Here is a 115,343-nt window from a genome sequence, read left to right as displayed (position 1 = left end):
AGTCCTCCTCGGGGAACTTCGCCGTCGCGCTCGCGTTCTACGCGCGCCAGCTCGGCCTCGAGTTCATCCCGGTGATCGATCCGAACACGACGGAGGCCTACGAGTCCCTCTTGCGAAGGCTCTGCCCCAATGTCGTCAAGGTGACCGAGCCCGACGACATGGGTGGCTTCTTGAAGGCGCGGCTCCAGAAGCTCCGGGAGCTGCGAGAGAGCATCCACGATTCGTACTGGACCAACCAGTACGGCAACATGGACGCGCTCGGGGCCCACTACCGGTTCACGGGCGAGGAGATCTGCTCGGCCTTCTCCGAGCTTCACTACGTCTTCGTGGGCGTGAGCACAGGAGCGACGATCGCCGGTATTTCCCGGCGTGTGAAGGAGTCGTTCCCGAACGCACGCATCATCGCCGTCGACGCGCAGGGCTCGGTCATCTTCGGAGGCGCTCCAGGGCCGCGCCACATCGCGGGTATCGGCGCCAGCGTCCGCTCCAAGCTGGTCGACGAGGCGAAGATCGACGATGTCGTCCTCGTCTCCGAGGTCGAGACCGTGCGCGCCTGCCGCGAGCTCCTCACGCGGCATGGGCTGCTCGTCGGGGGGTCGTCTGGCTCGTGCTACGCCGCGGTGAAGAGGCTCCTCCCGAGGATGCGCTCCACAACCCCCCCATCGGTGCTGTTCGTCTGCGCTGACCGCGGCATCTCGTACGCGGACACCATCTTCAATGACGCCTGGACGTCCAGGCTCGGCGCGTAGAGGACGCATCCCGGAGGATCGGGTCAAAAGGGGCTCTCCTGGCGCGCCTCGTGACGAGCGAGGCAGCGCGGAGCCCAGGCGGCCGACCACCATCTTTCAACACATCTCTCTGACCGGCGATCGCGCTGCCTCGGAGGAGCGACGCCAGGCTCGGGGCCAGCGTGAGACAACGGAGATCGCATTAGAATGGATTTCTCGATCATTACGGGCAAGGTGATCCACGAGATCATCCATGCCGACATCCCCGCCTGCGTCGAGCGCGTCAAGAGCGCTTACCTGATGCACGAGGACGGGCAGACCGTGAACCCGGACAGCTATTTCCTGCGGTTCCCGGAGCAGCCGCGGAACCGCATCATCGCGCTGCCCGCGTTCCTCGGGGGAGACGTCGGCGTCTCGGGCATCAAGTGGATCGCGAGCTACCCCGACAACATTCGCCGAGGGATCCCGCGGGCCTCGGCGGCGCTCCTCCTGAACAGCTACGAGACGGGCTACCCCTTCGCCTGCCTCGAGAGCTCCATCATCTCCGCCGCCCGCACCGCCGGCTCGGCTGCGCTGGCGGCCGAGTGGATGAACGGCGGCAAGCGCGCGGTGAGCAGGCTGAGCATCATCGGCAATGGGCTCATCGCCAGGTACATCTATGCGTTCCTCCTGGCGCTCGGCTGGGAGATCGGGTCGGTGCTGCTGCACGATCTGGACAAGGCGGAGTCGCAGCGGTTCGCGACCCAGGTGTGCAAGCCGGGTCGCCACGGCGCGATCGACTGCGTTTCAAGCTTCGAGGCCGCGGTCACCGGCAGCGACCTCATCGTCCTCGCCACGGTCGCGGGTGAGCCCTACATCCTGGATCCGGCGCTGTTCTCGCACAACCCGCTGGTGCTCAACATCTCTCTCCGCGATCTCGCGCCGGAGATCCTGCTCGGGTCCTACAACATCGTGGATGACGTCGAGCACGTGATGAAGGCGAACACGTCGCCGCACCTCGCGGAGCGGCTGACCGGGGGCCGGAGCTTCGTGACCGGGACCCTCGCCCAGCTCATGCGCGGCGAGCGCCGGATCGGCCGCGACAAGCCCGCGATCTTCTCGCCTTTCGGGCTCGGGGTGCTCGACCTCGCGGTCGGCCGATGGGTCTACGACGTCGCGGGCGCGCGAGGCCAGCGCATCGTGGTCGACGACTTTTTCTTCGAGATGGCGCGCTGAGCCAGGTGAACCGTGCGCCTCGCATGGCGCGTCCGTCCGGTGATGACGGCGATCAGGAAGCTTGATGTCGCCGGCGTGACCATGCCGCCTGCAACAGAGGTAGTTTGTAGATGACGACGCTCGAACAGCAACTGCGGTACGCCACACTGATCGATCTGCTCGAGGCGCGGAGCGCTGAGACGTGCGGATACAGCTTCCGCGACGACAGCGGGAAGATCGTGGCTCGCATGAGCTACGCCGACCTCGCCCGCCGCGCCCGACAGGTCGCCTCCGCGCTCCGCCAGGTCGCGGAGCCCGGAGAGCGGGCGATCCTGCTCTACGAGCCTGGGCTCGAGTACATCGTCGCCTTCTTCGGCTGCGTCTATGCGGGGCTCGTCGCCGTGCCGGCGTACCCGCCGGATCCGGCGCGCATCGAGCGGACGCTGCCGCGGCTGAGCGCCATCCTGAAGGACGCGCGGGCCGGGGTGGTGCTCTCCACGGGCGCGATCGCGTCGATGGCCGTGCACCTGTTCGAGCGCGCGCCGGATCTCGGCGCGGCGCGCTGGGTCGCGACGGACGAGCTGCCGGCGGAGGGCGAGGGCGCCTTTCGGCCGCCGGCGATCAGCGCGGCGTCGCTCGCGTTCCTCCAGTACACGTCGGGATCCACGGGCACCCCCAAGGGGGTGATGCTCAGCCACCGCAACCTGCTGCACAACCTGGAGAGCATCTCACGGTGCTTCGGCGCGCACCGGGGCAGCACAGGCGTGATCTGGCTGCCGCCCTACCACGATATGGGGCTCATCGGCGGCATCCTCGAGCCGCTGTACCACGGGTTCAACGTGGCGCTGATGTCTCCGCTGACGTTCCTGCGGCACCCGCTGCGGTGGCTGCAGGCCATCTCGGAAGAGGGCGCCACCATCAGCGGCGGCCCGAACTTCGCCTTCGAGCTGTGCGTTCGCAAGAGCTCGCCCGAGGAGCGGCGCTCGCTCGATCTGCGGTCGTGGGAGGTCGCCTTCTGCGGCGCGGAGCCGGTGCGGCCGGCGACCCTCGATCGGTTCGCGGCGGCCTTCGGGCCGTGCGGGTTCAGGAGGACGGCCTTCTATCCCTGCTACGGGCTGGCGGAGGGGACGCTCATCGTCTCTGGCGGGAAAGCGGGCGACGGCCCCATCGTGGGCGCCTCGAGCGCGGCGGCGCTGGAGCAGGGGCGCGCCGAGGAGGCAGCCGCCGGCGAGGCGGGGGCGCGGCTGCTCGTCGGCTGCGGCCGCTCGCTGCCGGACCAGGAGCTCGTCGTCGTGCACCCCGAGGCGCTCACCGCCTCCCCTGCTGGGCACGTCGGCGAGATCTGGCTCCGTGGTCCCAGCGTGGCCCAGGGTTACTGGGGTCGCGCCGAGGAGACGAAGAGCACCTTCCGCGCGCGGCTCGCGACCGGCGAGCCAGGCGAGTTCCTCCGCACGGGCGATCTGGGCTTCCTGAAGGACGGGGAGCTCTTCGTCACCGGGCGGCGCAAGGACCTGATCATCCTCCGCGGCCGCAACCACTATCCGCAGGACATCGAGCTCACCGTCGAGCAGAGCCACCCGGCGATCCGGTCGGGGTGCTCGGCGGCGTTCGCGGTGGAGGTCGACGGCGAGGAGCGGCTCGCCCTCACGCTGGAGATCGATGTCCGGAAGGAGCGAGACCTGCGCGCGCGCCTCGCGGCCTGCGAGGCGGCGATCGGGGCGATCCGGGAGCGGCTGGCCATGGAGCACGACCTGCAGCCGCATGCGGTGGCGCTCCTCCCGCCGGGCAGCATTCCAAAGACCTCCAGCGGCAAGATCCAGCGACACGCGTGCCGCGCGGCGTTCCTCGGCGGTGAGCTCCAGACCGAGCTGCTCTGGCGCGCCGACGAGGTGAGGAGCGGCGCGCGCCTGGATGCGGATGCGGCAGCGGCGCCCGCGATCCAGGCGGGGCCGCCGCGCCCGGCGCCTCGAGGCGACGCGGCGACCGTGGAGGAGCTGCGCTCGTGGCTCTGCGGTTACCTCGCGAGGTCGCTCGGCGGGCCCGCGGGCGGGCTCGATCCGGAGGCGCCGATCACCCGCTACGGCCTGGATTCGCTGCGCGCTGTCGAGCTGTCCTCGAGCCTCGAGCAGGAGCTCGGCGCGCCGGTGCCGCTCGACGTGCTCCTGCGGGGTCCGAGCCCGGACGCGCTCGCGCGGCACGTGGCGGCGCAGCGCGCGGCGGCGTCGCGGCCGGCGGGAGCGCAGACGCCCGCGCTGACGTCGCGGAGAGCGCCGGGCCCGCTGCCGCTCGCGCCCGTGCAGCAGCGCCTGTGGTTCCTGGCGCAGCTCGATCCCGACAACCCCGTCTACAACATCCCTGTCGCCGTGGATCTCTCCGGCGAGCTCGACGTGGCGGCGCTGCAGCGCGCGCTCGACGCGATCGCGCGCCGCCACGAGCCGCTGCGCGCGAGCATCGAGGAGCGAGACGGGAAGCCGGTCCAGGTGATCGCGGCGGAGGGGGCGCTGCCGATCGAGATCGTGGACCTGACGGGCCTGCCCCTGTCCGCCCGGGAGGTCGAGGCGCAGCGGCGGTCGCGCGAGGAGGCGCGGCGCCCGTTCCAGCTCACGCGCGGCCCGCTCGCGCGCGCCACGCTCCTGCGCATCGAGCCGCGGCGGCACGTGCTCCTCGTCGTGGCGCACCACCTCGTGGCGGACGGCTGGTCCTTCGGGGTCCTCGCCCGGGAGCTGTCGGCGCTTTACGGGGCCTTCTCTCGGGGGGCTTCACCCGAGCTCGCGGATCTGCCGCTGGGGTACAGCGACTACGTCCTGTGGAAGCACGAGCGCCTCGACGGCGGCGTCGCCGCCGATCAGCTCACGCGCTGGCGCGCGAGGCTGGCCGGCGCCCCAGAGCTGCTCGAGCTGCCGACGGACCGCCCTCGACCCGCGGCGCAGACCTACCGGGGCGCGAGGTTGCCGGTGCGCTTCCCCCGCGCGCTCCGCGAGGCCCTGGAGGGGATCTGCCGCCAGGAGGGCGTCACCCCGTACATGGCGCTGCTCGCCGGCTTCGCGCTCTTGCTGGGGCGCTGCTCGGGCCAGGAGGACGTGTGCGTCGGCTCCGCCGTCGCAGGCCGCCCGCCGGAGCTGAGCGGGCTGTTCGGCATGTTCACGAACACCGTCGTCCTGCGGGTCGATCTGTCCCGCGCCCGGACCTTCCGGGAGCTGCTCTCGCAGGTGCGCGACGTCGCGGTCGAGGCCTACGCGGACCAGGACGTGCCCTTCGAGCGGGTGGTCGAGCACCTGCGGCCGGCGCGCAGCCAGAGCTTCTCGCCGCTGTTCCAGGCGATGTTGATCTTGCTCCCGGACCGGGAGGTCGATCTCCCGGCGCTGCCGGGGCTCGAGGCGCGCCCGGTGGAGCTCGATCCGGGCACCTCGATGGTGGACCTCACCCTCTCCCTGAGGAGCGGCGCGGACGGCTTCGAGGGGTACTTCGAGTACAGCGCCGATCTCTTCGACGGCGCGTCGATCGCCCGGATGGCCTCGCGCCTCGGCGCGCTGCTGCTGTCGGCGGCCTCGAGCCCCGATCGCCGCCTGTCCGAGGCCACCGTGATGGACGAGGACGAGCTGCGGCTGGTCACGTCCGGCTGGAACGCGACGCGCGCTGCGTGGACCGACGCGTGCATTCATGAGCAGTTCAGCGCTCAGGTCCGCCGGACACCCGACGCGACCGCGTGCGTCTTCGAGGGCGAAGAGATCACGTACCGCGAGCTCGACGCGCGGGCTGACGCGCTCGCGGGCGAGCTGCGATCGCTCGGCGTCGGGCCCGAGGTGATCGTGGGCCTGTGCGCGGAGCGGTCGATCGACATGCTCGTGGGGCTGCTCGGCATCCTGAAGGCGGGCGGCGCTTACCTGCCGCTCGATCCCTCGTACCCCTCGGACCGCATCGGCTACATGCTCGACGACGCCGGCGCGCCGGTGGTCGTGACGGAAGAGCACCTCACGACGCGGCTCGCGGGCTCGAAGGCGCGCGCGGTGATGCTCGGCGGGGGCCAGGGCCGGCCGGAGCCTGGTGCCCCGCCCGCGGCCGGCGCACGCCCGGCCAACGCCGCGTACGTCATCTACACGTCGGGCTCGACGGGGAAGCCCAAGGGCGTCGTCGTGCCCCACCGGAGCGTGGCGAACTTCTTCAGCGCGATGGATCGAGCGCTCGGGCCTGTCGCTCCGGGCGCCCGCTGGCTCGCGGTCACGAGCATCTCCTTCGACATCTCCGTGCTGGAGCTTCTGTGGACGCTCACACGCGGCCTGACGGTGATCCTCCAGGGCGAGCAGCGACCCCGGGCGCCGCGGCCGCAGGCGAAGGGCCGCCCCGGCGCGCGCCGGACGCTCGGCTTCAGCCTCTTCTACTTCGCCGATGACGCCGACCAGGGCGGCGGCGACCGGTATCGGCTCCTCTGGGAAGGAGCCAAGTTCGCCGACCGCCACGGCTTCATGGCGGTGTGGACGCCCGAGCGCCACTTCCACGCGTTCGGCGGTCTGTACCCCAATCCATCGGTCGTCAGCGCGGCGATCGCGGCCATGACGGAGCGGGTCGCGATCCGCGCCGGCAGCGTCGTCCTCCCGCTGCACCACCCGGTCAGGATCGCGGAGGAGTGGGCGCTCCTCGACAACATCTCGCGCGGCCGGGTCGGCGTCTCCTTCGCGTCAGGCTGGCACGCGCGCGACTTCATCCTCGCCCCGGAGCGGTACGCGGACCGCAAGCGGATCATGCTGGAAGGCATCGACGCCATCCGCAGGCTCTGGCGCGGCGAGCGGCTGACGTTCCCGGACGGCGCGGGGACACCGACGGAGATCCAGATCCGGCCGCAACCGGTGCAGCGCGAGCTGCCCGTCTGGCTGACGGCGGCGGGCAACCCGGAGACGTTCGAGGCCGCGGGCCGGGGCGGGATGAACATCCTCACGCACCTGCTCGGCCAGAGCATCGATGATCTCGCGGAGCGGATCGCGATCTACCGAGAGGCGCGCCGCCGCGCGGGGCACGAGGGCGAGGGGCACGTCACGCTCATGCTCCACACGTTCGTCGAGCGGGACGCCGATCTGGTGCGCGCCCGGATCAGCGCGCCGTTCCGCAGCTACCTGCGCAGCTCGGCCGATCTGATGAGGGGGCTCGGCCGCAGCCTGGGCATCGATCTGGACAGCTCTGTCCGCGAGGAGGACCTGGACCTGCTCGTCTCCCACGCCTTCGAGAGGTACGTCGAGACGAGCGGCCTGTTCGGGACGCCGAGCGACTGCCTGGAGCGGGTCGCCCAGCTCAAGGAGATCGGGGTCGACGAGATCGGCTGCCTCATCGACTTCGGCGTCGAACCCGACGCCGTGCTCGCGAGCCTGCCCTACCTCGATGAGCTGAAGCGCCTGAGCGAGCGAGAGGACCGGCGGAGCGTGGAGGACACCTCGGCGCCGCGGCAGATCGAGCGGTATCAGGTGGATTACCTCCAGTGCACGCCGTCGCTGCTGCGCGGCATGATGCTGGAGCCCTCGGCGGGAGCTGCCCTGTCCAGCCTGCGCGCGCTGCTCCTCGGCGGTGAGCCGCTGCCTTTCGATCTCGTCGAGGAGATCCGCAAGACGTTTCCGGGCGCGCTGCTCAACATGTACGGCCCCACGGAGACGACGATCTGGTCCTCCACGCACCTCGTCGAGCGGGCGGCCGGGACGGGGTGGGCGTCCATCGGGCGGCCCATCGACAACACAGCGCTTTACGTCTGCGATCGCCACCTCCAGCGGGTGCCTGTCGGCGTGCAGGGGGAGCTGTACATCGGCGGTGAGGGCGTCACGCGAGGTTACCTGTCACGCCCGGCGCTGACCGCGGAGCGGTTCCTGCCGGATCCTTTCTCCGGCGACGCGGGGGCGCGCATGTACCGGACGGGGGATCGGGTGCGATGGCTGCCGGACGGCACCGTCGAGTTCCTCGGCCGCACGGACCACCAGGTCAAGCTGCGGGGCTTCCGCATCGAGCTGGGCGAGATCGAGGCGATGCTCGCGCAGCACGAGGCGGTCGCGCTCGCGGTGGTCTCGGTCCGTGAGGACACCCCTGGGGACCGGCGGCTCGTGGCTTACGTCGTGCCCGCGCCGGAGCGGTCCGTCGACGAGGCGGAGATCAAGCGCTTCGTGCGCGATCGGCTGCCGGACTACATGGTCCCGTCGGTCATCGTGGCACTGAGCTCGCTCCCGCTCACCGCGAACGGCAAGATCGATCGCAAGGCGCTCCCGCGGCCCTCGGGGGAGCACGCGATGGCCAGCTCGACCTTCGTCGCGCCGCGCACCGAGGTCGAGGGCCGCGTCGCGCAGATCTGGGCCGAGGCGCTCGGCGTGGCCGGGGTAGGCGTCGAGGACGACTTCTTCGCGCTCGGCGGGCATTCGCTCCTCGCGACCCAGGTGGTGGCCCGGCTGAGGAGCGCCTTCGGCGTCGATCTGCCGCTCGGGCTCATCTTCCAGTCGCCCACCGTGGCGGCGATCGCCCGGCACATCGAGGAGAGCGCCGGCGCCGCCGAGCTCCTGCCGCTCCGGCGCGTCCAGCGAGCGGGGCCTCTGCCGCTCTCGCTCGCGCAGGAGCGCATGTGGTTCCTGCACCAGCTGAGCCCCGAGAGCGTCGCGCAGAACGTGGCGTGGAGCGTGCGCTTCTCGTCGGCCATCGACCCGGCCGCCCTCGGGCGGAGCGTGACGGAGCTGTCGAGGCGGCACGAGATCCTGCGCACGAGCTTCCCGAGCGTCGACGGGCGGCCGGTCCAGCGCATCGCCCCGCCGGCGAAGGTCCCGGTGCCGGTCACCGATCTGCGGGGCTTGCGGCCGGACGCGCGGATGGACGCGGCCCGCGAGCGGCACCTCAGGCTGGCGCTCCAGCCGTTCGATCTCGACGAGGGGCCGCTCCTGCGCATCGAGCTGCTGCGGCTCCGCGAGGCCGAGGACGAGCTGGTCGTGGCGCTCCACCACATCATCACCGACGGCTGGTCGCTCGGGGTGCTCGTCCGCGAGATCACGGCGCTCTACGAGGCGTTCTCCAGCGGCCGGCCGTCTCCCCTGCCCGAGCTGCCGATCCAGTACGCCGACTTCGCCGTGTGCCAGCGGCAGTGGCTGAGCGAGGAGTCGCTCGCGGCGCAGCTCTCCTACTGGAAACAGGCGCTCGCCGGCGTCCCCGCCGTGCTCGAGCTGCCGTCCGACCGACCGCGGCCGCCGGTGCTGAGCTACCGCGGCGGACGGCACGCGATCCGCGTCTCGACGGCGATGACCGAGGCGCTCAAGGCGCTCAGCCGGCGCGAGGCGGTGACGCTGTTCATGACGCTCCTTGCGGCCTTCCAGGTCCTGCTCCACCGCTATTCGGGGCAGCAGGACATCGTCGTGGGCTCCCCCGTGGCCGGGCGGAGCAGGCAGGAGCTCGACGGGCTCATCGGCTTCTTCCTCAACACCGTCGCGCTGCGCGTGGACCTCTCCGGCGATCCGAGCTTCCTCGATCTGCTCAAGCGGGTGCATCGGACAGCGCTCGAGGCGTACGCTCATCAAGATCTGCCGTTCGACAAGCTGGTGGAGGAGCTGAACCCGGCGCGGAGCCGCGCCCATGCCCCCCTCTTCCAGGTGATGTTCATCCTGCAGGATCCCACTGGCGCGTCGCGGGCCGAGGCGCTGGAGACCGAGGAGGTCTTCACCGGGACGGCGACGTTCGACCTGACCCTGGCGCTGACGGAGGCAGATCAGCAGCTCGGGGGGCATATCGAGTACAACGCCGATCTCTTCGATCCGCCCACGATCGCCCGGATGGCGGCGCACCTCGAGCAGCTCCTCGAGGGGATCGTGCGTGATCCGACCCGCCCGATCTCGTCGCTGCCGCTCCTGCCCGCGGACGAGCGGCGGACCCTCCTCGACGACTGGACCCGCACCGAGATGCCGTTCCCCGAGGAGGAGTGCTTCACGGCGCTCTTCGAGGCCCAGGTGGAGCGGACGCCGGGCGCGATCGCCGCGGTGGGTGAGGGTGGCGCCTCGTTGAGCTACCGGGCGCTCGACGAGCGCGCGGACGCCCTCGCCCGCGCGCTCGTGCGCCACGGCGCGGGGCCGGACGAGGTGATCGCGCTGCTCGCGGAGCGCGGCCTCGACTTCCTCGGCGGGATGCTCGGCGTGTGGAAGGCCGGGAGCGCCTACCTGCCGCTCGATCCGTTCCACCCGCCTCACAGGATCGCTCAGGTGCTGGAGAGCAGCGGCGCGCGGCGCGTCCTCGTCTCTCGACCGCTCGAGGCCGTGCTGCGGCGCGCCCTGGAAGGGATGGCGGCCGCGCCGCAGATCCTTCGCCTCGAGGAGGCGCTCACGCCGGGCGCCGAGATAGCGAGAGCTCCGCTGCCGCACGCTCGCCCGTCGAACCTCGCCTATGTCATCTATACGTCGGGCTCAACGGGAGCTCCCAAGGGGGCGATGGTCGAGCACCGCGGCATGCTCAATCACCTCTTCGCGAAGGTGCAAGATCTCGAGCTCACCGCGGAGGACTGCGTCGCAGAGACCGCCTCTCAGTGCTTCGATATCTCGGTCTGGCAGTTCCTCGTCGCGCTCCTCCTCGGTGGTCGCGTTCACATCCTGGGAGAGGAGGTCGTCCGGGATCCCGCCCGGCTGCTCGCCGCGATCGAGGAGCATCGCATTTCGATCGTGGAGCTGGTCCCTTCCATGCTTCGCGCGGTGCTGGCGGAGGCTCGCTCGATGGAGCGCACGCCGCTGCTGGCGGGGCTCCGGTGGATGGTGGCCACCGGAGAGGCGTTGCCGCCGGAGCTGTGCGCGCAGTGGATCGAGGCCTATCCCGAGGTGCCGCTCCTCAACGCCTACGGTCCCACCGAGTGCTCCGACGACGTGACGCATTACCGCGTGCGGGAGGTGCCCACCGCGGCGCACGTCCCCATCGGGCGCTCGGTCGCGAACATGCGCCTCTATCTCCTCGATCGGCAGGGTCAGCCCGCGCCGATCGGGGTTCCGGGCGAGCTGTTCGTGGGCGGTGTCGGCGTGGGGCGCGGCTACCTGCGGGATCCCCGGCGTACGGCCGACGTGTTCCTGCCCGATCCGTTCTCCCCCCTGCCCGGGGCCCGCATGTACAAGACCGGCGATCTCGCGCGGTACCTGCCGAGCGGTGACATCCAGTTCCTCGGCCGGCTGGACCACCAGGTCAAGGTGAGGGGTTTCAGGATCGAGCTTGCCGAGATCGAGTCGACGCTCAAGCGGCATCCCGGCGTGGCCGAGGTGGTCGTCGTGGCCAGGGAGGACCGGCCAGGGGACAAGCAGCTCGTGGCGTACGTGGTGCCGGCCGCCGGCTCGCCGCGCTCCGCCGCCGTGCTGAAGGAGCACGCAAGGGAGCTCCTGCCCGAGTACATGGTGCCCGCGTTCGTCGTGCTGCTCGACGCGCTGCCGCTCAACGCGAACGGCAAGGTCGATCGCAAGGCGCTCCCGGCGCCCGATCGGAGCGGCGCGGCGGAGAGCTTCGTCGCGCCGAGGGACGCGCTGGAGCGAGATCTCGCGGCGATCTGGGCCGCGGTGCTGGGCGCCGAGCGCGTGGGCGTCCGAGACGACTTCTTCGACCTCGGCGGCCACTCGCTCCTGGCCGTGCGGCTCATGGCGGAGATCCAGGCGCGCATCGGCCAGCGGCTGCCGCTCGCGGCGCTGTTCCAGGGGGGGACGGTGGAGCGCCTCGCCGCGCTCCTCCGCGATGAGGGGCGCCTCGATCCGAGCTCGCCGCTCGTGACGATCACGCCCGGCGCCGAGCGGCGGCCGTTCTTCTGCGTCCACCCCGTGGGGGGTAACGTCCTGTGTTACCGCGAGCTCGCGCGGCAGCTCGGCGCGGAGCAGCCGTTTTACGGGCTGCAGTCCCCGGGGCTGGACGGGGCCCAGGCGCCGCCGGCAAGCGTGGAGGAGATGGCGGCGCTCTACGTGAGCGCGGTGCGGTCGGTGCAGCCGTCGGGGCCTTACCTGCTCGGCGGCTGGTCGATGGGGGGCGTCGTCGCGTTCGAGATGGCGCGGCAGCTCGAGCGCAGCGAGCAACGCGTGGAGGTGCTCGCGCTCATCGACGCGCAGGTCGACGGCGCCCGGCCCGGGGCGCCGCCTGCGGACACGGATCACCTCCTTCACGCCCTGTTCGACCACGATCTGGCCCGCGTCGCCGGCGGCAGCCTGCCCCCCGAGGACGCGCTGCCGGCGCTGCGCCGTGTCTTCATGAGCAACATGAAGGCGCTCTATGGGTATGACCCCGGACCGTACGGCGGGACGCTGACGGTCTTCCAGGCCATCGACGGGCGGGCTTCGTCGCCGGATGCGGCGGACGCCTGGCGGCGGCTGGCGCCCTCAGGCGTCGAGGTCGAGCGCTTGCGGGGCGACCACTATTCGATCCTGCAGGCGCCCGGCGTCGAGCAGGTCGCCCGGAAGCTCCGCGCGCTCATCGAGCGGGCCCGGCGCGAGGCGCCCTGAGCGGGCCCGCGCCGCGCATGGACCGGCCCCATGCCGGCCTCGCGCGGGGCCGGCGCGCCTCTTCGCGGCGCTCGGGTGCAACGAAAGGAACGCCATCGGTGAGATTGACGACGACCATCTGCACATCCCTCGACTCCGTGGACGACGCGGAGCTCGACAACGTCACGGCGGAAGCCGACCTGTTCCTCGATCGCCGTTGGCTGCGGATGCTCGACGCGCTGGATCTGGCGCCGCTCGTCCGGGGGGAGCTGTCCCTGCGTTATGTGCTGGTGCGCGAGGGGACACGCCTCATCGCCGTTTGCCCGTTCCTCGTCACGCGCAGTCGCTCGATCTACTATCATTATTCGCTGGAGAAGTTCTTCTTCGTCTCCTGGCAGGACGAGCTCGTCAGGATGAACCCAGAGAGCGCGCGCTGGAGCCAGTGGGTCGTCCGGGCGGTCAACGCCTACCGGGCGTTCGCCCGGGCGGCCCGCGCAGGGATCGACGGGTGGGTGCTCGCCGCGAGCCCGCTCAGCTACCGCGGGGGCATCGCCGTGGCGCCGGTCGATCCGGCGGCGGTGCAGGAGGTGCACCGCGCGGTGCTCGACGCGCTCAAGGACGAGGCGCGCAGAGAGCGGCTGCCGCTCTGCTTCTATGGCGTCGACGCCGAGCGCGCCGAGCTCAGGAGATCGCTGCGCGGGAGCGGGTTCGAGGAGGTCTTCCTCGTCTATGACAACCGGCTGGACACCGAGTTCAAGACCTTCGATGACTACCTCGCGCGCTTCCAGACGAAGGAGCGAAAGTCCTTCAGGCGCGACATGAGGAAGGTCAGCGAGGCCGGTATACAGTTCACCGTGACGCCGAATTTCGGCTCCCTCGGCGGCGATTTCGAGCGCCTCTACGAGACGACGTACTCGAAATACGGTGAGGAGCACTTCCGTCACCCGGAATCGTTCTGGGCTCAGCTCGAGCGCCACCTCGGCCCGAGGGCGGAGGCGATCGTGGCGCGCAACGGCTCCACCGTCGTCGGCTTCACCTCGATCCTCCACAAGGGGGACGACCTCTGGGTCTACCGCGTAGGCCGCACCGAGGATCAGGGGCTGGACGACTCGCTGCTGTATTTCAGCCTCGTCTTCTACGAACCGATCAAGCGCGCCGTCGCGCTCGGCGCCAGGCGGATATGGCTCAGCGGCGGCACGTGGAAGACGAAGCGGCGCCGCGGCGCGGTGGGTCAGCCCCTGTACAGCTACATGTGGTTCCCCTCCTCGTGGTCACGAGCGCTCCTCATGCCCTACCTGTCCCTGTTCTCGCAGATAAGTCATGCCGAGATGACCAAGGTCGTCGCCCCTCCGAGCGCCCCGGAGACGGGATCTCCGGAGGCCGCAGGCGACGCGTGAGACACGCGCGGCGTCGCTCGAACCAGAATCCCTGCCACGGATGAGAAATCATGTCTGTCACGATGAAACTCGCCGCCGAAGCGCCTGCTTTAGACATTGAGGGCCAGGCGCGCCGCCCGTCCGAGCAGGACGTTGAAGGCGGCGCGTCGCGCCACCTGGTGCCGCTGGCCGGGGGACCGTTCGGGCTGTGGCCTTTCGCGTGCGTTCGCGGCGCGGGGTTCGCGGCGCAAACCATCCTGTCGCTCGCGGCCCCCGGGACCGCCGCCATGCTCGACAGGGCGCTCGACGCCGAAGGGGCCGCCCCGGAGAAAAGCGGGATCCACGCGGATCTGCAGCGCTCGTTCGAGGTGGAGACAGCGCGGGTCAGCGAGGCGCTGCGCGCGGCGGTGCAGGACGACCGATTCCGCGAGGCGGTGGTCTGGCAGAACAGGCGCGCCCTTCACACGGGGCTCGACGGCCTCCTGCGCAAGGCGCCCGGCCACCGGGACAAGAAGACGCGGCAGAGAGAGGCGCTGGTCGCGGCCTACCTGCAACGCTACTGCGTCAAGAACGACTCCATCGGCTTCTTCGGGCCCATCGGCTGGTGCCGGATCGGCCTTGGCCCCGAGGCGATCGTCGCCCGGCCCGGGCCAGGCCTCCTCGCCGCGCGGAGGGTCTACTTCGAGAGCTGGGCCATCGACGCTATAGCGTCGCGGTTGAGCTCGGACCCGGAGCTCAGGCCGTTCGCGGCGCCCCGGCTGCTCGCCTACATCCGCGTCGATGGGGGCGCTCTCCAGGTGCCGACCCTCGGGGCCATGCCGCTCACGCCGGCGCAGGCTGCGGTCCTCGAGGGCTGCGACGGCGTGACGACCGCGAGGGCGCTCGCGAGGCGGCTCACCAGCGACCCGTCGCTCGGGCTCAGCGGCGAGGCAGAGGTGTTCGAGATCCTGGACAGGGCGTGCGCGATGGGCGTCCTCGCCTGGGACTTCGAGGTCGCGCTGCAGCTGTCGCCCGAAGAGGCGCTGCGGCGCGCGCTCGTGGGGATCGAGGATCAGGCGCTCCGCGAGCGAGCGCTCCTGCCCCTCGACGAGATCGAGCGGGCGCGCGACGAGGTCGCCGCCGCGGCCGGCGACTCCCGGGCGCTCGACGCCGCCATGACGCGCCTGGAAGACACGTTTCACCGGCTGACCGGCGCAGCCACGACGCGCTCCGATGGAGAGATGTACGCGGCGCGCACGCTCGTCTACGAGGATTGCAGGCGCGACCTGGATCTGGAGATCGGCGCCCCGCTGCTCCAGAAGCTCGCTCCGCCGCTGTCGCTGCTGCTGCTCAGCGGCCGCTGGGTGACGTACGAGGTCGGGCGCCGTTACCTCGGGGTGCTGCGGGGCCTGTTCGAGCGGCTCTCAGCGGAGCAGGGCGGCGGACCGGTCGAGCTCACGGTGTTCCACAAGGCCCTCGCGGAGATCGAGCCGTGGATGCGGGAGATGCGCGGCACGCCTGAGTGGGTCAGGCAGGTGCAGCAGGAGCTGCAGCGCCGCTGGGCCGAGATCCTGAAGGTGCCGGCCGGCGCGCGCTCCGTCGAGCGGGATCCGGCCGCGCTGCTGCCGGACGTGCAGCGCGCGTTCGACGTGCCGCGCCCGGGCTGGGCCAGGGCTCGATATATGTGCCCTGATCTGATGATCGCGGCAAAGGACGTGGAGGCCCTGGGCCGGGGGGAGTGCGAGCTGGTGATGGGGGAGATGCACCTGACGCACACGCTGACGGCGTCCTGCTTCGCTGTCCAGCACCCGTCGATGCGCGAGCTCATCGATCTCTGGGAGCTCGACAACCCGACCCCGAGCGTCATCCCCGTGCTGCCAAAGGCGCAATGGTGCCAGCGCATCAACGAGCTCGCCCTGGGCTCCGAGGACTTCCGATATGCGTTCTCGCGGGAGCCTTCTCCCGCGCCTGCGGCGCGGACGCTGCGCGTGTCGGACCTGGTCGTGGTGGACCAGGACGGGGCGCTGGAGGTCCACGCGCGGGGCGGCGCCTACCGCGGCGGCCTCCTCGATTTCATGGGCATGATGCTCTCGTCGATGGTCACCAACGCCCTCGACGTCCTGCCGGCCGAGGACCACACGCCACGGCTCAAGATCGGCGATCTCGTGGTCGCGCGCGAGCGGTGGCGCTTCGTCGCGTCGCAGGTGACCTTCGCGCGCGAGGAGGAGCCGCTCGCTCGCTGGCTCGCGGCGCGGCGCTGGCAGCGCGAGCACGGGCTGCCGCGGTTCATCTTCCTCAAGTCGCCCTTCGAGGCCAAGCCGTACTACGCGGACCTGGACAGCCCGATCTTCGTGGACACCATCGCCAAGATGCTCCGGCGGGCCAGCGAGCTGGACGCGTCGGCGAAGGTGAGCGTCGCCGAGATGCTGCCGTGCATCGATGAGCTCTGGCTGACGGACGCGGAGGGCAAGCGGTATACATGCGAGCTCCGGCTCGTCACCTTCGACGCAAAGGGACTCTAGGAAGGGACCTTCGCCATGCCCACCATCGATCGAATCAACGCGTTCCACGCTGAAATGACCGCGTGGCGCCGTGATCTCCACGCCCACCCCGAGACCGCGTTCGAGGAGGCCCGCACCTCGGACCTCGTGGCGGAGAAGCTCTCGTCCTTCGGCCTCGAGGTCCACCGCGGCCTCGCGAAGACCGGCGTCGTGGGCACGCTGAGGGCCGGGTCGGGCCGCCGCGCCATCGGGCTCCGGGCGGACATGGACGCGCTGCATGTCCACGAGGCCAATACGTTCGCCCATCGCTCGCGGAACGAAGGGAGGATGCACGCCTGCGGTCATGACGGACACACGGCGATGCTCCTCGGCGCCGCCAAGCACCTCGCCGAGACGAGGGCCTTTGACGGCACCGTCCACTTCATCTTCCAGCCCGCCGAGGAGAACGAGGGGGGCGGCCGCGTGATGGTCGAAGACGGCCTGTTCGAGAAGTTCCCGGTGGAGGCCGTCTTCGGCATGCACAACTGGCCTGGCATCCCCACCGGCCAGTTCGCCGTGATGCCCGGGATCATGATGGCGAGCTTCGATATCTTCGAGATCAAGATCACGGGCCGCGGCGCCCACGCGGGGATGCCTCACCACGGCGTCGATGCGATCGTCGCGGGGAGCGCGCTCGTGCAGGCGCTGCAGGCGATCGTGAGCCGCAGCGTGAGCCCGGTCGACGCGGCGGTGGTCAGCGTCACGCAGTTCCACGCCGGCGACACGTGGAACGTGCTCCCGGATGAGGTCACGCTGCGCGGCTCGGCGCGGGCGCTCAAGCCCGAGGTGCAGGCGCTCGTCGAGGGGTCCCTACGCCGCATCTGCGATGGCATCGCCGCCGCTCATGGCTGCACGGTCACGGTGCGGTACGAGCACCGCTACCCGCCCATCATCAACACACCGAACGAGGTCGCCATGGCGATCGCGGCGATGACGCAGGTGATCGGCGGTGACAAGGTGCACACCGACATTCAACCCACGATGGGCGCCGAGGACTTCGCGTTCATGCTGCGCGAGAGGCCCGGCGCCTACGTCTGGCTCGGCAACGGCGTCGCCGGCGAGAGCCGCATGCTGCACAACCCGGGTTACGACTTCAACGACGAGATCCTGCCCATCGGCGCGAGCTACTGGGTGACGCTCGTCGAGCAGACGCTGTAGAGCGGCAGAGCGCTATTTCACCAGGCTGAAGTAGCAGACCAGGCGGAGCTTGCCGAGGATCCGCACATACGCCTGACCCAGATAGAGCCCCGGGGAGACCTCGCGCATCTCGTCCGCGACGTGCCTGGCGAAGAAGGGGTTCTCGGGGCGGTCGTAGTCGAGGTGGAGCGCATCGAAGTCGCCGGCCCGGGAGCGGCCGATGAAACTATCGAAGTGAAACCTCTGGCGCGCGTCGTTGAGCATGCGGTTGTACCCCTCGCCACGGCGGTCATCCCGCAAGGAGAACGTCTTGCCGGCCCACGTGTTCGTCTCCCGGACGAAGTCGCTCAACCAGGCCGCGAGCGGCGGCTTCACACCGCAGATCATGACCAGCTTTCCGCTCATGTCGCCGCTGGCGTCGGTCAACCTCGGCGTGCTCGCGCCCCGGTAAACCGCGAGAAGCGCGTCGCTGTCGAGCTGTTGCAGGCTGTCGGCGGTGTAGGTGCGGGTCGATCGAGCGGACGGAGCGCTGTTCGAGCGCTGCTCTGTGGCGTGCATGGGACCTCCGAGGTTGTCTAGTGAGACGGGTGGGAAGAGGGAGAAGCTTCATGCCGAGGCTCGTCGCGGGGCGTCTTCGGAGGCGGCGGGATGAGGCCGAGCGCAGTCATGTGCCCCAGCAAGCGGTGGAGGAACGCCTCGCCGAGCTCCGGCGCGCCCCCGAGCGCCGTCTGCTCCCGCAACGCGCGGTGGAACTGCGCAGCGTCCATCCGCGGTCGCGGCACCGTGCCCAGCGGGTAAGCCCACGTCTCGAGGAGCACCGACGTCGACTGCTGCTGCCGCGGCTCCGCGAGGGCCAGGAGCTGTTCGCGGAAGCGCGCGAACCACGCGCCGTGCTCGGCCACCTGCGTGATCGGGTAGCCCGCCGTGCGGGTCCAGCCGATGAAGCTGTCGAGATCGCCAGAGCTGCCGATCACGTGATAGGTGCGGTGAGCGCGGTCCCGCCCGAGCGCGAGGGCGGTGACGGCCTCGGCCACGAAGTCCACCGGCAATCCGCCGAAGACGTGGCGATCGGTCTCCGGTGTCGCATAGAACGACCTCGGCGCGAGGGCGGTGTTCACCAGCCCCGAGAGCAGATGGGTGAAGTAGTCGCTCGTGTTGAGTTGCCCGACGTGGCTGCGGTGCCCGAGGACCAGGCCGCAGCGAAACACGTTGACCGGCGCGCCGAAGCGCTCGTGCACCTCGCGCAGCAGCACCTCGCCGGCCCACTTGCTCGACGCATAACCGCACGCATACCCCCCGTCGGCCGGCCGCTCCGCGAGCAGCGGTGCGTCCTCGCGCACCGTCTCCGTGCACCCGGGCACCACGGTCGAGGCCACGCTGGACACGAAGTGAACGGCCTTGATGCGGCGGCGGATCGCGAAGCGCACGACCTCCGCCGTGCCGAGCACGTTGGGCGCGAAGAGCTGCTCGTAGGACAGCGCGTGGTTCACCATCGCCCCGTTGTGCACGACGCTGTCCACCTCGCCGCACAGCGCGTCGTACACCGAAGGCGCGAGCCCGAGCTGGGGCCGCAACAGGCTGCCAGCGCGCACCTCCAGCCGCTCACCCGCCGCGTCGAGCCGGCGCACGAGCTCCGGCGCGCCCGCGCCGAAGCTCCGGCGCAGGCGCTCGCGGGCCACGCTGTCGCTCGGCGCGCGCACAAGGCACACCACCTTGCCTCCGGCCGGCAGCCGATCGAGCAGCTCGAGGAGCAGGAAGCGGCCGAGGAAGCCGTTTCCGCCGGTGAGCAGCACGACCCGCTGCTCCTCGCGCGCCGGCTCCGCCTCGGCTCCCGCCCGCAGCTCCTCCGCCAGGAGCAGCCGGTCGAGGCGCAGATCCACGGCCCGGAAGACCTCCGCGCCTTCGCCATGGATCGACGCGGCGGTGATCGCCGCCGTGCCCCCTGCGCGCGAGGCCCCCTCGCCGGCGCCGCCGTCGAGCTGGATGCGGTAGAGGAGCTGATCGGCCAGCTCACCCATGGTGGCAGCGTAGACCTCGGCGAGAGGCAAGTTGACACCCAGACCGGCCTCGATGCGGGCTACCAGCTCGACCGCCGTCAGCGAATCGAGGCCCGCTTGCGAGAGAGGCACGTCAGCGATGCTCGCCCCCTTGGGGCGCTGTCCGGTGATCTCCGCGACCAGCGCGTCGAGGTGATCGAGCAGCAGCGCCCTCCTCTCCTCGGCGGCCGCACCCTGGAGGCAATCGAGGACTGGAGCAACGGAGATGGCCGGCGCTCGCTGCCTCATGACGCGAGACTTGCCGGAGCGCCTCCCCGCCCGCTGCTTGGCGCTCCCAGCCTCGGGCGCGGCCGCGCCGTCGAGCGCGCGCAGCTCCATCTCCGCGGCGATGACTCCGCTCGTGGAGAGCTGGAGGAGATAGGGCGCCGCCTCGCGGGTCCGCGCGAACGCCTGGCCGTGGAGCAGATTCGGGAAGAAGAGCGAATACATGCGCAGGGGGCTGAGGACCGCCTGAGCCTCTACCGGATGGACGTCGGCGAGCAGGTCCGCCACTGCCTCCAGCCCGCTGATGCGGCCAAACTCTTCGAAGAGGGACCTGAACCAGAGCCTGGACAGCCGGAGGCGCGCCTCGTGCGTCAGGTTCAGCGCCGCGAGGTGGGCCGCATCGGTGACCACGTGCTGGATCTCCTCCTGCCGATGCGCCGCCTGGACCGCCAGCCATGCAGGCTTCATGCGGCCGGCGTCGGGCAGCAGCTGGTCGTAGAGGTGAATCGAGCTCTCCTCGAAGAAGACCGCATACAGCCAGAACAGGTAGTGAGCCCCGGCGCCTTCCACGTCGAAGAGATGCACGCTGCGACGGTGAGCCGCGACGCAGGGGGCGATGTACTCGTCGAATCGAGCGACCAGCTCGGGCTTCTGCCGGCGCAGGTGCTCCGCGTAGCGGCGGAACAACAGGACGTGTTTCTCCTCCTCTTCGCGCAGGAGCGTCATACTGCGGGTCGAGATCATCCTGTCCATCTCCCCGCCGGTGTAACGGAGGACCTCCTCCTCCACGCTGATGAACACCTCACACGTCGACAGCGCCATGGCCCACTGGAAGAGCTCGTTCGCGGCCGGATTGCGCCCCAGCTGCTCGCCGTCGACACCGAACGTGCCGAGCCATGTCGGGCCGAAGTGTTCCCCGGGGGCGTCGAGCTCAGCCCAGGGGACATCCCGCTCGAGGTCGAACCGGTAGCGCGTGCTCCGTCGCTCGACCTTCGCCCAGATGTCGGGTGACCCGCTGTAGAACGCAGGCTGCGCGTCATCCGGCGTGGCGCGCGCAACAGGCACGCTCGGCTCATCCACGCGCTGCCATGTCAGGAGCACCTCGAGGCTGCCGGCCAGAAAGCCCTCCTTGCAGGCGTGGCGCTGGATCTTCCCGCTCGACGTCTTCGGGATGCTGCCCGGCGCGAGCAGCGCCACAGCGCGCGGCTGGACGTCATGCTCCTCGGCGACCGCGCGGCGAACGCCCGCGCTGACCGCTTCCAGAGCGGCCTCCCCGCCCTCGCTGCCCTCTCCGCCGCGGCGGCGATCGATCTCGGCGACCACGATCAGCTGCTCCTGGCCGTCCAGCTCGACAGCGAACGCCGCCGTGCACCCCGGGCGCACCGACGGATGGCTCCGCTCCACCGCCTGCTCGATGTCCTGCGGATAGTAGTTCTTGCCGCGGAGGATGATGAGGTCCTTGCAGCGACCCGTGATGTAGAGCTGCCCGCCGCGCAAGAAGCCGAGATCCCCGGTGCGCAGGAACGGGCCCTCTCCGGTGTCCAAGAGGCGCGCCCCGAACGTCTCGGCCGTCTCCGCGGGGCGGTTCCAGTACCCCTGCGCCACGCTCGGCCCGGCCACCCAGATCTCGCCCACCTGCTCGGCCGGACAGCGGGTCTTCCGCTCCGGATCCACGATGATCACCTGCTGGTTTGGCGCGACCGGCCCGTTGCCGACGAGCGGCTGGACCCCGCCCTCGCCCTCCCGGGCCTCCTCGATGCGCCCTTGCTGGAGGGTGTCTCTCCGCACCGAGAGTGTGCCTGCGCTTGAGCCCAGCCAGCCTCCGGTCACCATGAGCGTAGACTCCGCCAGGCCATAACAGGGGAAGAAGGCCTCTCTCCGGAAGCCGCGCTCCCCGAAGGCCTCAGCGAAGCGCTCCAGCGTCTCCAGCCGGACTGGCTCGGCGCCGACGAACGCCACCTGCCAGCGGCTCAGGTCGAGCGCAGCGCGCTCCGCCGGGGAGATCCTGCGCGCGCAGAGGTCGTAGGCGAAGTTGGGTCCGCCGCTCGTCGTCGCCCCGTAACGGGAGATGGCCTGGAGCCAGCGGAAGGGGCGTTTCAGGAAGTCGAGCGGAGAGAGCAGCGTGCAGGAAGCGCCGGCGTACAGCGGCTGGAGCACCTTACCGATGAGCCCCATGTCATGGTAGAGGGGCAGCCACCCCACGCCGATCGACGCGTCTGTATGGCCGAAGTTCGCCTGGATCGCGCGCGAGTTGTGCAGCAGGTTGCCGTGGCTGACCCTCACGCCCTTGGGCGTCCCCGTGGAGCCGGAGGTGTACAGAAGGAAGGCCAGCGTGTCCTCCTGAAGCGACGGCATGCGCCAGTGCGCCCCGCCGTCGGCCAGCACGTCGGTGGCGACCCACCGCATCGCCGCGAGGTCCGGAGCGGTCTCCACGAGCGCGCCAGCGAACGCGGCGATGGTCGAGGTCGTCAGCGCGAGGCGCGCCTCGGCGTTCGCCACGATGGCGGAGAGGCGCGGCAAGGTGCGAGCAAGGCGTGACGGGTCGGGCGGATAGGCCGGGACAGCGATCGCGCCCGCGTAGAGGCAGCCAAGGAAGGCGGAGATGAAGTCGAGCCCCGGCGGGTAGAGCAAGAGGACGCGCTCCCCCGGCGCGCCAAGATCCTGGAGCGCGGCCGCGATGCTGCGCGCCTCCCGGTCGAGCTGCGCGAAGGTGCGGGTCACCTCCTCCGACTCGCCGTCCACGAGGAAGCGGAAGACGAGGGCGTCGGGCCGCTCACCCGCCCAGCGCTGGAGGACGTCGATCCAGTTCTTGGGATTGTCCGAAGCACAGATATCCATATCCACCTCCTCGCTCGCGGCGCCGCCCGGGGAACCGCCGCGCGGCAGGCGCTCTCTGCGTTCTTCCCCCTCGGATCCACCGGCGCTCGCCCTTCAGCTGAACGCGTAATGGCTCAAGTCGAAGCTGCGGCTACGCCACCACATCTCCAGGCCTGACGACGGCCGGTAAAAGAGCGCGTCGCCGTGTTTATCAAAATAATAGCTGCTCGACCCGGAACAGTCGTTGTTATAAAATACCGTATGCCGCTGGCGCCGCAAGACGTCCCTGAAGTACGCGTCGTGCGCCTCTTGCTTCACCTCGACACGACTGGCTCGCCTCTTGCGCGCCTCCTTGAGGCACCGCAGCGCGTGCCCCACCTGGGCCTCGATCATCGAGAACCATGAAGCGCCGGAGATCGCGTACGGCCCCCAGATGAGAAAAAAGTTAGGGAACCTTGGCACGCTGGCCCCTTCATACGCCTGGTAACGATTTCTGTCCCAGTAGTCGCGAAGCTCGAGGTTCTCCAGCCCGAAGACCTCGAACGGAGGGACGTTGTCTTTCTCGAAGACCTTGAAGCCGGTGGCGGTGATGAGGGTATCGACGGGTCGCTCGCGACCGTCGGAGGCGACGATGCCGGTCGGGGTGACGCGCGCGATGGGATCGACGAGGAGCTCGACGTTGGGCCGGTTGAAAGCAAGAAAATAGTCGCTCGAAAACCCTGGCCGCTTGCAGCCAAAGGCATACTTTGGCGTCAGCTTCTCGCGCAGGACCGGGTCGCTCACCTGACGCCTCAAGTGCGCGAGACAATGGGACTCCAGCGCCCTGGACATGAACGTCGCTTGCTTGTTGTAGACGATGCCCAGCACCAGGACCGCTTCGGCCATCAGCGCCGTCAGCCCCCTCACAGCGCGCTGCGAGCCTGGCACCGCCGCAAAGAGCGCTCGAACGCTCGGCGGTATCTCGGCGTCGAGCTTGGGCAAGATCCAGGTCGCCGTGCGCTGGTAAACGTCGAGCTTCTTGACCTTCGCCGCGATCGACGGGACCAGTTGAATCGCCGAGGCGCCCGTGCCGATGATCGCCACGCGCTTGCCAGACAGATCATGAGAGCGATCCCAGCGCGCGGGGTGCATCACCTTGCTCTGGAAAGAGTCCAGGCCATCGATCTGTGGTCTCTTTGGCTGGGTCAAAGCGCCCGTCGCCGCCAGGACATAGCGGCACGTCACAGCTTCGCCGTCGGCCAGATGAACCGTCCACAGGCGGGCGCGGTCGTCGTAGACGGCTCGTGACACCTCGGCGTTGAAGCGCATTCGCGACCGAATTCCATACTTGTCGACACAGTGATTGGCGTACCGCTGCAGCTCGTGCCCTGGAGCATAGACCCGCGACCAGTCCGGATTTTGCTCGAACGAGTACGAGTAGGCGAAAGACGCGATATCCACCGCGACGCCGGGGTAGACGTTATCGCGCCAGGAGCCGCCCAGATCATGGGCCTTTTCGATGATCAGGAAGGAAAATCCGGCTTCTTTGAGCTTGATCCCGGCGCCTATGCCCGAAAACCCCGCGCCTATCACGATCACCTCAACGTCTGGCTTTGCTGACGGCATATTCTTCCGGTGCTACAAACGCTCTTCCTGGATACGCCTCGTCGACCGCCAAGCGGGTAGAGCTTGGCGGGGAGCTCGGCGCCGCCGCTGCCAGAGGCGCGGCTGGGAGGACCGTCGGTCCTCCTCCGCCTTTCTACGGACGTGCTCCCGGATGGCGACTTCGCTTCTCCCGGCGATCGGGGCGAAGTCGCCGCGCCTCCGGGAGCGCTGCGCGGCGGAGCTCCGCGACGTCCATGGAGCCCGCTCGCGATCTGGACCGCCGCGACGAGGCTCGCCTGGCGCGCCTTCTGAGCCGCGCCGTCGGGTGTGCGCTACGCCTCTACGCCTGAGGCGACACCGCCTGCCGGGCCTCGTCGAGGGGCGTCTTCGGAGGCGGCGGGATGAGGCCGAGCAGACTCATGTGCTCCAGGCAGCGGTGGAGGAACGCCTCGCCGAGCTCCGGCGCGCCCCCGAGCGCCGTCTGCTCCCGCAACGCGCGGTGGAACTGTGCGGCGTCCATCCGCGGTCTCGGCGCGGCGCCCAGCGGGTGCGCCCACGTCTCGAGGAGCACCGAGGCCACCTGCTGCTGCCGCTGCTCCACGAGACCAAGGAGCTGTTCGCGGAAGCGCGCGAACCACACGCCGTGCTCGGCCACCTGCGTGATCGGGTAGCCCGCCGTGCGGGTCCAGCCGACGAAGCTGTCGAGATCGCCAGAGCTGCCGATCACGTGATAGGTGCGGTGAGCGCGGTCCCGCCCGAGCGCGAGGGCGGTGACGGCCTCGGCCACGAAGTCCACCGGCAATCCGCCGAAGACGTGTCGATCGCTCTCCGGTGTCGCATAGAACGACCTCGGCGCGAGCCCGGTGTTCACGAGCCCCGAGAGCAGATGGGTGAAGTAGTCGCTCGTGTTGATGTGCCCGGCGTGGGTGCGGTGCCCCAGGATCAGGCCGCAGCGAAACACGTTGACCGGCGCGCCGAAGCGCTCGTGCACCTCGCGCAGCAGCACCTCGCCGGCCCACTTGCTGGACGCGTAACCGCACGCATACCCCCCGTCGGCCGGTCGCTCCGCGAGCAGCGGCGCGTCCTCGCGCACCGTCTCCGTGCGCCCGGGCACCACGGTCGCGGCCACGCTGGACACGAAGTGAACGGCCTTGATGCGGCGGCGGATCGCGAAGCGCACGACCTCCGCCGTGCCGAGCACGTTGGGCGCGAAGAGCTGCTCGTAGGACAGCGCGTGGTTCACCATCGCCCCGTTGTGCACGACGCTGTCCACCTCGCCGCACAGCGCGTCGTACACCGAGGGCGCGAGACCGAGCTCGGGGCGCAGCAAGCTGCCAGCGCGCACCTCCAGCCGCTCGCCCGCCGCGTCGAGCCGGCGCACGAGCTCCGGCGCGCCCGCGCCGAAGCTCTGACGCAAGCGCTCGCGGGCCGCGCTGTCGCTCGCCGCGCGCACAAGGCACACCACCTTGCCTCCGGGCGGCAGCCGATCGAGCAGCTCGAGGAGCAAGAAGCGGCCGAGGAAGCCGTTCGCGCCGGTGAGCAGCACGCTCCGCTGCTCCTCGCGCGCCGGCTCCGCCTCGGCCCCCGCCCGCAGCTCGTCCGCCGAGAGCAGCCGGTCGAGGCGCAGATCCGCGGCCCGGAAGACCTCCGCGCCTTCGCCATGGATCGACGAGAACGTCACCGCCTCTGCGGCGCGCGCGCGCGGGGCCTCCGCGCCCTCGTCGGCGCTGCCGTCGAAGCGAATGCCCTTCAGGAGCAGATCGGCCAGCTCACCCATGGTGGCCGCGTAGACCTCGGCGAGAGGCAAGCTGACGCCCGGATCGGCCTCGACGCGGGCCGCAAGCTCGACCGCCGTCAGCGAATCGAGGCCAGCTTGCGCGAGCGGGGCGTTGATGAAGCTCGCCCCCATGGGGCGCTGTCCGGTGATCTCCGCGACCAGGGCGTCGAGATGATCGAGCAGCAGCGCTTTCCTCTCCTCGGCGACGGCGCCCCGGAGGCGATCGAGGACGGGAGTCGCGGACACGGCAGGGCCGCGCCGGGTCTCGACGATCGATTTGCCGAGGCGCTTCGCCGCCAGCTTCCTGGCCTTCGCCACCGAAGGCGCGGACGAGCCGTCGAGCGCGCGCAGCTCCATCTCGGCAGCGACAGTCCCGCTCATCGACAGCTGAAGCAGGTAGGGCGCCGCCTCGCGGGTCCGCGCGAACGACTGACCATGGAGCAGATCCGGGAAGAAGAGCGAATGCATGCGCAGGGGGCTGCTGACCACTTCGGCCTCTACCGGATGGTAGTCGGCGAGCAGGTCGGCCACCGCCTCCAGCCCGGTGATGCGGCCGAACTCCTCGAAGAGGGACCTGAACCAGAGCCTGGACAGCCGGAGGCGCTCCTCGTACGTCAGGTTCAGCGCCGCGAGGTGGGCCGCGTCGGTGACCACGTGCTGGATCTCCTCCTGCCGATGCGCCGCCTGGACCGCGAACCACGCAGGCTTCATGCGGGCGACGTCGGGCAGCAGCCTGTCGTACAGGTGAATCGAGCTCTCCTCGAAGAAGACCGCGTAGAGCCAGAACAGGTAATGAGCGCCGGCGCCCTCCACGTCGAAGAGGTGCACGCTGCGCCGGTGGGCCGCGATGCAGGGAGCGATGTAGTCGTCGAAGCGCGCGACCAGCTCGGCGGGCTTCTGCCGGCGCAGGTGATCCGCGTAGCGGCGGAACAGGAGCACGTGCTTCTCCTCCTCCTCGCGGAGGAGCGTCATGCTGCGGGTGGCGATCATCCTGTCCATCTCTCCACCCGTGTAGCGGAGCACCTCCTCCTCCACGCTGATGAAGACCTCGCACGTCGAGAGCGCCATGGCCCACTGGAACAGCTCGCTCGCGGCCGGGTTGCGCTCCAGCCGCTCGCCGTCGACGCCGAACGTGCGGAGCCATGTCGGGCCGAAGTGCTCCCCGGGGGCATCCAGATGGGCCCAGGGGACGTCCCGCTCGAGGTCGAAGCGGTAGCGCGTGCTCCTGCGCTCGACCTTCGCCCAGATGTCCGGCGATCCGCTGTAGAACGGGGGCTCCGCGTCATCCGGCGTGACGCACGCGACAGGCTCGCTCGCCTCGTCCACGCGCTGCCACGTCAGGAGCGCGTCGAGGCTGCTGGCCAGGAAGCCCTCCTTGCAGGCATGGCGCTGGATCTTCCCGCTCGACGTCTTCGGGATGCTGCCCGGCGCGAGCAGCGCCACAGCGCGCGGCTGGACGTCATGCTCCTCGGCGACCGCGCGGCGAACGCCCGCGCTGACCGCTTCCAGAGCGGCTTCATCGCGCTCCCCGCCGCGGCGGAGATCGATCTCGGCGACCACGATCAGCTGCTCCTGGCCGCCCAGCTCGACGGCGAACGCCGCCGTGCACCCCGGGCGCACCGACGCGTTGCTCCGCTCCACCGCCTGCTCGATGTCTTGCGGATAGTAGTTCTTGCCGCGGAGGATGATGAGGTCCTTGCAACGGCCGGTGACGAACAGCTGACCTCCGCGCAAGAAGCCGAGATCCCCGGTGCGCAGGAATGGGCCCTCTCCGGTGTCCGAGAGCTGCGCCCAGAACGTCTCCGCCGTCTCCGCGGGGCGGTTCCAGTACCCCTGCGCCACGCTCGGCCCGGCCACCCAGATCTCGCCCACCTCCTCGCCCGAACAGCGGGTCTTCCGCTCCGGATCGACGATGATCACCTGCTGGTCCGGCGCCACCGGGCCGTTGCCGACGAGCGGCTGCACCCCGACCTCGCCCTCCTCGGCCTCCTCGACGCGCCCTTGCTGGAGGATGTCCTTCCGCACCGAGAGCGTGCCTGCGTTCGAGCCCAGCCAGCCTCCGGTCACCATGAGCGTGGACTCCGCCAGGCCATAGCAGGGGAAGAAGGCCTCTCTCCGGAAGCCGCACCCCTCGAAGGCGTCGGCGAAGCGCTCCAGCGTGTCCCTCCGGACCGGCTCGGCGCCGACGAACGCTACCTTCCAGCGGCTCAGGTCGAGCGCGGCGCGCTCTGCCGGAGAGATCTTGCGCGCGCAGAGGTCGTAGGCGAAGTTGGGTCCGCCGCTCGTCGTCGCCCCGTAACGGGAGATGGCCTGGAGCCAGCGATAGGGACGCTTCAGGAAGTCGAGCGGAGAGAGCAGCGTGCAGGGAGTGCCCGTGTACAGCGGCTGGAGCACCTTACCGATGAGCCCCATGTCATGGTAGAGGGGCAGCCACCCCACGCCGATCAGCGCCTCTGTATGACCGAAGTTCGCCTGGATGGCGCGCGAGTTGTGCAGCAGGTTGCCGTGGCCGACCATCACGCCCTTCGGCGTCCCCGTCGAGCCGGACGTGTACAGCAGGAAGGCCAGCGCGTCGTCCTGGAGCGACGGCATGCGCCAGTGCGCCGCGCCGTCGGCCAGCATGTCGGTGGCCACCCAGCGCATCATCGCGAGGTCCGGGGCGGTCTCCACGAGCGCGCCGGCCAGCGCGGTGATGGTCGAGGTCGTCAGCGCGAGACGAGCCTCGGAGTTCGCCGCGATGGCGGACAGGCGCGGCAGGGTGCGAGCAAGGCGTGACGGGTCGGGCGGATAGGCCGGGACGGCGATCGCGCCCGCGTAGAGGCAGCCAAGGAAGGCAGCGATGAAGTCGAGCCCCGGCGGGTAGAGCAGGAGGACGCGCTCGCCCCGCGCACCGAGCTCCTGGAGCGAGGCCGCGATGCTCCGCGCCTCCCGGTCGAGCTGCGCGAAGGTGCGTGTCACCTCCTCCGACTCGCCGTCCACGAGGAAGCGGAAGGCGAGCGCGTCAGGCCGCTCACCAGCCCAGCGCTGGAGGACGTCGATCCAGTTCTTGGGATTGCCAAAGGAGCGAGGATTCATTCTATTTCCTTGTTGCTGCAGTGCCAGACGGGGAATTGCGCTGCGCGCACCCCTTGGGCCCCCCTCCGTTTACCTTCTGGACCATCCACCTCGGATGGGCATCTCGGGCTCTCCTTTGTGCTGCGCGTTATCGCAGCCGAGCCGGGAGACGCATCACGGCGAGTCTCTAGCCCAGACAGAATGACAATGTAAACACCTTCAACATACAGAAACCGCGTCCTCACCAATCTGTAACCGTCTTTGCGCCAGACTTCATTCTTGTGCCAGCTGAAACCCGTGCGAAACCCGAGCAGCGCTCAGCGGAGAGAGCAGGTGCGTTGGTTATCCAGACGACAAACTCATCACCGGCGTTGACGATTCGGCCCGATCATGCGATGTGAAGAACACGCGCCTGCTCGCCCGCGCATGTCCGCGATCGTTGCGATCTGCCGTCGTCGACACGCCACGGAATACGACACCCCACCTCGCGGTTCCGGGTTGAGCTGCGCTCGCCGAGCAAGAGTAGCCATGAACGATCACGACGCGGTGACGAACCTCGATTTCAGGGCGGTGCTCACGAAGCCCAGCCCCGAGTTCTTCGCCGATCCCTATTCCTTCTACCAGGACCTCCGCGAGGCCGGTCCGATCCAGTGGGTCTCTGACGTCTTCGGTGTTGGTGCATGGCTCGTCTCGAGCCATGGCCTCTGCTCGTCGCTGCTGCGGAGCCGCAGCTTCGGTATGGAAGCCCACAAGGTGCTCCCGCCCGGAAAGCTCCTTCAGTTCCTCAAGGCGACCGGAAAACCGACCACGGGGCGCCGCGGTAGCATGCTGTTCCACGACCCGCCCGACCACACCCGCCTCCGCGGGCTCGTCAGCCGGGCGTTCACCCCTCAGACCATCGAGCGCCGGTACCAGCAGGTCACGGAGATCGCGAGCCAGCTCCTCGACGACGTCAAGGACCGCGAAGAGATCGACATCATCGCTGATTATGCGTTTCCGCTGCCGGTCGTCGTGATCGCCGAGCTCCTCGGCGTCCCGGTCGAGGACCGCGATCTTCTCAAGAGGTGGTCGGCCGATCTCGTCCGCGGCTACGAGCCGGGGGCCAGCCCCGAGGAGTTCGCCCGTTATCGCCAGGCGTCCAGCGAGCTCGATGGGTACCTGAACGAGATCGTCGAGCTGCGCCGCCGCGCGCCGCGCGCCGACCTCGTGAGCGAGCTCATTCAGGTGCAGGAGGCGGGGGACAGGCTCTCGATGCAGGAGCTCACCGCCACCTGTAGCTTGCTCCTCATCGCGGGGCACGAGAACACGATGAACCTCGTCGGCAACGGCACGCTGGCGCTCGTGCAGCACCCGGACGCGCGGAGGGCCCTGGCCTCCGAGCCGGAGCTCATCGGGAACACCATCGAGGAGCTGCTCCGATACGACAGCCCGGGCCAGGTGACGCTCCGCTTCTGCCTCGAAGAGACCGCGGTCGGAGGGCACACCGTCCGCCGCGGCGATCTCGTCGTCCTCGTCCTCGGCGCTGCCAACCGCGACCCGGTGCAGTTCGCCGATCCCGACCGGCTCGACGTCCACCGCGACAACGCCGCGAGCCACCTCTCCCTCGGCGCAGGCATCCACTATTGCCTCGGCGCGCCGCTCTCACGCCTCGAGGGGCAGATCGCGATCGACCTCCTCTTCCGCCGGTTTCCACGGCTGACGGCGGAGACCCAAGGGCTGGCGTGGCACCACAACATCATGCTGCGCGGCCTTCAATCCCTCCCGATCACCCTCTCTTCCGCCTGAGCCCACCTGAGAGCCGGGCCCGGGCGCCCGGCTGCGAGCCCGATTCCATGGATCACATCGCCGACGCGCACCCCGCCGATCTCACCTCGCTTGTCGACCTCCTGCAACAGAGAGCGGCCCTGATGCCCGCTCACCCGGTCTTCACCGTCCTCCGGGACGGCGGTGACGAGGCGGGGCGCCTGACGTTCTCCGAGCTCGATCGACAGGCGCGATCCGTGGCGGCGCACCTGGAGCAGCGGGGGCTGCGAGGCCAGCGCGCCGTCCTCCTCTTCCCGACAGGCCTCGATTTCATCGCGTCCTTCTTCGGCTGCCTTTATGCCGGCATGCTCGCTGTCCCCGCGCCGCCACCCGAGCCGTCGCGCCTCGCGCGCTCGCTGCCGCGGCTCCGCAGCATCGCCGCGGACGCGCGACCGGCGGTCATCCTCACGGATCGCGACGGGGTCGCGCTGGCCGGGCGGGCGGCCGAGCACGCGCCGGAGCTCGGGCGCATCCCGTGGGTGCCGATCGACGAGTGCCTCGCCGCACCGGCGGAGGCGTGGCGCCCGTCTCACGTCGAGCGGAGGTCGATCGCTTACCTGCAGTACACCTCCGGATCCACCTCGCTGCCCAAAGGCACGATCCTCACCCATGGCAACGTCCTCCGCAACTGCCGCGCCATCCAGCAGGGCAAGCGGTACACGAAGGAGAGCGTGAGCCTCATGTGGGTGCCCAACTACCACGACGACGGCCTCGTCCACGGCATCATCCACCCCGTCTTCAGCGGGTGTCGCGCCATCCTGATGTCGCCGCTCTCGTTCATCGCCCGCCCCGTGCGCTGGCTGGAGGCGATCACCTGGTATCGCGCGACCCACTCTGGCGGGCCCAACTTCGCCTACGAGCTCTGCCTGCGGAAGGTGACCAACGCGGAGCGGGACACGCTGGATCTCAGCAGCTGGAAACTGGCGTACAACGCGGCCGAGCCCGTCCGAGCCGAGACGCTCCGGCGGTTTCACGAGCGCTTCGAGCCCTGCGGGTTCCGCTGGACGAGCTTCGCGCCCTCCTTCGGGCTCGCCGAGGCGACGCTCACCGTCAGCACCAAGGGCGACGGCGAGGGGCCGCGCCTCCTGGCCCTCGATGGGGCGGCGCTGGAGCGGGAGCACAAGGTCCGCAGGGCGCCTGAAGGAGAGCCCTCCACGCGCCTGCTCGTCGGCTGCGGCCAGCCGGTCGGCGAGGCCCGGATCGCCATCGTCGAGCCGGAGACCGCGCGGCGCTGCCGGCCCGACGAGGTGGGCGAGATCTGGATCCAGAGCCCCTGCGTCGCCGCAGGCTACGCCGGCCGCCCCGAAGAGACCGAGTCGACCTTCTGCGCGCGCCTCGCGGATACGGGCGAGGGCCCCTTCCTCCGCACAGGCGACCTCGGGTTCATGGCGGACGGCGAGCTGTTCATCACCGGCCGTAGCAAGGACCTGATCCTCGTCCGCGGGGAGAATCGCTATCCGCAGGACATCGAGTGGACGGTCCAGGGCTGCCACCGGGATATCCGGCCCGGCGGCGTCGCCGCGTTCTCGGTCGACGCCGGAGGAGAGGAGCGGCTCGCCGTCGCCGTGGAGGTCAATCCACCCAAGCGCGAGGGAGGCCCGGCGGCGCCGGGAGCGCGATGGCACGAGGCGCTCTTCACCGCGATCCAGCAGGCCATCGCGGAGGCGCACGGCCTGGAGGTGGCTGCGATCGAGCTGCTCGAGGCGGGCGCCGTCCCCAAGACCTCGAGCGGCAAGACCCAGCGGCGCGCCTGTCGGGAAGCGCTCCAGAGCGGCGCCATCGCCCCGCTCGCGCGCTGGTCGCGCGCCGCGACCGACCAGCAAGGACCGATCACGGCACCCGAGCAGGCGGCGCGCCGGGATCCGGGCCGGGAGGAGATCCAGGCCTTTCTCGTCGCCCACCTCGTCGCCCGCTGCGGCGTCGAGGCCGGGAGCATCGATGTCGATGCGCCCTTCGCGCGCCTCGGCGTGGACTCGGCGACCGGCGTGACGCTCGCCGCGACGCTGGGGGATTGGCTGGGACGGGAGCTGCCCCACACGGCGCTGTGGGATCACCCCACGATCCGCGCGCTGAGCGACGCGCTCGCGCTCACCCGGCCCGCGCCCAACGGCTCCGCGCAAGGCAGCGCCCGCCTCGATGCGGCGATCGCGAAGGGAGCTCCGGTGGAAGCCGCGGCCGACCGCGCCCCCGGCGGCGCGCCGGGAGCGAGCCCGGCCCCCGGATCCGTGCTCGTGGAGCTGCGGCCAATCACGACACGACAGCCGTTCTTCTGCGTCGGCGGGCTCCTGGGGCTGGCGACAGGGCTGTGGACCCTGGCGTGCTTTCTGGGGGACGAACGGCCCTTCTATGCGCTGCAGTCCCCGGGGCTCGACGGAAAGGAGCGGCCGCTCCGGCGCGTCGAGGAGCTCGCCGCGCGTTATCTCCAGGAGATCCGCAAGGTGCAGCCGAAGGGGCCGTACATCGTCGGTGGCTACTCGTCCGGGGGTCTCGTCGCCTATGAGATGGCGCGGCAGCTCCGTGCGGAAGGACAGGACATCTCCCGGGTCGTCCTGCTGGACACGATGCTGAACGAGAGCGGATCCCGGTTCGCCGAGGCCAGCCGGAGCGCCTCGATCTTCGAGCTCGCCGACATGCTCCGCCGCATCCGCAACGAGCCGCAGGCGCTCTCGTACGACGATGTCGCTGGCATGAGCGGCGGCGAGCAGATCGAGCTCCTGCGAGAGAGCCTGAAGCGCTCCAGCATCCACCTGACCGGCCCCCAGGTGGAGACCGTGCTCGAGGTCCACGAGGTGAGCATCGAGTCGATGCACCGGTACGACCCACCTCCTTCTGATCTGCCGGTGACGCTGTTCACGGCCGAGGTCCGCATACCCCTCTTCGTGCACCCCTCACGGGGCGACCTGCGCCCTCACGCGGCGCCTGACTTCGGGTGGGAGCGCGTGTGCGGCGAAGCGCTCGCGATCCACGAGGTGCCTGGCAACCACCTCAGCATGGTCCAATCACCTCACGTCGGCCGGCTCGCCCAGCTGCTGAAAGAAGACCTGCGAACCTGCTCTGCCGCCGTCAAGCTGCGCGCCGCGCCCGCCTTGAACGAGTCGTTTCCTTACCGGTAGCGCGCCAGCACAGCCTGCAGACACGGCCCCTCCGCCGACCCGGGCATCGCCTGGGCGTGGTGAGAGCGCCTCTCGACGTTTCACCCTGAGGCCGCCAGTCGAACATCGCTCTGCGCGACGCTCCGAGTCCTTGCTGACATCCCCCGATCAGCGTGCCGCAGGCGCGATCTGCCGATCCGCAGCCCTCGACTTCACGAGGGCCGCGTAACCCAAAGTTCACCCGGGCGCCTTTCACACGATCACCTCAAGCCGTAGCGTATGCAGAGCGGCAGACCGAGCTGCCCGGAGGGATAAGGCCTTGCCACAGAGCTCCTGGCATGCGTGGAAATCGGCTGCGGAGCACCGCCCCAGATCGAGGCCGATCGCCCTGCTCGACGAGACGTTTCGGGATGGCATCCAGTCACCGTCGGTCCGCGATCCGGGGCTCGAGGACAAGCGGCGTATTCTGGAGTCCCTCGATCGGCTCGGGGTCGCGCACGTGACCGTCGGGCTGCCGGCTGCCGGCCCGGTAGCGCGGGAGCATTGCCGGTCCCTCGCACGCCAGATCGTGGACGACCGCCTGCGCATCCGGCCCTGCTGCGCTGCGCGCACGCACATCGACGATATCCGACCGATCGTGGAGCTCTCCCAGGAGGTCGGTGCGCCGATCGAGGTGATGGCGTTCCTCGGATCGTCGCCCATCCGGCTCTATGCCGAGGACTGGGACCTCGCGAAGCTCCTCCAGCTCTCGCGGAGCGCCGTCGAGTTCGCGGTGAAGAACGGCCTCCCCTGCACCTTCGTCTCGGAGGACACCACCCGCTCTCACCCGGACGTGCTGGCCCCGCTCTTCCGCAATGCCATCGACCATGGCGCCACCAGGATCTGCCTCTGTGACACCGTCGGACACGCCGATCCCGACGGCGTCCGCGGCCTGCTCGACTTCGTCCTTGGCGTCATCGACTCGATGGGGTTATCGGGCCAGATCGGCGTCGACTGGCACGGTCACAACGACCGCGGACTGGCCGTGAGCAACACGCTCTATGCGCTCCACTGCGGGGCCGACAGGGCCCATGGGACGGTGCTCGGCATCGGCGAGCGGGTCGGCAACGCCGCCATCGAGCTGCTGCTCCTGCATCTGCGGGAGCTGGGCGAGCTGGGCCCACGCGATGTGAGCCCGCTTGTCGAGCTGCTCCACCTCACGGCGAGCGCCACCGGAGCGCCCTTGCGCGCGGACCATCCCGTGCTGCTCGACGCGCGCGCTGCGCTGGACGCGGCGGCAGAGGGCGAGATCGCCCGCACGTCAGGGCCGATCGCCCCCTGCCACAGCGTCACGGACCTCCGCAGCGTCTTCGCCATGGGCGAGGCCCGGCACGCTCCCGCGGCGGACCGCATCGTCGGGCTGCCCTGGAGCTGCTAGAGCGACAAACGGGTTGAAACCCCAGAAAAGAGCAGAAATTTGAACCGCCAAGCGCGCCAAGGACGCCAAGATTGTGTTTTGTTCTTGGCGTCCTTGGCGCCTTGGCGGCTCATTTCTCGCTCGATCAACGTGATCGGTGTCCTACCACCTCGTCGCCGGATCAGCGCGACGTGATGCCGGTACAGGAGCTCGTGATCTCGATCTCGCGCATCCCGGGCGACGCCGTCGCGCTGGCGATGCCGTTTCCGGAGTCGTCGACGATCCACACCATGTCGCCCGGCTTGAAGCTGTGGTTCTGCACGGAGTTGCCGCCGATCGACGAGGTCGTGCCGCTGCCGAACTTCGGCTCTTTGCCGAAGAACACCTTCACGGTCTTCCCGCACCGGCTGCGCAGGCTGACCGACACCACTTGAGGGCCTTGCGATCCCGAGCCATCCGCCCCGCCCGCGCGGGCGGCCGGCGCGGCGGAGAGCTCGGCGTTGTCCCGCGCTCTCTGCCCGTCGCGCTGCCGCTCCTGCTCTGCGAAGGCACGTCGCTCCTCGGCCTGCTGCTCCGCCAGCGCTTTCTCCCTGGCCTTGAGCGCGACCAGATCCGCCTCGCTGATGCTCTTCCCGTAGATCTGCAACGTGTACCCCCCCTTGCCCAGCTCATGAATCTGGCTCGAGTCCATGGCCGAGCCGAATACAGCGATCAGGTCGACGATCGCCTTTCCAGCGGCCTCGGGGCAGCCCAGGTCGAACACCGCGCCTGGGCCGTGGATCGCCTCGGTGTGGATGGTCTTGAGCCCCCCGGGCAGCACCGACTCGACGGAGGCGCCTTTGCGCGCGTGGTCCCCGAACGCCGCGCCCTCGTCCAGCACGAGCGCCCCGACGTAACACGTGCCGCGCGACACCGGGATCTCGTGCGGCGCGAAGCCGTCGAGCTTGCCGCTCAGCTTGTCGCCCGGCGCGTAGCCCTCCGTCGCCTTCTGGATCGCGGCGTCCAGATCGGCCCGGGTCTCGTTGAAAGCAGGCGACACGAACTCCGGCGCGGCGGGCTCCGCGCCGGCCGCGAAGGGGTCGCGCTGCTGCAGTTGGGGCAGGCAGGCCCCGGCCAGCGCGACCAACGTCAACCCGAAACCGGCTCGCTTCCACATGGCGCTCTCCTCGTGAATCCCCCGTGGGAGCAAGGAAGACCAAAACGATTCGAGGACGTCAAGGCCGAACCGCGACAACAGCACGAGGCGGCATGAAGATCCCCCGAGCACCGCCCAGTGCGGCTGCGCTCCTCCGGCGCCGGTGAGCTCCGTCGCGCTCGATCTCTCGTCCGAGCGCACCTTCGAGCGCCAGTCCGCCGCCACGTGCGGTATCCAGGACGCAACCCACGGTGGCGACTCCACCCTCGACGAAGGCTGACGCCACAGCGGCTCTCCGGAGAGTGGATTGCGGTCCATCCTGACAGGTGAGTTGATGTCGCGTCGCCTACCCTGGCGGGCGTTGCGATGGCGCCATCGCCGCGACTGTTCGCGACGAGGCTGCGGCCAGCCTGCGGCGCGGCGCGCCTCCATCAGGCCCTGTCACGCCGTCGCTTCGTACCAGAGCACGACGTTCCCGTTGCTGAAGCTGCGCGTCTTCTTCAACCGGAGGTTCGCCCTCTCCTTGACCCCCTCGAACAGCGTCCTTCCGCTGCCGAGCACGAGGGCGTTCACAACGATCTGGTACTCGTCGACCAGACGCGCGTCGGTCAGCTGGGAGACGATGCTGCCGCTTCCCATCACGACCATGTGCGGCCCGGGCTCCGCCTTCAGCTTGCGCACCTCTTCCGCGAGATCGCCCTTGATCAGCCGCGTGTTGTTCCACGACGCGCTGTCGAGGGTTTTCGAGAAGACGACCTTCGGCAGGCTGTTCATCCGCTCGGCGAGGGCGGGAGCCCGCTCCAGCGCCGCCGGGGTGGGCCAGAAGCTCGCCATGAGCTGGTAGGTGACCCGGCCGAAGACGAGCTCGCCCCCGCCGCGCGCGTTCTCCGCGGCGAACGCACCCCACTCCGCGTCCGCTTTGTGTGCCCAGCTCATGTCGCCGTGGCCATCCGAGAAATAACCGTCCAGCGAGATCTGGTTGAAGACGGTGAGCTTACGCATGCTGTTCCTCCTGCTGTCCGCGTCGTGAGTTAGTCCTATTCTAGGACCATTTGGTCCTCCTTCACAAGTGCTGTAGGATCCGGCCGCCATGACCGGTCTGAGGAGCTACGGGGATCCCTGCGGCATCGCGCGAGCGCTCGATCTCGTCGGCGAGCGGTGGGCGCTCCTCATCGTGCGCGAGCTCCTGCTCGGTCCGAAGCGGTTCACGGATCTCCGCGACGGCCTTGCCGGCGCGAGCCCCAACGTGCTGTCGCAGCGGCTCCGCGAGCTCGAGGGCGGCGGCGTTGTGCGGCGGCACAAGGTCGGCGCGCCGACCTACGAGCTCACGGACTGGGGCCGCGAGCTCCATCCGCTGCTCGTGCAGCTCGGCCGCTGGGGCGCGCGATCGCCCGTCCGGCCGGCGGGCGCCCTGAGCGTCGATGCGCTGATGATCGCGCTCGAGGCGACGTTCGTCGCGGGCGAGGCAGCTGACCTCTGCGCGACCTACGAGCTTCGACTCGGCGAAGACCGGTTCTCGATCGAGGTCGATCGCGCGACAATCACCATCGCGCGGGGCGCTCCGCGCACGCCAGACGCCGTGATCGCGACCGACCCAGCCACGTTGCGGGCCGTCGTCTTCGGGGATCAGAAGCTCGCGGACGCGCCGGTCGAGCTCCAGGGCGACAGGCGCGTGGCTCGAACGTTCTTCCGCCTCTTCGCTCGGCCGCGGCCGACCCCTGGCAGCGCGCCCGCTGGATGACGGGCCGACGCCGCCATGGTCATGCCGGCACCTCGATCGCGAACTGGAACGTCACCCCGAAGGTCTCGTTTTCGCTCGCCCACAGCTTGCCGCCGTGCCGCTCGATGATCGAGCGGCTGATCGACAGACCCATGCCGAGGCCGTTCTCCTTGGTGGTGTAGAACGCGTCGAACAGGCGCGCCCTGTCGTTCCCGCCGCCAAACCCGACGCCGGCGTCTTCGACCGCGACCTGCACGAAGGACCCGCTCGATCGCCGCTCGACGAACGAGCTGATCACCACGCGGCGCCGCGCCGGCGGCACGTCCTTCGAGGCCTCTCCCGCGTTGAGCAGCAGGTTCAGGACCACCTGCTGCAGCAGCACCGGATCACCCGGCACCCGCGGCAGATCGTGGAGCAGCGCCTGCTGGACGGAGATGCCGTGACGCCGGAGCTCCGGCGCCACGAGCGGGACGACCTCGCGGATGACGTCGTTGAGGCTGCACAGGCGGTGATGGGGCGCCGATCGTGACAGCAGCGAGCGGATCCGCAGGAGCACCTGGCCTGCGCGCTCGCCGTCACCGACGATCGCGTTGAGCGACGCGCGCACGTTCCCGAGGTCGGGCGGATCGGCGGCGAGCCAGTTGAGCGCGGCGTTCGCGTCCGCGACGATCGCCGCGAGCGGCTGGTTCACCTCGTGGGCGATGGAGGCCGCGAGCTCGCCGAGGGTCGTGACGCGCGTGACATGCATGAGGGCGGCCTGCGCTTGCTGCAGCTCGTCGGCCGCGCGCCTGCTCGCCGTGATGTCGGTCGCGGCGCCGACGAGCTCGATCCTCCCGGAGGCGGCGACGCGCATCCCGCCGAGGACGCGGACCAGCTTCACCGACCCGTCGTCCATCACGAGGCGGTGCTCGTAGTCGAAGGTGGCGCCGTCGCGCAGCGCCTGCCGCACGATGTCCGCGACCCGCTCGAGGTCGCCCGGGTGGATGCGGCTGGCCAGCTGCGCCAGCGTGGGTCGGGGCTTCCGCGGGAAGCCGACGATCTCGCAGATGCCGTCGGACAGGGTGAACTCCCGGCTCTCGATGTCATAACCGAAGCTCCCGGTGCGGCTGAGGCGCTCCGCCTCGGCGCGGTAGGCCTCGCTGCGCCGGAGCGCCTCCTCCGCCTGGCTGCGCTCGATCGTGATGCTCGTCACGTGCGCGCACCGCTCGAGCAGCTCGAGGTTGGACGTCGTCGGCGTCCGGGGCTCCGTCGCGTAGATGCCGAACGCGCCGAGCGCCCGGCCGTCGGACGACAGCATGGGCATCGACCAGCAGGCGCGAAGGCCGTGAGCCAGCGCCTGCGCCCGGAAGAGAGCCCCGAGCGGATCCGTCTCGATGTCGGCGATGACCACCAGCTCCCGCCGCCACACCGCCGTACCGCATGAGAACGCCTCGGGGCCGATCGAAGCGCCGTCGATGACCTCGGTGTAGCTCCGCGGCAAGGTCACCGCCGCGGCGTGACGCAACGTCCGCCCGTCCTCGCCGAGCAGGAGGATCGAGGCGTGCAGGCCGCTCCCAGCGCCTTCCACGAGGCGGACGACGCCCTCGAGGATGGCGGACGTCGGTTCGCCGCGGGCGATCATCTCCAGGAGGCGCTGCTCGCCGGCGATCCGCGCCTGAGCCCGCTGTTGCTCCTCGACGTCGCTGTCGAGGCCCGGCCACGTCACAGGGTCGTCGGGGTCCCCATCGGCGCGCAGGATGGCTTCGGGAGGACGCGACGGGAGGCACATATCGGACGCGGACTATACCGCGCCTCGGCGGCCGCTGGACTCGGGTGGCAAAGGATCGGTTACGCGCGTCGACGCTCAGAAGATCGCGCTCTTCTGTGTGCCTGCGTCTCGCTTTCGCGCGGGCGCTTTGCCGGTGCTCGCCGGCACACCGGCCGCACGAACGGGGCGCGCCGCGGCGGGCCGCGGTGCGGGCGCCGGAGACGTCGGGGCGGCGCGCGCCGCGGTGGACCGCAGCGTGGACGCCGGAGGCGTCGGGACGGGGCGCGCCGCGGCTGGCAGCGGCGCGGGCTCCGGAGGCTGCGGGGCGGGGGACGGCGCTGTCGTCGCGGGCCCGGCCGCGGGAACCGTCGAGGTCGTGCCCGCCTGGGGTGCCGCGGGCGCCTGCGCCACGAGCGCGCCGCGGGCGGCGGCGAGCACCCCGCCGCTGATCGCCCGCAGCTCGGCGGTGGCCTCCAGGCGCTGCGAGGACAGCGCGGTGGTGAGCAAGAGCCCCAGCCCGAGCGCCACGACGAGGCCAGCCGCCGCGAGGTGCAGCCGGGTCCGCCGCGCCGGCGCAGCGGGCGCCGGCGGGATCGGCGCAGCCGTAGGGCCGACCGCGGCCACGAAGGCGGAGATCATCGGCTCGATGGAGGGGAATCGCTCCGCCGGATCCAGCGCGAAGGCGCGCGCGAACCACGTCTCCAGCTCCGGCGGCGCGCCGGGGCACAGCGTCGACAGCGGGGGTCGCGCGCCCTCGAGGATGGAGGAGAGCACATCGGCGATGGTGCGGCCGGCGAACGGCTGCTGGCCGGTGAGCGCCACGTGCGCGACCACCGCGAGGGCCCACATGTCGAGATGCGGGTCCGCGTGCCCGTCGCACGTGTGCTCCGGGCTGAGGTAGCCCGGCGTGCCCAGCACCACGCCCTCCGCGGTCTGGCGCGGGAAATCGGCCGCCAGATCCTGGCGGATCCACTTGGCGATCCCGAAGTCGGCGACCTTGGCGCGCAGGCGCCCGTCGCGCCCCTCGCGGAGCAGGATGTTCGACGGCTTGATGTCGCGGTGCACGATCCCGAGGCCGTGCGCCACCGAGAGGGCCTCTCCGATCTGGCGGACGAGCGCGGCCAGCTCGGCCGCGGGCACCGGCCCGCGCTCCTGGATCAGCTGCCGGAGGGACCGGCCGCGCACGTACTCCATGACGAGGAACGGGCCCGCCTCGGGATCCTCACCGGCGTCGTGCACCGTGACGATGAAATCGGTCTTCCGCCCGAGCTGGGCCGCGACCTGCGCCTCGAAGCGGAAGCGCTCCATCGCGTCGATGGCCAGGTTCTGGCGCGGGAGCACGAGGAACTTGAGCGCCACCTCGAAGCGCCGGACGCTGTCGTGCGCGCACCACACCTCGCCCATCGCGCCCTGGCCGAGCGGATGCACGAGCCGGTACCGCCCAGCCACGACGCGGCCCGGAAGGAGCGCGGCGCGCGCCTCGTCCCGCCCTGCGCCGCCTGAAGCAGGAGGACCGAGCGGCGCAGGCTGCCCGCCCAGCGTGGTGGCGTCGCGCGCGGCGTCTCTTACCGAGGAATCGGGCGGTCGACCCAGCGAGGGCGGCTGCAGCACGCCGGTGATCTTCGTGCCGCCGCCGTTTCCCGGACCGGTCGATGCGTCCATGGGACAACGACCTGAGGCGAGAGGCGACGACATGCTTTCAGCGTATCGCGAATGCGGATGCCTTTGAACGGCGAACACCCCGCCCTCCTCGCGCACGTGCACCTGAAGGCCCACGCGGCAGCGTCGCGAGGCGCAGCGCTGCTGTACTTGTTGATGGTTGGCGCCGAGGACACGGGACGCCGGACGCCGCACGCCGCACCGACGCCGCGGCGCCCCCTCATGCACCCCGGTCCACTGCCGATGTGCGCGGCCAATCCGCGTCACGACGCCGGTTGCGCGACACGGGTTGCGTGGCGACAACGGGCTCGAAGAGCGCGTCACCGGGGACAGGATGTCATCGCCGTCTGCGAAAAAGAAAAACAGGGAGGCGGGGAGACGGGGAGGATGATGGGATTTTACTCTCCGTCTCCCCGTCTCCCCGCCTCCCTGTGAATCTTCTCAAAATTCGAGAAGATGCTTCAGGGTAGCTACAGCAGCCGACTCTGACCCAGCCGGCGGAGCGCAAACGCGATGCCGCTCTGGAGGCTCCCCTTCACCACGATGGATTGCAGCTCGACGTTGAGGTCGACCAACGTCCGCGCCACCTCGGGGCGAATGCCCGTGAGCACCACGTTCGCGCCGATGAGCCGCAGCGCCGTCGCCGCGTTCACCAGCATCGCGGCGACGCTGTTGTCGACGGACTTCACGCCTGTGACATCGATGATCACCACCGCCGCGTGGGATCTCTGCGCCCCCTCGAGGGCGGTCTCGACCATCTGGCGCGCCCGCGCCTGGTCCACGGTCCCGATGAGGGGCATCACCATGACCCGATCGGTGATCGGGATGAGCGGTGTCGACATCTCCGACAGCCGCTCCGTCTGCACCCGGATGATCTCGTCCTGGAGCTCCGCCCGCTCGCCCTCGGCCCGCTCGCGCTCGCGGAGCTCGACGACGAGCCGCTCGTTGGCCCGGCGGAGCTGCTCGGTGCGGTGGGCGATCCGATCCTCCAGCGCCTCGTTCAGGCGCCCGAGCTCGCGCGCCGAGGCCTCGGCGCGGGCGACGAGCCGCGCGTTCTCGACGGCGATGGCGGCCTGCGACGACAGGAGCGCGCACAGGTCGATGCGCGCCGGGGTGAAGACATCGGTCGCCGCGCTGTTCTCGAGGTAGAGGATGCCCGTGAGCTCTCCCTTGTGCATCATGGCCATGCAAAGCAGCGATTTCGGCTGCCGCTCGGCGATGTAGGGATCTCCGGCGAAGCGGCTCTCGCTGGAGGCGTCGCCGAGGACCACGGGCTCCCGGGTCCTCTCGACGTATTGCACGACGGAGCGGGCGATCTCAGGGCTGGTCTCGGCCAGGACCGGAGGGCCGATCGTGACCTTGTTGGGGTCAATCGTGATCGTGGCGTCGAGCGTGAGCCGGCCGTCCTGCTTGAGGAGGAGGACGCCCCGCTGCGCCCCCGCGTGCTCGATCATGAGCCTCATCAGGCGATCGATGATCTTCTCGAGGACGATCTCGCCGGCGATCGTCTGCGCGGCGCGGCTGATCGTGAGCGTGTCGAGGATCGCGGCCCCCCTGCCCGTCGTTGTCCTCGTGATGAGCTCCGCGCCCTTCGCGGTGGACGGCGCCACGAGGTGCAGGAAGAGGTGCCGGTGCTTCCTGGCGAGATCGTCCGCCTTCGCCGTCGCGCCCCACCGCACGTAGCCTTGATAGGCGTCCTTCATGTAAATGGACGCGATCTTCTTTCGCCCGCTGGCCAGGTGGAACCTCGCGGCGAGCTCGTTCGCCAGCGCCTCATGGTGGAAGAACTCGTTCTGTCCCGCGGCCTCTATCGCCGCGTCATAGAGGTTCGTGGCCTTGAGCTCATCCCCCTCGAGCCGCGCCCGCTCCGCCTCGATGAGCAGCTTCTTGTGCAGGTAGTTCTCGGCGCAGCCGTCCGCCCACTCCGCGAGCTTGCGCTGGTGGTTCGTGAGCGCCTCGGCGAGCTCCCGCTGCTCGGCGGCGGTCCTCGTCGGGTAGAGCCCGCAGTGGAGCAGGCAGAGGAAGAAGACCCGATCCGTCTCGGCGTGGGTGCCATTGGCGACCGCGTTCTGCCCGTCCGCGAGGAGCGCCATCGCGAGGGCGCCCTCGTACTCCTCGTACAGGGTCAGGATCTCCATCTTGACCGTGTAGTACCAGGCGGCGGCCATCATCATCCCAGGCTGCTCGAGCGTCGCGACGAAGGAGTCCTCATCGAACGTCTCGTCGCTCAGCGACAGGTGGCCCCTCGTGTGCCCCATGAGCGCCAGGACCATCTGCTTGCTGATGCGGAGGATGACCTCGGTGAGCGGCGTCTTGGTCCGCTGCATCAACGCGATGAACCGGTCGGCCTCGTCCTCCACGGCGCCGAGCTCGTCGCCCAGGCCCAGCCGGAAATCGAGGTTGCGGTGAGCGGTGTAGGCGAGGAACAGCAAATCTCCCGACTCGAGGCCCGCGTTCTGCGCCTGCTCGAAGTGCTCGAGCGACGATCGGAGAGGCTTGTAGAAGGCGTTGACCTGCCCGAAGATGAAGCCCACCTGGCACCGGAGCGCGACGGAATTGAACCTCTCACAGAGGTCCAGGGCGAGCCTCGCGAACTTGTACGCCTGCTCGTACGAGCTCAGCCATCCGCAGAGGAGAATGGCATACGCCCCGAAAATGCCGGGCGCCTGCTCCGAGAGGCCATACGTCAGGGAGAGCGTCATCTCCCTGGCCATGATGAAGGAGCAGAACCGGGCATCGACCATGTAGGCCGCGGGGGCGAGGATCCTCAGGATCGGCATCGCGGCCTTCTTGTCCGGATCGATCATCAGCGGGTCGTGCAGCAGATCCTCGATCCGCCGTCCGGTAAGCTTCGCCTGCGCCAGCTCGATCTCCGCGTCCGCCGCCGCCTTGCACGCCTCGGCGGTCTCGGGCAGCTCGATCCCGAAGGGCGCGAGCGCGGTCCGGCCGACCTCGATGGCCCTGTCGAACTGGTTCCTCGCACAGCAAACGACGATGCTGAGCGTTCGAACGCGCGCCGTGTCGAGGTGGGAGCTCGCGTGGCGCAGCAGGGTGTCGAGCGAGGACTCCACGGCGTCGAACGCGCCGCTCGCGTACTCGCACTCCGCCCGCTCCATGTGGAGCGCGAACGTCAGCGCGTAGTCCTCTTCCCAGGCCGCCTCGCCGAGCAGCGACAGGCCAGCCCGGTAGTAGCCGACGGCCGCCTGGTAGGCCGCCGACGCCTTGGCCTTCCGGCCTGCGGCCAGGTTCAGGCGCGCGAGCGCGAGCCGCTCGCCCGCATCCTCGACCAGCTCGACGCCGAGGTTCAGGTGGTTCGTGAGCTCGAATAACGTCTCGTCCCGCGGCTCGGCGCTGCCCTTCGCCCAGAGGAGACGCCCGATCCTGAGGTGCGCCGCCTGCCTCTCGGCCTCCCCGACGAGCGAATAGGCGGCCTGCTGCACGCGGTCGTGCACGAACCGGTAGGCGACATGGAAGGTCTCCGCGAACGTCGAGAGCGACGGGTCCTGCTCCGCGCGGCCATCCAGGAAGCGGTAGTCGGCGTGGAGGGGCTGAACGAGGCCCTCACACAGCGCCTCCCAGAGATCGGCGGCCATCTCGACCTGCGAGCGCTCCTGGATGACCGCGAGCGCGCTCAGGTCGAACCGGTAACCCATGCAGGCGGCGAGCTTCAAGGCGTGGCGGGTGTTCTCCGTCAACCTCAGGATCTTCCCCGCCATGAAGTCGACAACGTTGTCCGTGATCATTCGCTCGCGGATGCGCTCGACATCCCAGATCCAGCTGTCCGAGGGCGCGTCGAAGGTGAGCAGCTTCTCCTGATCGAGCGCCACCACGAACTGGTTCAAGAAGAACGGGTTGCCGTGCGTCTTGTCCCACACGAGCGCCGCGAGCGGCTCGATCGGCTCCTTGCCGCAGCCCAGGGCGTCCGCGATCAGCTGCGTGGTGTCCGGCAGGGAGAGCGGCTTGAGCGCGATGTCCGACACAGCGGCCCCGGCCTTCCGGAGCCGCTCCAGGGCGAGCGCCAGCGGATGAGCCTCGTCCACCTCGTTGTCACGATAGGCCAAAAGCACGAGCAGATGCCCGCGCTCCGGATCCGACAGGATCTGCTCGATGAGGCTCAGCGACGCCGGATCGATCCACTGGACGTCGTCCAGAAAGACCGCCAGCGGGTGCTCCTGGGTGGCGACGGCGTGGAGGAAGCGCTGGAACACCAGGGCGAAGCGGTGCTGCGATTCGGTGGGCCCGAGGGGCGGCACGCTCGGCTGCGGCCCGATCAGGAACTCGAGCTCGGGCACCAGGTCGACGAGGATCTGCCCGTTCGCGCCGAGGGCGAGCTGCAGGCGGCTCTTCCAGGCCGAGAGCGACGCTGCGGGCTCCGCAAGGAGCTTCCGGCAGAGCTCCCGGAACGCGTGCGCGACAGGCGCATACGGCGTGCCCCGGTCGAGCTGGTCGAATTTCCCTTCGATGAAATCGCCGCCATCGCGGGCGATGAATCGGTGCATCTCCTGGACAAGCACCGACTTGCCGACGCCCGCGTAGCCGGAGACCAGGAAGAGCTCGGCCGCGCCTCGGGTCGCGCGCTGCCATGCGCCCCCGAGCGCCGCCGTCTCCGCCTCTCGCCCATAGAGCCTCTGCTGGAGGCGGAGCTTGCCCGACCGGTCGCGCCGGCCGAGCGGGAATGGATCGACGCGGCCCGTCGTCGAGAGCCTCGCCAGGCACTCGTCCAGATCGGCCTTGAGCCCGCTCGCGGTCTCGTAGCGATCCTCGGCCGCCTTGGAGAGGAGCTTCATCACGATGTCGGAGACGACGCGCGGGGTCTCGGGCGAGACCTCGTGCGGAGGGAGGGCCCTCCGCGCGATATGGCTGTGGACGAGCTCCACCGGATCCGTGGACTGGAAGGGCAAGACGCCGGTCAGCATCTCGTAAAGGGTGATGCCGAACGAATACAGGTCCGTGCGGTCGTCGAGGATCCGGTTCATCCGGCCCGTCTGCTCCGGGGACATGTAGGCGAGCGTCCCCTCCAGCGTGTCGGGGCGCTCGGCGCCCTGCGTCTCCCGGGAGAGGCGGGTGGCGATGCCGAAGTCGATGAGCTGAGCCGCCCACGTCTCTGGACGAGACAGGATGTTGTGCGGCTTGATGTCCTTGTGGATGATGCCGTGTCGATGGAGGGACGCCAGCGCGCCCGCCACCGAGGAGGCGATCTTCAGCGTGGAGCCAAGATCGAGCCTGCGCGTCTTCAGGACGACGTTGAGAGGGGAGCCGCCGAAATCCTCCAGGATGAGCGCGAGGCTGTTGCCGTGCTTCTCGATGCCGTGCGTCTTCACGACGCCGGCCAGCGAGAGATCTCTCAAGATGCCATGCTCGTGCCTGAGCTTGGCGAGCACCCTCGGGTCGGGGCGATCGCTCCTGGGGATCTTGATGACCACCGGGGCACGATCAGCGTTCCGGTAACCGCCGTACAGCACGGCATCGGAGCTCTGTTGGATCTCCGAGGTGATCGTGAACTGAGGTATTTGAACCATTGCAGCCCCGCTTAAGCACTCCGCTCTTGATGGAAGAGCACCGCGCCTAGGAGACGCAAAGTCGTTGCACCCTGTCAAGGGTCAGCTCGTTGACGAGCGATCTCCAGCGCGGCGCGCCGTGCGCAGCGTGACAGGGTGTCGACGTGGGCGGGAAACTGGGCGAGCGAGCGCCCGCGCGGGGCGCGGGGCGTGGGTCAACGGCGTCGGGACGGGGCTACGCCCGCTGCGCCTTCACCCGCTTGACCTTCTTCTTCTCCTTGCGCTCCAGGAGCCGCAGCACCGCCACGGACCGGTCGACGAGCAGGTAGCGCTCTCCCCCTGCCCTCGCGGGCACCGTGCGCGCCGGCTCCCCGGCGGTGCGGGTGTCGATGAGCACTTCCCACCGCTCGCCGAACTCGATCGCGGGCAGCACGAACTCCAGCGGCGAGTGGTTCGCGTTGATGAGCACGAGCAGCGTGTCGCCGGAGATCGGCTCGGCGCGCGGCCCGAGCGCGGAGAGGGCGTCGCCCCCGAGCAGGTAGCCGATGGCCCGCGCGTTCGGGTGGGTCCAGTCCTCCGGCGTCATCTCGGCGCCGTCGGGGCGGAACCACACGATGTCCTTGAGCCCGCTCCCGTGCACATAACCGCCCGAGAAGAACATCCGCCGGCGCAGCACAGGCTGGCTGCGGCGCAGGGCGATGAGGCGGCAGGTGAACTCGAAGAGCTGCTTCCGCCGCTCGTCGAGGTCCCAGTCGTGCCAGGAGAGCTCGTTGTCCTGGCAGTAGGCGTTGTTGTTGCCGAGCTGCGTCTTTCCGATCTCGTCGCCGGCGTTGATCATCGGCACCCCCTGCGAGAGGAGGAGCGTCGCGAGGAGATTGCGCTTCTGGCGCTCGCGCAGCTCGACGACGGCGGGGTCGCTGGAGGGGCCCTCGACGCCGTGGTTGTAGCTGTGGTTGTTGTTCGTGCCGTCCCGGTTGCCCTCGCCGTTCGCCTCGTTGTGCTTCTCGTTGTACGAGACGAGATCGTTCAGCGTGAAGCCGTCGTGCGCCGTCACGAAATTGATGCTCGCGTAAGGGCGGCGCCCGCTGGACGCATACAGATCGCTCGACCCGGTGAGCCGATAGCCGAGGTCGGCCGCCAGCAGATCCCCCTTCCAGAAGCGGCGCACCGAGTCGCGGTAACGGTCGTTCCACTCCGTCCAGAGGACCGGGAAGTTGCCGACCTGATAGCCGCCCTCGCCCACGTCCCACGGCTCCGCGATGAGCTTCGTGCGCGAGAGGACCGGATCCTGATGGATGATGTCGAAGAACGAGCTCAGTCGGTCGAAGTCATGGTGACCGCGGGCGAGGGCCGACGCGAGATCGAAGCGGAAGCCGTCGACGTGCATCTCGGTCACCCAGTACCGCAGGCTGTCCATCACCAGCTGGAGCGCCTGGTAATGACGCGTGTTCACCGTGTTCCCGCAGCCCGTGAAGTCCATGTAGTAGCGCGGGTTGTGCGGCACGAGCCGGTAGTAGGTCCAGTTGTCGATCCCCTTCAGGGAGAGCGTCGGGCCGAGGTGGTTCCCCTCCGCGGTGTGGTTGTACACGACGTCGAGGATCACCTCGATGCCGGCGGCGTGGAGCGCCTTCACCATCGCCTTGAACTCGGTCACCTGCTGGCCGAGCCGCCCGCTCGACGAGTAGCGGCCCGCGGGCGCGAGGTAAGCGAGCGTGTTGTAGCCCCAGTAGTTGACGAGGCCGCGCTCCCAGATCTCGCGCTCGCTCGCCATCTCGTGCACGGGGAGCAGCTCGAGCGCCGTCACGCCGAGCTTCTTGAAGTGGGCGATCGCCGCCTCGGAGGCGAGCCCGGCGTAGGTGCCGCGCAGGTTCGCCGGGATGCCCGGGTGTCGCTGGGTGAAGCCCTTGACGTGGACCTCGTAGAGAATCGTGTCCTGCCAGCGCGTCGCCGGCGGCCGGTCGCCGTCCCACGCGAAGCGGTGGTCGACGACGACGGACTTCGGCGCGCCCCAGGCGCTGTCGCGGTGGCAGATCTCCAGGTCGTCGAGCGGGGCCGGCGGGGGCGGCGGCGTGGAGTCCTTCCCGCGCGCCTCGGCGGCGCGGCGATCGCTCGCCGTCTTGCCCGCGCGCGCGCCCTCGCCCTTCTCGGGCGCCGCGCCGTCCCGGCCCGCCTCCTTGGGCCGGCCAGCGCCGCCCTCGCCGCGCTCGGGGTGCCCCCCGCGGTCGTAGGCGAAGAGCGGCGCCTTCCAGTTCGGCTCGCTGGAGAGCGCGTACGCGTACGGATCGACGAGGAGCTTCGCCGGGTTGAAGCGCTGCCCGGAGCGCGGGTCGTAAGGCCCGTGCACCCGGTAGCCATAGAGCTGGCCGGGCTTGAGCCCCGGCACGTAGCCATGGAAGACGTGGGCCGTCCGCTCGGGGAGCTCGATGCGCTCGCGCTCCACGACATCGTCGACGGCCTCGAAGAGGCAGAGCTCGACCTTGGTGGCGGACTGGGAGAACAGCGTGAAGTTGACCCCTTCGCCGTCATAGACGGCGCCGAGTGGGGTGGGCGTGCCGGGCCATATGCGTCTGGTCATCTGAAAAACCTGTGAAGCCGCCCTATTCGCGAGATCGGCGCCGCTGTCGAGACACAAGCGCGCGCGGCCTGATTTTTCGGTCGCCGCCCCCGGAATCGCCCGCCGTCCGGCCGCTCGGCGGGCCCACCCTCGCGCCGCGCGCGATGTCGCGGCCCCCTCGCGAGCGCGGCAGCGGCGGCGGCGTCGCTACCGTACGGTCGCAGAAGGAGCATCCAGGGCGGCGCGACCCGGGATAGACTTCGCCCCCGAACGCCTGGAGCCAAGCGAAAAACGCCCATGTCTTCCCCCTCTGCTGAAAATCAGTCCCAGAGCTCATCGTCGCCTTCCGATCCCGGTTCCGGCGCGCACCGCCGCACCGCCGGCGTGACGGTGCCGCTCTTCTCCCTGCGCAGCGATCGCTCGTGGGGCATCGGCGAGATCGGTGATCTCCCCGAGTTCGCCGCGTGGATGCGCGCCGCGGGCCTGCGCCTCGTGCAGCTCTTGCCGCTCGGCGAGGTGTCGGGGGGCGAGACGTCGCCGTACATGGCGCTCTCCGCGTTCGGGATCGATCCGATGTTCATCTCGCTGTCCGCCGTGCCCGAGCTCCCGGCGGAGCGACTCGGCGAGGCGCTCGGCGACGACCAGGCGGCGCTCGATCGGGCGCGGAACAGCGCGCGCGTCGACTACGATCTCGTGCGCCGCGTGAAGCGGCGGGCGCTGCGCTTCGCCTTCGACGTGTTCGAGCGCGAGCATCACGCGAAGCAGACGCCGCGCGCGGCCGAGCTCGCCGAGTTCGTGAAGCGGCAGTCGGACTGGCTGCCCGACTACGCGCAGTTCCGCGCGTTCAAGGACGCCTTCGACGGCAGGGCGTGGTGGGACTGGCCCGAGGCGATCCGCGAGCGCCGGCCGGAGGCGCTCGAGGCGCTGCGGCGCGAGCGCGCGCGGGACATCCTCTATTACGAGTACGTCCAGTGGCTCGCGCACGCGCAGTGGGAGGCGGCGCGCGCGGATCTCCGGGGCAAGGGCGTGGAGATCATGGGGGATCTCCCGTTCATGGTGTCGCGCGACAGCGCCGACGTGTGGGCGCACCAGGGCGAGTTCCGGCACGACATGACGGTCGGCGCACCGCCCGACCAGTTCGACACGGAGGGGCAGCGGTGGGGGCTCCCGCCGTACTTCTGGGCCCGGATGCGCGAGAACAACTTCGCGTGGCTCAGGCGCCGCTGCCGCTACACGGGGCTGCTCTACGACCGGTTCCGCATCGATCACCTGGTCGGCTTCTACCGGACGTACATCTTCCCGGAGCAAGGGCAAACGGCCCCGGGGGCCGAGCGGCCCAGGGCGACCTTCGATCCCGCGGAGGAGGCAGAGCAGCGCGAGCACGGCAATCGGGTCGTGCGGGCGATGCTGGCGGGGGCAGCGGAGACCGGGGCGCAGCTCGTGGCCGAGGATCTCGGCGCGGTGCCGGGGTGGGTCCGGGAGTCGCTCTCGGAGCTCGGGGTGCCGGGCTACAAGGTGCTGATCTGGGAGAAGGACGACGTCAATTTCCGCGATCCGGCGGAGTATCCGGCGCTCTCGGTGGCCTGCTTCGGGACGCACGACACCGACTCGGTCGTGGTGTGGTGGGAGTCGCGGGACGACCGGGAGCGCGCCGGGGTCCTCGAGCTGCCGCAGCTCGCGCCGCGCCGGCAGGAGCTCGGCCCGGGGTTCACGAAGGAGACCCACCGCGCGCTGCTCGACCTGATCCTCGGCTCGAAGAGCGAGCTCGTGCTGCTGCTCCTCCAGGACGTGCTCGCCACGCGCGATCGCATCAACGTCCCGGGGACCGTGGGGCCGCAGAACTGGTCGCTCCGGCTGCCGGCGCCGCCGTCTGCGCTCGATCAGGATCCCGAGGTGCGGGCCGCGCTCGATCGGGTGCGCGAGAGCGTCGAGGCCAGCGGGCGCGGATAACGCGCCGGCGGCGGAGGCGCCCACGCGCTGACTCGCTGCGTCGTCGCGGTATGCTTCGTGCAGTCGCGAAGTATATCCCGACGAAACATTCCGGAAAACTGCCTTCTCTTACTGTCGCGGTCGAGGAGGCCACCAGTGAACGAAATCAACGCCTCGGACACCACCTGGCTCCTGGTCTCGTCGGCAATGGTTCTGCTGATGACGCCAGCGCTGGCCCTGTTTTACGGGGGCATGGTCCGAACGAAGAACACGCTCAGCACATTCATGCACAGCTTTTTCGCCATGGGGATCGTGACCCTGGCGTGGGTGACGCTCGGGTACTCGATGGCGTTCGCCGAATCCAAGGGCGGGTTCATTGGCGGCTTCGACTACGCGTTCCTGAACAACGTTGGCACCGAGCCGCGCGTCGGGACGACGGTGCCTCACCTCCTGTTCATGGCGTTCCAGATGATGTTCGCCATCATCACGCCGGCGCTGATCTCTGGCGCCTATGCGGAGCGCATCAAGTTCTCGTCGTATGTGGTGTTCACGCTGCTCTGGTCGCTCCTTGTCTATAGCCCGATCTGCCACTGGGTCTGGAACCCGGGCGGGTGGCTCCTCGCGCGCGGCGCGCTCGACTTCGCCGGCGGCACCGTCGTTCACCTCGCCTCGGGCGTGAGCGCGCTCGTGATGGCGATCATGCTCGGCAAGCGCAAGGGGTACCCGACGCGCAAGATCGTGCCGCACAACCTCACCATGACGCTGCTCGGCGCCGGCCTCCTGTGGTTCGGCTGGTTCGGCTTCAACGGTGGCTCCTCGCTCGCGGCGAACGGGCTCGCCTCGGTGGCGTTCGTGAACACGCACATCGCGGCGGCGATCGCGGCGCTCGCGTGGGCCCTCATCGAGGCCGTGCGCTTCGGCAAGCCGTCGCTCCTCGGCGTGGCGTCGGGGCTCGTCGCGGGCCTCGTCGCCATCACCCCGGCGGCGGGCTTCGTCGGGCCGATGGCGTCTGTCGCGATCGGGCTCGCGGCGGGCGGCGTGTGTTACGGCGCCGTGATGCTGAAGGGCAAGCTCGGTTATGACGACAGCCTGGACGCGTTCGGCATCCACGGCGTGGGCGGGCTGCTCGGCGCGCTGCTCACCGGCGTGTTCGCCTCCAAGGTGTGGAATTCGGCCGGCCAGGATGGCCTCATCAAGGGCAACTCGGCGCTACTCACCGAGCAGGCGATCGCGGCCGCGGTCGCGGCGGCTTACGCGGCGGTGGTCACCTTCGTGCTCGTGAAGGGGATCAGCGCGGTGATGGGCTTCCGGGTCGACGAGGAAGTCGAAGACGAGGGCCTCGACGGCGCCCTCCACGGCGAGGAGGCCTACTCGCTCGGCGAGGGCGGCGCTCACGCCGCCGAGAGCGTGCCCCCGTCCCCCAGGCCGGCGCCGGCGCCTGTCCTCGCGCGCGAAAGCGCCTGATCCAGCGCAGCGGAGGCTGGCTCGCGGAGGCCGCCTGGCGGGTGCCAGGCGGCCTTCGTTGTTTTGTCCCCTTGGCCCCCTGCCCTTCCCCGCCGGGAGCGGTCACCTGCACGAGAAGGCGGGCTCGCCGGTCTCCTCGCAGCCGTGGTCGCACGTGACCTTGGCGCACCCGCAGCGGCGCAGCCTTCCGCGGTCGCCGTCGGCGCCGTGATCACAGTCGTCGCTCAACGTGCGGCACTCGTCCTGGCAGCGCGCTTTCTGTGCGGGCGACGGCGCGCAATCGACCACCGCCGCGCCGCCAGAGGAGCCCGCGCTGCTGCACAGCTCGACGGACGCGACCTGCTCCAGCAGCGGGATGATCCCCCCGATCATGCATTGCGCGTGCGGCTCGCAGACGTGGTCCCGCAGCACCGCCAGCACGCGGACGCGCTCCCCGGCCAGCGCGCGCCACTCGGGGCCGAGCCATCGCTCGGCGTCCTCGCTCGACAGCATCCTCCCGGCGATGAGGGGCTGCGAGCCCTTCGTCAGCTCCAGCGTACCGACCCAGCGCTCGCGCGCCGGCGCGTCGGCAGGTTGCTCCCCCCCTGTTGGCGGAGACGCCGGCGGCGTGCCGGCGGGCGCGGCGCTCACGGCGGGCGCCGGCGCAGCGGCCCGCGCTGTCGGCGCCGTCGGGGCGACCCGCGCCGCCGGCGCCGTCGAGGAGGGCGCGCGCTCCGCGCAGCCCATCGCCCCGGCGCAGCACGCGCCGGCCAGCGCCCCGCGAAGCCATCGCCGCAATCCCGCCGCGACGGGGTGGAGCCATGGCGCACGCATCGGGTTCATGGAAGGCACAGGACATTTTTACCATGCGCCGGCGTGCCCGCGCGCCAGGGCGCGTCAGCTCGCGGCGCGCAGCCACTGCCGGGAGAGCTCGATCACCCGCGCGTTCTCGGGGATGTCGAGGAAGCTCGGGCGGTGCGCCGCGGGCAGCGCCTCTGCTCGCCCGAGCAGCCGCTCGCGCGCGCCGGCGATGACCGCGGAGGCGCGCTCCCGATCGCCCGCCGCGTGCAGCGCCTCCGCATGGACGAGCTCGGCCAGCGTGCTCTTGTACCCCGGCGCGCTCCAGCGCTCGTGGGCCGACGCGACCTCCCGCGCCGTGGAGAGCGCGTCCGCGGCGCGGCCCGCGGCGAGCTGGATCGAGGACAGCAGCGCCTTCGCCCCCACCTGCTCGAGCGGGAACGACGCGAGGAGCTCGATCGCGGCCAGCGCCTCGCGCTCCGCGGCCTCGAGGTCCCCCTCGCGGCGGAGCAGGCTCGCGAGCGCCCAGCGCGCGAACCCTTGCTGCAGCGGGGTGCGCCGCTCGAGCCCCACCCCCAGCATCCTCCCCGTCTCGGCGCGCGCGCGGTCGAGCGCGCCGAGGTCGATCTGCACCTCGATGCACAGGAACGTCCTGAGCCACGAGACCGGCCCGAGCTCTTCCCCCGCGGGCATCGTCTCGCCGAGCTCGCGCTCCGCCCGCCGGAGATCGCCGAGCAGCCGGGCGATCATCCCGATCGCCACCTGCCCGACGATCGAGCCGCGCCAGTACCCCGCCTGCACGAAGCTCGCGCGCGCCGCCTCGGCCATGCACAGGCCCGTCCACAGATCCCCGTCCCTCCACGCCTCGTGGAACGCGAGCGCGATCTGCAGCCACCCGCGCGCGACGGGGTCCCGCTCCGCGACCGGCTCGGTCACCTCGCGCACGCGCCTGGTCAGCGCGTCGGCGAGCCTGAACTCGCAGAGCTGCGCCGCGTAGTAGCTCCCGGCCGCGAGCGCGAACGCCGCCGAGCCGATCCCCTCCGGGGAGAGCTCGACCGCCTGCAGCGTGCGCACCGTCGCCATGAGCTCGTCGAGCCTGCCGAGGTGGATGTCCGCGGTGATCTTCGCGGGCACCGTCCTCACCCAGGGCATGCTCCCGGGCGTCAAGAGGCGCTGCGCCTCGTCGAGGTACAGGAAGGCGTGGTCCCATTCGCTGCGCCACGCGTGGACCTCCGAGAGCACGCCCAGCAAGCTGAGGTGCACCGCGTCCGGCGCGCCGCACTCGAGCCCTCGCCGGGCGCGCGCGATCGCCGCGTCCGGATCGCTCCCGCGGAGCGCCTGCTCGGCGGCGCGCAGGTAGAAGCTCCCGGCGCGCGCGAGGTCCAGCCCGCGCTCGAGGTGCTCCGCGAGCATCGCGGGATCGCTCGCGCCGCGCTCCTCCAGGAAGGCGGCCGCGAGCCGGTGCCCGAGGACGCGATCCGTCTCCGTGAGCATCTCGTAGGCCCCCTCCCGCAGGAGCGCGTGCCGGAACATGAACTCCTCGTCCCCCGGAAACCGGCTCTCCTTGCGGCGGACGATCACCTCCCCCTCGACCAGCTCCGCGAGCACGTCGTGCGGGGAGACCCACGGCGCCGCGCTCCCGAGGAGGGCGCCGACGCCGCCGCGCCAGAAGACGTCGCCAAATACGCTCGCCGCGCGCAGCACCTTGCGCGCCTCGCCGTCCAGCGCCGCGAGCCGCGCCTGGACCATCGCCAGCACCGTCTCCGGCAGCGCGTCGCCCATCCCCTCGGCCACGGCGCGGATCAGCTCCTCGAGGTAGAACGCGTGGCCGTCCGCGTGCGCCACGAGGCGCGCCACGGTCTCCGCGTCCACGCCGTCGCCGAGCGCGTGGCGGACCAGGCGCTCGCAGGCCTTCCGCGGCAGCCGGGTCAGGTGGATCACGTTGAGCGCGCGCCCGCTCCAGAGCGCCGGGAACATCTCGTGGACCTCGGGGCGCGCGAGCCCGAGCACCAGGAACGGCTGCTCGCCGAGCGAGCCGAGCGCCGCGTCGACGAAGCGCACGGTCGGCAGATCGCCCCAGTGCAGATCCTCGAGCACGAGCACGACGGGGTGCGCCGACGTCTCGGCGGCGAGGAAGTCCTCCCAGGCGCGGCGCATCTGCCGTCCCATGGTCTCCGCGTCCTCGCGGGCCGCAGAGAGCAGCGCGCTCTCCTCGCCCTCGAGCGCGACGCCGGCGATCTCCCCGAGGAACACGGCCACGCGCTCGCGGTCGGGGCCGGGGACGTGCCGCGCCACGCGCCCGAGGAGCTTCTGCTTGCGGACCGCGGCGGCCTCGCCGTCCTGGATGCGGCACGCGCACCGGATCGCCTGCCCGAGCAGGCCGAACGCGGAGCCCACGCGCAGCGGATCGCCGCACGCGGTCCAGATCTCGACGTGCTCGTCGTGCGCGCGGACCGCGCGCGTGAACTCGTGGGCGATCCTGGATTTGCCGATGCCGGCGGGCGCCGTCACGAGGACGGCGCGGGCGATCGGCGCCTCGGCGCACTCGGTGAAGAGCGTCGTCAGTGTGAGCAGCTCGCGCTCCCGCCCGACGAACGCGCTCGCCTTGCCGAGCAGCGTCCCGGCGCTCCCCGCGACGTCGCGCTCGCCGTGCAGCTCCCGCCGCTCACCTTCGCCGGACACCTCGAACCGCGCGCCGAGGAGGCGCGCCGTCACCTCGTCGATCGCGATGGGCGGCCCGCGCGGGTCGGGCTGCCGCTCGTGGGCCCGCCTCGCCTCGCACGCGTCGAGCAGCCGCGCGGCCCTGTCGATCGCCTCCCCTATCGGCCGCTGCCTCGCCAGCTGCGCCCGGCCCGTCGAGAGCGCCATCGGCCGGGTCGGGGCCACCTTCCGGAGCGCCAGCGCGCAGCGTGCCGCCTGCGACGCCTGGTCGGTCGCGTCCCTGCCCGCGACGATGGCGACCACGGCGGAGCCGTCGGCGAGCGCCTCCATGTGCCCTCCGTGCGCCTCCACGATCTTCCGCAGGTGCCCCCCCACGGTCACCTCGAGCGTCTGATCGAGCGGCGCGGTGTCGGCCGTGGCCGGCGTGGCCTCCCTCCCCACGAGCAGCACGGAGAGCAGCCGCCGCTCGCTCGAGGTGAGCGCCTCGGGGCGCTCGAACGCGGCCCCCCGCGCCGAGACCCCGGCGGCCCGCAGCGTGCTCAGGATCACGGCGGCTGTCGCGCCGTCGGCGATGCGCTCCTCCGGGTCCTTCGCGAGCATCAGGTGGACGACCGCGTCGAGCTGCGCAGGGACCTCGGGGCGGAGCGAGCGGATCGAGGGGACCTCGCCGAACAGGATCTTCGCGAGGATCGCGGGGAGGTTCTCGCCGACGAACACGGGGGCGCCCACGAGGCACTCGAAGAGCACGCAGCCGAGGGCGAACACGTCGGCGCGCGGCGTGAGCGCGCTGTGCCCGACGCGCGCCTGCTCCGGGGCCATGTACGCCGGCGTCCCGAGGGTGACCCCTGTCAGCGTCATCGGCGTCGCGTCGAGCCGCCGCGCGATCCCGAAGTCCAGGATCTTCACCTGCTCGATCTGCCCGTCCACGAGGAACAGGTTGCTCGGCTTGAGATCGCGGTGGACGATCTCGCGGGCGTGCGCCTCCGCCAGCGCCTCGGCGGCCTTCACGCCGAGCATCAGCGTCTCTTCGACGGTGAGGCGGCCGCGCAGGAGGCGCCGCGAGAGGTCCTCTCCTTCGAGCCATTCCATGGCGAGATAGGACCTCCCCGAGGACGTCCTCCCGTGGGCCACGTGCCGCACGATCCCAGGGTGCGAGAGCTCCGACAGGAACCTTGCCTCCCGGTCGAACCGCGCCTCGTGCGCGCCCGCCCCGAGCACCACCTTGAGAGCGACGGTGGCGCCGGTCACCCGATCGAGCGCCCGGTAGACCTCCCCCATGCCGCCAGAGCCGGCCAGCGCGAGCAGCTCGAACCGCTCCCCGACGACGTCGCCGACGCGCATGGATCGAGTATCACCCGGCGGCGGATCTCCTGTCCAGCGCGCGTGGGGCCGAGGCAGACACGGCACATCGTTCAATATCTCGCAATACCTCGCGGCGTCTCGTACATGTTGCGTGCTCGACAAGCACCATGGGCGACGACATGCACGTTCGAGACGTGCTCAGCGCCAGACGAGACCGGCGCGAGCGGCGCGCCCAGGGTGGGGGGTCCACAGCGCTGCGCGCACGCTCAGCGCGACACGTGGAGTGTCACTCCGATCTTCCGCGACGCCCCGTATCCGAGGTCGCGCTGCGCGACGAACGCGGCGGCGCTTCAGCCGCGTCATTCCGTCTCGTGCGGAGCGACGGGACTCCTGTCGACGCGAGGTCCTCGAGCGCCGACGCCAGCGACTGGTGGCTGGACAGATCGCCGAGGTGGATATCGAGGGCGACGAGGCGCATCGCGAGCTCGGGGCGCACGCCGACGAGGCGGACGCGGGCGCCGAGCAGGGAGGCCGCGCGCTGCGTCTGCCCGAGCGCGTGGGCCACCTGGGCGTCGATGGACGGGACGCCCGTGATGTCGAGCAGCACGCAGCGCGCCCCGTGTCGGCTCACCCCCTCGACCACCCGCTCGAGCATCTGCCGGGCGCGGTCTCCATCGAGCTCGCCGACGAGCGGGACGAGCAGCACGCCGGGCAAGATCGGGATGAGCGGGCAGCCGAGCTCGCGCACCGCGGCCGAGAGGGTGCGCTCGCGCTGATAGGCCTCCTGGAGGCTCGCGTGCTGCTCGGAGAGCGACTGCACGAGCGCGTCCCGCTCGAGGGCGGCGCCGAGGAGCGCCCCCCAGATGGAGATGGTGCCCTCATCGCCGGCGACCTCGATCGAGCTCGGGCCCACGATCGCGAGGACCCCCCAGTCGTGGCGGAGCGTGCGGATCGGAAGGAGCGTCACCATGAACGGGCCGCCGGCGGTCGAAAGCGGCAGGTGCTCTGCGGGCGGGAAATCCTCCCGCGCGCAGGCGGCGCCGAGCGGGGGAGTCGGGCTGCCATCGCGGCTGTAGGCACCTTCGATGACGAGGCGCGCGCGGGTCGTCGGGTCTTCCCAGAGCGCGAGGCAGCCCCAGACGGCGGCGGTCGAGTCGAGCCAGGAGAGCGAGCGCGACTCTTCCTGGGTGCCGCCGAGCAGCGCGAGGCTCACCTCATGATCGGACCGCATGAGCGCCCCGAGCTCGTCGACGAACTGCCGCTCGGTCTCCACGCGAGCCAGCATGAGCGAGAGGCGTAGCCGCTCCTGGAACTCCTCGGCTCGCTGCTCCGCGGACTCCGCTGCTTCCCTGTCCAGGCGCGCGCGGCGCCGCTTTCCGGACCGGCCGAGGAGGCGGACGACCCCCATGAGGCTCTCCACGTCAGGCGTGACGCGGACGGCCTGCTGACAGGCCTCATCGATCTCGGCCGCGGGCGGGGGCGCGGTGCCCTCGAGCGCCGCGGTATTCCCCGCGATCACGGCGGTGACGCCGGGCCACACGGCCGTCGGGGGCGTCTCGGGCGAGAGCGGCAGGCGGAGGAGCAGCTCGACCATCTGCCGTTCGAGGGCGCCGCCGAGGTTGTCGTCGGACGCCCCGCCCTTCCGGTGGAGCAAGCCATGGAGCGGGTCGCACCCGCACGACCGCCGCCTGACGAACGTGGTCGGCGCGAGCACGGGCCCGGACGGGACGACCTGGCCTGCGAGCCGCGCCAGCACGAGCTCGCAGGCGAGCGCGCCGATGGCGTCGAAGCGCTGGCGCACGGTGGTCAGCGGAGGGCTCGACCACTGCGCATCGGTGATGTCGTCGAAGCCGATGATCGCCAGATCGTCGGGGATGCGGTATCCGGCCGCCTGGAGGGCCGACATCATCCCGAGCGCGTTCTTGTCCGTGGCGACGACCACGGCCGTGAGGTCTCCCCTGCGCGCGATGAGCGCCTCTGCGGCGCGCTGGCCGCCAGACTGCCAGTTGTTGTCGGCGTCGAAGACGAGGCCGGGATCGAAGGGGATCCCGCTCTCGATGAGCATCTCCATGTAGCCGTCGAAGCGCGCGCGGATGTCGTCCTGATCCATGCAACCGACGAACGCGATGCGCCGGTGTCCATGCTCGATCAGGTGGCGCACCGCGCTCCGGACGCCCTCGCGGTTGTCCGGCATGACGGTCGGACAGCCCGCCTCGGGGGCGCAGGAGCTGACCGTGACGAGCGGGACGCGCGCCTGCGCGAGGAGCTCGATGCCATCCGTGGCGAGCACGACGATCCACCCGTCCACCTGGTCCCGGGCGAGCGAGGGCGCCTGGACGTACGCTGGCGTGCCGCGTACCACCAAGACACGATGGCCGCGCTGCTGCGCCGCCTGATGGATCCCCCTGAGGACCGAGGTGAAATAAAAACCGTCGAGGAAGGGCGTGAGGACGCCGATGGTGGTCGGGCGGGAGTGCATGGGCTGCGGGCTCGCGAATGGATGAATACCGGATCTCCGTCTCGCTCACCGACGGCGTTCACCGCCACCCGCCAGAAATTCCGGTGACTCGCGAATCGTCCGGGTGTACAGCATCGCCGATCCGTTTGGCCATCGATCGAACCCTTCTCGCCGTCATGGCGCGCCCGCCGTACGAGCCTGCGTCTTTCCCCGCAGCGGGATCGATCGGGCGCGAGGGAGAGAGCGAACGGTGAGCGCGCCGGCCCTACGTGCGCTCGTCTCGGCGCTGGGTACCTGCGCAGCGCTCACGCTCACCGGCGTGCCGCGCGCGCGGGCCGAGTGCGATCGCGCGGCCGCGGACGTGTCGTGGGTGCGCCTCGCGGGCGCCGAGGGGCGGTGCCCGTCGGCGTCCCAGTTCCGCGCCGAGATCTCGCGGCGGCTCGGGCGAGAGCTCGTCACGACGGGCAAGGCCGCCTCGATCGAGGCCGTGGTGCAGGGGCAGCCCGGGGCCTGGTCGGCCACGATCCGGACCGAGCTGTGCGACGGCGCCCCGCCGACGGTCCGGGAGCTCTCCGACCACCGGCAAAGCTGCGACGGGATCGTGGCCGCTGCAGCGGTGCACATCCTGCTCGCGACCGATCCCGAGGCCGGCCTCGCCCCCCCGACCGCCGAGGCGCCGCGCCCCCCGCGAGCCCCCGAGGCGCCGCGTCCCCCACCGCCGCCTGCGCGCCGTCCTGCGGCGGAGCGGGCGCCCGAGCCGCCGTTTCCCTGGCCGGCGGAGCCCAAGATCACGCCGCCCCCGGCCGAGGGCCCGCCGCCGCCCCGGCTCTCGGTCGCCTGGCGCGGGTTCGCTTCCATGGGCATCGTCCCCTCGCCCGGATTCGGCGTCGCCTTGTCGGGCGAGTGGTCGATCCTGCCGCGGTGGACGCTCGAGACGGGCGCGCTGTGGCTCCCGGAGCAGCACGCGACCCAGCGGACGTTCGCCTTCGGGCTCACGGCGGGCTGGCTCGGCGCGTGCCTGGAGATGGTCCGAAGCCGCTCGGTCGCCTTCGGGCTCTGCGGCCGGGCCGTGGCGGGCGCCATCTACGCCGTCATCTACGGGGACGACGACGTCCCCCCGACGATCCTGCCGACCGACGTCGGCTCGCGCGCGTGGCTCAGCCTCGGGGCCGGCACGCGGCTCGGCGTCCGTGTCATCGGGCCGCTGCGGCTCGAGACCGGCATCGACCTCTTCGTTCCAGTGACACGGTACGATTTCCAGCTCGAGGGCGGGAAGCCGACGGGCCTGGAGCAGGCCGCGCTCGCCGCCGCGGCGTTCGGGGGTGTCGGCCTCACTTTTTGATGAAGGATCCCCGGGCTGCCGGCATTCAGTTCTCCGTGGAGCAATGCTTACGAGCCGACGTCCTGCGCGACGCCAAGCAGCCGCCACGGAGCCTCGTCGCCCTGCACGCCGAGCACGGCGACTTCGTCTGGGCGACCCTCCAGCGGTTCGGCATCCAGCACCCTGACCTGGAGGACGCCTTCCAGGACGTCTTCGTCGTCGTCCAGCAGCGGCTCCCCTCCTTCGACTGGGCCTGCCCGATCACGACCTGGCTCTTCGCCATCTGCCGCCGCGTCGCCGCGTCCCACCGCCGCCGCGCCCGCACGCGCCGCGAGCGGCTTGGCGAGGTGGTGGACGACGTGCCGGACTCCGCGCGCGGCCCGGAAGAGATCACCTCCAGCCGCGAGGCGCGGCTGCAGCTCGAGGGCATCCTCGAGGCCATGGATCTCGATCGAAGGGCCGTGTTCGTCATGTTCGAGATCGAAGAGATGCCGTGCGACGAGATCGCGCGCCTGGTCGGCGTCCCCATCGGGACCGTCTACTCGCGGCTCCACGCGGCGCGGAAGGAGTTCGCGACGCTCCTGAAGAAGTCCGAGGCCGAGCGCGCGCGCAGGGGGGCCAGATGAGCGATCCGAAGCGATGGAACCAGGAAGGAGGAGGCGCCCCGCCGGGCGCACGCGAGCTGCTCCGCGCCGCCGCGCCGATCCGACCGATGACCTCCGCCGAGCTCGCGCGCACCGCGGCCCGGGTGGCACCGCTCGAGGCGGCCGCAGGCGCGGCCGCCGGCGCTGGCGCGACGATGCCAGCGTGGATCAAGGGGATCTTCCTCGCGGCGGGCATCGGGGCCGGCGGGGCAGGGCTCTACGCTGGCCTGGGCGAGGCCCCGAACGCCGCCGCGCCGATGGCGCCGCCTCCAGTGCTCACCGATCTGCCGCTGGAGCGGCTGCTCTCCCGCGCGGGAGGCCGCGTGCCGGCCGGGTCGCCGGCCGCCGGAGCGCCGGTGGCCGAGGCGCCGCACCCGACCCCACCCGCCCTCCGCCGCGAGGCGCCGCGGAGCCCCCGGCCGGCCGCGCCAGCGCCGGAGCCGACCGCCGCGGCGGACGGCGACGACCTGGTCCGGGAGTCCAACCTCGTCGACGCGTCCAGAGCGGCGCTCGCGCAGGATCCGGAGGCCGCCCTCGCCGCGCTGGAGAGGCACCAGGCCGAGTTCCCGAAAGGGCGGCTGGCGGAAGAGCGGGAGTTCATCGCGATCCGCGCGCTGGTGCGCCTCGGGCGCGCCGACGAGGCGCGGGCGCGCGCGGCGGCGTTCCTCGCGCGGTATCCATCGAGCTCCTTCGCCGAGCCGCTGCGCCGGATCGCCGGCGCGGCTCAGTGATTGCTTCCGCGACCACGGCTCCACCAGCGAACTCCATACCACGTTCGAGCACACGAGCGGGATCGCGTCGCCTGCGGTGACGACATCAACGCTCGCACGGACCACGAGAAACGAACACGAAATCGACGCTCGCACGGACCGCGAAAAATTAACGCGACAGCAAACACAAGCACTCATATCGCTTGCCCGGTACCTAAACAGTATTAACATACGCCCCGCGTTCACGGGCGGCCGCGCCGAGAGGCGGCGGCGCCCTGGCGTTTCATCGAAGAACGGTGGATTCAGCGGCTCGATGAGGCCAAGGCTGCCGTGGCAGCGCTGGTCTCGGCGAGGCACGTCGCCCATGCGGCGCGCGCCGAACGTCGTCCCTTTGGGGACCGACACGCGCGCTCGCCCACGGCCGTCCTCCTCGGGTCGCTCCTTCCCTCCGCGAGCACGTCCTCGTGCTCGCGCGCGGCTCCGCCGTTCGTCGTGGTCATTTCAGGAGGTTTCATGTCGTCGAAGCTGTCGAGTTCGAGCAGTCCGGTGCGCTCTCATTCTCATTCTGATTCTGCCTCCCCCGGCGCGTGGCAGGGGGCGCGGCGCGTCGCGCTGGCCGCGCTCGCGATTCTGCCGATTTCTTGCGCGGATCTCGGGCCCACGGACGGCGCTCCGGCCGATCTCGCCGAGGGCGAGATCGCGGAGGCCGGCCAGGCGCTCTCGCTGACTTTCCCCATCAAGGAGCGGAGTTCGCTCGTCGTCACGAACACCGACATCCTCGGTGCCTTCAAGCTGCAGGACGTGCTCCAGCAGCTCATCGATCAGGCGGGCGTCAGCCTGACGCCCCTCCAGCTCTTCCGGCAGTTCATGGACACGAACCGGAAGGCCGCAGACGGGATCGGCCTCGGCCCGCACTGCGATGACACGGTGATCCCCGGCTCGGCCGGGTCCATCAACGGGTGGCCGATCGACTGCCCCCGCGTCGTGGGGTTGGAGGCCGACAGGGATCCTTTCGCCAACGAGGAAGCCTCGAACGCCTACGTCGCCACGACCCTGTCGAACCGCTTCGACCTCGCCCCGCCGGACGGCGCCAACTGCGGTGAGTACCGCGTCGTCTTCGCCAGGCGCTCGGGCATCCCGGAGGGGGCGTTCCAGATGCGCAACTTCATCATCTTCGAGGGCCGGCTGCCCAACCCGACCCCGAGCCTTGGCCGGGAAGGGTGCCGCCCGGTCGTCAACTTCTGGTATCACCTGTCGGATCCGGCGAAGAGCCTGGAGACCCGCAGGGACGAGCTGCTCGCCTTCTATTTCGATGGCCTGCCCGGGGGGTTCGAGCCCGTCTTCCACATCGATCACTACGGCCAGAACGCGGGGCCGTACGGCGGCCAGATCCGGACCAACGAGTTCCTCTTCGCCCCCGAGGTCGACGGCGCTCAGCCCGAGCCCTTCACGACGTGGAACCTCCGGGAGTTCCGGCTCCTTCACAGCGGCTCGGGGAGCAGCGCTACGCTGGTCGTGACTCCATCGTTCGTGAAGGACAACCCGGCCGCGCCGCTCTTCGATCCCGCCTCGACCGACGCGCGCGCCGTCGCCTTCAGGAGCACGTCGTTCCCGGGCCTGGTGGAGCGGCTCGCCGCGGCCGACGACATCAACCGCTTCGCCCTGGAGCCGAGCTATCCGACGACGATGAACGCCGGAGAGAGCCAGATGATCGGCCTCCAGAACAACTACTTCGCGACGTTCGGCGCCGGGCCCTCGGCGCTCAGGACCAGCATCCAGAGCAAGCTCACCGCGATGGGCAGCGCGCTCACCCCGGATCAGGTCGTGGGGCGCGCGTTCTCCCTGTCGTGCAGCGGGTGCCATGAGCCGATCGGCGACGCCACGGGCTCCCCGAGCGTCGAGCTCGATATGGGCACGACCAAGACGCTGGCGAAGCTGAGGCCGTTCACGCAGACCTCCGAGCAGCTGGAGACCGATCCGGACGAGCCGGGCGGGCAGCGCTTCAAGATCTCGGAGGCCCTCACGGGCGTGTTCATCCCGTTCCGGAAGAACGTGATGACGGAGTTCCTCCTCAACAACCCGATCCTCGGGTTCGAGAAGCCGGGCGCGTGGACGTCGGCGCAGGCCCAGCTGTCGGTCCACACGGGCCGGGTGGTGGAGGGCATCTCGTCGCTCCAGGTGAAGACGCCCTCCTCGTTCAACGCGATCGTCAGCCCGAACTTCAACTCGGCGAGCCTCGCGCCGGTGGGCAACAAGATCACGCTCGATCTCTTCGTGTCTCCCGTCCAGCCGAACCCGAGCTGGGTCGGGAACATCGAAGTGCTGATCTCGATCCCTTCGGCCGGCATCCACAACCAGTGGGCCGGCAACGTCGCGCTCACCCCGCTCACCCGGGGCCAGTTCGTGACGATCCAGTTCGCCCAGCTGCCGACGGCCACCAAGAACGCGCTGAACGCAGGGGCCAGCGACGTGAAGCTGCAGTTCAACCTCAACGTGACCAGCAACTCCGGTCCGTACTACCTCGACAACGTGCGGTTCGCGAACTGACCGCGAGCGAGCGCTCGTGAGCGTGAGAGCGAGCGTTCGCTCATGAAGAGGGCGCCGGCACCCCACCGGCGCCCTCTTCTTCTCTTGCGCTCGGATACCGGTCCTCCCACGCGCGCCCACACACGACCCCTCCCCCGGCGCCGACCTCCGGCAGCATAATCCGTCGGGACGGATAATTCATCCGTTATAGTAGACACCGTTCTCGGGCCTTGGTATGCTGCGCTCATGTCAGGCATTGCCATCATCACCGGAAGTGTCTCTGCGCGCTCGAAGACCTCGGCGCTCGCGGCCCGCATCGCGGCGCGGCTCGTGCGCGAGGGGTTTCGCGTCACCACCATCCACGTCCGCGAGCTCCCGGCCGAGGATCTCCTGCTCGGACGGGTCGACTCCCCCGCCCTGGCAGACGCGGCGCGGGTCGTCGCGGAGGCGGCCGGGGTCGTCATCGCGACACCCATTTACAAGGCCTCGTACACGGGGGTGCTCAAGGCGTTCCTCGACCTCTTGCCGCAGTTCGGGCTCGCGGGGAAGGCGGTGCTCCCCCTCGCGACGGGCGGGACGCTCGCGCACGTGCTGGCCATCGATTACGGGCTCCGTCCGGTGCTCCAGTCGCTCGGGGCGCGGCACGTCGTCGCGGGGCTGTTCCTCCTCGACAAGGCGCTGCGGCTCGGGGAGGACGGGCTGCTCGACATCGATGATGAGCTCGGGAGCAAGCTGGAAGAGATCGTGAAGCCCTTCATCGACAGCGTGATCCGGGAAGGCCTCCCGCTGCCGGCGCGCGAGGTGGCTGCCTGAGAGCCGGTACACCCATGCGCTTGCTCACGCTCCCCACCCCCGAATCGACGACGGCACCGACAGAGCGCGCCAAGGCGGTCCTCTTCGAGGACCCCAGATCGCAAGAGCTGCTCCACCGCGCGAGGCAGGTCGCAGCGGGCGACGCGGCCGCGCTCATCACCGGCGAGATCGGCACCGGCAAGGAGATCATCGCGCGGCACGTGCACGAGCTCAGCGCGCGCCGCGGCCGGCCCTTCCTCGCCGTGAGCTGCGCGGCGCTGTCGCCCGCGCTCGCGGAGAGCGAGCTCTTCGGCCACGAGCAGGGGGCGTCCCCGAAGGCGCTCACCATGAAGCACGGCCTGCTCGAGGCCGCCGAGGGCGGCACGCTCTACCTCGACGAGATCGGGGATCTCCCGCTCGGCGTGCAGGTCAAGCTGCTGCGCGCGCTGGAGGACCGCGAGGTGGTCCGGCTCGGCTCACGGGCCCCGGTGCCTGTCGACGTGCGCATCATCGCGGCAACGAACGTCCCGCTGAAGGACGTGGTCGCCGTCGGCGGGTTCCGTGAGGATCTGCTCTCCAGGCTGAGCGGCGCGGCGATCGCGGTCCCCGCCCTGCGCGAGCGGCCAGGCGACATCCTGCCGCTCGCGCGCTATTTCCTGGGCACGTACGGGCGCCGCCTGGGGCCCACGCCGTGCGTGCTCGCGTCGTCCGCGGTGGATCGCCTGCTCGCGCACACGTGGCCGGGCAACATCCGCGAGCTCGAGAACGTCATTCACCAGGCGCTCCTCGTCTGCCGCGCAGGCCGCGTGACGGGGAAGGATCTGCGGTTCACGAGCCTAAGGCCGAAGGCGGCCGCGCTCGAGCCGCGGAGCAGCATCGACGGGCTGATGGCCACGCTCGAGAACACCATCGCCGCCCTCTTCGACGGCAACATCCCGAACGTGCATGAGCGGGTCGAGGAGATCGTGATCCGCACCGCCTACCGCCGCTGCGACCGCAACCTCGGGCTGACGGCGGCGCGGCTCGGCGTCAGCCGCGACCTCGTGCGCGCGCGCCTCCTGCAATCCGGCGAGATCGCGCAGGCCTCCACGCCGGAGCCCTCAGCCGCGCCGTCGAAGCCCGGCGACGCACGAGCGGCGGCGGCAGCACTCCCGATCTCCCTGCCCTGAGGGAAGCCGCCGCATTCCTCCTCCCCGCCCTCCCCGCCAGGAAAGCCCGCGCCTCGCGCCAGACCGGCGAAGGTGCGAGATAGAGCGACAAGCCCCCCTATGCCCCGGTCCGAGCGAGCCTCGAGCGGCACGAGCTGATTGCGTGTCCTGCACAACAGATGCACCGATTGCGTGTCCTGCACAACAGATGCGCACGTGATGCGTGCTCCAGCCTCGCCGAGCACGTCAGGTCGCTCTTTTCATGTTGGCGCGCGGCGTGCGAGCCTGGGGATCGTGCAGGGCCGGACGGCAAGGCGAGGAGGGTGTTTGTATGAGCTCAATCCATCCCGGTGCGGCAACGAACGCAGTCGCAGCGTCCCTGGCGCGCCCCGCGGCGAGCGCCGGCGCGACCGTTGATCCCGGCGCAGGGGCGCCGGAGCTCTCCGGAGGGGAGCTCGAGCCGCCACCCAGCGTGACGCGCGCGCTGGCCGCCACGGCGGAGTCGGAGGGCACCGAGCGCGCCGCGTCCTGGGAGCTCTGTACCGCAATGCTCGCGATCGCCACCGGCTGGCTCGCGTGGACGCTGCCGGAGCCCAGCGCCCGCGACGTGCTGCTCGTCGCGCTCTGTCTGGCGCTCGTCGCGATCGAGCGCCGCAGGGCCGGCACGCACTTCAGGAAGGCGATCGCCGCGGCCGCGGGCGCGCGCGGCGCCACGGCGGGCGAGGCGTCGCGCGCGGCCTGGCGGCTGGACGCGGCCTTCTGCGCGGCGCGCGCCACGGGGCGAGGCGCGATGGGCGAAAGGCGCCGCTGAGCGAGCTCCCCCGCCGGAGAGGCGCGGCGGAGATCACAGGCACATCACGGACACATCTCCCCTGGCGCCGAGCCGCACGCGCCTCCCTGCTCGCCGGAGGCGTCGACCGCCGGGTCGGGCTGCCCGCACCGCTGGCGCCATCCGCCGCCCACGTCGCGCTCGCGGAACTCGGGGCGCAGCTCGCTGCGGGCGTCGGCCGCGAGCAGCTCGCACGGGTCGAAGTAGTGCGACGTCCGCGCCTGCGCGGCGATGGGCGGCAGCTCGCCAGAGAACTCCGGCACCCCGGGGCAGCGATGATGCCAGAGCGCATAGCGCTCCGGGACGTCGCCGAGGCAGAGCACCTCCTTCACGCCGCCGTTGCAGTTGGTGCTCACGACGAGCACCGGCGCGGGCAGCGGCGCGAAGCGGTGCACCCGGAGGACCACGTCATGGTGGAACTCGCCCTGCTTCCAGTGGGCGAGGAGATCGAACTCGCCATGTCGATCCCGGATCTCCTGCAGCAACGACCCAAGATCCATGGCATCGGCGAGGGATTGAACTGACACGTTCGTCATGGCGCGCTCTCCTTCGACGGTAAGCTTCGCGATGGTGTAGCACGGCGCCCGCGCGGCGCCGGGACGCGGGGCTCTCCCTCGATGGCGGAGCACGCTGGAGCGGTTCGCCCGCGCCGCTGACATCGGGCCAGAGCGCGCCGAGCAGCGCCTCGTCGAGTCCTCGTCGAGGCGATCGAGCCCATCACGGTCTGCAACGCGCCCTGAGCGCCGCCGGCGGCGCCTGGCCGCTCGCTCGGCGACACGGGCGTGCCTCGGGGGTATGCTCCGCGGATGAGTACAATCGAGCTCAGCGCGGAGAATTTCGAGAAGACGGTCGAGTCGAACGGCATCGTGCTCGTCGACTGGTGGGCGCCCTGGTGCGGCCCGTGCCGGGTCTTCGGGCCCGTCTTCGAGAAAGCCTCCGAGAAGCACGCGGACATCGTGTTCGGAAAGATCAACACGGACGAGCAGAAGGATCTGGCGCAGGCCTTCAACATCCGGTCGATCCCGACGCTCTTCATCTTCCGCGAGAAGGTCCTCCTGTTCGCGGAGGCAGGCTCGCTGCCCGCGTCGGCGCTCGATCAGGTGATCGAGAAGGTGCGCTCGCTCGACATGGAGGAGGTGCGAGCGAAGATCGCCGAGGAGGAAGCGAAGGAGGCCGCCGGCGGAGGCGACGCCGACGAAGGGCCCTGATTAGAAGCTGCTCCAGCTCAAGGTGTGGGACCTCGACCCGGACGGCGCGGCGATGCCGTCGACGGTCGGTCTCGTCGGAATGGCGATCGGCGCGATGATCATCGGCACCGTCACCGACGTCATCGGCAGGCGCAAGGCGCTGCTCCTGGCCGTCCTCGAGTTCTCCCTCTTCACGCTCCTGTGCGCGTTCGCGCCGTCTGCGCTCGTGTTCGGGCTCTTCCGCCTCCTCGCCGGCCTCGGGCTAGGCGGCTGCCTGCCGACGGCGATCGCGCTGGTGACCGAGCACGCGCGCGCCGGCAGGCGCGGCAGCGCCTAGAGGGTGGCCTTGTCGGCGCGGTGCTCGGTGGCGCCCGGAATGGCGGGCAGCCACGGCACGCGGTGCGCCGTCCAGAGCTGGAAAGAGGGCGGCGGCAGGTCGCCCGGCCGGTCCATCGTGCCGAGGAAGATGTCGAGCTCCCGCGTGCCGTCGCGGCGCCAGAAGAGCGACGAGCCGCAGGTCGAGCAGAACTGGCGGACAGCGAAGCTCGACGACCGATACGTCGCAGGCGAGCCGGAGAGCAGCTCGAACTGCTCGTCGGCATAGGTGGCGAACGCCGGCATGGGCGCGCCGGACTGGCGCCGGCACTGGCTGCAGTAGCAGATGTTGACGCTCACCGGCGCGCCGCGCGCTCGGTAGCGGATCGCGCCGCACAAACAGCCGCCGGTGTGGTGAGCCTCGGACATGGCCATCGCCTCCTGGTTCCTGGAGTTCGCGATCGCCAGCCTGGCCTCTCGCGGCGCGCGCGGCAACCGGCGCACGCGCTCGGCGCGGCGCAGGCATCAGACGGAGGCCCGGAGCGGCCGGCACAGCCCATAACCCAGCACGCAACCGAGGCCATACAGCGCGAAGTCCGCCGGGTCGAATCCGCCGTTCGCGCCGAGCAGGAGCCGCCCCGGGGTGGTGCTGCGCGCGGCCCACAGCCACGGCGCCTGGCTCAGCTGGAGCAGCTCGATCGCGCACGTCGCGGCGAGGACCGCGAGCGCCAGCAAGTGCGTGCGGGCGTAGATCCACACCATCTGAGCCGCGGCGATCCACACGACCTCGTAGAGCACCGCGCCGGCGCTGTTGCGCAGCCAGACCGGACCGCCGTGGAACCGGGCCATCAGCCCGACAGGGACGACCGCCACGATGACGAGGGCCAGCGCGACGCGCTTGCGAGCGGCTTCCGGCATGCGGAGAGCCTACAGCGGTTTCCGCCCCCCTCTGCACCATGCAGAGCAGAGCGGCGGTCTCCCGCACAGGAGACGGGCCCAGATCGGCGTTTTCGGCGCGCAGGCGCACTCCGGTGCGCTGAGCACCGAAAACGTCGAGGTGGGCCCGTATCCGAAGCGGGTGACCGTCGCTCTACGCGCCGCGCGCAGGGCGGAGCGCGAGCGGCGCGGTGCCGGTAAGCAGCCCCGCCGCGAGGGCGACCACGCCGCCGAAGCCGACGCAGGCGCAGCCGAGCGCGCCGGTCAGGGCGGCGACGCCGCACGCCGAGGCCCAGGACGCCCCGAGCCGGTCCGAGCGGCGCAGCACCCGCGAGAGCAGCGCGCCGGCGGCGACCCCGCCCGCCAGGCAGGCAGGGACGCAGATGGATACACACCCTTCCGGCGTGCACAGGTGACCATAGATGCGCGCCGCGTGCGCCGCTGCGAAGGGCACGAGCCCCGCCGCGACGCCCGGGAGCACGCCTCGCCCGAGCTGCTGCCCGCGCCACGAGAGCAGCGCCGCCGCGACGTAGAGCGCCGCGCCGACGATCGCGGTGGTGACCGGGCGGTCGCTCATCAGCGCCGCCACGAGCGCCACGGCGATCGTCGGTGCCGCTGCCCAGGCGGCCCTCCTCGCCCTCCCCCGCTCGTACGCGCGATAGGCCCTCTCCTTCAGGTCCAGGCCGGCAAGCGCCTCACGTTCCATAGATCCTCCTCCACGCCTCCCGCAGGCGGGCAAATGCGCGCTCGCGGCGCTTGCGCAGCGCCGCGCCCGACACCGACGGATCGCGATCGACCTCCAGCAGGGTCGCCCTCAGCGTCTCGCGATCCGCCTCGGCCAGCGTGCCGAGCACCTCGCGCGCCGCGTCGTCCAGATCCCGGGCGATCGCCGCCTCCTCCGGCGTGGGCACGTCGGCCGCGATCGACGGGACCTGCTCGTCCGGCGCCTCCCTCGACCGGGACCGCCGCCGCCGTGTCGTGCGGCACTCCCACGTTGCAATGGAGAGCGCCCAGGTCAGCGCGTCGCCGTCGGGATCGAACGAGCTGGCGCGGTCGAACACCTTGAGGAGCGCCTGCTGGGCCGCGTCTTCCGCGTCGGCTCCGCCCCCGAGCATGCGGCGGCAGAACGCGCCGATCGCCGGCCATAGAGCGGCATAGACAGGCTCGAACGCCGCGCGATCGCCGTCAGCGAGGCGTCTCATCGACGCGTTGAGCAGCGATCGCGCGCGCGGTTCCAAGGGCGCTGGGTCCTCAGCCGCAGGGGCAGTCCGGACACGGGCAATCCGAACACGGACAGCCGCCCGTGAGCTGCGTCCCAGCATAGGCCACCGCCGGGATTCCGAGGACGGCCGCGATCAGGGTCACCTTGAGCCAACGACGCATGGGATCTCTCCTTGTCTTCTCTGGCCAGCTGTCCTCGCCGGCCTTCCTCGGCTCTAGGCGCGAGCGGGGCGAGCGTGACACCCGCGGCGATCGAAATCCTGGCGGCCAGGCGCCATCGCCGCAGATCGCCGCACGAGCGACGACCTCCTCTCCGCTCGCGGCGCAGGCGCCTTCGTCCAGCCTGGCACGTCGTTCCGCCGGGCGGGCTCGACGTGCTAGGGTCTCGTGCCTATGTCTGGCCGCTCGTGGTTCGTTGCCCTCGGCGCCCTCTGGCTCGGGTGCACGCCGTCGCGGCAAGACGCCGGCTCGCGCGCCGACGCGGCCGTGAGCGCGGGCGTGGCGGTCGCGGAGCCCTCGCCTTCCAGCGCGCCCTCTGCGCGCGCCAGCGCGCCGGAGCCGCCGCCGGAGGCGCTGGCCGCCTCGGCCCCGGCCGCGCCGGTCCCGGAGGTGGAGGCGGCGCGGTTGCGCTCCGCGCGCGTGTACTCGAAGGGCCGCGAGGTGTGGATCCGGTCCGCGCCGCGGCCCAAAGCCCAGTGGATCGGCATGCTCTCGATCGGCGGCTCGGTCCGCCTGAAGAGCGTCGAGCCCATCCGCGGCGCCGGCGGCTGCCCGGCGTTCTACGCCGTGGAGCCGCGCGGTTACGTGTGCGTCGACGGCGTGCGCGCCACCCTGGACACCGCCGATCCCGTGCGCCAGGCGCTGATCCCCCATACCCCGCTCGCCGATCGGCCGCTCCCGTACCGCTACGGCGAGTCGCTCGGCCTCAAGCGCCTCCTCCGCGTGGACGGCTTCGACGCGCCGGCGTGGCCCGAGGGGATCCACGATCTGCGGCACATGCAGGTCCGCCCGCGCTCGTCGGTCGCCTGGACCGAGGAGGTCCAGGCCGGCGGGACAACATGGCTCTGGGCGTCGGATCTGACGTTCATACCGAAGGACAAGGTCAAGCCGTACGAGCCCAGCACCTTCGAGGGGGTGTACCTCGGCGCCGAGGCGCGCCTGCCGATGGCCTTCTTTCGCCGCAAGGCGCGCCCGAAGTACCGCCTCACGGAGGGAGGCCAGCCCGCGAAGACGGACGCCGTGTGGGAGCGCCTCGCCCGGGTCGGGCTGACGGGCCGATCGAAGCGGGTCGGCGAGCTGACGTATCTCGAGACCCGGGACGACGGGCACTGGGTGCTCGAGCGAGACGCGGTGGTCGTCCAGCCGCGGAGGGCGCGGACCCCGTGGGGCCGCCCGATCCGGCTCGGCGGCGAGCCGCCCTCGGCGCCGGCCGACGGGCCCAGGAACACGTGGATCGAGATCGCGGCCCTCGACGGCTGGCTCATCGCCTACGAGGACGACCGCCCCGTGTTCGCGACCCTCACCTCGGCCGGGCGCAACGGGGCCGAGGAACCGGAGAAGGCCGAGGTGCCGCCTTCGACGACCCCGCTCGGCCAGTACAGCATCGGCCGCAAATGGGTGACGAAGACCCTCATCACGCCCCACGTCGACGCGGACGACTGGATCGAGGCGGAGGTGCCGTGGAGCCAGCACTTCTTCAGCAAGTACCTCCTTCACGCGGCCTACTGGCACGACCGCTGGGGTGAAGGGCAGAGCGGCGGGTGCGTGAACCTCTCGCCGGTCGACGCGAAATGGCTCTTCCACTGGACCGAGCCCGCCGTGCCCGATGAGTGGTACGCGGTCCAGGCCACGCGCGACGACCCGTCCACGCGCGTCGTGATCCATCGCTGAGCCGCCGCGCCTCGCGCGGGGGTGCGGGAGCGCGCCCGCGCCGGGCCTCGCGCGCGCCTGACGGAAGCCGCTATTTCGCCGGCGCGCTGGTCGCCTCGGCGCGCTCGACCCCCTCGCCCGCCGCGGCCATGCGCCGCATGCAGAGCTTGAGTCCGGCGCGGAGGTTGCCAACGGTCGTGACGCCGGAGAGGTCGAGTCCGAGCGCGATCATCGTCTGCGCCACGTTCGCCCGGATCCCCGTGATGATCCCCTCCGCGCCGAGGAGCCGGATGGCCTTGATCATCTCGATGAGGTACCCGGCCGTCCGCGTGTCGACCGCGTCGACGCCGGTGAGATCGAGGATCGCGTACCGCGCGTCCTTGCTCACGATCGCCGAGAGCAGGTTGTCCATCGCCTCGGAGATCCTCAGGCTGTCCACCACGCCCACCATGGGGAGGGTCAGCACCTTGTCCCAGACCTCGATGATGGGCGTCGAGAGATCGCGGATGACCTCCTGCTGCGTCTCGATGAGCTCGATCTTCGCCTGGAGCTCCCGCTCGCGCCGCTTCGCCGCGGAGCCGTCCAGGCTGAGGGTGATCATGCCGTCGGGCTCCCCGCTGCTGTCGCGCACGGGGATGTGCCATGTTTCCCACGCGGTGCCGTGCGCGTCGTAGTTGTTGTACGCGCTCTTCCCCGCGAGCGCCTGCCGGTTGATTTCCAGGGTCTCCGGATCGTTCGCGACGAGCTCGAACACGCTCGTTCCGAGCAACTGCCCAGGCTTCATGCCGGCGGCTTCCATCCCCTTGCCGTCGTGGAACGTGAAGACGCCCTCGCGGTCGTACTTGCACACGGTGATCGGCAGGTAGTCGAGGATGGCGCGGAGGAGCAGCTGCGCCTCACGGAGCTTCGCCTCGAGCTCCTCCCGCGTATCCGCCCTCGTCGTGTTCGACTCCGCGTCCCCCTTCATGGACGCCTTCTACCGCGCACGCGCGCTGGCCGTCGAGGGATTGTCGGTCCGTCGATGATGTTTTGCTTGGCCGGTCATGCGGGCAACATCGCACCGCATTGTCGAGGCCGCGTGTCGCGCCGATCTGCCGATGCACGACGCTTCGGCTGTGGCTGTGACTGTGGGGAGCGGGGCACGGATGGCGGATGGCGGGTGACGGATCGGCGAGGGCCTCCGCTCCGCGCGCCCGGGAGCCGAGCTCCGCGGCGCTGGTTGACATGGTGTCCGATCGACACCAAGATTCGTGTACAAATTACACGGAGGATTGAATGTCCGTCTCCTACGAGCACCCGCGGCCGGCGCTGACGGTGGATTGTGTCGTGTTCGGCCTCGATGAGGCGGACCTCAAGGTCCTCCTCATCCGGCGGGAGCTCGATCCGTTCCGCGGCAGGTGGGCGCTCCCGGGCGGGTTCGTGCGCGTCGACGAGGCGCTCGACGACGCCGCGCGGCGGGAGCTCTCGGAGGAGACGGGGCTCTCGGGGGTGTTCCTGGAGCAGCTCTACACGTTCGGCGCCCTCGGGCGGGACCCGCGCGAGCGCGTGGTCTCGGTGGCGTACTACGCGCTGGTGAAGCTCGGTGATCACCGGGTCAAGGCCGCGACCGACGCGCGCGAGGCGGCGTGGTTCGCGGTGGACGACACCCCGGCGCTCGCCTTCGATCACGACGAGATCCTCGCGATCGCGCTGGAGCGGCTCAAGGGCAAGGTCCGATACCGGCCGATCGGGTTCGAGCTCCTGCCGCCGAAGTTCACGCTGTCGCAGCTCCAGCGGCTCTACGAGGCGATCCTCGAGCGCCCGCTCGACAAGCGCAATTTCCGAAAGAAGGCGCTTGGCACCGGGCTGCTCGTGGAGCTCGATGAGGTCGAGCAAGACGTCGCGCACCGCGCGGCGCGGCTCTACCGGTTCGACCGCCGGAAGTACGAGCGGCTCGAGAAGGACGGCTTCAGCTTCGAGATCTGAAGCGAGGTGCGGGCGCTCGCGACGGCCAGGGCCCGTGCGCTCGCTTGCTCCAATTTGACACGTCTGGCACACCATTTGTGGGAAGCCAAGATGGAAATTGAATCAACCCGGGGCTGGGCGCTCGGTTCGGCGTTGGCATGTCCGAACGGCTTTGGGTTTCATTTGCTGTCCCGGACCGCCCTGAAGTTCATTCTCCCTCGGGCTGCAACCACGGATGAAGACGATGCACTCCGATCGCCAAGCAGACGGGACCGACGGACACAGGCGCAGGCGATGCAGCCGCTATTGACCACATCGATCCGCCCCGTGTGGAGCAACATTCGCGCAGCCCGAGCCTCGGTGCGGGAGGTCCTTGCGCAGCACCCCGGCGCCCTGGTGGACGCGGCTGCGATGACGGCCTGTGAGCTGCTGGAGAACGCCATCAAGTACGGAGAGGAGGTGCCCGCGGCGGGAGCCATTCTCTTCACGCTCAGCCTGATCGAGGAGAGGATCGACATCGTCGTGGTCAACGGCTGCACCGATCAGAGCTCGGTGGATCGACTGCTCGATCGCATACAGTCCTTACGTGACGCGCCGAACAAGGCGGACCTCTATATCGGACAGCTCCAGGAGCTGCTCGCCGGCCCCAGCGAGAGCACCAACCTGGGGATCTACAGGATAGCTGTGGAAGGCGGCTTCACGCTCGACGCCACGTACGCAGACGACGTCGTGACCGTGACAGCCACCAGGAGCGTTTATGGCTGAGTGGACGTTCGAGCAGGACGGGCTGACTGTGCGAATCACCAGAGACGCCGATCGTTCACGCATCGCGTGGTCAGGCGTCAGCGATATGCGCAGCCCCGCCAGCTTCCTCAATCCGTTCCTCGACGACTGGTCAGCGAAGCTCAAGGACACCGACGTCACGGTGGACCTGACCGGGCTCGAGTACATGAACTCGGCCACGGTGAAGCCGCTGCTGGATCTGGTGAAGCTCCTGGATCAAACCAGCCGCTTCGTGCTCGTGGTCTTCCGCGAGAACGACTGGCAGCGGACGCACCGCAACTGCATGGCGGTCCTGTCGCGCACCCTGAAGAAAACCAAGGTGCAGTGACCTGACGCGACCGCGCCCACCGACGCGCCTCCGAGACCTAGCCCGCCGCCTGTTCCGTCGGAGAGTAGCGGATCACCAGCGCGGTGACATCGTCACGGAGCTGCTGTCCTGTCATGGGGCCCATGATGCCCTTCACGACTGCGCTGGGCGACATCCCTTGCGCCGCGAGCGCGTGGAACCGCTCTGCCAACCCGCGCGTCTCCAGCATTCCACCTTCGGCGGTCACGGTCTCCGTGATGCCATCGGTATACAGGAGCACCGTGTCCCCGACGCCGAGGCGTATGACATCGTCCTGGAGCAGCATCGCGATGTCGTCCTCGATCCCGAGCCACATCCCGCTCGTCTCGATGAGCTCCACCGTGTTGGAGCTCGCCCTGTGGATCACGATGTCCAGGTGAAGGCCGGCATAACGCACCGTGCCGCGGCCGAGCTCGAGCGCGACGATCGTCATGTACTGGTCGGGGCTGATGCGAAGCAGGTTCTCCCGGACCGCGCTGTTCACGCGGCCCAGGACGACCGCAGGCGTGAGGGGCTCGCCGTCGCGCTGCGATGTCATGAGGACGGTCCGCACGGCGGTCTGCACCATCATCATGGTCAGACCGGCCGTGACCCCGTGGCCCGACACATCGCCGATGAGCACCCAGCCGCCTGCGTCCGTCGGCACCACATCGTAGTAGTCGCCTCCGACGCTGTCGGCCGGCATCATCACCGCGGCCACCTCGTAGTCCGTCAGGCGCGTCTGCTGCGGCAGCAGCACCGTCTGTATCTTGCGCGCGAGATCCATCTCGCTCCACAGCTCCGCCAGGATCCGCCTGAGCTCTGTGGTACGCTCCGCGACCTGGCCTTCGAGGTTCTCGTTCGCCCGCCGCAGCTCCTGAGACGCGGCGTCCAGGCGCCCGTAGAGCATGGCGTTCTCAAGAGACACAGCGGCCTGCGTCGCGAGGAATTGCAAGAGCCCGCACCGAGCAGGGCTGAACGCGTCCGCTGCGATGTTGTTCTCCAGATAGAGGACGCCGGTGACCCTTCCGCCCCGCAGCATGGGGGCGCACAGCACCGATCTCGGCCGAGCCCGGGCAAAGTAGCGGTCCGAGGCGAAGCGCATATCGCGGTGCGCGTCCGTCAAGACCGTCAGCTCGCGCGTGCGCGCCACATACCGCACAAGCGCCTCCGGGACGTCATCGCTCCCTTGCAGCGCGCGGGCCTCCAGGCAGATCGTATCGGGCTCGATCGTCATGCTCGCCTCCAGGACGAGCGCTCCGTCGCGCACGAGGACCAGGCATGCCCGCTGAGCGCCCGCGTTCTCCACCAAGGTCCGCAGCAGCCGCTCGAGCAGCCGATCGCTCACGAGCTCCGTGGAGATCGCCTCCGTCGCGCGGATGGCCGCCGTGAGGTCGAGCCTCTCTCCTGCTCTGTCCGTGCTGGCCGTCTGGCTGGGGGCTCTCTGCGAGCCGGCGCTCTTCACGTTCGCTGGGTTGAAGGCCGACGAGAGCGCCTCGGTGCTCCCGAGCACGTGCGCGTATTTCGAGCTCAGCTCCTCCGCCTTGCATGTCCCGCCCCAGCGCATGTAGCCGTAGAGCGCCTCGGCCAGGTAGACGCTCGCCACCTTGCTCCTGCGTTGGTCCAGGTGAAACCGGCCAACCAGCTCGTTGCCGATGGCTTCAGCCTGCGCGAAGCCGTGCTCCTGGGCGAGCGCGATGGCGCGATCGTACAGATCCAGCGCGTCGAGGAAGCGCCGCTCGATCCGCGCGATCTCCGCCTGTACCAGCGCGGCGCGGTGCGCGTGGTTCTCGGGCGAGGACCGGGCCCAGGCCTCGAGCGTGGCGGCGTCAGCGCGCAGGCGCCCGAGGAGGCCGGCTTGCTCTTCCGGCGCAGCGGTCCGGGTCAGCTCGGCCAGGCAGAGCGCCCGGCAGAGCACGCTGTCCCCGTGATGGAAGAAGCCGGGAATGAGCTGGTATTTGTCGCAGGTGGCCAGGGCGTCTCGGAAGTGACCTGCAAGGTACTGGACCGTCGTCTTTGCGACCCCGAACATCGCCAGCGCCGGGAGCGGCGCAGAGGCCTCGAACGCTCCCTCCTCGAAGCCTGCGCTGTCCAGGCTCGCCGGATGCCGGGTCTGGCCGGTCAGCGCACGGATGGTCTGTTGACCGACGTCCAGAAAGGCCCGGTTGACGACGTCGCCCGTCCTCCCCTGGAGCTCACGAGCCGTCGAGAGGGTGTCTTCCAGATCCACGAAGGCATGGCCGGCATGCAGGCGGTAAATCAGCAACATCGAGGCGCAGTACGCCGCGTAGAGCTGATCGCCCATCTCGAGGCACAGCCTCAGCCCTGAGCGCAGCAGCTCCAGGGTATGCGATATATGCAGGCGCCAGTGAGCGACGAAGCAGCCGAAGAGATAATGCACCTGACCGCTGCTCGCGGGGCTGCCCCCGCCGGCGACCAGATCCATGCCTAGCCGACCGAAGCGAAAGGCGTGCTCCCGGTTTCCCGTCATGACAAGGTGCACGATCGAGTACTGCTCATAGAAGAAGCCCGCGTTCGGCGCTCTACCATGACGGAGGAGCTGGACTCCCTTGAGCACGAGCAGGGCATGCAGCTCCGACAAGGACTGGAAAGCGGCCGGGATGCCGGTGGCCAGCGTCTCGAGCAGCGCCAGCTCGCGGGCGTCGCTCATCTCCGGCACCGTCGCCAGGGACTCGATCTCCGAGTCCGCGAACGTGCCTTGATAGGCGGCAAACTCGGCGACAAACGCGGCGCCGAGCGCCGCCCTGTCCGCCAGGGGCGGCACGTCCAGGTCCAGGAGGCGCAGCACGTCGACGACCCTCGCGCACGCGACGTCGAGCCTGCCCGTGTTCGTGAGCAGCAGCACCTCGAGGTTGCGCCCCTTGATGCGATCCAGCGCGCCGCGCGCGTTCTGCTCCACGGCCTGGAGCACCGCAAACGCGGAATCCAGGTCCCCGGTGAGGTACTCGCACTCCGCCATGATCAGGTGAGCGGCGCAGGCGACGTCGTACTCTTCGACCCACCCTGTGTCGCCGAGCAGATCGAGCCCGGCCTTCAGGTAGTGTATCGCCGGCTCAGGCGCCGCTGCGGCGCGCGCCTTGCGGCCGGCGTTCAGATTCAGGCGTGCGAGCTCGCGCCTCTCGGCTCGCTCGACGACGAGGGACGCGCCTCGGTTCACATGATCCGCGATCGTGAACAGGTCACGGTCGCTCGGACCCGCGTCGCTGCGCTCCAGCAAGAGCCGACCGATCCGCAAGTGGATCTCGGCCCGCTCTTCCGGCCTGATCAGCGAATAGGCTGCTTGTTGGACGCGATCGTGCTGGAAGCGGAACGCGGCGCCGAGCGCGCCGTCGTCCGCCCCGGGCGCGCCGGAGCCGCTCTCGGCGCTGTAGCGATAGTTGCCGTCCAGCGAGACGATGAACCCTTGACGCAGCGCCTCCCAGAGATGCCTGGCCACGTCGCCGTGAGATCGCTGAGACACGACGGCCATCGTATCCATGTTGAAGCTATGCCCGATACAGGCGGCGAAGCGCAGCATCTCCTGGCTCGCCTGCGGCAACTGCCGCAGCTCGGACAGCATGAAATCGATCACGTTGTCCGTCGCCACCCGCCTCCACACCTGCGCTAGTTCCCACGTCCAGGTCAGGTCCTGCTGGTCGAAGCGCAGCACGCCGTCTCGGTGCAGCGCGGTCATGAACTGGGTGAGAAAGAAGGGGTTTCCGCCGGTCTTCTCGAACAGGACCGCGCCAAGCTCGTTCACCGCCTCGGGGCCGCACCCCAGCGTATCGCTGAGCAGCTGCACGAGTTGCGGTAGCCTCAGCGGGCCGAGCGCGATCTCACGCTTCTCGACGCCGGCTTGCCGCAGCTCCTGGAGCATCAGACACAGCGGATGCGCGGCGTCGATCTCGTGCTCTCGGTAGGCGCCGATCACCAGGACGTGGCGCGCGCTGTCCGCCGTCAGCACGTGGTGCAGCAGCCGGAGCGAGCTGGCGTCCGCCCACTGCAGATCATCCAGGAAGAGCACGAGCGGACGCGCTGCGGTGGCCAGCACCTGGAGGAAGTTCAAGAAGACGCGCTCGAAGCGGTGCTGCGATTCGCTCGGCCCGAGCTCCGGCACCGCGGGCTGCGGGCCGACCACGAGCTCGAGCTCGGGGACCAGATCGATGAGGAGCCCTGCGTTCACGCCGACCGCTTCGAGGATCGCCTGTCGCCGCTGGTCCAACACGTCCGGTGCCTCTGCGAGCACGGACCGGACGAGGGTGCGGCAGGCGTGCGCGATCGGCCCGTAAGGAACGCTCCGCGCCAGGTAGTCGAACTTGCCTGCCCCGAAGCACGCTCCGCCGAGGATCTTCTGGTGCAGCTCCTCCACGAGCGCGGACTTTCCGACGCCCGCTTGTCCCGACAGGAGGACGAGCTCGTTCCCGCCCTGTTTGGCGCGGTCGAAGACCTCCAGGAGCTCAGCCAGGTCGCGCTCGCGCCCGTAGAGCTTTTCGCTGACCGAGAGCCGATCGGAGGTATCGCGCTCGCCCAGCCCAAAGGGCTCCACCACCCCCGCCCGCTTGACCCGATCCAGACATCGCTGCAGGTCATGCTGCAACCCGGATGCAGTCTGGTATCGCCCCTCCACCGTCTTATCGAGCAGCTTGAGGATCAAGTCCGACAGGATCGGCGGCAGGTCCGGTCGGCACGCCGTCGGGGGCCGCGGGCTGCGAGCGATATGGCTATGCACCAGCTCCAGCGGATCGCTGGTATCGAACGGCAGGGTGCCGGTGAAGAGCTGGTACAGCGTGACGCCGAGCGAGTACAGGTCCGCTCGAAAGTCCACGCTCCGGTTCATCCGCCCCGTCTGCTCAGGCGCGATGTAGGCCAGCGTCCCCTCGAGCTGCGTGACCCCTGAGAGAGCATCGACCTTCTGGGAGAGGCGCGTCGCGATCCCGAAGTCGACAAGGACGAGCGAGCTGGCGTCGTCTTTGACGAAGAAATGATGAGGCTTGATGTCCTTGTGAATGACGTGCTTGCCGTGGACCGCCGCGAGCACCCGCGCCATCGCCAGCGCCAGCTCGAGCGAGCGCTGCAGATCCAGGTGACCCGATCGAATCAGCCTGTCGACCGAGACATCACCTGCATCCTCCATGATCAGGGCAAGGCCGTGCCCATGACGCTCCAGCGCGATCGCCTTGACGACTTCAGGCAGCTCGAGCCACGTCAACATCTCATATTCGTGGCGGAGACGCCCCACCTCCAGCGAGGTCGGATGCTGGTTTCTGAGCAGCTTCACCAGGACCGGCGCTCCGTCGATGGTGCGACAGCCACGGTATACGACGGAGCTGGCGGTCTCGCGGACCTTCGCGTTCAGGATGTATCGGTCGGACAAGGTGTTCATGTCAGATTCAACTTCGGTTGCCGTCCCACGACGGCTGCTCGCGCTGCCTCAAGGCGTGCTCCACCGTCCGCAGCTCCTCGTTCTCGCGCTCGAGCTCGCCCGCATCATGCTCGTCAGCCCCCTCACGCATCACCCCGCTCCCCTCCTCCGCCCGGCGGCGTGATGTTGCCAGCCCGCCGCTGCAGTGATCGGCAACGGTACCCGCGATGGCCGTTCGCAACAAGGCAGTAGGGACGGAGGCACAACGGCCGAGGCCGACAGCACTGATGTGGCGGCACGGTCCCTGGGCGCGTGTGAGGTGGTGCCGAGCTGCACGGCCCCGTGGCGGGAGTCGCCGCGCCTCCTCCAGGCATGGCGGCCGGAACGCCGGCGCCCGGGTTGACAACGTGTACAATGAACACTAAGCTTGGTGTGTAAGTTACACGATCGGGTGCTCGCCGGGTGCGGGCGCTGACGGTCGGCGTTGACCGCCGAGCGGACGGTGGAGCTCCGGCGCCGGGAGGACCGCGCGCAGCGGCCTCCGTCTGCCCGGTCCGGCCGCAGCGCGCCCTCCCCGGGCGCAGAAGGGAACTCCATGCTTCGCGACGTCGCTTTCTTGGCTGACATGGGAGGAGGCTCGGCCTTCGAGGTCGCCGGAGGGACGGTGACCGGGACCGATCACCTCGCCGCGGGGCGGCCCAACCAGGACGCCTATGCCTTCCGTGCGGAGGGCGGCTCTCTCGCCGCGGTGGTCTGCGACGGCTGCGGCAGCGGCGCGCGCAGCGAGGTGGGCGCGGCGCTCGGGGCGCGGATCGTGACCGAGCAGGTCCTCGGCGCGCTACGGCGCGGCGGAGACCTCGATTCGCCCGCGACGTGGGAAGCGGTGCGCCGCGGGGCGCTCGCGCCGCTCCGCGAGGTGGCCGCCGGCATGGGCGGCAGCTTCGCCGAGGTCGTGTCGACCTTCTTCCTCTTCACCGTGGTTGGCCTCGTGATCTCCGGCGACAGAGCGTGCGCGTTTTCCCTTGGCGACGGCCTCATCGCGCTCGGCGACGAGCTCCTGCGGCTCGGCCCCTTCCCGAGGGACGAGCCCCCGTACCTCGCGTATGGCCTGCTCGATCGGCCGCCCGGCGGCGAGGCGCCGCGCTTCACCGTGCACCGCGCCTTCCCGTCGAGCGCGCTCCGGACTGCCCTGCTCGGGACCGACGGCGCGATCGATCTGCTGGAGTCGCCGTCACGGCAAATTCCGGGGGGCGGCGAGGTCGGCCCGCTGTCGAGGTTCTGGGAGGACGATCGGTATTTCCGGAACCCCGACGCGGTGAGGCGGCGGCTCGCGCTCATCAACCGATCCGTGGCGCGGCCCGTGTGGAAGGAAGAGCGGATGGAGCGCGAGGGCGGGCTACTCCGCGACGACACGACATTGATCGTCGTGCGGAGGGCGCAGGGCGCCCGCGATTGAGGCGCGGCCCTGCGCGGAGGCGCAGGAGTCGCGGAGGGAAACGACAGGGCGTCTGCGTTTGATTGCGCGTGATTGCGCGTGATTGCGTTCGATTGCATTCGATTGCGTCCGGAGGAGGCGACTGTGGACGTGGTTCTTGGTTCAAAGCGGGTTCGGCTCGACCCTCGGGCCTCGATCGGCAAAGGCGGCGAGGCGGACGTGTTCGACCTCGGCGACGGCCGCGCGCTCAAGGTCTGGAAGACGCCCGATCACCCGGATTATGCCGGGCAGGACGCCGAGCAGCGCGCCGCCGAGGTGCGCATCGAGCGCCACCAGGACAAGCTGCGCGCGTTCCCGCCGGCGCTGCCCGATCAGGTGATCGCGCCCCTCGAGCTCGCGACCGACAAAACCAGGAAGCGCATCGTGGGCTACGCCATGCGCCTCGTGCGCGGCGCGGAGCCGCTCCTGCGCTACGGCGAGCCATCGATGCGCCACGGCGGGCTCGCGTCGGCCGCGGTCTCCGAGGTGCTCGCGCGGCTCCACGGGGCGGTCGCGGCGATCCACGACCGGGGCGTCGTGATCGGCGACTTCAACGATCTCAACGTGCTCGTCGCCGGCGGCGAGGTGTTCGTCATCGACGCCGACAGCTTCCAGTTCGGCCCGTACCTCTGCCAGGTGTTCACCGAGCGCTTCGTGGATCCGCTGCTCTGCGACCCTTCGCTCCCCCGGCCGCTCCTGTCGAGGCCGTATTCGCAGGACTCCGACTGGTACGCGTTCGCCGTGATGGTCATGCAGAGCCTGCTCTGCGTGGGGCCTTATGGCGGCGTCTTCCGGCCGCGGTCCGCGTCGGCGCGGGTGCCCGAGAGCGCGAGGCCGCTCCGCCGCATCACCGTGTTCGACCGCGAGGTGCGGTATCCGAAGCCGGCCATCCCGTACCGCGTCCTGCCGGACGATCTCCTGGACGCGCTGGTTCGCATCTTCGTCGAGGACCGGCGCGGCGTGTTCCCGCGCCGGCTGCTCGACGCGCTCGCCTGGACGAGGTGCCCTTCGTGCGGCGTCGAGCACGCGCGCCCTGCCTGCCCGGCGTGCGCGGGCGCCGCGCCGGCCGCCGTGAAGGAGTCGACGGTCGTCCACGGCGAGGTGCTGGCGACGCGGATCCTGAGCACGCGCGGGGTGATCCTGGCCGCGGCCCTCGGTCCGGACGGGCTCTCGTATCTCGTGAACGAGGGCGGCCGCTTCCTGCGGGAAGATCGGTCCGTCGTGATGTCCGGCGCGCCGCACCCCGCGACGCGCTTCGCGGTGCACGGGAGAGCCACGCTGATCGGCCGGGGCGGCGATCTCGTGGTGCTCTCGCCGGGGGCCGCGCCCGAGCGGATCCAGGTGGACTGCGTCGGGACGAGGCCCATCTTCGACGTCAACGCCCGCGCCCGCTACTGGACGCGCGGCGGGCAGCTCCTGCGCAGCGGGAGGCCGGGCGCCGCCGCGCTCTCGGGCGAGGCGGACGCCGTCCCGATGGGCGAGGTCCTCGCCGGGCAAACGCTGTTCTGGGTGGGCCCCAGCTTCGGGCTCGGCTTCTACCGCGCCGGGAACGTCTCGATCGCGTTCGTCTTCGACGCCGAGCGGCCCGGCCTCAAGGACACGGTCAAGCTGCCTTTCCCGGGCGGCAAGCTCACCGCGGCGACCTGCGTCTTCGACGCCGGCCCGAGCTCGCGGTCCGACGATGGCCGCGGGCGCCCCGACGACGGCCACGGGCGCCCCCGCGCCGGGCGCGCATGGCTGTTCCTCGCCGCCGAGCAAGCCGGCCGGACCGTGCACCGGTGCGTCGTCGTGCGCGAGGACGGCGCGATCGAGGCGGTCGCCGACGGCGAGGGGGAAGGCGGCTCGTGGCTCGGCGCGCTGACCGGCAAGTGCGCGGCTTCCGGGTTCCTGCTCTCGGCGACCGACAGCGGCGTCGTCCGCGTCGAGGTCCGCGGGGGCGCGCTCGTCGAGACGCGGCAGTTCCCCGGCACCGAGCCGTTCGTCACCCAGGCTTCCCGGCTGCTCGTCGGCCCAGAGGGCCTGTTCGTCGTCGACGCACAGGCGATCACATTGCTTCGCATCTCATGAATCCACGCTGAGCTGACGGCCCGCGCTCGCGGGCCGATCGAGAGGAGAGAGAGACCATGAAATCGACAGTGCTCCCCCTGCCCGCCTTCTATGACGCAAAGAACGCCGAGCGGTGGGGCTATCACCCCAATGAGGAGGCGCTGCACGGCGCCGCCGCGGCGTGGCGGAAGGCGCATGGCGTGAAGCCGTCGGCCGCGGACGCGCAGAACGTCCACCTCCTGCTCATCGACGTGCAGAAGGACTTCTGCTTCCCGCAGGGCTCGCTCTACGTCGCCGGCAGGAGCGGCACGGGCGCGGTCGACGACAGCCGCCGCATCGCCGAGTTCATCTACAGGAACCTCGCGTCCCTCACGAACATCACGGTCACGATGGATACCCACTTCGCTTACCAGATCTTCTTCCCGGCCTTCTGGGTGGATCGCGAGGACCGCCCGCTGACCGCGCACCGCGAGATCACGACGGCGCAGATCGACGCGGGGGAGGTGCGGCCGAACCCCGCGGTGGCGAAGTGGCTTTGCGGCGGGAGCTACCCGTGGCTCATGAAGCAGGTCCGGTATTACTGCGAGGAGCTCGAGAAGGCCGGGAAATACAAGCTCTACCTGTGGCCGCCGCACTGCATCCTCGGGAGCGACGGCCACGCGCTCGCGGGCGTCGTGCACGAGGCGCGGATGTTCCACGCGTTCGCGCGCGGGGTGCAGTCGTGGGTCGAGGTCAAGGGCGGCAACCCGCTCACCGAGAACTACTCGGTGATGCAGCCCGAGGTGCTGACGCGGCACGACGGCCAGCCGCTCGCGCAGCGGAGCACGGGCTTCCTGAGGACGCTGCTCCACGCCGACGCGGTGATCATCGCCGGCCAGGCCGCGAGCCACTGCGTCCGCAGCTCGATCGAGGACATCTTGACGGAGATCGCGCTCACCGACCGCGCGCTCGCCCAGAAGATCTACGTGATGACCGACTGCATGTCGCCGGTCACCGTGCCCGACGGCAAGGGGGGCTTCGCCGTCGATTTCACCGCCGAGGCGGACAAGGCGCTCGCCCGCTTCGCCGCCGCCGGGATGAACCTCGTGAAGAGCACCGACCCGATTCCGTGCCTGGGCGCATGACGGTGGAGGATCCAATGAGCAAGAACAAGGAGAACAACAACGGAACGAGCCGCGATGGCTCGCTCGACATCGAGCAGCTCTTCGAGGCGGCGCGGGACGATGGAGCGCTCTCGCCCGAGGCGATGCAGGCGCTGCACATCACCGACCTGGGCGCGCAGATCCAGGCCGGCTTCGGCGTGCAGGTGGACGACGTCGCATCGTCGGAGGTGGTGCTGGTCACGGTGATGCCCGACGACTCGGGATCCATCAAATTCGCCGGCAACGCCCCGTCGGTGAGGGACGGGCACAACCTGGTCGTGGGCGCCCTCTCCGACTCCAGGCAGCGCGACTCGATCCTGGCGCACAACCGCTACCTGAACGGGGCGGTGCTGTATCCGTACTGCCCGATCGCCCAGGCCGTGAAGATGGACACGAAGAACTACGATCCCATGCTCGGCACGCCCCTCTACGATCAGACGGTGGTATTGCTCGGAACGGTGATCGCGAAGGCGCAGGAGTTCGCGCTGAGCGGCGTCCCGGCGCGCACCGTCACGCTGATCATCTCGGACGGCGCCGACGCGGGCTCGACGTGGGCCAAGGCCAGGGACGTGTGCGCCCTCGTCCGTGACATGCGGCGGGCCGAGGCCCACATCGTGGCGGCGATCGGCATCGACGACGGAAACACCGATTTCCGCGCCGTCTTTCGCGACATGGGGATCGAGGATCGCTGGATCCTGACGCCGAAGAGCGACGCGGCGGACATCCGCAAGGCGTTCGCGCTGTTCTCTCAATCGGCGGTGCGCGCCAGCCAGGGCGGCGCGTCGTTCTCGAAGACCGTCGCCGGCGGCTTTGGCGGGTGAAGCGCGCGCCCTCGGCTCGCCGCGCGCCCCCCTGGGCGGCGGCGAGCCCTCTACACCTCTCGGCTGCTTCGGCGGAGGACCGGGATCAGGCCGCGGCCTCCCAGGGGACGACGCCATAACGGCGGCGCAGCTCGTCGAGATCCACCGCCATGTCGGACCAGAAGTCCCAATCGTCCATCAGGTCGATGCTCATCTTCGTTCCGCGAATGAACGATCGCACGAGCTCGTCGGCGAGCCCGGGCGTCGCGAGCATCCCCTGCTGCGACGGCGCCAGCACGGTGAGCTGGACGCCCTGCTGGAGCTGCACCAGCAGGAACACGAGGATGCCGAACGGGTTCTCGCGGCGATACCCCGCCTGAAACGCGATCGTCATCGCCTCTCCGCGCAGGTCGGTGCCATAACCGGCGAGGATGTGGCTCAGGTCGTGGGTGAGCACGCCCTCGGGCACGCCGCGCTTCTCGCCGGGGAACGAGAAGCCGTTCTCTCGATAGAAGGTGAAGAGCGCCTTGCCGAGGGTGCCCTCTCTGTACGCCTCGAGCGAGCGGTAGCGCGCGGCGACTGGCTCGTTCTCCAGGATGCCGGCGAAGCTCGCGACGTTCCTGGCGAGCCCATAAAGGCCGCCCTCATCGAGCATGCGCCGCACGTTCTTGCCGAGCAGCGAGTTCCGGCTGATGTCGATGCGCAGGAGGAGCAGCCGCCGCTCGTAGAGGTGGTGGAGCTGGCGGACCGCGTTGGGCCGCGCCCCGAGCGCCGCGGCGAGCCGCTCGACCTCGAGCAGCTCGCGCTCGTCGACGCGCTCGCCGCACAGGGTCATGGCGCAGAGGCCGTTGACGAGCTGCTCGCGCAGAGCAGGGTGCTCGACGGCGCGCGCGAGCTCCTCGGGCGCTATCGGGGCGAGCGCGTCGATGTCGAAGTCGGTGCGGAGGAGGTGCCGCTGCACCGCGGCGATGGCGTCGCGCCGCGACCCGTCGAGGGGGCCAGCCGAGGTAAGGACGACCTTGATGGCACGCAGACCCGCGTGCGCCTGTTCTTGGCTCGGTACGAGGTAGGTCATGCCAGGGAGGATGATGCCGAGCGCGCGTCTCGTCCTTGACCGGGGGCGCCAATGTCTTGACCGGGCGCGCCGCCTGGGCAGACGATGTGGGTTGGTCATGACGGTCGTGCGGTGGAAGGCAGTGGAGCGGCGCGTGGTCCAGCACTCGCCGTGGCGGAGGATCGAGGACGTCACCTTCGAGCTCCCGGACGGGCAGGTCCGCACGTTCTCGCTCAAGAAAGAGGGGCGAGTCGTCTGCGTCCTCGCGATCTCCCGCGAGAAGAAGGTGATCCTGGCGCGCCAGTACAGGCCGGGGCCCGATCGGATCCTCGACGAGCTCCCGGGGGGCGGCGTCGAGCCAGGCGAGGCCCCGGAGGAGGCGGCGGCGCGCGAGCTTCTCGAGGAGACGGGGTATGTCGCCGGGCGGCTCGTGCCGCTCGGCCGCCCGCTGGAGTGCGCTTACTCGACCATCGAACGACACGCGTTCCTGGCCGTGGATTGCGTGCGCGAGAGGGCGCAAGCGCTGGATGAGACGGAGTTCATCGACGTGGTAGAGAAGCCGATCGAGGACTTCGTGGAGCAGCTCAGGGAGGGCGCCTGCACCGACCCGGAGGTCGGGTGGATGGGGCTTTACGAGCTGGGCTGCCTGAGAGCGAGCACCTGAGCCTCGCCCGCGGCTGCGCGGCGGATGCGCGGACGCCGGCGCCGCGATCCCCGCCGGTCGCTGGCTGCGCTATGGTAGAGGTCATGCGCAGGCACGATCACGTCCTCCTCGCGCCCGGTGCCGGCGCCTCCGGTCGCACCGTCCACGCGCCTTCGGCCGGCAGGGCGCGCCCGCACGTCGACGACCGGCTGGCCCCGCCCGAGACGCGGGTGGAGTACCTCCACGGCGTCGAGGTCTACGCCGCCCCGACCGATCCGCCGCACGCGACGCAGCATTTCGATCTGACCTACGTCCTCGGCGCCCATGTCGCCGAGGGCTACCGGGGCGCCGTGGACATGCTGACCCGGACCGACCTCGGCAGCGATTATGCGGCCGACGCCAGCGTCTTCGCGCAAAAGCCCGACCGCGCAGGCCGGCGGCGGCTGGAGGAGCTGGCCTTCGAGGTCAGCGACAAGCAGGCCCTCGCCGTTCCGACCACCAAGGCGCGCCTGCTGATCGCTCGCGGCGTGCGGCGGGTGTTCTGCATCCTGGTGAAGCAGCGCCGGGTGATGGAGTGGTCGCGCGAGACCGACGGCTGGCGCCCGCTGCCGAAGGATGCGGTCATCGAGGATCCCTGCCTCGTGCGCCCGCTGCCGATCCAGTCGCTCCTCGAGGCCGCGTCCTCGGACGACGCCGTGGCCCGCGCGCTGCTCGACAAGCGCGTGCCCGCGCTCGAGGCAGCGCTCGCAGAGGGCGAGGCGCGCGGTGAAGCGCGCGGTGAAGCGCGCGGCGAGGCACGCGGCGAGGCACGCGGCGAGGCGCGCGGTGAAGCACGCGGCGAGGCGCGCGGTGAAGCGCGCGGCGAGGCGCGAGGCCAGGCGCGCGGCGAGATCAGGATGGCGCAGGAGGCCATCCTCATGGTGCTGAAGTCGCGCGGGGTCGCCACGCCGGCCGAGGTGGCCCGCGCGATCGCCGGCTGCGACGATCTGAGCAAGCTACGGCGATGGATCAAGCGCGCGGCGACCGCGACGACCGCCGCTGAGGTCGTCGCCGGCTCCCGGCGCAAGCGCTGAGCGAAGGCCGCCGCGGCGCGGGCGCGCGCTGGACGCTCTCCCCGCGCCCGCGCGCCCCGTCACTCGTGATCGCCCCCGCCGCGGCGAACGTGCTTCTTCTCGCCCGTGCGCCGCTTCTCGTCGAGCCGCCGCGCCTTCGACGCACGCGTCGGCCGGGTCGGCCTTCGCTGCACCGGCACCTCGAGCGCGCGCAGGATCAGCGCGCGCAGCTTCTCGCGCGCGTCGTCCAGGTTGCGCAGCTGGTCGCGAGTTAGCTGGCTCACGATGAACAGCCGCCCCTCGGCGTCGAGCCGGCCGCGCGCCAGCACGCGCAGCCTCACCTTGGCGTCGTCGGCGAGCTCCGGCCACGCGCCGAAGTCGAAGCGCAGCTCCACCTTGGAGGCGACCTTGTTGACGTTCTGACCGCCGGGCCCCGACGCGCGCACGGCGCTCCAGCTGAGGAGCGCGGCCGGGGCGGTCAGCGCATCATTGACGACGAGGGGATCGGACACAGCGGCTCTCCTGCCCTGCGGGCGGCGCGAGCGCCGTGCGGAGCGCCTGACGCCTAGCATGCGCGCGCCGCGCCCGCCGCGCCGCGCGCAGGGCGCGCTCTACCGGCGAGGAGGCGCGTGTACGATAGAGTCGCCATGCAGGAGCGCCCTGATCACGCCGCCGCGCCGCAGGGCGCCCCTCAGCGAGGCCGCCCGCCGCCTGCGCGGCTCAGCCTGCTGCGCTGCCTCGGCGTCGCCTCCGGTCCAGCCGCCGCCCTCGCGATCGCGCTCGTCCCGAGCGGGCTCCACGCCGTCCCTGGCTTTGGCCACCGCCCTGCGTACGCGGCCGCCGTCGCGGCGTGGATGGCGCTGTGGTGGCTCTTCGAGGTGCTGCCCGTCGCGCTCACCGCCTGCTTGCCGCTCGTGCTCTTCCCGCTGCTGGGCGTCTTCGGCCGCGGGCTGGCGGGCGACGCGGCCCGCGCCGCCGCGCCGTTCGTCGACGCGTACATCTTCCTCTTCCTCGGCGGCATGGCGATCGGCGCCGCCATGGAGCAGTGGAGCCTTCACCGCCGGGTGGCGCTCCACATCATGCGGGCGGTCGGCACGGACCCGAAGCGGCTCCTGCTCGGCATGCTGGTCGCGACGAGCTCCATCTCGCTCTGGATCTCCAACACCGCGACCGCCGTGATGATGCTCCCGATCGGGCTCGCCCTGCTCGCGCAGCTGGAGTCGGCCGCCGGGGGGCGCAGGCTCTCGCACTACGGGACGGCGATCATGCTGGCGGTGGCCTACGCCTCCAATGTCGGCGGGATCGGCACGAAGATCGGCACCGGGACGAACTCCATCTTCTGCGGCTTCCTCGCCGACAAGCTGGGCTACGACCTCGGGTTTCTGCAGTACATGGTGATCGCCCTGCCGTTCGTGGTCCTCTTCGTCCCGCTGCTCTGGCTCGCCCTGTGGCGCGTGGGCAAGCGGGACGGGCTCGGCCCCGGCCACGCGCGAGACGCGCTCGACCGAGAGCTCGCGGCCATGGGCCCGATGAGCCGCGGTGAGAAGACCGTCGCCGCCATCTTCGCAGCGGCCAGCGCGCTGTGGATCCTCGGCGATCCGCTGCGCGCCGCGCTCGCGCCGCGCCTCCAGGCCGCGCTCGAGGGCCTGGGCGCCGCGCTCGGCTCGGGCGCCGCGGCCGGATTCAAGGTGCAGGGCAAGCACTACGAGGCGACCGTGGCCGTCCTGGCGGCGCTCGGCCTGCTCGCCCTGCGCGCCCTCTCGCTCGCCTCCCTGCGCCGGATGCCCTGGGGCACGCTCGCCTTGCTCGGCGGCAGCTTCGCGATGGCGGCCGGCATCGAGGGCGGCGGGCTCTCGGCGTGGATGGCCGCGAAGCTCGCGGTCGTCGCCGAGGCGCCGCTGCTCGCGCAGCTCGGGCTCGCCAGCGCCGGCACGATCGCCCTGTCGGCGCTGGCCTCCAACACCGCCACGGTGAACGTGGCGCTCAACGTGCTCCCGCAGGACCTCGGCGTGCTGTTCGCGGCCACGATCGCCGCGTCCTGCGACTTCATGCTACCGGCGGGCACGCCGCCCAACGCCATCGTGTTCGGTAGCGGGTACGTGCGGCTCCCTGTGATGATCCGGACAGGCTTCCTGCTCAACGTGGCTGCCGCCGCGCTCATCACGGTCTATGTGTACGGTTACGCGCGGCACCTCATCGGCGGCTGAGCGCAGGGGCGTCGCGGTGCGGTTTTGTGTATAAGCGCCGACGCAGGGAATCACCGGGTGCCTCGTAAGCGGAAGAAAAGAGCGCCGATGAAGGAAAAGGTCATGAACGCGACAGACGGCCTGTGGAGCGCGCCGGCGGCTCGGACCGCTGGCACGGGAGGGCCGCGCGGATGAAGATCGCCACGTCGTCGTCGACCGCTGCGGGGGCGAACGCCGCGTTCACCGAGGCCATGTCGGCGCTGCGCGCAGGCCTCGGCGCGGAGCCCGATCACGTCTTCCTGAGCTACACCGAGCCCTACGACGTCGGCGAGCTCGCGCGCGCCACCGCGACGCTGCCGCCGTCGGTCCGCGTGCACGGATCGAGCTCGTGCCAGTCGGTCATGACCGCCGCGGGCGTCCGTGGCGCGCCCGGTCCCGGCCTCGCGCTGCTCGGGGTCGCCGACGCGCAGGGCGCCTATGGCGTCGCGGCCGAGCGGATCGGCGCGACCCCGCGCGCCGCCGGCGCACGCGCCGCGGCGCGCGCGATCGAGGACGCCGGGCGCTCGGGCGAGCTCCCGGCCCTGCTCTGGCTCAGCGTGCAGACCGGCGCGGAGGAGGACGTCCTGCTCGGCATCGAGGACGTCGTGGGCCCGAACGTGCCCGTGTTCGGCGGCTCCAGCGCGGCGGACTCCATCGTCGGCAGGCAATCGCAGATGGAGCGCGGGCAGGCCCACGAGGGCGCGGTGCTGCTGTCCGCCCTCTACCCCTCCGGGGAGATCTCCTATGCGTTCAGCACCGGCTATGCCCCCACCGAGCACCGCTGTCGCGTGACCCGCGCCGAGGGCAGGCGCCTGCCCGAGATCGACGGGCTCCCGGCCGCCGAGGTCTACAACCGCTGGACCGGCGGCCTGATCTCCGCGCAGCTCGGCGGCGGGACGATCCTGGAGCACACGGCGCTCCACCCCCTCGGGCGGCCCTCGGGCTGGATCGGCAAGGTCCCCCAGTTCGTGCTCATCCACCCGGACACCGTGCAGGAGGACAACTCCATGACGTTCGGCGCCAACATCAACGAGGGCGACGAGCTCGTGCTCATGCAGGGATCGCGCGAGAGCGTGATCGGCCGGGTCCGGTCCGTGGTCGACGCCGCGCTGGGGGCCGCGCCGCCCTCCTTCCGCCCGCAGGGCGCGCTCGTGATCTTCTGCGCGGGGTGCATGCTCGCCGTGCGCGACGAGCTCGATCGCGTCGTCCAGGGGGTGGCCGCGTCGCTCGGAGAGACGCCGTTCCTCGGCAGGTTCACCTTCGGAGAGCAGGGGTGCTTCACCCGGGGCAAGAACCAGCACGCGAACCTCTCCATCAGCGTCGTCCTGCTCGGAGACTGAGGATGTGATGGACGAGGCTGCCCACGAGACCATTGCCGAGCTGCGACGCGCGCAGGAGGAGGAGCGAGCGCTCCGGCTGGAGGCCGAAGGGCTGGCGGAGGTGCTCCTGCGCTTCACGGAGCCGGGCAGCTTCACGGAGACGCTGACGCGCGTCGTCGAGGCGACCGCGCAGCGGCTCGGGGCCGCCGCCGGGCTTGTGATCGCGTTCGATGAGGGGGCGGACGGCCACGTCCTCGTCGCGACCGATCCGAGCCTCTCGGCGACCGAATGGGAGGCCGGGCCCGCGTTCTCGCGCGCGCTCGAGGGCCGGCCGGTGGCCAGCTTCGACCTCCGCCAGCTCGCCGAGTGGCAGAGCCAGCCCGAGCCCGTGCTCGCGCGCTACGGCTCCGCGCTCCACGCGCCGCTCCACGCCGGCCCCCTGCGCTCGCTGCTCGTGCTGGTCCATCCAGACCGCGCCTTCTTCGACGCGCGCCACGTCAGCCTCGTGCGCCGCCTCCTGCCCGCGGCATCGCAGGCGCTCGCGCGCGCCCGCGCCGAGGAGGAGCTCGCGCGGGCGCGCGACCTCGCGTACGAGCGGGAGATCACCGAGAAGCTGACGCTCATCGAGCACCAGCGCGCCGCGATCCGGGCGCTGTCCATGCCCATCATCGAGGTCTGGAGCCGGATCCTCTGCGTCCCCGTGATCGGCTTCGTCGACGAGGAGCGGTGCGCGCACCTGATGGAGCGGCTCCTCGCCGCCGTCACGGCCAGGCGGGCGCGCGCGGTGGTCATCGATGTCACCGGGCTCGACCGGATGGAGGCGAGCGCGCTCGGGCTGTTCCTGCGCGTGGCGACGGCGGTGAGGCTGCTCGGCAGCACCTGCGTGCTCGCCGGCATCGGCCCGGACGTCGCCCGGGATCTCGTGCGGGAGGGTGTGGCACGCGGCGACGTCGTGACGTACCGCCGCCTGCACGACGCGCTGAGGGAGCTGCTCCCGCCGTCGAGGCGGTGATCCGGTCGAGGGCCGCCGGCGCGTCCGCCGGGCCTGGCAGCGGCGTCCCGCGCATCGTCGCGGCGCGGGCGTTCGCGCCTCGTTGCCAGGTCGGCGCCCGCGCGCGGCTCAGGAGACCTTGCGCCGCGCCGACTCCCACCCGCGCCGCACGGCGCCCTTGGTCTCGTCCCAGGTGCGCCCGCTCTTGAGGTCGTTCCACTCCTCCCTGAGCTTGCTCTCGACCCGATCGTCCCAGTCGGTGTGATCGCTGTAATGGCTCGCCGCGCCCCAGCCGTAGCGCAGCCCCGGCTCGATCTGGTCCCAGTCGGTGTTCGGCACGTAGCGCGGCGGGATCGGCTGCTTGCCGAGCGCCTGCTTCACCGTATCGCCGACGTCCTGGTGGAGCTCCTGCCCCTTGGTGTTGGTGAAGTCCGCTTTGGTCTGCTCCCAGTCGCGGCGCAGCGCCTCCTTCACGCGATCCCAGCCGGACGTCTTGTGATCATCCCACCACCTCGGATTGACTGCATGGTTCATCGGTACCTCCATCGACTCCGTTGAACGAGCGCCGGCGCGAGGGCCGATCGCTGCCGTGGGCCTGGCGATACACGAACGGTGCCGCCCCGAGCATTTGCCGGAAACCGATTTGAATCGGGCGGTTCGCAGCGGCGTGAGCGGTCCCGGAGTGACGCTCTCCGCCGCCCCCGGCGGAGGCTCGCCTGCGTCAGGCCGTCACACGTGAGACAAGGTGCCTCGGAGGGTCAGCCGGGCGGGCGCATTGGAAAGCGCTCGGCCATCCACGCCTGCCACGCGGGCTCGTCGCGCGCCGCCGCGGCGGGCGCCCGGTCGCCGTACAGGTACAGCCGGATCGGCAGGAAGATCTGCCCGGCCATGGGAAGAGCGAACAGGTGGGCGATGCCGGGCGCCGGCTCCTCGAGCCGGAGGAGCAGCTCTGGGTACTCGTTCGGGCCGACGCGCTCGACCACCCCCGCGAACGGCGGCGCACCGGCGGCGGAGCTCACCCGCTGGCCCGCCGTGGCGCCAGCGAGCCCGAGCGGGCCGATCAGCGCGTCCCATGTCGCGGATCGGGGCTCGGATCCGGCGCCCATCAGCTGGAACGCCGCGCAGGGCTGGCCACGGAAATGGGCCAGATAGAGCCGCAGGATGCGGAAGAAGGCCGCCCAGCCGTGCATGTGGCCCTCGAACTGGTTGTCCCAGTCGTCGGTGCTCGCGAACCAGCTGTGCACCACGCGCACGACGCAGGTCCCGCCAGACCGCGCCTCCACGATCCACTCCGTGGCGACCTTGGGGCTGCCTGGTCCCATGTCCTCCGGGGCCTCGGCGGTGAACCGGCGAGGCGGCTCCCAGGCCGTGATGGTCGCGACCGAATCCATGCTCGATCCCGGGGCGAAGTGAGAGACGGTCGTGCCGCCTTCGCGCTCCTCGACCTCGCTCGGCACGAACCACGACGAGATCCCGGGCCCGGTCGCGATGGCGCGCCACACCTCTTCGGGGCTGCCGGGGACCTCGACTTCGGCCTCGACGCTGCGACGGCCGGACGCGTCTTTTCTCACGGGCATGATGACTCCTTTCGTGGTGCTTCGTTCGGTGTGGGGGTGGGGTGAGCGATGATCACCAGGCGGTGCGATCGCCCGCCTGGCGCCGAATCGTCGTGGTAGCGCGCGACGAGCGCCGTCACCGCGCGGGTGAGCTCGCCGGTGAAGGCGGCGCGCTCCGCCGGAGATCGGAAGCGGACCTCGGCGTCGATCGACAGCGACGCGAGGCGCTTGTCGGCCTCCCGCGAGCGCCGCAAGAGATCGCTGACCTCGCGCACGACGCGCGCGCCCAGGGCGATGAGGTAGGTCGCGGAGAGGCGGTCCGAGGCGCGCTCCGGATCCGCCGCGACAGGCCCGAGCGCGCCGGGCGACACGACGTAGGAAGCCGCGCTCGCGACCAGCAGGCGCTCCGTCAGCCCACCCCATTTGCGCGTCCCGGCCATGCGCACGAGCCCGTGCGCCTCGAGGGCGCGCAGGTGGTAGTTGATCTTCTGGCGCGCGATCCCGAGGCGCGTGGCCAGCGTCGCGGCGGAGGCGGGCGCCGAGAGCTCCGAGAGCAGCCGGCTCCTGACAGGCTCGAGCGCTGCCGCTGCCGCAGCCGGATCCTCGATGACGTCGACGTCGAGCACACCGCCGTGGGTATCATTGACAATTTTTTTTGTCAATCACCGCAGGCCGTACTTTCCCCGCCACGGCGAGGGGCGCGATCCCCTCGCCGTCGGGCCCCGAGCCCCCGCCTACATCACCGACCGGCGGCGGCGTCCGGGGAGAGAGCGTTCAGGTCGACGCCACTGGCCTCGATGGCCCGGTAGCTCGCCGCGAGGCGCTGGGCCCAGGCCTCCACGCCCTCGTCGCTCAGCAGGCCGTCCTGGCGGATCTCGAGGAGCACGCAGGGCAGGCCGCGGGCCTCGCCGTGCGTGGGGATCCCGTAGTCGCCGCCCTCGGTCACGCGGTAGGGCTCGTTGTCGCCGACGCAGAGCCCAGGCTCGCGCCGCAACGCCTCGAGGAACGGCGCGGCGAGCCTGCGGTCGCGCCCGTAGAGGACGGCCGCGTGCCACGGCCGATCCTGGCCGGGCATCGCGGGCGTGAAGCTGTGCATGCTGAGGATCGCCGTGCGCTTCCGGCGCTCCCGCCGCGCGTCGAGGAGCGCGGTGATCGCGTGGTGGTAGGGCCAGAAGCACGCGTCGGCCCGCGCGCTGGCCTCCGCGGCGTCGATGGCGTTGCCGGGGATGGGCACGCCGCAGCTGATCTCGGGGATGGACGTCAGCGAGCCCAGCGGCCGGTTGCAGTCGATGACGAGCCGCGAGTAGCCGGAGAGGACGAGCGGCGCGTCGAGGAGCACCGACAGGCGGCGCGAGAGGCGCGCCGCGCCGATGTCCCAGCCGGTGTGCTCGCGGAGCGCCTCGTGCTGCCTGCCCAGCTCGGGGAGGCTCCTCGGAACCGCGTTGGACGCATGGTCGCAGAGCAGGACCGCGCTGGAGCGGCCCTCGGGATTCACCACCTCGAACGCGGGCGGCTCATCGGGCGCGAGGACGTGAAGTTCTGGCGAAGGAGGGCTCATGACGTCTCGCCCAAGACATAGCAGACACCGCCGCGCCCGCGCCGCGCGCGCTCTCGCGAGAGCGCACGGCAGCACGCGGCTCAGTGCGGCGACGTCATGCACGCGCGCAGCGCGAGCTTCGCCCGGTGCAGGAGCACCGCGACGTGGCCGGCCGAGATGCCCAGCGCGCGCGCCACGTCCTCGCCGGGTTGCTCCTCGAGCATGCGCAGCGTCACGACGGCCTTCTGGATCTCGCAGAGCTCCTCGACGCACGCGCGCAGGCGGACGTGCTCCTCGGCGCGCGCGATCGCCTCGTCGGTCGCCGGGACGTCCCCCACGGCCTCCGGGTGCGCGTCCACGTCGTCGTGCGGCCGGGCGCGGAAGTGACGGCGGCGCCGGTTGCGCGCGGCGTTCCGCACCGTCCCGGCGAGCACGCCCCCCCACGCGCCGACGTCCTCCGGGAGGGCGCCCCGCTGCGCGAGCGTGAGCAGCGTGCAGAGGCCCTCCTGCACGCAGTCGACAGCGTCTTCTGGCGTCACCCCCTCCGCGCGCGCCAGCGCCGCGAGCGCCGAACGCTCGGAGCGCACAAGGTGCGACACATGGTTGAGGAGATCGTCCGCGTCCTTGATGGCGCCCATGGTCCAGGAGGTCAGGTGTCGAGCCGCGCCCACATTACAACGGATGAGCGCTGTAATGGTTGCCGCCCTCGAGACCTGCCAGGGCATGGAGGTTCACGCCATGTCCATGAATCCTGTCCACGAGATCGATGAGACGAGCTTCGACGCCGAGGTGCTGGAGGCCGGGGTGCCCGTCCTCGTCGAGCTCACCGCGCAGTGGTGCCCGCCGTGCCGCGCGCTCGCGCCCATCCTGCACAAGCTGGCGGAGGAAGGCGCAGGGCGCCTGAAGGTGGTGGCGGTCGACGGCGATCGGTGCCCGGCGATCACCCGCCGCCTCGGAATCCGCGCGTTTCCGACCGTCGTCGCGTTCGCCGGGGGCAAGGAGGTGGCTCGTCACGTGGGGCTGACCACGAAGGACAAGCTCCTCAGGCTGATCGAAGGGAGCGGGCTCCCCGGCGGGGCGGGGAGGGACCGAGCGCCCTCGCCGCCGTGAGGGCGGCGCGATCGCGCGCCTCCGCGGGCGGGCGGCCGCGACCGGCCCGCGATCGGCGCACGAAAGGGCTCGGGCGCGCGCGGCGCGGTCCGCCTGGGCCTACCGCCGTGGCCTTTCGGGCTGCCGGTGTGTACCGCGCTGCGCCCCGGCGGCGGGGAAGCTGATCTTGCGGGTCGTCGACGCGGACCCGGAGACCTCGAACGGCCCCACCGCCTGCGGCTCGCTGACCGGCCTGCCGTTCTCGTCGACGAGCGAGAGCGTCCCGACATAGTCGTCGGCGACGAGCTGCACGCTCGCGTCGAACCGCTCGCAGGGGACCACCTGCCGCGTGACCTCGTTGTTCTTCGTGTTGATGAGGACCAGCTCGACCGCGGTCGCGCCGTGCGCCTTGCACTGAGCGGCGTCGGTCTTGTCCTCGATGGACCACTGGACGGTGACGAACCCCATGTCTTCAGGGTGTGCGCCTCCAGGCTCCGTCTCGCCGGTCGTATTTTGTGTGCACGCGACCATCATCGCTGCACATAGCCCTGCCAGAGCGTAGACACTTTGCATACCTACCTCGCTGTGCTCGGTGCGGACTCCAGCGCCGCGCTCCGCGTCCGGCAACACGGATGCCATGCGGCCTCGCGGCGAGCCTGCGAGCCCGGCTCTCTCGGGCAGGGCTTGAAATGGCCGCGCTGGTTCGCCATGTTCGCCGTCCGATCGAACACGAGCGGCGCCTCACAGCAGCGGCGCCGGGCGGCGGGCGACGTCGAGCGACGCCCCCTGAGGAAGCACGACCCCGATGCGCACGCCCGAAGATGCTCGCGACAGCCCCCGGGAGGCCGCGTGGGGCGTCGCCTACGGGATCGCGGCCTACAGCTCCTGGGGCGTCGTCCCCATCTTCTGGAAGCAGCTCCGTCACGTCGGCGCGGTCGAGCTCCTGGCGCATCGCACCGTGTGGAGCCTGCTCTCGTTCGTGGCGCTCACGCTGGCCGCAGGGCAGGGCCGCGCGCTCGGCGCAGCCCTGCGCGACCGGCGCGTCGTCGCGGCGATGGCGGTGACCGGCGCGCTCGTGTCGGCGAACTGGGTCCTCTTCATCTACGCCGTCGCGGTGGGGCGCGTGCTCGACGCCAGCCTCGGCTACTTCATCAACCCGCTGCTCAGCGTGCTCCTCGGCATGCTCTTCCTGCGCGAGCGGCTGCGGCCCGCCCAGTGGCTCGCGCTCGGCCTCGCCGCCTCGGGCGTCGTGTACCTGGCGGTGCGCGCCGGTTCGATCCCCTGGATCGCCCTGGGCCTGGCGAGCACGTTCGGGGTGTACGGCCTGCTGCGGAAGGTCGTCGCCGTCGGCTCGCTCCCCGGCTCCACCCTGGAGACGTCGTTCATCGCCCCGCTCGGCGCGGCCTACCTGGCCGCCCTCCACGCCGAGGGCTCCGGCGCCGCGGGCCGCGCCGATCTGCGGACCCACCTCCTCCTCGCCGCGACGGGCATCATCACGGCCCTGCCGCTCGTCTGGTTCACGAACGCGGCGCGCCGCCTGTCGCTGACCACCGTCGGCTTCCTCCAGTACCTCGCGCCGAGCGGCCAGTTCCTGCTGGCCGTGCTGGTCTATGACGAGCCGTTCACGACGGCCCAGGCCGTGAGCTTCGCCTGCATCTGGACCGGGCTCGCGGTGTTCAGCGCCGACGCCGTGCTGCGCGCGCGCCGCGCGCGAAGGGACGAGCGCCCCCTGAGCGCACCGCGGACGAGACAGGAGGAACCTGAGCCGCCGAGATGCCAGGGGCGCCAGGAGAGAGGAGCAGAGGCCAGACGATGAGCCCCGAAGAGACCGCGCCGAGCACCGACCTCTCGCAGATCCCGGCGCAGATCCCCGGCCCGGCGGCCTGGTACGGCCCCGCGATGGCGCAGAGCGACGGCTGGATCGAGCACATCACGCCGGCGGAGATCGAGGAGGTCGAGGGCGCGGTCCGCCGCTTCGCCGAGACAGGTGCCGACCCGGCACGGGTGCGCAGCGAGGACTTCCCGCTGCCATCTCTCGCCGCACGCCTCCGCCGCGTGCTCGCGGAGGTGCTCGACGGCCGCGGCTTCGCCCTGCTCCGCGGGCTGCGCGGCCCGTGGCTCGACCGCGGCGACCTCGGCGCGGCCGCGATCACGTTCCTCGGCATCGGCAGCCACCTGGGGAGCGCGCGCTCGCAGAACGCGCGAGGGCACATCCTCGGTCACGTGAAGGACCTCGGCCTGTCGAGCCAGGATCCGAGCGTGCGCATCTACCAGACACGCGAGCGGCAGACCTTCCACACCGACTCGTGCGATGTCGTGGCGCTGCTCTGTCTCCGGACCGCCAGGGCAGGCGGGCTCTCGGCGCTCGTCAGCTCGGTCACGCTGTACAACGAGATGCGGCGGGCGCGCCCCGACCTGGCGGAGGCGCTGTTCGCGCCGATCGAGACCGATCGCCGGGGCGAGGTGCCGGCGGGCGAGCGGCCCTATTTCCGCATCCCGGTGCTGAGCTGGCACGCAGGGCTCCTGTCCGCGATCTACCAGCGGCAGTACATCGAGTCGGCCCGGCGCTTTCCCGGCGTCCCGCCGCTCACGGCGCGGCAGTTCGAGGCGCTCGACCTGTTCGATGCCCTCGCCAACGACCCTGCGCTCCACATGACCATGGAGCTCCGCCCGGGCGACATCCAGCTCGTGCACAACCACACGCTGCTCCACGATCGCACGGCCTTCGAGGACTGGCCCGAGCCGGATCGCAAGCGGCACCTGCTCCGCCTCTGGCTCGCTCCGCCCGGGGCGCGGCCGCTGCCGCCGGTGTTCCGCGAGCGCTACGGCGCGCTGACCCCCGGCGACCGCGGGGGCATCGTGGTGCCCGGCACGCAGCTCCACGCCCCGCTCGATCCGGCGTGAGCGGCCGCGCCCGCGAGGCCCGCGAGGACCAGAGCGCTCACCGCTGCTCGTCCGGAGGTCCCCACGTGAGCTCCCGCTCGCCGAGAAGCTCGACCCCTCACCGCCGCGTGCGCGCGCTGCATGCCCATGGCGCGTGCGCTCCGCGAGGCAGCTCACCGCCGCGTGCGCGCGCTGCATGCCCATGGCGCGTGCGCTCCGCGAGGCAGCTCACCGCCGCGTGCGCACGCTGCACCCACAGGGCGCCGGCACGCTCCTCGCAGCACACCCCCTCCCCATGGCTCCCTTGCCTCCGGCCCGAGCGGCAGAGGAATGCGCTGGCAGCGATTCCAGTCCCGCGCCCGGCGACGAGGCGCGCGTCCCTGCCGCTCCGCCCGCCGCCCCGGACGCGCTCGCCACCCGCCGCGCGCGGCGAAAGGCGCTGCTCCACGCGGCGCTCGGCGGCCTCGGCCTGGCCGCCCTGGTCGCGCTCATCCGCCACGTCGGCGCGGCGGAGATGCTCGCCGCGGTGACCCGCGCCGCGCCGTTCGTGCCTTTCCTGATCGCGCTGGAGGCAGCGCGCGTCGGCTGCGAGGCGCTCGCGACCGGCCTGCTCTGCGCGCCGCGGCGCCTCCCGGCCGCGGAGCTGCTTCGCATCCACGTCGTCACCTACCCTGTCATCACGCTGATGCCGGCCGGCCGCCCTGCGGGCGAGGCGGTCAAGGCCGCGCTGCTCTCCCCCCACGTCGGCGCCCCGCGCGCGGCCGCGATCGCCACGGCGAACCAGTCGCTCGCGCTCCTGTCCTCGGCCCCGCTGTCGCTCCTCGCGGCCATCGCCCTCTTCCGCCTCGGCGGCGCCTCCCCGCTCGCCCTCGGCGTGCTCGCGCACGCCGCCCTCCTGGTCGCGAGCGGCCTCGGCGTCGCCTTCGCCGCGCGGCAGCGCGCCGCCTCGGCGTGGATCACCCGGCGGTTCGCCCGCGCCGGCCAGCTCGCCATCGCCTTCCAGGAGGCCGTCCACGAGCGCCCGCCCGTCCCGGCCTGGCCGTTCGCCGCCTGCCTCGCGGGCCGCGCGCTCCAGGCGGTGCAGTACGGCGTGCTGCTCGCCGTCGTCGGCGCCGAGAGCGGCCCCCTCCGCGCGCTCGCCGCGTACGGCGTGGGCGCCGCCGGCACGGCCGCCGGCGACCTCATCCCGGGCCAGATCGGCGCCACCGACGGGGCCTTCACGCTCGCCGCCTCGCTGCTCGGCCTCACGGCGAGCTCCGCCGTCGCGATCTCGCTGCTCGTCCACCTCCTCCAGGCGGCCTTCGCGCTCGCAGGGATCACCGTCGCGCTCGTGTGGCGCCGCAGCCCTCCGGCGCCCTGAGCCACGCACGGCGGTCGATGGTACAATTTTCTAATTTAGCAGCATTTTCTGCTGCGACCTCGCTGCTCCCACGGACGCTCGGCCGAGCGCGCGCTCGATGGCCGGTGGGCGCCGAGGGGCACGGAGGCGCGGCGTGGCGGTCGCCCGACAGCGCAGCGACCGCTACCGCGGCAGATCGCTGGCCACCCTCCGGCGGTTCGTCCTAGGGTGTGCAGTCATGACGGAGACGACCGGCGGCCCTGGACGGGACGTGCTCACCCAGAAAGAGGCCGAGGAGCGCGCCGCGCGCATCGGCAACGCGCGCTACGAGCTCTCCCTCGACCTCTCGCGCGGCGCCCGCGGCTACCGAGGCGAGGCGGTCGCGTACTTCGACGTCCGCGGCCACGGTGACACGTTCATCGACTTCCGCGGCGGGCGCATCGAGCGGCTCGAGATCAACGGCGTCGAGATCGAGCCCGCGTGGTCTGACTGCCGCATCCTCCTCCCGGGGAGGCTGCTCGCCCCGGAGACGCGCCTGCGCGTCGTCTACGAGAACGACTACGATCACACCGGCGACGGCTTCCATCACTTCCGCGACCCGGAGGACGGCGAGGACTACGTCTACTCGGACCTCGAGCCGTTCAGCGCGCACCGCGTGTTCCCCTGCTTCGATCAGCCGGACATCAAGGCGAGCTACCGGCTCTCCGTCACCGCGCCCGAGGACTGGGAGATCATCGGCAACGCCCGCGTCACCCGCACGTTCGGCGCGGGCCTCGGGCGCACGACGCGGGTGTTCGAGGAGACGACCCGGTTCAGCACCTACATCTTCGCGCTGATCGCCGGCCCGTACAGCGGCGTCCGCGACGAGCACCGCGGCATCCCCCTCGGGCTCTACTGCCGCAGGTCGCTCGCGAAGCACCTCGACCACGAGGAGCTCTTCGCGATCACGAAGCAGGGCTTCGACTTCTACCCGGAGTTCTTCGACTACCCCTACCCCTTCACCAAGTACGACCAGATCTTCGTCCCGGAGTTCAACGCCGGCGCCATGGAGAACGTCGGCGCCGTGACCCACAGCGAGCGCATGATCTTCCGGGACCCGCCGACGGACCACCAGCGCCTCACGCGCGCGGAGGTGCTCCTCCACGAGATGGCCCACATGTGGTTCGGCAACCTCGTGACCATGCGGTGGTGGAACGATCTCTGGCTGAACGAGAGCTTCGCCACGTACATGGCCTTCCTCGCGATGGAACAGGCGACCCGGTTCCAGCCGGCCGTGTGGAAGGCGTTCAACGTCATGAAGAGCTGGGCCTACCGGCAGGACCAGCTCGTGACGACGCACCCCATCGCCGGGGAGCTCGCCGACACGGAGCACACGTTCCTGAACTTCGACGGCATCACGTACGGCAAGGGCGCCGCCGCGATGAAGCAGCTCGTCGCGGCGATCGGCCTCCCGGCCTTCCGCGAGGGGATGCGCCGGTACTTCAAGCGCTACCAGTACGGCAACGCGACGCTGCGCGAGTTCCTGTCCGCGCTGGAGGAGGGCTCCGGCCGCGACCTCGGCGCGTGGTCGCGCCTCTGGCTGGAGCAGGCGTCCCTCAACACGCTGACGGCTGAGTGGGAGCCCGAGGGCGACCGCATCGGCCGGCTCCGCGTGCTGCAGACGGCGCCGGCCGACTACCCGACCCTCCGGCCGCACCGCATCGACGTCGCGCTCGCGCGCGAGGAGGACGGCGCGCTCATCATCGACTCGGTGCCGGCGGAGATCGACGGCGCGGCGACCGAGGTCGCCGCCGCGCGGGGGCAGCGGGCGCCGCTCCTCGTGTTCCCCAACCACAACGATCTCACGTTCGCGAAGATCGCGCTCGACCCGGCCTCGCTCGCGTTCGTGCGCGAGCACATGGGCCGCGTGGAGGATCCTCTCCTGCGCCAGCTGCTCTGGTCGTCGCTCTGGAGCATGGTGCGCGACCAGAAGCTCGCCTCCCCCGCGTACCTCGCGCTGGTGAGGGACAAGCTGCCCGCCGAGCCGGACCTCTCGCTCGTCGACCCGGTGCTCACGAACGCGGTGACGGCGCTCGCGCGCTACGTGCCGGATCCCCTTCGCGAGGCCGAGGCGAGCTCGTTCACCGGCCTCGCCCTCGCGGCCCTGCGGGCGGCCCCCCGCGGCGACGCGCAGATCGTGTGGGCGCGGACGCTCTTCAACGCGGCGTACTCCGCGCCGGATCTCGCGCTGGCCGCGCGCCTCGCGGACGGCGAGATCGAGGTGGATGGCCTCGAGATCGACCAGGAGATGCGCTGGACGGTCGCCGTGAAGTGGGTCGCGCGCGGCATGAAGGGCGCGGAGGAGCGGCTCGCGGCCGAGCGCGAGCGCGACCCGTCCGATCGCGGCCAGCGCGCCGCGCTGCGCGCCGAGACGGCGCGCCCGGATCCGGCGGTGAAGGCCGCGGCCTGGGCGCGCTTCCACGAGGATGGGTACGGCTCGCTGCACCTGACCAGCGCGGCGATGTCGGGCTTCAACTGGTCGTTCCAGCGCGCGCTGCTCGAGCCGTACGCGCAGGCGTTCTTCGAGCGGGTGCAGCAGGTCTTCGAGACGCGGACGCACGAGCTCGCGTCCGCGTATTTCACCCATCTGTTCCCCTCGTACCGCGTCGATCGGGACCTCCTCGCCCGCGCGGAGGCGCGGACCGCGGCGCTCGGGCGGGCCCCGGACGGCGCGCCGGCGACCCCGCGGCTGCCGATGCTGGTCCGGATGCTCCGCGAGGCGAGCGACGACCTCGTGCGGGCGCTCGCCTGCCGGGAGCTGGCGGCGGCGAGCGCCGAGGGGCACCGCCCGGGGGACGGGGGCGCCCCCGGCTGAGCGAGGAACCGGGGAGAGCGGCGCTCGAGGCGACGATGATCGTGCAGCTCGGGAAGACGTCCGTCACGTGGACGCGCGCGGACCTCGAGGCGAAGCTCGCCGGCCACGCGCGCGTCCTCATCGACGTCGGCACAGGCGACGGCCGCTTCGTGTACCGCTCGGCCGGCGCCCACCCCGACACCTGCTGCATCGGCATCGACCCGGCGGGGGAGCGGATGCGCGAGGTGTCGTGGCGCGCCAGCCGCAAGGTCGCCCGGGGCGGCCGGCCGAACGCGCTCTTCGTCGTCGCGTCCGTGCAAGCGCTGCCCGAGGAGCTCACCGGGCTCGCCCACACCCTCACCCTCAATTTCCCCTGGGCCTCGCTGCTCTCGGCCCTCGTGCTGCCCGAGGCGCCGGTGATCGAGGCGCTGCGCCGGCTCGTCCGACCGGGCGGGGAGCTCATCGCGCTGCTCAACCAGAGCGTCTTCGACGATCGGGCCTACGCGGCGCGGCTCGGGCTCCCCGAGCTCTCGGACGCGTGGGTCGATGACACGCTGCGCCCCGCCTACCGCGCCGCGGGCTTCGAGATCCGGGCGAGCGAGATCGTCGAGGGGGACATGCCGCACCAGACCAGCTGGGGACAGCACCTCACGCTCGCGTCGGGCCGGAGGACGCGCCTGCTCACGGCCGAGGCGATAGGCGCGATCGGCGGCGGAGCGCCGGGGTAAAGGCGCCGCGAGGCGCGCTGGCGGCGCCGCGGCGCGAGCGGCCGCTGCGGCGGGCGATGGCGCGGGGCGAGGGCGAGCGTCGCACGTTCGTCGCCCGCGCCGCGCGCCGCCGCGAAGCTCAGGTGATCGCCCGGCGAGCTATCGCGTGCTCTCGTGCTGCACCGCCTCCCGCTCGGTCACCCGGCGGATGGTCTGCGCGGTGTGCCTGTCGTCCTCGCTCTGCGCGATATCCGACAAGCTGATGATGCCGACCAGGCGGCCGTCCGCCTCGGTGCACAGGACGCGCGACTTGTGGTGCTGTCCCATCAGCTGCTCCGCGCGCTGCACATCGTCGTCGGGCCGGCACGCGACCACCCCGCGCGTCATGACGTCGCCCGCCTTCGTGCTCAGCGGCCGGCTGTGGGCCAGCACCCGGATGGCGAGGTCGCGGTCTGTCAGCGCCCCGAGCACCCTCCCGGCGCTGTCGCAGACAGGAAGGAAGCCGATGTTCGCGTCGCGCATCTTGCACGCGGCCGTCTGGATGGTGTCGTCGGCCAGGACGCTCTGGATGTCTTGCTTCATGATCTCCTTGCACAGCATGGTTCCCTCCTTCGGTTCCGTTTGCAGCGCTCGGCAGCGTCACCGCGCACAAAAGGACCTTAGGGGACCATCGCGGGCGAGGGATGGAGCATCATGATGAATGCGGCGTCGGGCACCGCTTGATGGCGCCTCCGGCCGGCGAGCGCGGCGGGCGGCGCGATGGCGGGGCGCCGCGGCGGAAGCCAACCTGGGGTGCGAGACACCATGTCAGAGCGGATCACAGGGGCGGTCATCCGCCGGGCGCAGCCGGCAGACGCGGCCGTCATCGCGCGCATCGAGGTCGACTCCTGGCAGGCGGCCTACCTGGGCCTGGTGCCGGCGGCCGATCTCAACGACCTCTCCGTGCCGGCGCGCGAGGTGAGCTGGCGGCGCATCCTGAGCCGCGACGCCGCGACAGGGACGCGGACCTGGATGCTCTGCGCCGAGGACGCCGGGCTCGGCTTCGCGAGCGCCGGGCCGACGCGCGACGACGACCCGGGTGACGTCGGCGAGCTTTACACGATCTATCTCCTGCCGGCCGCGTGGGGGCGCGGGCTCGGCGCCGCGCTGCTCGACACGGCGCAGGCCGACCTGGCCCGGCGCCGCCACAGGACCATGACGATCTGGGTCCTCGAGGGGAACACCCGCGCGCGGCGCTTCTACGAGCTCTCCGGCTTCAGCCGCGACGGCGCGCGGCGGTGGGCGCGGGTCGGCTCCGGCAGCCTCCCGGAGATCCGCTACCGGCGAGCGCTGTAGCGCGTCCCGGATGCCAGATGCCCCGCCGAGGGCGGCGCCGGCCCGTGCACCAGCGACGGCCTCGGGCCCCTGCGCGCCGGCGCGCTAGCCGAAGCGCACGACGATGCTGCTGTAACCGCCCCGCGGGTCGTACTGGGAGGTGATCTTTCCCCAGGGATACTCGTACGGCGGCGCGCCGAGGATCGACGCCAGCCAGGCGTCGTGGCTGGCCTTGCGCTCCGCCTCCTCCTTCTCGGACCAGTCGTTCCAGAACGCCTTCGACTCGGCCCCCACCTCGAACAGCTCGACCCACGCGATCTTGCCGCTGCAGAAGTGCAGCGTGATGCGGAAGGTCCGGAAGCCGATGCGCTGGCGCGACGTCCTGTATCCGCTCCACGGCTGCGACTGGCTCAGGGCGTTGGCCATCCGCGCGAGCGGCGACGACAAGAACTGCGCTTCCGAGTACGAGGGCCCGATGCGAAGCCCGGATGTGAGCTCGATCTCGCCCGTCTGTCGATGGATCATCCAGCCCTCCGAACGCTCGGAACAGCATACACCACAGCTCGCGGACGGGTGCGGCTCAGCCGAGCCCCGCCGACGTCCGTGCGCCACAGTCACGCGCGGACCCGACTCCGCCTCTCCGAAGGTGGGTGTTCGACGGAGATTCACCCCTGCCGCTCGCTCGCCCGGCTGCTCGGAAAAGACAACAGCCGCGGTCCCGCTCACGCAGCGCGACCGACGCCGCCGCTGTCCTCCGGTGTCGACACGACGCCCACGATGTCGCGGGTGACGGGGCACGCACTTTCGCCATGGGCATAAGGCGGTGTCGCGCAATGCGGTTTTCCTGCTCGTGACAACCCGGATAACCGGTAATATCGGTCACGGATCGCGCCGGGCCCCACCCGAGGTCATCCGAGGTCTTCTTGCCGCGTTGCCCTTCCTGCCATCGCCGACTCGCAGTGCTCACCTCCTGCTCGACGGACGGAGCCACGGCGCCGTCCCGCCCAGCGCCGGTCGATCTCGACGCCGAGACGCCGCCGTCCGTCGCGGGCTTCCTCGTCGGCTCGCCGCTCGCGGCGGGCGCCTTCTCGGTCATCTGGGCCGCGACGCGGGCGGAGGACGGCGCGCCCGCCGTGCTCAAGATCAGCAGGGCCCATTCGCTGCTCGCGCGCGAGCGGTTCCGCAGCGAGGCGTGGGCGCTCGAGCAGCTCGGTCCGCCGGCCTCGCCTCGCCTGCTCCAGAACGGCGTGCTCGAGGACGGCCGCGCGTACATCGCGATGGAGCGGCTCCGCGGCGAGACGCTGGCGGCCCACCTCGAGGGCCTGCCCGCCGCGCCCGACCTGCGCTCCGCCCTCGACGTCGCGCTCGGCGTGCTGAGCTGTCTCCAGGTGGTGCACGAGCGCGGCCTGGTCCACCTGGATCTCGCGCCCGAGAACGTCTTCCTCGAGCCCGACGGCGGCGTGCGGCTCCTCGACTTCGGCCTCACGCAGCGCGAGCGCGGCGTCGTCTGCCACCCGGCCGACAGCGCGCTCACCACGCTGGGCGACATGCTCGGGACGCCCGAGGTCGCGTCGCCCGAGCGGCTCCGGGCCGAGCCGCTCGACGCGCGCGCGGACCTCTACGCCTTCGGCGCGCTCCTCTTCGAGCTGCTCACGCTGCGCCCTCCGTTCGCGGGCGATCCCGCGAACGTCGCGCAGGGGCACCTCGGCCGGCTCCCCCCCAGGCCGAGCGAGATCGCCCAGGTCCCTCCGTCCATCGAGGCCCTCGTCCTCGCCTGCCTCGCCAAGGAGCGCGCGCTCCGCCCGGCCGACGCCGCGGGCCTGCGGGCCGCGCTCGCGTCGGCGGGCGCCGAGGCGCTCGCCCTGGCCGGCGGCGCCGCCGGCGCCGCGGCGACCGCGGGAGACGACGCCGCCACGGGCTCCACGGACCGGCACGACACGGTGGTGCTCGCCCTGGAGGCCCGCGGCGCCGAGGCCGAGGTCCGCGCCGCCGTGGCCCGCCACGACGGGCACCTCGCGCGGCAGCGCGGCTACCGCTTCGTCGCGATCTTCCCCGGCCCGAAGGAGGCGGCCGCGGAGCGCGCGCTCGCCGCGGGGCGGGAGATCGTCGCTTCGGTCGGCGCGCCCCTCGCGATCCACATCGCGCCGTTGAAGCTCCGCCGCGACGCCGAGGGCGTCAACGCCGCCGGGATCGCCGTGGAGCGGCCCGAGTCGTGGCTCCCCGCGGACCCGTGGCGCGGCATCGCGCTCAGCGCCGAGCTCGTCACCGCCCATCCCGGGTTCGACGTCGCCGCGGCGAGCGAGGACGGCCGCTACTTCTTCGCCCCGGACGCGCCCCCGCCCTCGGGCCATCGCGACGCCGCGCGCGCCGCGCCGCCGCTCGTCGGGCGCAGCGATGTCCAGAGCGCCGTCGAGGAGAGCCGCGAGCGCGCGCTCGCGGGCCTCGGGCCCGGCCTCTGCGCGCTGATCGGCGAGCGCGGCGTCGGCAAGTCGCGGCTCGCCGAGGAGATCGCCGAGAGCAGCCGGCGCGCGCACCCGGGCGCGCTCGTGATCTCGCTGCGCGCCGAGCCGGAGCTCGGCGCGCGCCCCGGGGGCGGCTTCGGCCAGACCGCGGCCGCCCTGCTCGCCGAGGTGCTCGGCGCGAGGGACGGCGCCCTCGCGGCGCCCGGCGACCCGCGCGCGTTCTGCGTCGAGCGCCTCGGAGAGCCGCTCGGCGGCGAGGTGTGGCCCGCCGTGGCCGCCGTCCTGGGCTGGCCGGGCAGCTCCGCAGGCCGGCCGCCGCCGCGCCGCGGGAGCGTGATCCGGGCGCTCGCCGAGGGGCTCCGCCGAAGGGGGATGGAGCGGCCGGTCGTCGTGATCGTCGACGACGCGCACCTCGCCGACAGCGCCACGCTCGACGCGCTCGACCTCGCGACGCGGCGCGAGGCGTCGGTCGCGCTCTGGGTGCTGCTCGCCGGCGCGCCGGCGCGCTGCTCGCCGACGCCGCGGCGCCACGCGCTGAGCGCCCGCGGCCACGCGCGCGACCACGTCGCGCTCCCGCCGCTCGACGACGCCGCGGGGCTCCTGCTCTGCGCGGAGCTCCTCCGGCCCGCGGAGCCTCCGCCGAGCGCGACGCTCCGGCGCATCTGCGCGTGGGCCGGCTACAACCCGCGCGCCCTCGTGGAGCTCACCCGGGCGATCAAGCGCGCGGGCCTCGTGCGGCTGCGGGCGAGATCGAGCGGCCACCAGCTCGCGACCGCCGAGCTGGAGAGGCTCCCGCCGTCGCCCGCATGGCAGTGGTTCGCCGCGCGGCAGCTGGAGGCGCTCCCGCCGGAGCTCGCCGCGTGCGCGAAGCTCTGCGCGGTGCTCGGCTTCGAGCTCTCGGAGGACGTGGCGGCGAGCGTGCAGCGCGCGCTCGAACGCGAGGACGCGGCGGAGGCGCGCGTCGACCACGTCGACGTCCCGAGCGCCCTGCGCGCGCTGGTGGCGCGGGGGCTCCTCGTCCCCCGCGGCGCAGACGGCGCCGCGCAGGGAGAGGGCACCCTGTGCGGCGGCGCCAGCTACGCCTTCCGGAGCGCGCTCTTGCAGGAGGCCATCTACGCGCTGCTCACCGAGGAGGAGCGCGCGGCGATGCACCGGCACGCGCTCGCCGTCTGGGAGCTCATGGCCGAGGCCCGGCCGAGGGCGCCGGACCTGCTCGAGCCGATCGCGCGCCACGCCGCGGCCTCCGGGTCGCGCGCGCGCGCGGCGCACGCGTACCTGCTCCTCGGCGATCTCCAGCGCGACCGGCACAACAACGCGGTGGCGGAGGGCCACTACGGGTCCGCGCTCCTCTGGGCCGACGGCGACGATCAGCGCCAGCGGTACCTCGCGCTCCTCGGCCGCGCGCGCGTGCGCTACCGCGTCCTGCGCACCGGCGAGGCGCTCGACGATCTCCGCTCCGCGGGGGCGCTGGCCCGGACGATGAAGGACCCGCGGATGATCGCGGAGGCGCTGCTCGAGGAGGCGACCGCGCTCGACCGGGCGGGCTCCTGGGAGGAGTCGGCGGCGCGCGTCGAGGAGGTGATCCCGCTGCTCGACGCCCGCGAGGGCCGCGCCGACGCCGCGCTCGCCGCGCGCTTCGAGGTCGCGGCCGGCCGCTCGGCGTTCCGCAAGGGCAACCTGGACGACGCCCTCGAGCGGCTCACGCACGGCGTGGAGCGCGTCCGCGAGGCCGATCACGACACGCACGTGACCGGGCTCACGCTGCTGGCCTGCGTGCTCGCGCGGTCCGGCCAGCTCGAGGAGGCGGTGCGGCGCTTCGACGACGCCGTGCGCAGCTGCGAGGAGCGCGGCGACCGGGGCCACCTCTGCGCGGCGCTCGTCCGCCGCGCGGAGCTCTGGCCGGCGCTCGACGCCCCGGATCGCGCGATGTCGGACCTCCGGCGCGCGGTCCAGCTGGCCCGCGAGGAGGCCAACGCCCTGGCGGAGCGCGACGCGACGATCAAGCTCGCGGAGCTGCTCTACCTCTGGGGGCACGAGGACGAGGCGCTGCCCCTGGTGCGGCAGGCGCGCTCGCTCGACGAGCAGCTGAAGGACAGGCCGGCCTACAGGAGCGCGCTCCTGCTCGCGCGGATCCATGCGATGCGCGACGAGCACGCGGATGCGAGCCGGCAGCTCCGGTGGCTCAGGGCGCAGGGGGCGGTCGCGGATCTGCCGCCGTATGCCCAGGCCCTCCTCGGCGTGATGCAGCTCGCCGTGAAGGACCCGAGGTCCGGCATGGAGAGCACGCGCACGCGGGCGACGGGGCGCGAGGAGGGGGAGCCGCCCGGTGAGCTGGGCAGCAGCCTGAGCGCCGACCAGCGGGTCGAGCTCCTCTACTGGCGGGCGCGCGCCCTGGTCGACGCCGGCCGCCCCGAGGATCTGGCGCTGCTCCTCGCGCGCACCGCGCCGCTGCTCGCCCAGAGCCGGGCCTGGCGGCCGCGCTTCGCGAAGCTCCGGACGGGCGACGGGCAGCTCGCGGGATAGCGCCGCTGGGCGCGGGGGCCTTCACCTCGGATCGACGCGGAACACCTCGCCGGTCAGCATGACGACATGAAGCTCGCCGGCGGCATCCTCGCCGAACGAGGCCGCGGGCAGGCGCGACTCGAGGTCCGCCGTGATCTCGACGTGATCCCGCACTCTCGAGCCGTCCCACCGCAGCGTCCAGAAGCGGTGCGTCCCGTAGTCGCCGTAAACGTACCTTCCCCGGAGGCACGGAATCGCCGAGCCGCGGTAGACGTAGCCGCCCGTGATCGAGCCGCCCTCTCCGCTGGAGTGGCTATGCTCCACGGCGGGCGCGACGCCGACGCGGGAGCACCCGGCGGCGACGCAGTGGTCACCCTCCATCGTCGGCCACCCGTAATCGCGCCGCCCGGTGCGCGCCGGCTCGATGTTGAGCTCCTCCCAGGCGTTCTGTCCCACGTCGGCGATGTAGAGATCACCGGTGCTCCGGTCGAAGCTGATGCGCCATGGATTGCGCAGGCCGTAGTCCCAGACGAGCGGGTTCACGCCTGCGCCGGAGAGGTTGCCTGACGGGCCGAGCCCGCTGTCCACGTCGATCCGCAGGATCTTGCCGAGCGGCGACGAGAGATCCTTCGCCGGAGAGGCCGAGTACGGCGTGACGGCCGAGTCGCCGACGGAGGCGTAGAGGTAGCCGTCAGGGCCGAACGCGAGCGTGCCGCCCGCGTGGTTCCAGCCGCCGTGCCTCGCATCAAGGAGCGTCCGGACAGGCACGCTCCCCGCCGACGTGTCGGCGACATCGGGGTTCGAGGCCGAGCGGCGGAACTCGGCGATCGTGACGTTGCCCCTGGGCGCGGCGGTGTAGAAGAGCCAGAACCTGCCGTTGTTCGCGTAGCCCGGGTGAAACGCCATCCCGAGCAGCCCGCCTTCCGCGGTCGGGCTGGGCGCGCACACGAGCGGGTTCGCGCTCGCCAGCTGCGACGGCGGGCACGATGTCCCGCCTCGGATATCGAGGAACGGGGTGGACCGGAGGACACCGTCCTTGATCAGGCGGACGACGCCGTCCTTCTCCAGGACGAACATCCTCGATCGGTCGCCCGGCGGGCTCGCGAGGAAGACCGGTGCCGCCAGGCCGGCCGCGACCTGCGTGAGCTTCAGGCGCGGCACGCCGGCGCACGCGCCGCCGGGGCCGCCGCTGCCGGCGCCAGAGCCGCCGGTGCTGGCGCCAGAGCCGCCGCTGCCGCTGGAGCTGCTGCCGGAGCTCGCGCTCGTGCTGCTGCCCCCTACGCTCGCGCCGGCTGTACCGCCGCCCGCGCTGCCACCGCCGCTCCCTGCCTCGGGCGGCCGCCCGAGGCCGTCGATCCAGGAGCGGACAGCCGCGAGACCCGCCGAATCGGCGACGTCCGACGCGGTCGGGGGCATCTGGGCCCTGGAGCCGCGGTGCTCCATCCGGCGCACGACGGCGCTCGACTCGGGATCTCCCGGCGTGATCCGGTAGAGCGCGCCGGGGTCCCAGAAGCTGGGCGTCACGCCCACGCCGGTCGTGTACGTATCGGTGCTCTCCACCGTGGTGTTCGCCGCGAGGAGGCGTGTCCGCAGGGTCACGACGCCGGTGCTGTTGTGGCAATTGCCGCAGTTCGCATGGAGATAGCCGAGCGCGGCGGCCGCCTGGGCGTCGCCCGGCGGGCGCACCCCTGCCCGCATCGGGACGGTGAGCCACCCGGCGTCGCTCAGGGACGCCATCGTCTCGCCCGGTCCATCGTGACTCAGCTGCAGCGCGCTGAAGCCGAGGACGCGCTCGGGGAGCTTTCCGTGGCACTCCCAGCAGTCCGCGGTCCGCGGGATATCGTGCGCGGTCCCGCGCGCGTCCTCGACGCCCGCCTCGACGAGGAACGCGTCGTTTCTCGCAGGATCCCACGCGTATGCGGCGAACAGCCAGTCGTCGATGCCCGGCCCGAACCGGTGGATGAACCGCGTCTCCACGGCGACGCCCTCCGCGCGGAACTCCTTCCAGAAGCGCGCGCCCACTGGCAGCGACCAGTGATCCATGTCGCTCGTGTCGACGGTGGAGCAGGGCGGCAGGTACACGAAGCGCCGCTTCGCCGCCCCGTCCGACCAGAGCTCGTAAGCAGGACGAAACTCGCGCGTGCCCGCTGCCCGCGATCGCGTCGTGATGTCGGCATAGAGCCCGGTCTCGGAGAGCCGCGCGGGCGGCAGCGGATCGGGCGGCAGCGCGGCCCCGTCGGCGCACGGATCATCGCCCGCCGCGCTCGACGCCCCGGTCGAGCTCGACGCGGCGGCGCTCGACGTGCCCGCCGTCGCGCCCGCGCAGGGAGCGCAGTGCGGCCCTCCGCAGTCGAGGCCCACCTCGAGGCCGTTCATCACCCCGTCCGA

The 115,343-nt window shown here is 71.1% G+C and carries 74 protein-coding genes and 1 pseudogene (2 of these 75 only partly in view); 42 read left to right on the top strand and 33 right to left on the bottom strand.

Annotated elements, in window-relative coordinates:
- From sbnA to WME79_RS13525, 6 genes are all read left to right on the top strand, one after another.
- Positions 1 to 749: the 3' portion of a 2,3-diaminopropionate biosynthesis protein SbnA gene (gene sbnA / locus WME79_RS13550; protein ID WP_437535248.1), read on the top strand. 208 nt of this gene lie to the left of the window's left edge; only the last 749 of its 957 coding nucleotides appear in the window; the start codon falls outside the window, past its left edge; the stop codon is at positions 747 to 749.
- A 186-nt stretch (positions 750 to 935) separates the two neighbouring features.
- Positions 936 to 1,943, top strand: a complete 1,008-nt coding sequence (gene sbnB, locus WME79_RS13545; protein ID WP_437535247.1) for a 2,3-diaminopropionate biosynthesis protein SbnB — start codon at positions 936 to 938, stop codon at positions 1,941 to 1,943.
- Positions 1,944 to 2,053: 110 nt separating this feature from the next.
- A complete protein-coding gene (locus tag WME79_RS13540) occupies positions 2,054 to 12,376 on the top strand; it encodes an amino acid adenylation domain-containing protein (RefSeq protein WP_437535246.1) in 10,323 nt (3,440 codons plus the stop codon).
- 104 nt (positions 12,377 to 12,480) lie between these two features.
- The gene (locus tag WME79_RS13535; protein WP_437535245.1) at positions 12,481 to 13,752 is read left to right on the top strand and encodes a peptidogalycan biosysnthesis protein; all 1,272 of its coding nucleotides are present in this window, start codon (positions 12,481 to 12,483) and stop codon (positions 13,750 to 13,752) included.
- Positions 13,753 to 13,910: 158 nt separating this feature from the next.
- Positions 13,911 to 16,232 (top strand): lantibiotic dehydratase, encoded by a 2,322-nt coding sequence (locus WME79_RS13530; RefSeq protein ID WP_437535244.1) that lies wholly within the window; start codon positions 13,911 to 13,913, stop codon positions 16,230 to 16,232.
- Between the two features lie 15 nt (positions 16,233 to 16,247).
- Positions 16,248 to 17,408: a M20 aminoacylase family protein gene (locus WME79_RS13525; RefSeq protein WP_437535243.1), complete on the top strand. Its 1,161-nt coding sequence runs from the start codon at positions 16,248 to 16,250 to the stop codon at positions 17,406 to 17,408.
- A 12-nt stretch (positions 17,409 to 17,420) separates the two neighbouring features.
- Here the strand turns inward: WME79_RS13525 and WME79_RS13520 are convergent, their stop codons facing one another.
- From WME79_RS13520 to WME79_RS13505, 4 genes are all read right to left on the bottom strand, one after another.
- Positions 17,421 to 17,945, bottom strand: coding sequence for a hypothetical protein (locus WME79_RS13520; RefSeq protein WP_437535242.1), 525 nt, complete (start codon positions 17,943 to 17,945; stop codon positions 17,421 to 17,423).
- 17 nt (positions 17,946 to 17,962) lie between these two features.
- The gene (locus tag WME79_RS13515) at positions 17,963 to 22,486 is read right to left on the bottom strand and encodes a thioester reductase domain-containing protein (protein ID WP_437535241.1); all 4,524 of its coding nucleotides are present in this window, start codon (positions 22,484 to 22,486) and stop codon (positions 17,963 to 17,965) included.
- A 93-nt stretch (positions 22,487 to 22,579) separates the two neighbouring features.
- Positions 22,580 to 24,070, bottom strand: coding sequence for a flavin-containing monooxygenase (locus tag WME79_RS13510; RefSeq protein ID WP_437535240.1), 1,491 nt, complete (start codon positions 24,068 to 24,070; stop codon positions 22,580 to 22,582).
- 319 nt (positions 24,071 to 24,389) lie between these two features.
- Positions 24,390 to 28,901 carry a thioester reductase domain-containing protein gene (locus WME79_RS13505; protein WP_437535239.1) on the bottom strand — a complete coding sequence of 1,504 codons (4,512 nt, stop codon included), beginning with the start codon at positions 28,899 to 28,901 and terminating at the stop codon, positions 24,390 to 24,392.
- Positions 28,902 to 29,408: 507 nt separating this feature from the next.
- Here WME79_RS13505 and WME79_RS13500 point away from each other — a divergent pair.
- The 3 genes from WME79_RS13500 to WME79_RS13490 all read left to right on the top strand — a co-directional run bounded on the left by WME79_RS13500 (position 29,409) and on the right by WME79_RS13490 (position 35,192).
- Entirely contained in the window at positions 29,409 to 30,665 is a 1,257-nt protein-coding gene (locus tag WME79_RS13500) for a cytochrome P450 (RefSeq protein ID WP_437535238.1), read from the top strand.
- Between the two features lie 47 nt (positions 30,666 to 30,712).
- Positions 30,713 to 33,796, top strand: a complete 3,084-nt coding sequence (locus tag WME79_RS13495; RefSeq protein WP_437535237.1) for an AMP-binding protein — start codon at positions 30,713 to 30,715, stop codon at positions 33,794 to 33,796.
- A 298-nt stretch (positions 33,797 to 34,094) separates the two neighbouring features.
- Entirely contained in the window at positions 34,095 to 35,192 is a 1,098-nt protein-coding gene (locus tag WME79_RS13490) for a 2-isopropylmalate synthase (protein ID WP_437535236.1), read from the top strand.
- A 160-nt stretch (positions 35,193 to 35,352) separates the two neighbouring features.
- Here the strand turns inward: WME79_RS13490 and WME79_RS13485 are convergent, their stop codons facing one another.
- On the bottom strand, positions 35,353 to 36,327 hold the full coding sequence (locus WME79_RS13485; protein WP_437535235.1) for a hypothetical protein: 975 nt from the start codon (positions 36,325 to 36,327) through the stop codon (positions 35,353 to 35,355).
- 420 nt (positions 36,328 to 36,747) lie between these two features.
- Entirely contained in the window at positions 36,748 to 37,308 is a 561-nt protein-coding gene (locus WME79_RS13480) for a dihydrofolate reductase family protein (RefSeq protein WP_437535234.1), read from the bottom strand.
- A gap of 88 nt (positions 37,309 to 37,396) precedes the next feature.
- On the opposite strand from WME79_RS13480, the gene WME79_RS13475 reads away from it, so the two are divergent.
- Positions 37,397 to 38,047, top strand: a complete 651-nt coding sequence (locus tag WME79_RS13475; protein ID WP_437535233.1) for a winged helix-turn-helix transcriptional regulator — start codon at positions 37,397 to 37,399, stop codon at positions 38,045 to 38,047.
- Positions 38,048 to 38,066: 19 nt separating this feature from the next.
- Here the strand turns inward: WME79_RS13475 and WME79_RS13470 are convergent, their stop codons facing one another.
- From WME79_RS13470 to glgX, 4 genes are all read right to left on the bottom strand, one after another.
- Entirely contained in the window at positions 38,067 to 39,794 is a 1,728-nt protein-coding gene (locus WME79_RS13470; RefSeq protein WP_437535232.1) for an ATP-binding protein, read from the bottom strand.
- 75 nt (positions 39,795 to 39,869) lie between these two features.
- The gene (locus WME79_RS13465) at positions 39,870 to 41,435 is read right to left on the bottom strand and encodes a serine/threonine-protein kinase (protein ID WP_437535231.1); all 1,566 of its coding nucleotides are present in this window, start codon (positions 41,433 to 41,435) and stop codon (positions 39,870 to 39,872) included.
- Positions 41,436 to 41,902: 467 nt separating this feature from the next.
- Positions 41,903 to 46,951, bottom strand: a complete 5,049-nt coding sequence (locus tag WME79_RS13460) for an AAA family ATPase (RefSeq protein ID WP_437535230.1) — start codon at positions 46,949 to 46,951, stop codon at positions 41,903 to 41,905.
- A 214-nt stretch (positions 46,952 to 47,165) separates the two neighbouring features.
- The gene (gene glgX, locus WME79_RS13455; protein WP_437535229.1) at positions 47,166 to 49,505 is read right to left on the bottom strand and encodes a glycogen debranching protein GlgX; all 2,340 of its coding nucleotides are present in this window, start codon (positions 49,503 to 49,505) and stop codon (positions 47,166 to 47,168) included.
- Positions 49,506 to 49,781: 276 nt separating this feature from the next.
- Here glgX and WME79_RS13450 point away from each other — a divergent pair, with 276 nt between their 5' ends.
- Both WME79_RS13450 and WME79_RS13445 read left to right on the top strand, forming a co-directional pair.
- Entirely contained in the window at positions 49,782 to 51,434 is a 1,653-nt protein-coding gene (locus WME79_RS13450) for a 4-alpha-glucanotransferase (protein ID WP_437535228.1), read from the top strand.
- A gap of 135 nt (positions 51,435 to 51,569) precedes the next feature.
- A complete protein-coding gene (locus tag WME79_RS13445) occupies positions 51,570 to 52,877 on the top strand; it encodes an ammonium transporter (RefSeq protein ID WP_437535227.1) in 1,308 nt (435 codons plus the stop codon).
- Positions 52,878 to 52,979: 102 nt separating this feature from the next.
- Here the strand turns inward: WME79_RS13445 and WME79_RS13440 are convergent, their stop codons facing one another.
- The 3 genes from WME79_RS13440 to WME79_RS13430 all read right to left on the bottom strand — a co-directional run bounded on the left by WME79_RS13440 (position 52,980) and on the right by WME79_RS13430 (position 60,096).
- Positions 52,980 to 53,699 (bottom strand): hypothetical protein, encoded by a 720-nt coding sequence (locus WME79_RS13440; protein ID WP_437535226.1) that lies wholly within the window; start codon positions 53,697 to 53,699, stop codon positions 52,980 to 52,982.
- Positions 53,700 to 53,753: 54 nt separating this feature from the next.
- Entirely contained in the window at positions 53,754 to 57,656 is a 3,903-nt protein-coding gene (locus WME79_RS13435) for a protein kinase domain-containing protein (protein WP_437535225.1), read from the bottom strand.
- A 247-nt stretch (positions 57,657 to 57,903) separates the two neighbouring features.
- Positions 57,904 to 60,096, bottom strand: a complete 2,193-nt coding sequence (locus WME79_RS13430) for a substrate-binding domain-containing protein (RefSeq protein WP_437535224.1) — start codon at positions 60,094 to 60,096, stop codon at positions 57,904 to 57,906.
- A gap of 229 nt (positions 60,097 to 60,325) precedes the next feature.
- Between WME79_RS13430 and WME79_RS13425 the strand changes: the two genes are divergently transcribed.
- The 7 genes from WME79_RS13425 (at position 60,326) to WME79_RS13395 (ending at position 68,027) form a co-directional block, all read left to right on the top strand.
- Positions 60,326 to 61,417 carry a hypothetical protein gene (locus tag WME79_RS13425; RefSeq protein WP_437535223.1) on the top strand — a complete coding sequence of 364 codons (1,092 nt, stop codon included), beginning with the start codon at positions 60,326 to 60,328 and terminating at the stop codon, positions 61,415 to 61,417.
- Positions 61,417 to 62,022 (top strand): RNA polymerase sigma factor, encoded by a 606-nt coding sequence (locus WME79_RS13420; protein ID WP_437535222.1) that lies wholly within the window; start codon positions 61,417 to 61,419, stop codon positions 62,020 to 62,022. Before WME79_RS13425 ends, WME79_RS13420 begins: the two co-directional genes overlap by 1 nt.
- Entirely contained in the window at positions 62,019 to 62,771 is a 753-nt protein-coding gene (locus WME79_RS13415; protein WP_437535221.1) for a hypothetical protein, read from the top strand. The genes WME79_RS13420 and WME79_RS13415 overlap by 4 nt, the downstream gene beginning before the upstream one ends.
- A 492-nt stretch (positions 62,772 to 63,263) precedes the next feature.
- A complete protein-coding gene (locus WME79_RS13410) occupies positions 63,264 to 65,297 on the top strand; it encodes a hypothetical protein (RefSeq protein WP_437535220.1) in 2,034 nt (677 codons plus the stop codon).
- A gap of 225 nt (positions 65,298 to 65,522) precedes the next feature.
- Positions 65,523 to 66,089 (top strand): NADPH-dependent FMN reductase, encoded by a 567-nt coding sequence (ssuE, locus tag WME79_RS13405; RefSeq protein ID WP_437535219.1) that lies wholly within the window; start codon positions 65,523 to 65,525, stop codon positions 66,087 to 66,089.
- A 14-nt stretch (positions 66,090 to 66,103) separates the two neighbouring features.
- On the top strand, positions 66,104 to 67,237 hold the full coding sequence (locus WME79_RS13400; RefSeq protein ID WP_437535218.1) for a sigma 54-interacting transcriptional regulator: 1,134 nt from the start codon (positions 66,104 to 66,106) through the stop codon (positions 67,235 to 67,237).
- Positions 67,238 to 67,547: 310 nt separating this feature from the next.
- Positions 67,548 to 68,027: a hypothetical protein gene (locus tag WME79_RS13395; protein WP_437535217.1), complete on the top strand. Its 480-nt coding sequence runs from the start codon at positions 67,548 to 67,550 to the stop codon at positions 68,025 to 68,027.
- Positions 68,028 to 68,071: 44 nt separating this feature from the next.
- On the opposite strand, the gene WME79_RS13390 is transcribed toward WME79_RS13395, so the two are convergent.
- Positions 68,072 to 68,581, bottom strand: a complete 510-nt coding sequence (locus WME79_RS13390; protein ID WP_437535216.1) for a hypothetical protein — start codon at positions 68,579 to 68,581, stop codon at positions 68,072 to 68,074.
- Between the two features lie 270 nt (positions 68,582 to 68,851).
- Between WME79_RS13390 and trxA the strand changes: the two genes are divergently transcribed.
- Together trxA and WME79_RS13380 are read left to right on the top strand one after the other, a co-directional pair.
- Positions 68,852 to 69,253, top strand: a complete 402-nt coding sequence (gene trxA / locus WME79_RS13385; RefSeq protein ID WP_437535215.1) for a thioredoxin — start codon at positions 68,852 to 68,854, stop codon at positions 69,251 to 69,253.
- Between the two features lie 7 nt (positions 69,254 to 69,260).
- Positions 69,261 to 69,566: pseudogene (locus tag WME79_RS13380) on the top strand (MFS transporter); the annotation flags it as partial.
- Here the strand turns inward: WME79_RS13380 and WME79_RS13375 are convergent.
- The 5 genes from WME79_RS13375 to WME79_RS13355 all read right to left on the bottom strand — a co-directional run bounded on the left by WME79_RS13375 (position 69,566) and on the right by WME79_RS13355 (position 71,866).
- A complete protein-coding gene (locus WME79_RS13375) occupies positions 69,566 to 69,976 on the bottom strand; it encodes a GFA family protein (RefSeq protein WP_437535214.1) in 411 nt (136 codons plus the stop codon). The pseudogene WME79_RS13380 and the gene WME79_RS13375 overlap by 1 nt on opposite strands.
- A 96-nt stretch (positions 69,977 to 70,072) precedes the next feature.
- Positions 70,073 to 70,465 carry a DUF2809 domain-containing protein gene (locus tag WME79_RS13370; protein WP_437535213.1) on the bottom strand — a complete coding sequence of 131 codons (393 nt, stop codon included), beginning with the start codon at positions 70,463 to 70,465 and terminating at the stop codon, positions 70,073 to 70,075.
- Between the two features lie 172 nt (positions 70,466 to 70,637).
- On the bottom strand, positions 70,638 to 71,189 hold the full coding sequence (locus tag WME79_RS13365; protein WP_437535212.1) for a hypothetical protein: 552 nt from the start codon (positions 71,187 to 71,189) through the stop codon (positions 70,638 to 70,640).
- Positions 71,179 to 71,685, bottom strand: a complete 507-nt coding sequence (locus WME79_RS13360) for an RNA polymerase sigma factor (protein WP_437535211.1) — start codon at positions 71,683 to 71,685, stop codon at positions 71,179 to 71,181. Before WME79_RS13360 ends, WME79_RS13365 begins: the two co-directional genes overlap by 11 nt.
- A 49-nt stretch (positions 71,686 to 71,734) precedes the next feature.
- Positions 71,735 to 71,866 carry a hypothetical protein gene (locus tag WME79_RS13355; RefSeq protein WP_437535210.1) on the bottom strand — a complete coding sequence of 44 codons (132 nt, stop codon included), beginning with the start codon at positions 71,864 to 71,866 and terminating at the stop codon, positions 71,735 to 71,737.
- 231 nt (positions 71,867 to 72,097) lie between these two features.
- Here WME79_RS13355 and WME79_RS13350 point away from each other — a divergent pair, with 231 nt between their 5' ends.
- Complete coding sequence (locus WME79_RS13350; protein ID WP_437535209.1) at positions 72,098 to 73,594, top strand: L,D-transpeptidase; 1,497 nt, start codon at positions 72,098 to 72,100, stop codon at positions 73,592 to 73,594.
- A gap of 70 nt (positions 73,595 to 73,664) precedes the next feature.
- Here WME79_RS13350 and WME79_RS13345 read toward each other — a convergent pair whose 3' ends face one another.
- Entirely contained in the window at positions 73,665 to 74,540 is an 876-nt protein-coding gene (locus WME79_RS13345) for an STAS domain-containing protein (RefSeq protein WP_437535208.1), read from the bottom strand.
- Between the two features lie 308 nt (positions 74,541 to 74,848).
- Here WME79_RS13345 and WME79_RS13340 point away from each other — a divergent pair, with 308 nt between their 5' ends.
- The 3 genes from WME79_RS13340 (at position 74,849) to WME79_RS13330 (ending at position 76,628) form a co-directional block, all read left to right on the top strand.
- Positions 74,849 to 75,538, top strand: a complete 690-nt coding sequence (locus WME79_RS13340; RefSeq protein WP_437535207.1) for an NUDIX hydrolase — start codon at positions 74,849 to 74,851, stop codon at positions 75,536 to 75,538.
- 90 nt (positions 75,539 to 75,628) lie between these two features.
- Complete coding sequence (locus WME79_RS13335) at positions 75,629 to 76,282, top strand: hypothetical protein (protein ID WP_437535206.1); 654 nt, start codon at positions 75,629 to 75,631, stop codon at positions 76,280 to 76,282.
- A complete protein-coding gene (locus tag WME79_RS13330; protein WP_437535205.1) occupies positions 76,275 to 76,628 on the top strand; it encodes a hypothetical protein in 354 nt (117 codons plus the stop codon). Before WME79_RS13335 ends, WME79_RS13330 begins: the two co-directional genes overlap by 8 nt.
- A gap of 37 nt (positions 76,629 to 76,665) precedes the next feature.
- Here WME79_RS13330 and WME79_RS13325 read toward each other — a convergent pair whose 3' ends face one another.
- Both WME79_RS13325 and WME79_RS13320 read right to left on the bottom strand, forming a co-directional pair.
- The gene (locus WME79_RS13325) at positions 76,666 to 82,008 is read right to left on the bottom strand and encodes an AAA family ATPase (protein WP_437535204.1); all 5,343 of its coding nucleotides are present in this window, start codon (positions 82,006 to 82,008) and stop codon (positions 76,666 to 76,668) included.
- Positions 82,009 to 82,015: 7 nt separating this feature from the next.
- On the bottom strand, positions 82,016 to 82,138 hold the full coding sequence (locus WME79_RS13320; RefSeq protein ID WP_437535203.1) for a hypothetical protein: 123 nt from the start codon (positions 82,136 to 82,138) through the stop codon (positions 82,016 to 82,018).
- A gap of 444 nt (positions 82,139 to 82,582) precedes the next feature.
- On the opposite strand from WME79_RS13320, the gene WME79_RS13315 reads away from it, so the two are divergent.
- The 4 genes from WME79_RS13315 to WME79_RS13300 all read left to right on the top strand — a co-directional run bounded on the left by WME79_RS13315 (position 82,583) and on the right by WME79_RS13300 (position 87,470).
- Positions 82,583 to 83,443: a protein phosphatase 2C domain-containing protein gene (locus tag WME79_RS13315; protein WP_437535202.1), complete on the top strand. Its 861-nt coding sequence runs from the start codon at positions 82,583 to 82,585 to the stop codon at positions 83,441 to 83,443.
- Positions 83,444 to 83,566: 123 nt separating this feature from the next.
- Positions 83,567 to 85,528, top strand: a complete 1,962-nt coding sequence (locus WME79_RS13310; RefSeq protein ID WP_437535201.1) for a hypothetical protein — start codon at positions 83,567 to 83,569, stop codon at positions 85,526 to 85,528.
- 56 nt (positions 85,529 to 85,584) lie between these two features.
- Positions 85,585 to 86,631, top strand: a complete 1,047-nt coding sequence (locus WME79_RS13305) for a nicotinamidase (RefSeq protein ID WP_437535200.1) — start codon at positions 85,585 to 85,587, stop codon at positions 86,629 to 86,631.
- A gap of 14 nt (positions 86,632 to 86,645) precedes the next feature.
- Positions 86,646 to 87,470 (top strand): hypothetical protein, encoded by an 825-nt coding sequence (locus tag WME79_RS13300; protein WP_437535199.1) that lies wholly within the window; start codon positions 86,646 to 86,648, stop codon positions 87,468 to 87,470.
- Between the two features lie 85 nt (positions 87,471 to 87,555).
- On the opposite strand, the gene WME79_RS13295 is transcribed toward WME79_RS13300, so the two are convergent.
- Complete coding sequence (locus WME79_RS13295; protein WP_437535198.1) at positions 87,556 to 88,524, bottom strand: hypothetical protein; 969 nt, start codon at positions 88,522 to 88,524, stop codon at positions 87,556 to 87,558.
- A gap of 97 nt (positions 88,525 to 88,621) precedes the next feature.
- Here WME79_RS13295 and WME79_RS13290 point away from each other — a divergent pair, with 97 nt between their 5' ends.
- Both WME79_RS13290 and WME79_RS13285 read left to right on the top strand, forming a co-directional pair.
- Positions 88,622 to 89,167, top strand: coding sequence for an NUDIX hydrolase (locus WME79_RS13290; protein WP_437535197.1), 546 nt, complete (start codon positions 88,622 to 88,624; stop codon positions 89,165 to 89,167).
- An 83-nt stretch (positions 89,168 to 89,250) separates the two neighbouring features.
- Positions 89,251 to 90,219: a Uma2 family endonuclease gene (locus tag WME79_RS13285; protein WP_437535196.1), complete on the top strand. Its 969-nt coding sequence runs from the start codon at positions 89,251 to 89,253 to the stop codon at positions 90,217 to 90,219.
- Between the two features lie 59 nt (positions 90,220 to 90,278).
- On the opposite strand, the gene arfB is transcribed toward WME79_RS13285, so the two are convergent.
- Positions 90,279 to 90,710, bottom strand: coding sequence for an alternative ribosome rescue aminoacyl-tRNA hydrolase ArfB (arfB, locus tag WME79_RS13280; protein ID WP_437535195.1), 432 nt, complete (start codon positions 90,708 to 90,710; stop codon positions 90,279 to 90,281).
- A 135-nt stretch (positions 90,711 to 90,845) separates the two neighbouring features.
- On the opposite strand from arfB, the gene WME79_RS13275 reads away from it, so the two are divergent.
- The 3 genes from WME79_RS13275 (at position 90,846) to WME79_RS13265 (ending at position 94,754) form a co-directional block, all read left to right on the top strand.
- On the top strand, positions 90,846 to 92,405 hold the full coding sequence (locus tag WME79_RS13275) for an SLC13 family permease (protein WP_437535194.1): 1,560 nt from the start codon (positions 90,846 to 90,848) through the stop codon (positions 92,403 to 92,405).
- Positions 92,406 to 92,575: 170 nt separating this feature from the next.
- Entirely contained in the window at positions 92,576 to 93,763 is a 1,188-nt protein-coding gene (locus WME79_RS13270) for an FIST signal transduction protein (RefSeq protein WP_437535193.1), read from the top strand.
- A gap of 7 nt (positions 93,764 to 93,770) precedes the next feature.
- Complete coding sequence (locus WME79_RS13265) at positions 93,771 to 94,754, top strand: STAS domain-containing protein (RefSeq protein ID WP_437535192.1); 984 nt, start codon at positions 93,771 to 93,773, stop codon at positions 94,752 to 94,754.
- A gap of 108 nt (positions 94,755 to 94,862) precedes the next feature.
- On the opposite strand, the gene WME79_RS13260 is transcribed toward WME79_RS13265, so the two are convergent.
- The 5 genes from WME79_RS13260 to WME79_RS13240 all read right to left on the bottom strand — a co-directional run bounded on the left by WME79_RS13260 (position 94,863) and on the right by WME79_RS13240 (position 98,464).
- On the bottom strand, positions 94,863 to 95,267 hold the full coding sequence (locus WME79_RS13260) for a hypothetical protein (RefSeq protein ID WP_437535191.1): 405 nt from the start codon (positions 95,265 to 95,267) through the stop codon (positions 94,863 to 94,865).
- A gap of 224 nt (positions 95,268 to 95,491) precedes the next feature.
- Positions 95,492 to 96,310 carry an SRPBCC family protein gene (locus tag WME79_RS13255; RefSeq protein WP_437535190.1) on the bottom strand — a complete coding sequence of 273 codons (819 nt, stop codon included), beginning with the start codon at positions 96,308 to 96,310 and terminating at the stop codon, positions 95,492 to 95,494.
- The gene (locus WME79_RS13250; RefSeq protein WP_437535189.1) at positions 96,301 to 96,915 is read right to left on the bottom strand and encodes an ArsR/SmtB family transcription factor; all 615 of its coding nucleotides are present in this window, start codon (positions 96,913 to 96,915) and stop codon (positions 96,301 to 96,303) included. The genes WME79_RS13255 and WME79_RS13250 overlap by 10 nt, the downstream gene beginning before the upstream one ends.
- Before the next feature lie 113 nt (positions 96,916 to 97,028).
- Positions 97,029 to 97,847, bottom strand: a complete 819-nt coding sequence (locus tag WME79_RS13245) for an N-formylglutamate amidohydrolase (protein ID WP_437535188.1) — start codon at positions 97,845 to 97,847, stop codon at positions 97,029 to 97,031.
- Between the two features lie 80 nt (positions 97,848 to 97,927).
- Complete coding sequence (locus tag WME79_RS13240; RefSeq protein ID WP_437299372.1) at positions 97,928 to 98,464, bottom strand: RNA polymerase sigma factor; 537 nt, start codon at positions 98,462 to 98,464, stop codon at positions 97,928 to 97,930.
- A 100-nt stretch (positions 98,465 to 98,564) separates the two neighbouring features.
- Between WME79_RS13240 and WME79_RS13235 the strand changes: the two genes are divergently transcribed.
- On the top strand, positions 98,565 to 98,936 hold the full coding sequence (locus WME79_RS13235; RefSeq protein ID WP_437535187.1) for a thioredoxin family protein: 372 nt from the start codon (positions 98,565 to 98,567) through the stop codon (positions 98,934 to 98,936).
- A gap of 99 nt (positions 98,937 to 99,035) precedes the next feature.
- Here the strand turns inward: WME79_RS13235 and WME79_RS13230 are convergent, their stop codons facing one another.
- Positions 99,036 to 99,383 carry a hypothetical protein gene (locus WME79_RS13230; protein WP_437535186.1) on the bottom strand — a complete coding sequence of 116 codons (348 nt, stop codon included), beginning with the start codon at positions 99,381 to 99,383 and terminating at the stop codon, positions 99,036 to 99,038.
- A 337-nt stretch (positions 99,384 to 99,720) separates the two neighbouring features.
- Between WME79_RS13230 and rarD the strand changes: the two genes are divergently transcribed.
- The 5 genes from rarD to WME79_RS13205 all read left to right on the top strand — a co-directional run bounded on the left by rarD (position 99,721) and on the right by WME79_RS13205 (position 106,698).
- Positions 99,721 to 100,731: an EamA family transporter RarD gene (rarD, locus tag WME79_RS13225; RefSeq protein ID WP_437535185.1), complete on the top strand. Its 1,011-nt coding sequence runs from the start codon at positions 99,721 to 99,723 to the stop codon at positions 100,729 to 100,731.
- On the top strand, positions 100,728 to 101,819 hold the full coding sequence (locus WME79_RS13220) for a TauD/TfdA family dioxygenase (protein WP_437535184.1): 1,092 nt from the start codon (positions 100,728 to 100,730) through the stop codon (positions 101,817 to 101,819). Before rarD ends, WME79_RS13220 begins: the two co-directional genes overlap by 4 nt.
- Before the next feature lie 175 nt (positions 101,820 to 101,994).
- Positions 101,995 to 103,158 carry a lysylphosphatidylglycerol synthase domain-containing protein gene (locus WME79_RS13215; protein WP_437535183.1) on the top strand — a complete coding sequence of 388 codons (1,164 nt, stop codon included), beginning with the start codon at positions 101,995 to 101,997 and terminating at the stop codon, positions 103,156 to 103,158.
- A gap of 217 nt (positions 103,159 to 103,375) precedes the next feature.
- A complete protein-coding gene (gene pepN, locus WME79_RS13210; RefSeq protein WP_437535182.1) occupies positions 103,376 to 105,991 on the top strand; it encodes an aminopeptidase N in 2,616 nt (871 codons plus the stop codon).
- Positions 105,992 to 106,026: 35 nt separating this feature from the next.
- The gene (locus WME79_RS13205; RefSeq protein WP_437535181.1) at positions 106,027 to 106,698 is read left to right on the top strand and encodes a class I SAM-dependent methyltransferase; all 672 of its coding nucleotides are present in this window, start codon (positions 106,027 to 106,029) and stop codon (positions 106,696 to 106,698) included.
- Between the two features lie 138 nt (positions 106,699 to 106,836).
- Here the strand turns inward: WME79_RS13205 and WME79_RS13200 are convergent, their stop codons facing one another.
- Positions 106,837 to 107,277 (bottom strand): CBS domain-containing protein, encoded by a 441-nt coding sequence (locus WME79_RS13200; RefSeq protein WP_437535180.1) that lies wholly within the window; start codon positions 107,275 to 107,277, stop codon positions 106,837 to 106,839.
- 204 nt (positions 107,278 to 107,481) lie between these two features.
- Here WME79_RS13200 and WME79_RS13195 point away from each other — a divergent pair, with 204 nt between their 5' ends.
- Positions 107,482 to 108,012, top strand: coding sequence for an N-acetyltransferase family protein (locus WME79_RS13195; RefSeq protein ID WP_437535179.1), 531 nt, complete (start codon positions 107,482 to 107,484; stop codon positions 108,010 to 108,012).
- Between the two features lie 84 nt (positions 108,013 to 108,096).
- Here WME79_RS13195 and WME79_RS13190 read toward each other — a convergent pair whose 3' ends face one another.
- Entirely contained in the window at positions 108,097 to 108,516 is a 420-nt protein-coding gene (locus WME79_RS13190; RefSeq protein ID WP_437535178.1) for a hypothetical protein, read from the bottom strand.
- Between the two features lie 434 nt (positions 108,517 to 108,950).
- On the opposite strand from WME79_RS13190, the gene WME79_RS13185 reads away from it, so the two are divergent.
- On the top strand, positions 108,951 to 112,976 hold the full coding sequence (locus WME79_RS13185) for a serine/threonine-protein kinase (protein WP_437535177.1): 4,026 nt from the start codon (positions 108,951 to 108,953) through the stop codon (positions 112,974 to 112,976).
- A 21-nt stretch (positions 112,977 to 112,997) separates the two neighbouring features.
- Here WME79_RS13185 and WME79_RS13180 read toward each other — a convergent pair whose 3' ends face one another.
- Positions 112,998 to 115,343 carry the 3' portion of a PQQ-dependent sugar dehydrogenase gene (locus WME79_RS13180; RefSeq protein WP_437535176.1) on the bottom strand. It continues 711 nt past the right edge of the window, so 2,346 of the gene's 3,057 nt are visible here — the last part of the coding sequence; its start codon lies beyond the right edge, outside the window — the gene reads right to left on this strand; it ends in the stop codon at positions 112,998 to 113,000.

Source organism: Sorangium sp. So ce726, from assembly GCF_051521405.1.
GTDB lineage: Bacteria > Myxococcota_A > Polyangia > Polyangiales > Polyangiaceae > Sorangium.
This window is presented reverse-complemented; position numbering and strand designations above follow the sequence as displayed.

Bases quoted from the DNA above. Each gene is read 5' to 3' on its own strand.
- WME79_RS13325 (WP_437535204.1), bottom strand. From the start codon at position 82,008: ATGAACACCTTGTCCGACCGATACATCCTGAACGCGAAGGTCCGCGAG.
- WME79_RS13285 (WP_437535196.1), top strand. From the start codon at position 89,251: ATGCGCAGGCACGATCACGTCCTCCTCGCGCCCGGTGCCGGCGCCTCC.
- WME79_RS13485 (WP_437535235.1), bottom strand. From the start codon at position 36,327: ATGTGGAAGCGAGCCGGTTTCGGGTTGACGTTGGTCGCGCTGGCCGGG.
- WME79_RS13520 (WP_437535242.1), bottom strand. From the start codon at position 17,945: ATGCACGCCACAGAGCAGCGCTCGAACAGCGCTCCGTCCGCTCGATCG.
- WME79_RS13505 (WP_437535239.1), bottom strand. From the start codon at position 28,901: ATGAATCCTCGCTCCTTTGGCAATCCCAAGAACTGGATCGACGTCCTC.
- WME79_RS13200 (WP_437535180.1), bottom strand. From the start codon at position 107,277: ATGCTGTGCAAGGAGATCATGAAGCAAGACATCCAGAGCGTCCTGGCC.
- WME79_RS13340 (WP_437535207.1), top strand. From the start codon at position 74,849: ATGTCCGTCTCCTACGAGCACCCGCGGCCGGCGCTGACGGTGGATTGT.
- WME79_RS13470 (WP_437535232.1), bottom strand. From the start codon at position 39,794: ATGTGCCTCCCGTCGCGTCCTCCCGAAGCCATCCTGCGCGCCGATGGG.
- WME79_RS13465 (WP_437535231.1), bottom strand. From the start codon at position 41,435: ATGGACGCATCGACCGGTCCGGGAAACGGCGGCGGCACGAAGATCACC.
- WME79_RS13370 (WP_437535213.1), bottom strand. From the start codon at position 70,465: ATGCCGGAAGCCGCTCGCAAGCGCGTCGCGCTGGCCCTCGTCATCGTG.
- glgX (WP_437535229.1), bottom strand. From the start codon at position 49,505: ATGACCAGACGCATATGGCCCGGCACGCCCACCCCACTCGGCGCCGTC.
- WME79_RS13300 (WP_437535199.1), top strand. From the start codon at position 86,646: ATGAGCAAGAACAAGGAGAACAACAACGGAACGAGCCGCGATGGCTCG.
- WME79_RS13475 (WP_437535233.1), top strand. From the start codon at position 37,397: ATGACCGGTCTGAGGAGCTACGGGGATCCCTGCGGCATCGCGCGAGCG.
- WME79_RS13270 (WP_437535193.1), top strand. From the start codon at position 92,576: ATGAAGATCGCCACGTCGTCGTCGACCGCTGCGGGGGCGAACGCCGCG.
- WME79_RS13275 (WP_437535194.1), top strand. From the start codon at position 90,846: ATGCAGGAGCGCCCTGATCACGCCGCCGCGCCGCAGGGCGCCCCTCAG.
- WME79_RS13245 (WP_437535188.1), bottom strand. From the start codon at position 97,847: ATGAGCCCTCCTTCGCCAGAACTTCACGTCCTCGCGCCCGATGAGCCG.
- WME79_RS13365 (WP_437535212.1), bottom strand. From the start codon at position 71,189: ATGGAACGTGAGGCGCTTGCCGGCCTGGACCTGAAGGAGAGGGCCTAT.
- WME79_RS13190 (WP_437535178.1), bottom strand. From the start codon at position 108,516: ATGATCCATCGACAGACGGGCGAGATCGAGCTCACATCCGGGCTTCGC.
- WME79_RS13320 (WP_437535203.1), bottom strand. From the start codon at position 82,138: ATGCGTGAGGGGGCTGACGAGCATGATGCGGGCGAGCTCGAGCGCGAG.
- WME79_RS13230 (WP_437535186.1), bottom strand. From the start codon at position 99,383: ATGGGGTTCGTCACCGTCCAGTGGTCCATCGAGGACAAGACCGACGCC.
- WME79_RS13290 (WP_437535197.1), top strand. From the start codon at position 88,622: ATGACGGTCGTGCGGTGGAAGGCAGTGGAGCGGCGCGTGGTCCAGCAC.
- WME79_RS13360 (WP_437535211.1), bottom strand. From the start codon at position 71,685: ATGAGACGCCTCGCTGACGGCGATCGCGCGGCGTTCGAGCCTGTCTAT.
- WME79_RS13410 (WP_437535220.1), top strand. From the start codon at position 63,264: ATGTCGTCGAAGCTGTCGAGTTCGAGCAGTCCGGTGCGCTCTCATTCT.
- WME79_RS13400 (WP_437535218.1), top strand. From the start codon at position 66,104: ATGCGCTTGCTCACGCTCCCCACCCCCGAATCGACGACGGCACCGACA.
- WME79_RS13335 (WP_437535206.1), top strand. From the start codon at position 75,629: ATGGAAATTGAATCAACCCGGGGCTGGGCGCTCGGTTCGGCGTTGGCA.
- WME79_RS13395 (WP_437535217.1), top strand. From the start codon at position 67,548: ATGAGCTCAATCCATCCCGGTGCGGCAACGAACGCAGTCGCAGCGTCC.
- pepN (WP_437535182.1), top strand. From the start codon at position 103,376: ATGACGGAGACGACCGGCGGCCCTGGACGGGACGTGCTCACCCAGAAA.
- WME79_RS13265 (WP_437535192.1), top strand. From the start codon at position 93,771: ATGGACGAGGCTGCCCACGAGACCATTGCCGAGCTGCGACGCGCGCAG.
- WME79_RS13205 (WP_437535181.1), top strand. From the start codon at position 106,027: ATGATCGTGCAGCTCGGGAAGACGTCCGTCACGTGGACGCGCGCGGAC.
- WME79_RS13540 (WP_437535246.1), top strand. From the start codon at position 2,054: ATGACGACGCTCGAACAGCAACTGCGGTACGCCACACTGATCGATCTG.
- WME79_RS13390 (WP_437535216.1), bottom strand. From the start codon at position 68,581: ATGACGAACGTGTCAGTTCAATCCCTCGCCGATGCCATGGATCTTGGG.
- WME79_RS13220 (WP_437535184.1), top strand. From the start codon at position 100,728: ATGAGCCCCGAAGAGACCGCGCCGAGCACCGACCTCTCGCAGATCCCG.
- WME79_RS13295 (WP_437535198.1), bottom strand. From the start codon at position 88,524: ATGACCTACCTCGTACCGAGCCAAGAACAGGCGCACGCGGGTCTGCGT.
- WME79_RS13350 (WP_437535209.1), top strand. From the start codon at position 72,098: ATGTCTGGCCGCTCGTGGTTCGTTGCCCTCGGCGCCCTCTGGCTCGGG.
- WME79_RS13195 (WP_437535179.1), top strand. From the start codon at position 107,482: ATGTCAGAGCGGATCACAGGGGCGGTCATCCGCCGGGCGCAGCCGGCA.
- WME79_RS13305 (WP_437535200.1), top strand. From the start codon at position 85,585: ATGAAATCGACAGTGCTCCCCCTGCCCGCCTTCTATGACGCAAAGAAC.
- WME79_RS13515 (WP_437535241.1), bottom strand. From the start codon at position 22,486: ATGGATATCTGTGCTTCGGACAATCCCAAGAACTGGATCGACGTCCTC.
- WME79_RS13330 (WP_437535205.1), top strand. From the start codon at position 76,275: ATGGCTGAGTGGACGTTCGAGCAGGACGGGCTGACTGTGCGAATCACC.
- WME79_RS13345 (WP_437535208.1), bottom strand. From the start codon at position 74,540: ATGAAGGGGGACGCGGAGTCGAACACGACGAGGGCGGATACGCGGGAG.
- trxA (WP_437535215.1), top strand. From the start codon at position 68,852: ATGAGTACAATCGAGCTCAGCGCGGAGAATTTCGAGAAGACGGTCGAG.
- WME79_RS13255 (WP_437535190.1), bottom strand. From the start codon at position 96,310: ATGCCCGTGAGAAAAGACGCGTCCGGCCGTCGCAGCGTCGAGGCCGAA.
- WME79_RS13375 (WP_437535214.1), bottom strand. From the start codon at position 69,976: ATGTCCGAGGCTCACCACACCGGCGGCTGTTTGTGCGGCGCGATCCGC.
- WME79_RS13430 (WP_437535224.1), bottom strand. From the start codon at position 60,096: ATGCACTCCCGCCCGACCACCATCGGCGTCCTCACGCCCTTCCTCGAC.
- WME79_RS13435 (WP_437535225.1), bottom strand. From the start codon at position 57,656: ATGCGCGTCGGCGACGTCGTCGGGGAGCGGTTCGAGCTGCTCGCGCTG.
- WME79_RS13355 (WP_437535210.1), bottom strand. From the start codon at position 71,866: ATGCGTCGTTGGCTCAAGGTGACCCTGATCGCGGCCGTCCTCGGAATC.
- WME79_RS13420 (WP_437535222.1), top strand. From the start codon at position 61,417: ATGAAGGATCCCCGGGCTGCCGGCATTCAGTTCTCCGTGGAGCAATGC.
- WME79_RS13510 (WP_437535240.1), bottom strand. From the start codon at position 24,070: ATGCCGTCAGCAAAGCCAGACGTTGAGGTGATCGTGATAGGCGCGGGG.
- WME79_RS13500 (WP_437535238.1), top strand. From the start codon at position 29,409: ATGAACGATCACGACGCGGTGACGAACCTCGATTTCAGGGCGGTGCTC.
- WME79_RS13525 (WP_437535243.1), top strand. From the start codon at position 16,248: ATGCCCACCATCGATCGAATCAACGCGTTCCACGCTGAAATGACCGCG.
- WME79_RS13315 (WP_437535202.1), top strand. From the start codon at position 82,583: ATGCTTCGCGACGTCGCTTTCTTGGCTGACATGGGAGGAGGCTCGGCC.
- sbnB (WP_437535247.1), top strand. From the start codon at position 936: ATGGATTTCTCGATCATTACGGGCAAGGTGATCCACGAGATCATCCAT.
- WME79_RS13240 (WP_437299372.1), bottom strand. From the start codon at position 98,464: ATGGGCGCCATCAAGGACGCGGACGATCTCCTCAACCATGTGTCGCAC.
- WME79_RS13415 (WP_437535221.1), top strand. From the start codon at position 62,019: ATGAGCGATCCGAAGCGATGGAACCAGGAAGGAGGAGGCGCCCCGCCG.
- WME79_RS13480 (WP_437535234.1), bottom strand. From the start codon at position 37,308: ATGCGTAAGCTCACCGTCTTCAACCAGATCTCGCTGGACGGTTATTTC.
- WME79_RS13450 (WP_437535228.1), top strand. From the start codon at position 49,782: ATGTCTTCCCCCTCTGCTGAAAATCAGTCCCAGAGCTCATCGTCGCCT.
- WME79_RS13215 (WP_437535183.1), top strand. From the start codon at position 101,995: ATGCCCATGGCGCGTGCGCTCCGCGAGGCAGCTCACCGCCGCGTGCGC.
- WME79_RS13235 (WP_437535187.1), top strand. From the start codon at position 98,565: ATGTCCATGAATCCTGTCCACGAGATCGATGAGACGAGCTTCGACGCC.
- rarD (WP_437535185.1), top strand. From the start codon at position 99,721: ATGCGCACGCCCGAAGATGCTCGCGACAGCCCCCGGGAGGCCGCGTGG.
- ssuE (WP_437535219.1), top strand. From the start codon at position 65,523: ATGTCAGGCATTGCCATCATCACCGGAAGTGTCTCTGCGCGCTCGAAG.
- WME79_RS13260 (WP_437535191.1), bottom strand. From the start codon at position 95,267: ATGAACCATGCAGTCAATCCGAGGTGGTGGGATGATCACAAGACGTCC.
- WME79_RS13440 (WP_437535226.1), bottom strand. From the start codon at position 53,699: ATGAACCCGATGCGTGCGCCATGGCTCCACCCCGTCGCGGCGGGATTG.
- WME79_RS13460 (WP_437535230.1), bottom strand. From the start codon at position 46,951: ATGGTTCAAATACCTCAGTTCACGATCACCTCGGAGATCCAACAGAGC.
- WME79_RS13495 (WP_437535237.1), top strand. From the start codon at position 30,713: ATGGATCACATCGCCGACGCGCACCCCGCCGATCTCACCTCGCTTGTC.